Source organism: Mesorhizobium sp. C120A (assembly GCF_030323105.1).
GTDB lineage: Bacteria > Pseudomonadota > Alphaproteobacteria > Rhizobiales > Rhizobiaceae > Mesorhizobium.
On sequence record NZ_CP100476.1, the window covers coordinates 3008140 to 3122335 of the forward strand.

General features: G+C 63.2%; 106 protein-coding genes, 1 tRNA gene, 1 pseudogene and 1 riboswitch (2 of these 109 running past the window's edge). Of the genes and pseudogenes, 62 read left to right on the forward strand and 46 right to left on the reverse strand.

What is annotated here, in order from left to right; translation table 11 throughout:
• The 15 genes from nuoI to NL532_RS14625 form a co-directional block, all read left to right on the forward strand.
• Positions 1-190, forward strand: partial view of an NADH-quinone oxidoreductase subunit NuoI gene (gene nuoI / locus NL532_RS14555; RefSeq protein ID WP_023685203.1) — the 3' end only. 302 nt of this gene lie to the left of the window's left edge; 190 of the gene's 492 nt are visible here — the last part of the coding sequence; the start codon falls outside the window, past its left edge; the stop codon is at positions 188-190.
• A gap of 123 nt (positions 191-313) precedes the next feature.
• The gene (locus tag NL532_RS14560; protein WP_023690957.1) at positions 314-934 is read left to right on the forward strand and encodes an NADH-quinone oxidoreductase subunit J; all 621 of its coding nucleotides are present in this window, start codon (positions 314-316) and stop codon (positions 932-934) included.
• A gap of 2 nt (positions 935-936) precedes the next feature.
• The gene (locus NL532_RS14565) at positions 937-1197 is read left to right on the forward strand and encodes a hypothetical protein (RefSeq protein ID WP_023670811.1); all 261 of its coding nucleotides are present in this window, start codon (positions 937-939) and stop codon (positions 1195-1197) included.
• 7 nt (positions 1198-1204) lie between these two features.
• Entirely contained in the window at positions 1205-1513 is a 309-nt protein-coding gene (nuoK, locus tag NL532_RS14570) for an NADH-quinone oxidoreductase subunit NuoK (RefSeq protein ID WP_023670810.1), read from the forward strand.
• A 10-nt stretch (positions 1514-1523) separates the two neighbouring features.
• The gene (nuoL, locus tag NL532_RS14575) at positions 1524-3497 is read left to right on the forward strand and encodes an NADH-quinone oxidoreductase subunit L (RefSeq protein WP_286488135.1); all 1974 of its coding nucleotides are present in this window, start codon (positions 1524-1526) and stop codon (positions 3495-3497) included.
• Positions 3497-5002, forward strand: a complete 1506-nt coding sequence (locus tag NL532_RS14580; protein ID WP_023670808.1) for an NADH-quinone oxidoreductase subunit M — start codon at positions 3497-3499, stop codon at positions 5000-5002. Before nuoL ends, NL532_RS14580 begins: the two co-directional genes overlap by 1 nt.
• A gap of 18 nt (positions 5003-5020) precedes the next feature.
• A complete protein-coding gene (gene nuoN, locus NL532_RS14585; RefSeq protein WP_023829416.1) occupies positions 5021-6457 on the forward strand; it encodes an NADH-quinone oxidoreductase subunit NuoN in 1437 nt (478 codons plus the stop codon).
• 4 nt (positions 6458-6461) lie between these two features.
• Complete coding sequence (locus NL532_RS14590; RefSeq protein ID WP_023670806.1) at positions 6462-7283, forward strand: biotin--[acetyl-CoA-carboxylase] ligase; 822 nt, start codon at positions 6462-6464, stop codon at positions 7281-7283.
• A gap of 32 nt (positions 7284-7315) precedes the next feature.
• Positions 7316-8989, forward strand: a complete 1674-nt coding sequence (locus tag NL532_RS14595; protein ID WP_023670805.1) for a ribonuclease J — start codon at positions 7316-7318, stop codon at positions 8987-8989.
• Between the two features lie 97 nt (positions 8990-9086).
• Complete coding sequence (gene mce, locus NL532_RS14600; protein ID WP_023739140.1) at positions 9087-9491, forward strand: methylmalonyl-CoA epimerase; 405 nt, start codon at positions 9087-9089, stop codon at positions 9489-9491.
• On the forward strand, positions 9488-9772 hold the full coding sequence (locus tag NL532_RS14605; RefSeq protein ID WP_023829415.1) for a DUF1467 family protein: 285 nt from the start codon (positions 9488-9490) through the stop codon (positions 9770-9772). The genes mce and NL532_RS14605 overlap by 4 nt, the downstream gene beginning before the upstream one ends.
• A 728-nt stretch (positions 9773-10500) precedes the next feature.
• Positions 10501-11829 carry a proline--tRNA ligase gene (gene proS / locus NL532_RS14610; RefSeq protein ID WP_023829414.1) on the forward strand — a complete coding sequence of 443 codons (1329 nt, stop codon included), beginning with the start codon at positions 10501-10503 and terminating at the stop codon, positions 11827-11829.
• Positions 11830-11933: 104 nt separating this feature from the next.
• Positions 11934-13172 carry a lipoprotein-releasing ABC transporter permease subunit gene (locus NL532_RS14615; protein ID WP_031203284.1) on the forward strand — a complete coding sequence of 413 codons (1239 nt, stop codon included), beginning with the start codon at positions 11934-11936 and terminating at the stop codon, positions 13170-13172.
• A complete protein-coding gene (locus NL532_RS14620) occupies positions 13169-13852 on the forward strand; it encodes an ABC transporter ATP-binding protein (RefSeq protein WP_023685211.1) in 684 nt (227 codons plus the stop codon). The genes NL532_RS14615 and NL532_RS14620 overlap by 4 nt, the downstream gene beginning before the upstream one ends.
• 459 nt (positions 13853-14311) lie before the next feature.
• Positions 14312-15562, forward strand: coding sequence for a peptidase M50 (locus NL532_RS14625; RefSeq protein WP_023829413.1), 1251 nt, complete (start codon positions 14312-14314; stop codon positions 15560-15562).
• Between the two features lie 19 nt (positions 15563-15581).
• Here the strand turns inward: NL532_RS14625 and lipB are convergent, their stop codons facing one another.
• Entirely contained in the window at positions 15582-16325 is a 744-nt protein-coding gene (gene lipB / locus NL532_RS14630; RefSeq protein ID WP_023714318.1) for a lipoyl(octanoyl) transferase LipB, read from the reverse strand.
• A 338-nt stretch (positions 16326-16663) separates the two neighbouring features.
• On the opposite strand from lipB, the gene NL532_RS14635 reads away from it, so the two are divergent.
• Positions 16664-16748, forward strand: a tRNA-Leu gene (locus NL532_RS14635).
• A gap of 200 nt (positions 16749-16948) precedes the next feature.
• On the opposite strand, the gene NL532_RS32210 is transcribed toward NL532_RS14635, so the two are convergent.
• Both NL532_RS32210 and NL532_RS14640 read right to left on the reverse strand, forming a co-directional pair.
• The gene (locus tag NL532_RS32210; RefSeq protein WP_081727347.1) at positions 16949-17182 is read right to left on the reverse strand and encodes a GcrA family cell cycle regulator; all 234 of its coding nucleotides are present in this window, start codon (positions 17180-17182) and stop codon (positions 16949-16951) included.
• 234 nt (positions 17183-17416) lie between these two features.
• Positions 17417-18496 (reverse strand): sensor histidine kinase, encoded by a 1080-nt coding sequence (locus tag NL532_RS14640; RefSeq protein WP_023829412.1) that lies wholly within the window; start codon positions 18494-18496, stop codon positions 17417-17419.
• A gap of 399 nt (positions 18497-18895) precedes the next feature.
• Between NL532_RS14640 and NL532_RS14645 the strand changes: the two genes are divergently transcribed.
• Complete coding sequence (locus NL532_RS14645) at positions 18896-19828, forward strand: TauD/TfdA dioxygenase family protein (protein ID WP_023727685.1); 933 nt, start codon at positions 18896-18898, stop codon at positions 19826-19828.
• 27 nt (positions 19829-19855) lie between these two features.
• On the opposite strand, the gene sucD is transcribed toward NL532_RS14645, so the two are convergent.
• The 5 genes from sucD to NL532_RS14670 all read right to left on the reverse strand — a co-directional run bounded on the left by sucD (position 19856) and on the right by NL532_RS14670 (position 25028).
• Complete coding sequence (gene sucD / locus NL532_RS14650; RefSeq protein ID WP_286488136.1) at positions 19856-20755, reverse strand: succinate--CoA ligase subunit alpha; 900 nt, start codon at positions 20753-20755, stop codon at positions 19856-19858.
• Between the two features lie 128 nt (positions 20756-20883).
• A complete protein-coding gene (locus tag NL532_RS14655) occupies positions 20884-22068 on the reverse strand; it encodes a malate--CoA ligase subunit beta (protein ID WP_023818015.1) in 1185 nt (394 codons plus the stop codon).
• Between the two features lie 18 nt (positions 22069-22086).
• Positions 22087-23061, reverse strand: coding sequence for an HpcH/HpaI aldolase/citrate lyase family protein (locus NL532_RS14660; protein ID WP_023753464.1), 975 nt, complete (start codon positions 23059-23061; stop codon positions 22087-22089).
• A gap of 10 nt (positions 23062-23071) precedes the next feature.
• On the reverse strand, positions 23072-24262 hold the full coding sequence (locus tag NL532_RS14665) for an aminotransferase class V-fold PLP-dependent enzyme (protein WP_023829410.1): 1191 nt from the start codon (positions 24260-24262) through the stop codon (positions 23072-23074).
• Positions 24263-24407: 145 nt separating this feature from the next.
• On the reverse strand, positions 24408-25028 hold the full coding sequence (locus tag NL532_RS14670) for a response regulator transcription factor (protein WP_031203282.1): 621 nt from the start codon (positions 25026-25028) through the stop codon (positions 24408-24410).
• Positions 25029-25341: 313 nt separating this feature from the next.
• Between NL532_RS14670 and mgtE the strand changes: the two genes are divergently transcribed.
• A complete protein-coding gene (gene mgtE / locus NL532_RS14675) occupies positions 25342-26760 on the forward strand; it encodes a magnesium transporter (protein WP_023753461.1) in 1419 nt (472 codons plus the stop codon).
• A gap of 158 nt (positions 26761-26918) precedes the next feature.
• Positions 26919-27305, forward strand: coding sequence for a MerR family transcriptional regulator (locus tag NL532_RS14680; protein WP_006203215.1), 387 nt, complete (start codon positions 26919-26921; stop codon positions 27303-27305).
• A gap of 301 nt (positions 27306-27606) precedes the next feature.
• On the opposite strand, the gene NL532_RS14685 is transcribed toward NL532_RS14680, so the two are convergent.
• Together NL532_RS14685 and NL532_RS14690 are read right to left on the reverse strand one after the other, a co-directional pair.
• On the reverse strand, positions 27607-28113 hold the full coding sequence (locus NL532_RS14685) for a methyltransferase family protein (protein WP_050589304.1): 507 nt from the start codon (positions 28111-28113) through the stop codon (positions 27607-27609).
• A complete protein-coding gene (locus tag NL532_RS14690) occupies positions 28110-29120 on the reverse strand; it encodes a heparan-alpha-glucosaminide N-acetyltransferase (protein WP_023690977.1) in 1011 nt (336 codons plus the stop codon). The genes NL532_RS14685 and NL532_RS14690 overlap by 4 nt, the downstream gene beginning before the upstream one ends.
• A 232-nt stretch (positions 29121-29352) precedes the next feature.
• On the opposite strand from NL532_RS14690, the gene NL532_RS14695 reads away from it, so the two are divergent.
• Complete coding sequence (locus tag NL532_RS14695; RefSeq protein WP_023690978.1) at positions 29353-30552, forward strand: MFS transporter; 1200 nt, start codon at positions 29353-29355, stop codon at positions 30550-30552.
• Positions 30553-30559: 7 nt separating this feature from the next.
• Here NL532_RS14695 and NL532_RS14700 read toward each other — a convergent pair whose 3' ends face one another.
• On the reverse strand, positions 30560-31735 hold the full coding sequence (locus tag NL532_RS14700; protein ID WP_023829409.1) for an aromatic ring-hydroxylating oxygenase subunit alpha: 1176 nt from the start codon (positions 31733-31735) through the stop codon (positions 30560-30562).
• 136 nt (positions 31736-31871) lie between these two features.
• Here NL532_RS14700 and NL532_RS14705 point away from each other — a divergent pair, with 136 nt between their 5' ends.
• The 6 genes from NL532_RS14705 (at position 31872) to NL532_RS14730 (ending at position 35322) form a co-directional block, all read left to right on the forward strand.
• A complete protein-coding gene (locus NL532_RS14705; protein ID WP_031203234.1) occupies positions 31872-32564 on the forward strand; it encodes a gamma-glutamylcyclotransferase in 693 nt (230 codons plus the stop codon).
• A gap of 67 nt (positions 32565-32631) precedes the next feature.
• Positions 32632-32827: riboswitch (cobalamin riboswitch) on the forward strand.
• A 36-nt stretch (positions 32828-32863) separates the two neighbouring features.
• Entirely contained in the window at positions 32864-33043 is a 180-nt protein-coding gene (locus NL532_RS14710; RefSeq protein WP_023670784.1) for a CbtB domain-containing protein, read from the forward strand.
• A gap of 15 nt (positions 33044-33058) precedes the next feature.
• Positions 33059-33862, forward strand: coding sequence for a CbtA family protein (locus NL532_RS14715; protein ID WP_023727675.1), 804 nt, complete (start codon positions 33059-33061; stop codon positions 33860-33862).
• Positions 33855-34367, forward strand: a complete 513-nt coding sequence (gene cobU, locus NL532_RS14720; RefSeq protein WP_023731213.1) for a bifunctional adenosylcobinamide kinase/adenosylcobinamide-phosphate guanylyltransferase — start codon at positions 33855-33857, stop codon at positions 34365-34367. Before NL532_RS14715 ends, cobU begins: the two co-directional genes overlap by 8 nt.
• A gap of 1 nt (position 34368) precedes the next feature.
• Positions 34369-34983 (forward strand): cob(I)yrinic acid a,c-diamide adenosyltransferase, encoded by a 615-nt coding sequence (cobO, locus tag NL532_RS14725; RefSeq protein ID WP_023829408.1) that lies wholly within the window; start codon positions 34369-34371, stop codon positions 34981-34983.
• A 24-nt stretch (positions 34984-35007) separates the two neighbouring features.
• Positions 35008-35322, forward strand: coding sequence for a hypothetical protein (locus NL532_RS14730; protein WP_023670780.1), 315 nt, complete (start codon positions 35008-35010; stop codon positions 35320-35322).
• Between the two features lie 14 nt (positions 35323-35336).
• Here the strand turns inward: NL532_RS14730 and cbiB are convergent, their stop codons facing one another.
• A complete protein-coding gene (gene cbiB, locus NL532_RS14735; protein WP_023829407.1) occupies positions 35337-36326 on the reverse strand; it encodes an adenosylcobinamide-phosphate synthase CbiB in 990 nt (329 codons plus the stop codon).
• Here cbiB and cobD point away from each other — a divergent pair.
• Positions 36325-37380: a threonine-phosphate decarboxylase CobD gene (gene cobD, locus NL532_RS14740; RefSeq protein WP_023753455.1), complete on the forward strand. Its 1056-nt coding sequence runs from the start codon at positions 36325-36327 to the stop codon at positions 37378-37380. The two genes, cbiB and cobD, sit on opposite strands and share 2 nt — an antisense overlap.
• On the forward strand, positions 37377-37886 hold the full coding sequence (locus NL532_RS14745) for a tyrosine phosphatase family protein (RefSeq protein WP_023753454.1): 510 nt from the start codon (positions 37377-37379) through the stop codon (positions 37884-37886). The genes cobD and NL532_RS14745 overlap by 4 nt, the downstream gene beginning before the upstream one ends.
• Before the next feature lie 9 nt (positions 37887-37895).
• Here the strand turns inward: NL532_RS14745 and NL532_RS14750 are convergent, their stop codons facing one another.
• A complete protein-coding gene (locus tag NL532_RS14750; protein ID WP_023670776.1) occupies positions 37896-38699 on the reverse strand; it encodes a creatininase family protein in 804 nt (267 codons plus the stop codon).
• A 53-nt stretch (positions 38700-38752) separates the two neighbouring features.
• Entirely contained in the window at positions 38753-39136 is a 384-nt protein-coding gene (locus tag NL532_RS14755; RefSeq protein WP_023670775.1) for a RidA family protein, read from the reverse strand.
• Positions 39137-39391: 255 nt separating this feature from the next.
• Here NL532_RS14755 and NL532_RS14760 point away from each other — a divergent pair, with 255 nt between their 5' ends.
• The 7 genes from NL532_RS14760 (at position 39392) to NL532_RS14790 (ending at position 46413) form a co-directional block, all read left to right on the forward strand.
• Entirely contained in the window at positions 39392-40396 is a 1005-nt protein-coding gene (locus NL532_RS14760; protein WP_023670774.1) for an ABC transporter substrate-binding protein, read from the forward strand.
• Between the two features lie 2 nt (positions 40397-40398).
• Positions 40399-41223, forward strand: a complete 825-nt coding sequence (locus tag NL532_RS14765) for an ABC transporter ATP-binding protein (protein WP_023690277.1) — start codon at positions 40399-40401, stop codon at positions 41221-41223.
• Entirely contained in the window at positions 41210-42061 is an 852-nt protein-coding gene (locus NL532_RS14770) for an ABC transporter permease (protein WP_023690276.1), read from the forward strand. The genes NL532_RS14765 and NL532_RS14770 overlap by 14 nt, the downstream gene beginning before the upstream one ends.
• 198 nt (positions 42062-42259) lie before the next feature.
• Positions 42260-43561 carry a cytosine deaminase gene (locus NL532_RS14775; protein WP_023823090.1) on the forward strand — a complete coding sequence of 434 codons (1302 nt, stop codon included), beginning with the start codon at positions 42260-42262 and terminating at the stop codon, positions 43559-43561.
• The gene (locus NL532_RS14780) at positions 43561-44964 is read left to right on the forward strand and encodes an FAD-binding oxidoreductase (RefSeq protein WP_031196657.1); all 1404 of its coding nucleotides are present in this window, start codon (positions 43561-43563) and stop codon (positions 44962-44964) included. Before NL532_RS14775 ends, NL532_RS14780 begins: the two co-directional genes overlap by 1 nt.
• A 286-nt stretch (positions 44965-45250) precedes the next feature.
• Positions 45251-45832 (forward strand): NAD(P)H-dependent oxidoreductase, encoded by a 582-nt coding sequence (locus tag NL532_RS14785; protein ID WP_023700354.1) that lies wholly within the window; start codon positions 45251-45253, stop codon positions 45830-45832.
• Positions 45832-46413 carry an NAD(P)H-dependent oxidoreductase gene (locus NL532_RS14790; RefSeq protein ID WP_023690990.1) on the forward strand — a complete coding sequence of 194 codons (582 nt, stop codon included), beginning with the start codon at positions 45832-45834 and terminating at the stop codon, positions 46411-46413. The genes NL532_RS14785 and NL532_RS14790 overlap by 1 nt, the downstream gene beginning before the upstream one ends.
• Positions 46414-46583: 170 nt before the next feature.
• On the opposite strand, the gene NL532_RS14795 is transcribed toward NL532_RS14790, so the two are convergent.
• The 5 genes from NL532_RS14795 to NL532_RS14815 all read right to left on the reverse strand — a co-directional run bounded on the left by NL532_RS14795 (position 46584) and on the right by NL532_RS14815 (position 54197).
• Positions 46584-49031: a GcvT family protein gene (locus NL532_RS14795; RefSeq protein WP_023829406.1), complete on the reverse strand. Its 2448-nt coding sequence runs from the start codon at positions 49029-49031 to the stop codon at positions 46584-46586.
• Complete coding sequence (locus NL532_RS14800) at positions 49028-50209, reverse strand: pyridoxal phosphate-dependent aminotransferase (protein WP_023670766.1); 1182 nt, start codon at positions 50207-50209, stop codon at positions 49028-49030. Before NL532_RS14800 ends, NL532_RS14795 begins: the two co-directional genes overlap by 4 nt.
• The gene (locus NL532_RS14805; protein ID WP_023815508.1) at positions 50209-51108 is read right to left on the reverse strand and encodes a homocysteine S-methyltransferase family protein; all 900 of its coding nucleotides are present in this window, start codon (positions 51106-51108) and stop codon (positions 50209-50211) included. The genes NL532_RS14800 and NL532_RS14805 overlap by 1 nt, the downstream gene beginning before the upstream one ends.
• Positions 51105-53558 (reverse strand): GcvT family protein, encoded by a 2454-nt coding sequence (locus NL532_RS14810; protein WP_023815507.1) that lies wholly within the window; start codon positions 53556-53558, stop codon positions 51105-51107. Before NL532_RS14810 ends, NL532_RS14805 begins: the two co-directional genes overlap by 4 nt.
• Before the next feature lie 96 nt (positions 53559-53654).
• Positions 53655-54197, reverse strand: coding sequence for a helix-turn-helix domain-containing protein (locus NL532_RS14815; RefSeq protein ID WP_023815506.1), 543 nt, complete (start codon positions 54195-54197; stop codon positions 53655-53657).
• Positions 54198-54479: 282 nt separating this feature from the next.
• On the opposite strand from NL532_RS14815, the gene NL532_RS14820 reads away from it, so the two are divergent.
• Positions 54480-55184 (forward strand): nitroreductase, encoded by a 705-nt coding sequence (locus NL532_RS14820; RefSeq protein ID WP_023725586.1) that lies wholly within the window; start codon positions 54480-54482, stop codon positions 55182-55184.
• A gap of 18 nt (positions 55185-55202) precedes the next feature.
• On the opposite strand, the gene NL532_RS14825 is transcribed toward NL532_RS14820, so the two are convergent.
• From NL532_RS14825 to NL532_RS14845, 5 genes are all read right to left on the reverse strand, one after another.
• Positions 55203-56645 (reverse strand): MFS transporter, encoded by a 1443-nt coding sequence (locus NL532_RS14825; protein WP_023829405.1) that lies wholly within the window; start codon positions 56643-56645, stop codon positions 55203-55205.
• A gap of 153 nt (positions 56646-56798) precedes the next feature.
• Positions 56799-57416: a sarcosine oxidase subunit gamma gene (locus tag NL532_RS14830; RefSeq protein ID WP_050587437.1), complete on the reverse strand. Its 618-nt coding sequence runs from the start codon at positions 57414-57416 to the stop codon at positions 56799-56801.
• Entirely contained in the window at positions 57409-60420 is a 3012-nt protein-coding gene (locus NL532_RS14835) for a sarcosine oxidase subunit alpha (protein WP_023829404.1), read from the reverse strand. Before NL532_RS14835 ends, NL532_RS14830 begins: the two co-directional genes overlap by 8 nt.
• A complete protein-coding gene (locus NL532_RS14840; RefSeq protein WP_023829403.1) occupies positions 60417-60713 on the reverse strand; it encodes a sarcosine oxidase subunit delta in 297 nt (98 codons plus the stop codon). The genes NL532_RS14835 and NL532_RS14840 overlap by 4 nt, the downstream gene beginning before the upstream one ends.
• 11 nt (positions 60714-60724) lie before the next feature.
• Positions 60725-61984, reverse strand: coding sequence for a sarcosine oxidase subunit beta family protein (locus tag NL532_RS14845; RefSeq protein ID WP_023670368.1), 1260 nt, complete (start codon positions 61982-61984; stop codon positions 60725-60727).
• A gap of 319 nt (positions 61985-62303) precedes the next feature.
• On the opposite strand from NL532_RS14845, the gene NL532_RS14850 reads away from it, so the two are divergent.
• The 14 genes from NL532_RS14850 (at position 62304) to NL532_RS14915 (ending at position 79657) form a co-directional block, all read left to right on the forward strand.
• The gene (locus NL532_RS14850; RefSeq protein ID WP_023829402.1) at positions 62304-64793 is read left to right on the forward strand and encodes a mechanosensitive ion channel family protein; all 2490 of its coding nucleotides are present in this window, start codon (positions 62304-62306) and stop codon (positions 64791-64793) included.
• A gap of 144 nt (positions 64794-64937) precedes the next feature.
• The gene (locus NL532_RS14855) at positions 64938-65201 is read left to right on the forward strand and encodes a hypothetical protein (RefSeq protein WP_023829401.1); all 264 of its coding nucleotides are present in this window, start codon (positions 64938-64940) and stop codon (positions 65199-65201) included.
• A 205-nt stretch (positions 65202-65406) separates the two neighbouring features.
• Entirely contained in the window at positions 65407-66840 is a 1434-nt protein-coding gene (locus tag NL532_RS14860; RefSeq protein ID WP_023829400.1) for a UbiA family prenyltransferase, read from the forward strand.
• A 3-nt stretch (positions 66841-66843) separates the two neighbouring features.
• Complete coding sequence (locus NL532_RS14865; protein ID WP_023829399.1) at positions 66844-68196, forward strand: FAD-binding oxidoreductase; 1353 nt, start codon at positions 66844-66846, stop codon at positions 68194-68196.
• Between the two features lie 124 nt (positions 68197-68320).
• Positions 68321-68770, forward strand: a complete 450-nt coding sequence (locus NL532_RS14870) for an EamA family transporter (RefSeq protein ID WP_023670373.1) — start codon at positions 68321-68323, stop codon at positions 68768-68770.
• A complete protein-coding gene (locus NL532_RS14875; RefSeq protein ID WP_023670374.1) occupies positions 68767-69774 on the forward strand; it encodes an NAD-dependent epimerase/dehydratase family protein in 1008 nt (335 codons plus the stop codon). The genes NL532_RS14870 and NL532_RS14875 overlap by 4 nt, the downstream gene beginning before the upstream one ends.
• A gap of 67 nt (positions 69775-69841) precedes the next feature.
• Entirely contained in the window at positions 69842-71272 is a 1431-nt protein-coding gene (locus NL532_RS14880; RefSeq protein ID WP_245261312.1) for an aspartate aminotransferase family protein, read from the forward strand.
• A gap of 34 nt (positions 71273-71306) precedes the next feature.
• Complete coding sequence (locus NL532_RS14885) at positions 71307-72542, forward strand: glycosyltransferase 87 family protein (protein WP_023735884.1); 1236 nt, start codon at positions 71307-71309, stop codon at positions 72540-72542.
• On the forward strand, positions 72539-73294 hold the full coding sequence (locus NL532_RS14890; RefSeq protein ID WP_023670377.1) for an FkbM family methyltransferase: 756 nt from the start codon (positions 72539-72541) through the stop codon (positions 73292-73294). Before NL532_RS14885 ends, NL532_RS14890 begins: the two co-directional genes overlap by 4 nt.
• Before the next feature lie 155 nt (positions 73295-73449).
• Positions 73450-76011, forward strand: coding sequence for a GcvT family protein (locus NL532_RS14895; RefSeq protein WP_023829396.1), 2562 nt, complete (start codon positions 73450-73452; stop codon positions 76009-76011).
• Positions 76012-76102: 91 nt separating this feature from the next.
• Positions 76103-76948 carry a DUF1194 domain-containing protein gene (locus tag NL532_RS14900; protein ID WP_023691008.1) on the forward strand — a complete coding sequence of 282 codons (846 nt, stop codon included), beginning with the start codon at positions 76103-76105 and terminating at the stop codon, positions 76946-76948.
• A 99-nt stretch (positions 76949-77047) separates the two neighbouring features.
• A complete protein-coding gene (locus NL532_RS14905) occupies positions 77048-77998 on the forward strand; it encodes an ABC transporter substrate-binding protein (RefSeq protein WP_023829395.1) in 951 nt (316 codons plus the stop codon).
• Positions 77999-78089: 91 nt separating this feature from the next.
• Positions 78090-78863 (forward strand): ABC transporter permease, encoded by a 774-nt coding sequence (locus tag NL532_RS14910; protein WP_023688107.1) that lies wholly within the window; start codon positions 78090-78092, stop codon positions 78861-78863.
• Positions 78860-79657 carry an ABC transporter ATP-binding protein gene (locus tag NL532_RS14915; RefSeq protein WP_023696446.1) on the forward strand — a complete coding sequence of 266 codons (798 nt, stop codon included), beginning with the start codon at positions 78860-78862 and terminating at the stop codon, positions 79655-79657. The genes NL532_RS14910 and NL532_RS14915 overlap by 4 nt, the downstream gene beginning before the upstream one ends.
• 13 nt (positions 79658-79670) lie before the next feature.
• Here NL532_RS14915 and NL532_RS14920 read toward each other — a convergent pair whose 3' ends face one another.
• The 3 genes from NL532_RS14920 to NL532_RS14930 all read right to left on the reverse strand — a co-directional run bounded on the left by NL532_RS14920 (position 79671) and on the right by NL532_RS14930 (position 81641).
• A complete protein-coding gene (locus NL532_RS14920; RefSeq protein ID WP_348524244.1) occupies positions 79671-80609 on the reverse strand; it encodes a GlxA family transcriptional regulator in 939 nt (312 codons plus the stop codon).
• 348 nt (positions 80610-80957) lie between these two features.
• Entirely contained in the window at positions 80958-81092 is a 135-nt protein-coding gene (locus NL532_RS14925; protein ID WP_023681787.1) for a hypothetical protein, read from the reverse strand.
• A 363-nt stretch (positions 81093-81455) separates the two neighbouring features.
• Complete coding sequence (locus NL532_RS14930) at positions 81456-81641, reverse strand: hypothetical protein (RefSeq protein WP_023681786.1); 186 nt, start codon at positions 81639-81641, stop codon at positions 81456-81458.
• A gap of 202 nt (positions 81642-81843) precedes the next feature.
• On the opposite strand from NL532_RS14930, the gene NL532_RS14935 reads away from it, so the two are divergent.
• A complete protein-coding gene (locus NL532_RS14935) occupies positions 81844-82743 on the forward strand; it encodes a LysR substrate-binding domain-containing protein (protein WP_023670389.1) in 900 nt (299 codons plus the stop codon).
• A 124-nt stretch (positions 82744-82867) separates the two neighbouring features.
• Here the strand turns inward: NL532_RS14935 and NL532_RS14940 are convergent, their stop codons facing one another.
• The 12 genes and pseudogenes from NL532_RS14940 to NL532_RS14995 all read right to left on the reverse strand — a co-directional run bounded on the left by NL532_RS14940 (position 82868) and on the right by NL532_RS14995 (position 92891).
• On the reverse strand, positions 82868-83833 hold the full coding sequence (locus NL532_RS14940) for an alpha/beta hydrolase (protein WP_023688109.1): 966 nt from the start codon (positions 83831-83833) through the stop codon (positions 82868-82870).
• Between the two features lie 251 nt (positions 83834-84084).
• A complete protein-coding gene (locus NL532_RS14945) occupies positions 84085-84252 on the reverse strand; it encodes a hypothetical protein (RefSeq protein WP_196813564.1) in 168 nt (55 codons plus the stop codon).
• 186 nt (positions 84253-84438) lie between these two features.
• On the reverse strand, positions 84439-86568 hold the full coding sequence (locus NL532_RS14950) for an ASKHA domain-containing protein (protein ID WP_032895446.1): 2130 nt from the start codon (positions 86566-86568) through the stop codon (positions 84439-84441).
• Complete coding sequence (locus NL532_RS14955; protein WP_023681781.1) at positions 86519-87493, reverse strand: methyltetrahydrofolate cobalamin methyltransferase; 975 nt, start codon at positions 87491-87493, stop codon at positions 86519-86521. The genes NL532_RS14950 and NL532_RS14955 overlap by 50 nt, the downstream gene beginning before the upstream one ends.
• A gap of 80 nt (positions 87494-87573) precedes the next feature.
• Positions 87574-88665, reverse strand: a complete 1092-nt coding sequence (locus NL532_RS14960; protein ID WP_023681780.1) for a methylenetetrahydrofolate reductase — start codon at positions 88663-88665, stop codon at positions 87574-87576.
• The gene (locus tag NL532_RS14965; RefSeq protein WP_023829394.1) at positions 88662-89285 is read right to left on the reverse strand and encodes a methylenetetrahydrofolate reductase C-terminal domain-containing protein; all 624 of its coding nucleotides are present in this window, start codon (positions 89283-89285) and stop codon (positions 88662-88664) included. Before NL532_RS14965 ends, NL532_RS14960 begins: the two co-directional genes overlap by 4 nt.
• Complete coding sequence (locus NL532_RS14970) at positions 89278-89580, reverse strand: virulence factor (protein ID WP_023670397.1); 303 nt, start codon at positions 89578-89580, stop codon at positions 89278-89280. Before NL532_RS14970 ends, NL532_RS14965 begins: the two co-directional genes overlap by 8 nt.
• 273 nt (positions 89581-89853) lie before the next feature.
• Positions 89854-90369 carry a GNAT family N-acetyltransferase gene (locus NL532_RS14975; RefSeq protein WP_081731010.1) on the reverse strand — a complete coding sequence of 172 codons (516 nt, stop codon included), beginning with the start codon at positions 90367-90369 and terminating at the stop codon, positions 89854-89856.
• Complete coding sequence (locus NL532_RS14980) at positions 90357-90623, reverse strand: type II toxin-antitoxin system TacA family antitoxin (RefSeq protein ID WP_023735234.1); 267 nt, start codon at positions 90621-90623, stop codon at positions 90357-90359. The genes NL532_RS14975 and NL532_RS14980 overlap by 13 nt, the downstream gene beginning before the upstream one ends.
• A gap of 56 nt (positions 90624-90679) precedes the next feature.
• Positions 90680-91461 (reverse strand): annotated as a pseudogene (locus tag NL532_RS14985) (formyl transferase).
• A gap of 110 nt (positions 91462-91571) precedes the next feature.
• Positions 91572-92147: a DUF4893 domain-containing protein gene (locus tag NL532_RS14990; protein WP_023670399.1), complete on the reverse strand. Its 576-nt coding sequence runs from the start codon at positions 92145-92147 to the stop codon at positions 91572-91574.
• Between the two features lie 114 nt (positions 92148-92261).
• Positions 92262-92891, reverse strand: coding sequence for a DUF1638 domain-containing protein (locus NL532_RS14995; protein WP_023753434.1), 630 nt, complete (start codon positions 92889-92891; stop codon positions 92262-92264).
• Between the two features lie 65 nt (positions 92892-92956).
• Between NL532_RS14995 and NL532_RS15000 the strand changes: the two genes are divergently transcribed.
• Positions 92957-93097, forward strand: a complete 141-nt coding sequence (locus tag NL532_RS15000) for an entericidin A/B family lipoprotein (RefSeq protein WP_023670401.1) — start codon at positions 92957-92959, stop codon at positions 93095-93097.
• An 89-nt stretch (positions 93098-93186) separates the two neighbouring features.
• Here the strand turns inward: NL532_RS15000 and NL532_RS15005 are convergent, their stop codons facing one another.
• A complete protein-coding gene (locus NL532_RS15005; protein ID WP_023670402.1) occupies positions 93187-93885 on the reverse strand; it encodes a cobalamin B12-binding domain-containing protein in 699 nt (232 codons plus the stop codon).
• Between the two features lie 261 nt (positions 93886-94146).
• On the opposite strand from NL532_RS15005, the gene NL532_RS15010 reads away from it, so the two are divergent.
• From NL532_RS15010 to NL532_RS15040, 7 genes are all read left to right on the forward strand, one after another.
• Positions 94147-95721: a trimethylamine methyltransferase family protein gene (locus NL532_RS15010; protein ID WP_023829393.1), complete on the forward strand. Its 1575-nt coding sequence runs from the start codon at positions 94147-94149 to the stop codon at positions 95719-95721.
• Positions 95722-95810: 89 nt separating this feature from the next.
• Positions 95811-96497: a hypothetical protein gene (locus NL532_RS15015; RefSeq protein ID WP_023691016.1), complete on the forward strand. Its 687-nt coding sequence runs from the start codon at positions 95811-95813 to the stop codon at positions 96495-96497.
• Positions 96498-96601: 104 nt separating this feature from the next.
• Positions 96602-97339, forward strand: a complete 738-nt coding sequence (locus NL532_RS15020) for a dienelactone hydrolase family protein (protein ID WP_023829392.1) — start codon at positions 96602-96604, stop codon at positions 97337-97339.
• A gap of 95 nt (positions 97340-97434) precedes the next feature.
• Positions 97435-98613: a BaiN/RdsA family NAD(P)/FAD-dependent oxidoreductase gene (locus NL532_RS15025; RefSeq protein ID WP_023823073.1), complete on the forward strand. Its 1179-nt coding sequence runs from the start codon at positions 97435-97437 to the stop codon at positions 98611-98613.
• Positions 98614-98828: 215 nt separating this feature from the next.
• Positions 98829-99413 carry an RNA polymerase sigma factor gene (locus NL532_RS15030; RefSeq protein WP_023829391.1) on the forward strand — a complete coding sequence of 195 codons (585 nt, stop codon included), beginning with the start codon at positions 98829-98831 and terminating at the stop codon, positions 99411-99413.
• Positions 99391-101490: a vWA domain-containing protein gene (locus NL532_RS15035; RefSeq protein WP_023829390.1), complete on the forward strand. Its 2100-nt coding sequence runs from the start codon at positions 99391-99393 to the stop codon at positions 101488-101490. The genes NL532_RS15030 and NL532_RS15035 overlap by 23 nt, the downstream gene beginning before the upstream one ends.
• A gap of 241 nt (positions 101491-101731) precedes the next feature.
• A complete protein-coding gene (locus NL532_RS15040; protein ID WP_023753429.1) occupies positions 101732-101998 on the forward strand; it encodes a hypothetical protein in 267 nt (88 codons plus the stop codon).
• A gap of 8 nt (positions 101999-102006) precedes the next feature.
• On the opposite strand, the gene bmt is transcribed toward NL532_RS15040, so the two are convergent.
• Together bmt and NL532_RS15050 are read right to left on the reverse strand one after the other, a co-directional pair.
• A complete protein-coding gene (bmt, locus tag NL532_RS15045; RefSeq protein ID WP_023725605.1) occupies positions 102007-103029 on the reverse strand; it encodes a betaine--homocysteine S-methyltransferase in 1023 nt (340 codons plus the stop codon).
• Positions 103030-103143: 114 nt separating this feature from the next.
• Positions 103144-104001: a helix-turn-helix domain-containing protein gene (locus NL532_RS15050; RefSeq protein WP_023681768.1), complete on the reverse strand. Its 858-nt coding sequence runs from the start codon at positions 103999-104001 to the stop codon at positions 103144-103146.
• A 224-nt stretch (positions 104002-104225) separates the two neighbouring features.
• Here NL532_RS15050 and NL532_RS15055 point away from each other — a divergent pair, with 224 nt between their 5' ends.
• Together NL532_RS15055 and NL532_RS15060 are read left to right on the forward strand one after the other, a co-directional pair.
• Positions 104226-105236 carry a fatty acid desaturase gene (locus NL532_RS15055; RefSeq protein WP_031203278.1) on the forward strand — a complete coding sequence of 337 codons (1011 nt, stop codon included), beginning with the start codon at positions 104226-104228 and terminating at the stop codon, positions 105234-105236.
• A gap of 91 nt (positions 105237-105327) precedes the next feature.
• The gene (locus tag NL532_RS15060) at positions 105328-106155 is read left to right on the forward strand and encodes a phosphate/phosphite/phosphonate ABC transporter substrate-binding protein (protein ID WP_023829388.1); all 828 of its coding nucleotides are present in this window, start codon (positions 105328-105330) and stop codon (positions 106153-106155) included.
• Here the strand turns inward: NL532_RS15060 and NL532_RS15065 are convergent.
• From NL532_RS15065 to NL532_RS15080, 4 genes are all read right to left on the reverse strand, one after another.
• A complete protein-coding gene (locus NL532_RS15065) occupies positions 106120-107427 on the reverse strand; it encodes a M24 family metallopeptidase (RefSeq protein ID WP_050590981.1) in 1308 nt (435 codons plus the stop codon). The genes NL532_RS15060 and NL532_RS15065 overlap by 36 nt on opposite strands.
• 55 nt (positions 107428-107482) lie before the next feature.
• Positions 107483-109012 carry an ArnT family glycosyltransferase gene (locus NL532_RS15070; RefSeq protein WP_023829386.1) on the reverse strand — a complete coding sequence of 510 codons (1530 nt, stop codon included), beginning with the start codon at positions 109010-109012 and terminating at the stop codon, positions 107483-107485.
• Between the two features lie 84 nt (positions 109013-109096).
• Entirely contained in the window at positions 109097-111667 is a 2571-nt protein-coding gene (locus tag NL532_RS15075) for a GcvT family protein (protein ID WP_023829385.1), read from the reverse strand.
• Between the two features lie 73 nt (positions 111668-111740).
• Complete coding sequence (locus NL532_RS15080) at positions 111741-113318, reverse strand: trimethylamine methyltransferase family protein (RefSeq protein ID WP_023753424.1); 1578 nt, start codon at positions 113316-113318, stop codon at positions 111741-111743.
• 271 nt (positions 113319-113589) lie between these two features.
• Between NL532_RS15080 and NL532_RS15085 the strand changes: the two genes are divergently transcribed.
• Positions 113590-114196 carry the 5' portion of an MFS transporter gene (locus tag NL532_RS15085; RefSeq protein ID WP_023706073.1) on the forward strand. The gene runs 569 nt beyond the window's last position, so only the first 607 of its 1176 coding nucleotides appear in the window; it begins with the start codon at positions 113590-113592; its stop codon lies beyond the right edge, outside the window.

The following is a 114196-nucleotide window of genomic DNA, read 5'->3' on the forward strand; positions in this document are numbered from 1 at the left end:
GAAGTGCATCTATTGCGGCTTCTGCCAGGAAGCCTGCCCGGTCGACGCTATCGTCGAGGGGCCGAATTTCGAGTTCGCGACGGAGACGCGCGAAGAGCTTTACTACGACAAGGACAGGCTGCTGGCGAATGGCGACCGCTGGGAGCGCGAACTGGCGCGCAACATCTCGCTGGACTCGCCCTACCGCTGACATTTGACGCATGGACGGGGCGAGGGGCCTCGTCTAAGGACAACGCAACTTGCCGGCCGGAGGCGGTCGCAGAAATCAAACAGGACGGATGTCCTGTTTGGACAGGAACCCGGGGGATCCCCAATGCTGAGTGGACTAGAGGCGGCCTTTTTCTACCTCTTCGCCTTTGTCGCGGTGGCGTCGGCCTTCATGGTCATTTCGTCGCGCAACCCCGTTCATTCCGTGCTGTTCCTGATCCTGACCTTCTTCAACGCCGCCGGCCTGTTCATGCTGACCGGCGCCGAGTTCCTGGCGATGATCCTGCTCGTCGTCTATGTCGGCGCGGTCATGGTGCTGTTCCTGTTCGTCGTCATGATGCTCGATGTCGACTTCGCCGAGATGAAGGAAGGCGCCCTGCAATATGCGCCGATCGGCGCGCTGGTCGGGCTGATCCTGGCGGCCGAGCTGATCGTGGTGCTCGGCGGCTACACCTTCGCGCCGCAACTGGCCTCGACGGTCTCCAAACCCATCCCGGATCTTGCCGCGCGGACAAACACCGCAGCACTCGGCGACATCCTCTATACGGACTACCTCTACTACTTCCAGATTTCGGGCCTCATCCTGCTGGTCGCCATGATCGGCGCCATCGTCCTGACGCTGCGCCACAAGGAAGGGGTCAAGCGGCAGTCGATCGCCGCCCAGGTCGGCCGCACGCCGGCGACAGGCATGGAAATCCGCAAGGTCAAGTCGGGCGAGGGGCTCTGACGATGTTCGGTCGTTTGAAGAAAAAATATTGGGGAGAGCAGGTTGCCTCTTGGCGGGTTGATTCGACTGAAAAGGCCTGGGTATTCGTCTGGAATCGCGACGGGAATCTTACGCTGAACATCAAGAGCGAAGATTTCACGTACGTTCAGGGGGCAGGCCGGAATGATGCAACAGTTATCTTCGAGCCTTCTGCCATAGACAGCCTTTTGGACGCCATCGTATCCGCGCGTTCAATGATTCAACAAATGCCGGGAAAGGTTTGATCTGGCCATGGTCGTCGGCATCGCACATTACCTGACCGTATCGGCGATCCTGTTCACGCTCGGCGTGTTCGGCATCTTCCTGAACCGCAGGAACATCATCGTCATCCTGATGTCGATCGAGCTGATCCTTTTGGCGGTCAACATCAATTTCGTTGCCTTCTCGGCGGCATTGGGCGATCTCGTCGGCCAGGTGTTTGCCCTGTTCGTGCTGACGGTCGCGGCCGCCGAAGCGGCCATCGGTCTTGCCATTCTCGTCGTCTTCTTCCGCAACCGCGGCTCGATCGCGGTCGAAGACGTGAACCAGATGAAGGGTTGACGGGGCTAACATGTATCAAGCGATCGTCTTCCTTCCGCTGCTCGGCTTCCTGATCGTCGGTCTGTTCGGCAATTCGCTGGGCGCCAAGGCATCGGAATACATCACCTCGGGCTTCCTGGTGATCTCGGCCGTGCTGTCCTGGGTCGCCTTCTTCTCCGTCGGCTTCGGCGAAGGCGAGGTGTTCACCGTGCCGGTACTGCGCTGGATCCAATCCGGCGGCTTGGACGCGTCCTGGGCGCTCAGGATCGATACGCTGACGGTGGTCATGCTGGTGGTGGTCAACACGGTGTCGGCGCTGGTCCACATCTATTCGATCGGCTACATGCACCACGATCCGAACCGGCCGCGCTTCTTCGCCTATCTGTCGCTGTTCACCTTCGCCATGCTGATGCTGGTGACGGCGGACAATCTGGTGCAGATGTTCTTCGGCTGGGAAGGGGTGGGTCTCGCGTCCTATTTGCTGATCGGCTTCTGGTACAAGAAGCCGTCGGCCAATGCCGCTGCCATCAAGGCCTTCGTCGTCAACCGCGTCGGCGATTTCGGCTTCGCGCTCGGCATTTTCGGCGTCTTCGTTTTGTTCGGCTCGGTCAATCTCGGCACCATCTTCGCCAATGCCGCGACGTTCATTCCGGCTGAAGGCGCGCCGCAAGGGGCCGCCGTGCTGACCTTCCTCGGCTATGCGCTGGACAAGCAGGCGGCCATGACCATCGTCTGCCTGCTGCTGTTCATGGGCGCCATGGGCAAGTCGGCGCAGGTGCCGCTGCACACCTGGCTGCCGGACGCGATGGAAGGCCCGACGCCGGTTTCCGCGCTGATCCATGCCGCCACCATGGTGACGGCCGGCGTGTTCATGCTGGCGCGGCTGTCGCCGCTCTTCGAACTGTCGCATTCGGCGCTCACGGTGGTGACCTTCATCGGCGCCTTCACCGCCTTCTTCGCGGCGACCGTCGGCCTGGTTCAGAACGACATCAAGCGCGTCATCGCCTATTCGACCTGCTCGCAGCTCGGCTACATGTTCGTCGCGCTCGGCGTCGGCGCCTATGGCGCGGCGATCTTCCATTTGTTCACGCATGCCTTCTTCAAGGCGCTGCTGTTCCTGGGCTCCGGCTCGGTCATCCATGCCGTCTCCGACGAGCAGGACATGCGCAAGATGGGTGGCCTGCGGAAGCTCATTCCGAAGACCTACTGGATGATGGTGATCGGCACGCTGGCGCTGACCGGCGTCGGCATTCCGGTGACCGTCATCGGCACAGCCGGCTTCTTCTCCAAGGATGCCATCATCGAGGCTGCCTTTGCCGGCCACAATTCGGTCGCCGGCCTCGCTTTTGTCCTGCTGGTCATCGCCGCCTGCTTCACCTCCTTCTACTCCTGGCGGCTGATCTTCATGACCTTCCACGGCGAGCCGCGGGCGAGCCACGACGTCATGCACCATGTCCATGAATCGCCGCCGGTGATGCTGGTGCCGCTGTTCATCCTGGCCGCGGGCGCGCTGTTTGCCGGCGTTATCTTTCATGGCGCCTTCATCGGCGAAGGATATGCCGAATTCTGGAAGGCGTCGCTGTTCACGCTGCCGGACAACCACATCCTGCACGAGATCCATGAATTGCCGCTGTGGGTCGAGCTGGCACCGTTCGTCGCCATGGTCATCGGCTTTGCCGTCGCCTGGAAGTTCTACATCCGCTCGCCGGAACTGCCCCGGAGCGTCGCCGCCAACCATCGGCTGCTCTATGCCTTCCTGCTCAACAAATGGTACTTCGACGAGCTCTACGACGTCCTGTTCGTGCGGCCGGCAAAGGCGCTGGGCCGGTTCCTGTGGAAGACCGGCGACGGCACCATCATCGACGGGCTCGGTCCTGACGGCATTTCGGCGCGCGTCGTCGATGTCACCGACCGCGTCGTCAAGCTGCAGACCGGCTACCTCTATCACTATGCCTTCGCCATGCTGATCGGCGTGGCCGCACTCGTCACCTGGATGATGCTCTGATGACCGCCTGGCCAATCCTCTCGCTGGTCACCTTCCTGCCGCTCGTAGGTGTGCTGCTGATCCTGTTCATCAGGGATGACAGCCCGAATGCGCGTCGCAACATCCGCGCCATCGCGTTCACTACGACAGCGGCCACCTTCATCATCTCGCTGTTCATCTGGACCGGCTTCGACAATTCGCAAGCCGGCTTCCAGTTCGTCGAGAAGTTTGCCTGGTTGGATTCCGGCATCTCCTACCATATGGGCGTCGACGGCATTTCGATGCTGTTCGTCATCCTGACGACGTTCCTCATGCCGCTCTGCATCCTGGCGTCGTGGGAAGCGATCGACAAGCGCGTCAAGGCCTACATGATTGCCTTCCTGCTCTTGGAAACGCTGATGATCGGCGTGTTCTGCGCGCTCGACATCGTGCTGTTCTACGTCTTCTTCGAGGCCGGCCTGATCCCGATGTTCATCATCATCGGCGTCTGGGGCGGCAAGCGCCGCGTCTATGCCTCGTTCAAGTTCTTCCTCTACACGTTGGCCGGCTCGGTGCTGATGCTGCTCGCCATCATGGCGATGTTCTTCCAGGCGGGCACCACCGACATCCCGACGCTGCTGACCCACAACTTCCCGGCCCACATGCAGACATGGCTATTTCTGGCCTTCTTCGCCTCCTTCGCGGTGAAGATGCCGATGTGGCCGGTGCACACCTGGCTGCCCGATGCGCACGTCGAAGCGCCGACGGCGGGCTCGGTGATCCTGGCGGGCATACTGTTGAAAATGGGCGGGTACGGCTTCCTGCGCTTCTCCCTGCCGATGTTCCCGCTGGCGTCGGAAATGTTCGCACCGCTGGTGTTCACGCTGTCGGTCGTCGCCATCATCTACACCTCGCTGGTGGCGCTGATGCAGGAGGACATGAAGAAGCTGATCGCCTATTCCTCCGTCGCCCATATGGGCTTCGTCACCATGGGCATCTTCGCCATGAACCAGGAAGGCGTGCAGGGCGCGATCTTCCAGATGCTGAGCCACGGCCTCGTCTCGGGCGCACTGTTCCTGTGCGTCGGCGTCATTTACGACCGCATGCACACACGCGAGATCGACGCCTATGGCGGCTTGGTCAACAACATGCCGAAATACGCAACCGTGTTCCTGATCTTCACCATGGCCAATGTCGGCTTGCCCGGCACGTCAGGCTTCGTTGGCGAGTTCCTGACCATGCTCGGCGTGTTCCGGGTCAACACCTGGGTGGCTTTCTTCGCCGCCACCGGCGTCATCCTGTCGGCGGCCTACGCGCTCTGGCTCTACCGCCGGGTGATCTTCGGCGCGCTGACCAAGGAAAGCCTGAAGGGCCTGCTCGATCTGTCGACGCGCGAGAAGGCAATCATCTACCCGCTGGTCGTGCTGGTCATCTTCTTCGGCGTTTATCCCGCTCCCGTCTTCGATGCCACGGCCCAGTCGGTCAAGGCGCTCGTCACCAATGTCACCGCATCCATCGGCGCCGCGCAGACCGCGGCGGCGAACTGACCAGAGGTTTTGCGAACCATGACGCCAGACCTTTACTCCAGCCTTTCGCTCTCGACGCCGGAGCTGATCCTCGCCATCGGCGCGCTGGCGCTGTTGATGGTGGGCGCCTATTCGCGCGCCAACACTGCCAACCTGGTGACCGGCCTTGCCGTCGCCGTGCTGGTGATCGCAGGTCTATGGCTGATCTTTCCCACGGGGCAGGGGAGCGCCTACGGCAACGCCTTCATCCAGGATCCGTTCTCCCGCTTCATGAAGGTGCTGTCGCTGATCGGTTCGGCGGTGACGCTGGTGATGTCGATGCGCTTCGCCAGGCAGGAGCATTTCGACAAGTTCGAATACCCGGTGCTGATCCTGCTCTGCACGCTCGGCATGATGCTGATGATCTCGGCCAACGGCATGATCGGGCTCTATCTCGGCCTCGAGCTGCAGTCGCTGGCGATCTACGTGCTGGCGGCAATCAATCGCGACAATCTGCGTTCGACCGAGGCCGGTTTGAAGTATTTTGTGCTGGGCGCGCTGTCGTCGGGCATGCTGCTTTACGGAATCAGCCTCATTTACGGCTACACCGGCAATGTCGGCTTCCAGGAAATCGCCTCGGCGCTTGGCAGCGGTGAGCGCCAGCTCGGCCTCGTCGTCGGCCTGGTTTTCGTTTTGGCCGGTCTTGCCTTCAAGATTTCCGCGGTGCCGTTCCACATGTGGACGCCCGATGTCTACGAGGGCGCACCGACGCCGGTCACCGCCTTCCTGGCGGCCGCTCCCAAAATGGCGGCAATGGCGCTGATCGTGCGCGTCACCATGGGCGCCTTCAAGCCGATCGCTTCCGACTGGCAGCAGATCATCGTCTTCATCTCGATCGCCTCGATGGCGCTCGGCTCCTTTGCCGCGATCGGCCAGACCAACATCAAGCGGCTGATGGCGTACTCCTCGATCGGCCATATGGGGTATGCGCTGGTCGGCCTTGCCGCCAACAGCCAGGCCGGCGTGCGCGGCGTCGCCATCTACATGCTGATCTATCTCGTCATGACGCTCGGCACCTTCGCCTTCATCCTCGCCATGCGGCGCAAGGAAGGCAATGTCGAGCAGATCAGCGATCTCGCCGGTCTGTCGTCGACCAATCCGATCATGGCGACGATCCTGACCATCCTGATGTTCTCGCTGGCCGGCATCCCGCCGCTCGCCGGCTTCTGGGGGAAATGGTACGTCTTCCTCGCCGCCATCAACGCCAACCTCTATGCGCTGGCGATCATCGGCGTGCTGGCCTCGGTCGTGGGCGCGTTCTACTATCTGCGTATCATCAAGATCATGTGGTTCGACGAACCGGCCGGTGGCTTCGTGCCGATGGCGGTTGAGCTGCGCCTCGTGCTTGGTGTCTCCGGCGCTTTCGTGCTGTTCTATGTGCTGATCGGCGGTCCGATCGCGACCTACGCCGAAGCCGCCGCCAAGACATTTTTCTGACCGGATGGCATTTCGGCTGGCTCCGACCTCTGAGACGGAAGGGTTCCGGCTCGAGGCGCATGACAGTGTGGGTTCCACCAACACGCTGGCGCTGGACCATGCAAGGGCAGGCGATCCCGGCAAATTGTGGGTCGTTTCCAAGAAGCAGGAAAGCGGCCGTGGCCGCCGCGGCAGGGCCTGGGTATCGCCCGAGGGCAATCTGGCGGCGACATTGCTGGTCATCACCGGCGGTGAGTTGCGTCTGGCGGCGACGCTGGGCTTCGTCGCCGGCCTGTCGCTGGCCGATGCGCTCGACGCCGTGGTGCCGAAGGGCAGGATCGCTATCGGCCTCGACGGCGCCAGCCAGGGGCAGAACCGCTTCGAGCTGAAATGGCCGAACGATGTGCTGGCCTCCGGCGCCAAGCTGGCCGGCATCCTGCTGGAATCGGCCATTCTCGATGGCGGCCGTTTCGCGGTGGCGGTGGGCATCGGCGTCAATGTGGTGGCGCATCCGCCGGATTTGCCGTATCCGGCGACATCGCTTCAGGCACTGGGCGCGACATGCGACGCCGAAACGCTGTTCTTGGCGCTGTCCGATGCCTGGACCGACAATGCCCGGCTGTGGGACGACGGACGCGGGCTCGACGCCATCCGGCGTCGCTGGCTGGCGCGCGCGGCGGGGCTTGGCGGCGAGGTTGCTGTCAGGATTGACGGGAATGTGGTGCGCGGTACCTTCGAGACCATTGACGCGGACTGCCGTTTCGTGATCCGCGATGATGAGGGGTCGGTCGTGACGGTAGCCGCCGGCGACGTGCATTTCGGCGCCGTCGCGTCGGCAAAGATTTAGGGCTGGCCGCAAGGGCCGGGAAGGGAAATTTGATGGCGAAAGCGCAAAACGCCGAACTCGTCTTCGTGCCGCTCGGCGGCGTCGGCGAGATCGGCATGAACTTCGCCCTTTACGGCTATGGGCCGCCTAGCGCGCGCGAGTGGATCGTCGTCGATGTCGGGGTGACCTTTCCCGATGCGGCGCATCCTGGCGTCGACCTGATCCTGCCCGATACGCGCTTCATCGAGGAGAACCTCGCCGGCCTGCGCGGCATCATCATCACCCATGCGCATGAAGACCATTACGGGGCGCTGCTCGACATCTGGCCAAAGCTGAAGGCGCCGGTGTGGATGACACCGTTCAGCGCCGGCCTGCTGGACGCAAAGCGGCAGGGCGAGCAGGGCGCGCCGAAGAAAATTCCGGTGACGATCTACCGGGCAGGCGAGACATTCACCGTCGGCCCGTTCTCGATCGAGGCCATTCCGGTGGCGCACTCCATCCCCGAGCCGATGTCGCTGGCGATCACCTCGCCGGCCGGCACCGTCATCCATACCGGCGACTGGAAGATCGATCCGGAACCGACGATCGGTCCGAAAACCGACGAGGCGCGGTTTCGCGCCTATGGCGACAAGGGTGTGCTGGCGCTGGTCTGCGATTCCACCAATGCGCTGCGCGAAGGCGAATCGCCGTCGGAAGTGGCGGTGGGCGAAGGCCTCAGGGGCGTCATCCAGAGTGCTGTCGGCCGTGTCGCCGTCACCACCTTCTCCTCCAATGTCGGACGCATCGTCTCGATCGCCAAGGCGGCGCGCGATGCCGGCCGCCAGTGCCTGGTGCTCGGCCGCTCGCTGAGGCGGGTCATCGATGTCGCCGGCGAGCTCGGCTACATGGACGGGCTGCCGGAGTTCATCGCCGAGGAGGATTTCGGCTTCATCCCGCGCGAGAACCTGGTCATCATCTGCACCGGCAGCCAGGGCGAGGCGCTGGCAGCGCTGGCAAAACTTTCGCGCGACGAGATGAAGTCGGTGTCGCTGACGGCCGGCGACACGGTGGTGTTTTCCTCACGCACCATTCCCGGCAACGAGAAGGCGATCCTCGAGATCAAGAACCGCCTCATCGACCTCGGCATCAAGATCATCGAGGATGGCGACGCGCTGGTGCATGTCTCCGGCCATCCCCGCCGCAGCGAATTGCGCAGGATGTATGAGTGGGTGCGGCCGCAGATCGGCGTTCCCGTGCATGGCGAAGCCGCGCATCTGGTGGCGCAGGGATCGCTGATGTCGACGTCGGGCATCGGCCAGGTGGCGCAGGTGCGCGACGGCGACATGCTGCGGCTGGCGCCGGGTCCGGCCACGATCATCGACCAGGTGCCGTTCGGCCGCATCTACAAGGACGGCAGGCTGATCGGCACCGACCAGGCGATGGGCATACGCGACCGGCGGAAGCTATCCTTTGCCGGCCATGTCGCGGTCAATGTCGTGCTCGACGACAAATATGAGCTCGCCGGCGATCCCGATCTGGTCGCCATCGGCGTCGCCGAGGCCGATGCCCGTGGCGAAAACATGGAAGATCTGATGCTCGACGCGGCCGTCGGCGCGGTTGACTCGATCCCTCGCCAGCGCCGCAAGGACCTCGATCTGGTGCAGGAAGCGGTGCGCCGCGCCGTGCGCGGCGCCGCCAACGAAGCCTGGGGCAAGAAGCCGCTGGTGACGGTGTTTGTGACGAGGTGAGGGAATAGGCAGTAGGCGGTAGGCAGTGGAGAAAAATGCGGATGTATCACTACTGCCTGCTGCCTATTCCCTACTCCCTTAACTTGTGGAGCACTTCATGCTGGGACGCCTGAACCATGTAGCACTTGCCGTACCGGACCTGGCCGCGGCGATTGCGGCCTATCGCGATACACTTGGCGCGCGGGTGACTGCGCCGCAGGCTTTGCCCGAGCATGGCGTGACGGTGGTGTTCGTCGATGTCGGCAACACCAAGATCGAACTCCTGGAGCCGCTGGGCGAACGGTCGCCGATCGCGGCCTTTCTGGCGAAGAACCCCTCGGGTGGCATGCATCATGTCTGCTACGAGGTCGACGACATCCTTGTCGCGCGCGATCACCTCAAAGCGAGCGGCGCCCGCGTGCTGGGCGACGGCAATCCCAAAACCGGCGCCCACGGCAAGCCGGTGCTGTTCCTGCATCCCAAGGATTTCTTCGGCACGCTGGTCGAACTGGAGCAGGCATGAGCTGGATTTCGTTTGCCGCGCTGTTCTTCATCACCTGGTGGCTGATGCTGTTCATCGTGCTGCCGTTCAGCGTCAAGACGCAGGATGACGACCATGACGTGACGCTGGGCACGGTTGCGAGCGCGCCGCGCGGACCGCATATGCTGCGCGCCGTGATCCGCACCACTATCGTCACGGCTGTCGTCATGGGGGTTTTCTACAGCCTGACGCACGGGCTGGGTTACAGCCTCGACGAAGTCCCCCACATCATCCCCGAAGCCAGCCAGACACCGGATAACTAACACTTTCCCGCCGACAGATCGGGTGGGGTGTTCGTGCCTGTTTTCGAAGCGCCAAACTCAGGGTTTGGCTCACCAGCCTGCGATGCGCAATCGGCGGCCAGGCATGGCCCACCCGCATTAGAATCACGCCTTGGTGTCAGGCTGACGCAAGCTCACGTGATTTGGGAACAGGTTGATCTAACCAGATGATCGGGCAAAAAAAATGCAAGGCACAAGGCCTTGCAATTTAAACGCGTTCCGATCTGTTTTCCGGTTTCCGGCGGCAGCGGGTAACCGCGCCTAGATCGCATCCTCCCAAGACTTTGACCGCGTAGGAGAGCAGATTTTTCTCCACCCTCTCGGTTATCGGGGCACACTAGCCTAACCCTGATGAAATTGTCACGCAGAATTTTGCCCGCAATCGGGCAATCTGTGCTGCAGTGCACAATAGTGCGGCAGGCTTTGCTTGCGAAACGAACAACACCGGGGCTGCCGCCTTAATCTGGTCAGGTGTGCCGCGTCGCCCGGACGCGCAAAGCGTGTGTGAGCACTTCGGAGTTAGGTCATCATTTTGTATCAAAAGCATTATCGTTTTCGTGCGAAGGTCTTTGGAAGAAGAATCGATTTTTGCGATTTCCGGCCGATGCGGCCGGTCGGGTTTCCATTCCGTCACGAAATAGCTATGAAGCCGGGGCAAGCAAGCCAGCCGCGCCGATTCCGGCGCAGCCTCCTCTCTCACGGACCTGTCCATGCGTTTGTCGCAGTTTTTCCTGCCCATCCTGAAAGAAAATCCGCGCGAGGCCGAGATCGTCTCGCACCGGCTGATGCTGCGTGCCGGCATGATCCGCCAGCAGGGGCAGGGCAGCTTTTCCTGGCTGCCGCTGGGCAAGCTGGTGCTGGACAAGGTCTGCCGCATCATCCGCGAGGAGCAGAACCGCGCCGGCGCTCTGGAAATCCTGATGCCGACCATCCAGTCGGCCGATCTGTGGCGCGAAAGCGGCCGCTATGACGATTACGGCAAGGAGATGCTGCGCATCAAGGACCGGCAGGACCGCGACATGCTTTACGGTCCGACCAATGAGGAAGTGGTCACCGAGATCGTGCGCGCCTACGTCAAGTCCTACAACGACTTGCCGCTAAACCTCTACCACATCCAGTGGAAGTTCCGCGACGAGGTGCGGCCGCGCTTCGGCGTCATGCGCTCGCGCGAATTCCTGATGAAGGATGCCTATTCCTTCGACCTCGATTTCGAGGGCGCGAAGGCCGCCTATAACCGCATGTTCGTATCCTATCTCAGGACGTTCACGCGCATGGGGCTGCAGGCCATTCCGATGCGGGCCGACACCGGGCCGATCGGCGGCGATCTCAGCCATGAATTCATCATCCTGGCCGACACCGGCGAGAGCCAGGTCTATTGCGACCGCGAATATCTGTCGCTGCAGGTGCCCGGCGAGAAAACCGACTTCGGCAATGACGGCGAGATCGCCGACATCGTCAAGACGTGGACGACGCCTTACGCCGCCACCGACGAGATGCATGACGAGGCGGCCTGGGACAAGCTTGGCGAAGCCGACCGGGTCTCGGCACGCGGCATCGAGGTCGGCCACATCTTCCATTTCGGCGACAAATATTCCAAGCCCATGGGCGCCAAGGTGACCGGGCCCGACGGCAAGGATCATTTCGTTTCCGGCGGCTCCTACGGTATCGGTCCGTCGCGGCTGGTGGCGGCGATCATCGAGGCCAGCCATGACGATAACGGCATCATCTGGCCGGAAGCGGTGACGCCGTTCGACATCGGCCTGATCAACATGAAGGCCGGCGACGCCGAGTGCGACCGCGTCTGCGGCGAGCTCTACGCCGCCTTCACCAGCGCCGGCAAGGATGTGCTTTACGACGACACCGACCAGCGGCCGGGCGGCAAGTTCGCCACCGCGGACCTGATCGGCCTGCCCTGGCAGGTGATCGTCGGGCCGCGCGGCGTGGCCGCCGGCGAGATCGAGATCAAGAACCGCCGGACCGGCGAGCGCGAGACGCTGCCGGTCGCGGAGGCCAGGAAACGCTTCGGTGCAACCGCATGAGCGAAGCCGCGGCAGCGAAGTCTTCGGTAGCCCAGTCTCCGGTTGGCAAGTCTCCGGTCGCCAAGTCTCCGGTCACCAAGTCTCCGGTCGCCGGCCCGTTCTCCATGTTCGAACGCATGGTCGCCTGGCGTTATTTGCGGTCGCGCCGCAAGGAGACGGTGATCTCGGTCATCGCCTCGATCTCCTTCCTCGGCATCATGCTGGGCGTCGCCACGCTGATCGTCGTCATGGCTGTCATGAACGGGTTTCGAGCCGAACTTCTGACCCGCATCCTCGGCGTCAACGGCCATCTGATCGTGCAGCCGCTGGATTCGCCGCTTGAGGACTATGCGCAGGTCGCAGCCCGCATCAACGGCGTGGCCGGCGTCAAATACGCGATCCCGCTGATCGACGGCCAGGTGCTGGCGCAAGGCAATGTCGGCGGCGGCATGGGCGCGCTGGTGCGCGGTATCAGGGCCGAAGACCTCGGCAAGATCGCCATCGTCGCCCAGAACGTCAAGCAAGGCACGCTTGACGGCTTCGACTCCGGCGATGGCGTCGCCATCGGCAAGCGCATGGCGGAGAATCTCGGCCTTGTGCTCGGCGACACCATCACGCTGATCTCGCCGGACGGCGATGTGACGCCGATGGGCACGACGCCGCGGCTGAAGGGCTACAAGGTGGCGGCGATCTTCGAGGTCGGCATGTCGGAGTATGACAGCTCCATCGTCTACATGCCGTTTTCCGAAGCGCAGCTCTATTTCAACATGGACGGCAGGGCGCAGACGATCGAGATCTATGTCGACAACCCCGATAATGTTGACGCGCTGAAACCGCTGGTCGATGCGGCGGCGCAACGCCCGATCGACATGGTCGACTGGCGCCAGCGCAACGAGACGTTCTTTTCGGCGCTGCAGGTCGAGCGCAACGTCATGTTCATGATCCTGACGCTGATCGTGCTGGTGGCGGCGCTCAACATCATCTCCGGCCTGATCATGCTGGTGAAGGACAAGGGCCACGATATCGCCATCCTGCGCACAATGGGCGCCTCGCGCGGCGCCATCCTGCGCATCTTCCTGATGACGGGTGCTGCGATCGGCGTCACCGGCACGCTGGCCGGCGTGCTGCTCGGGGTGCTCATCTGCACCAACATCGAATCGATCCGCCAGTTCTTCTCCTGGATGACCGGCAAGGTGCTGTTCAACCCGGAGCTCTATTTCCTCAGCCAGCTGCCGGCAAAGATGGACCCGCGCGAGACCACCTATGTCATCATGATGGCGCTCGGCCTGTCCTTCCTAGCAACGGTGTTTCCGGCATGGCGCGCCGCACGGCTCGATCCGGTCGAGGCCTTGAGATACGAATGAAGTCCGAGATCATTATCGAGCTGAAGAGCGTCGAGCGGCACTATGTCCAGGGGCCGCGCAAGCTCACCATTTTGAACGGCGCCGACTTTTCGCTGAAGCGCGGCGAGATGGTGGCGCTGGTGGCGCCGTCGGGCACCGGCAAGTCGACGCTGCTCCATACGGCGGGCCTGCTCGAGCGCCCCGACGCCGGTGACGTCATTCTGGCCGGCCGCGCCTGCGGACGGCTCTCCGACGACGAACGCACGGCGATCCGCCGCAACGATGTCGGCTTCGTCTATCAGTTCCATCATCTGCTGCCGGAGTTTTCGGCACTGGAAAACATCATGATGCCGCAGCTGATCAAAGGGCTTTCGCGCAAGGAGGCGTCGGAGCGCGCAGCACAGCTGCTCGACTATATGCAGATCGGCAAGCGCGCGTCGCACCGGCCGTCGGAACTGTCCGGCGGCGAGCAGCAGCGCGTCGCCATTGCCCGCGCGGTCGCCAATGCGCCCTTGCTGCTGCTCGCCGACGAGCCGACCGGCAATCTCGACCCGGTCACCGCCTCCTATGTCTTCGAGGCGCTTGGCGCGCTGGTCAAGCAGTCCGGCCTTGCCGCGCTGATCGCGACCCACAATCACGAACTCGCCTCGCGCATGGACCGCCGGGTGACGTTGGCGGATGGCAAGGTCGTTCCGTTGTAGGCCCCAACTTCCTCATCCTAGGGTCTGCGCCGCGTCGCTGCGCTCCTTGCTCCGCCCTAGGATCACGAAGTGATTGGTGCGTGTCCCGATCGCAAAGGCAGGCGATGCGCCCTGCGTCAGCACTGCCGTCACCCGTCAACCTTTCCTTAACCCTGCCCAAACCGGCTGTCAGGATTCGTCGGCATGCCGCTTTCCGCTCATTGACTTTCGAACAAAATTAGAACAAAATACGAACATATCAACAACAGGAGAGAGTTATGAGCGATCTTGTTCAGGACGTCGTTTCGTTGGTGTGCATGAGTGCGTTTCTGGTTTCCATGGCTGTCTGGATCGGCGCCATGTGATGCAACTGCGGTTCGCCGCACTGTTTTAGGCGGGCAGGAAGGCGCTGTGCCGTTAAGCCTTTCTTGCCGCCATGACGCTAGGCTGCCCCGCCAAGACAGGGAGCAAAAACCTCAGGTGTCGCCGATCGTGACGGCCCTTCTCGTGGCCGGTAATCTCGGACTGATTTTCCTTTTGATGACCGCGCCGCTCGGTTTGCGCACGGTGCGGCTGAGCCGCGTGGTTGCCGTGGACCGGCAGCGCCTCTGGCAGGCGCTGTGGCCGCTCGGCAGCGATGCCGGCTGGTCCGGCGAGATACTCTCGGCCCAGCCGCTGGACGGGCAGGACACGGCCCGCATCCTGCTGTCCTGGGAAGGCGGCGACGGCCAGCCGATCGAGCGCAGGTCGCGCTTCGAGGACGTCGTCGAAGGCAGTCGTTTTTCGATGCGGGTCATCGAGGATACCGCGCTCGACGCGTCGTTCTGGAAGGATTTTTACGAGACCACCGAACTCACCTCGGAAGGTGCCGGCACGCGCGTCACGCTCAGCCAGACCGATCGCTATCGCGGCGTCGCCTTCCTGGTGTTCCGCTACTTCGCCATGCGCCGCGAGCTCGGCAAGCTGGAGATCTGGGCGAGGACCGGACAGTATCGCAAGGGCGGCTGGTTCGAGCATCCGCTGAGCCAGGTCGGTTTCGCCGTTCTGTCGGCTTTCATCCTTTGGCCGTTCTTCGGGCTCAATCTCGGCGGCCTGGCGCTGGCCGCGATCCTGACCTCGGTGGTTGCCCTGCATGAGCTCGGCCACATGGCGGCCTTCCGGCTGACCGGTCATCGCAAGGCGCGGATGATCTTTATCCCGCTGCTCGGCGGCATCGCCATTGGCGGCCGGCCTTATGACAGCCGCTTCGAGGTCGCCTTCGTGGCGCTGATGGGCGCTGGTTTTTCCGCGTTCCTGGTACCGCTGCTGATCGTCGCCAGCGGGCTCGCATCCGGCGAGGGACATCGGCTCGCCGCGGCCCTTCTGGCGACGCTTGCCGGCTTTGCCGCGCTGTTCAACATCGCCAATCTGGTGCCGGTGTGGAAATTCGACGGCGGCCAGGTGCTGCGCCAGATTTGTCCTGGCCCGATCGCGCTTGCGCTGGCGTCTTTCTCTTTGCTGTCGGCCTTGCTGGCGGTGGGTTGGCTCGCTGGTTTTTCCCAAGGCTTTCTGCTTGTGGCAGGCGCCGTCTTTGCCATCCTCAGCCTGCTGACCATGGGCAGCGGGGTAAAACCGCGCCACGAATTGAAGCCGATCCGCACCTTCGACCGCTTCGCTATGGCCGGCGCGTTGCTGGCCGTCTTCGCCATTCACGGTTTCGGGCTGTTGTGGGCCTCGGCGCGGTTGCTTTGAGCGTTGGTCGAGGCGAGACTCAGCCGGCCTTGCGAGCCGGTTCTGCAGAAATTGACTCCGCTGCCCCGAAAACATCCTCGAAGGCGGATTTCAGCGCCAGGTCGAAATCGGCCATGGTCACGGGCAGGCCGAGGTCGACGAGGCTGGTGACGCCGTGATCCGACACGCCGCATGGCACGATGCCGCTGAAATGGCTGAGATCCGGCTCGACATTGACGGCGATGCCATGAAAGCTCACCCAGCGCCGCAGCCTGATGCCGATGGCGGCGATCTTGTCTTCGGCCGGCGAGCCGTCGGGCAGGGAAGGGCGATCGGGCCGCACCACCCAGACGCCGACGCGGTCCTCGCGGCGTTCGCCGCGCACATTGAAGGCGGCAAGCGTGCCGATGATCCACTGCTCGAGCGCGGCGACGAAGGCGCGCACATCCTCGCGCCGGCGCTTCAGGTCAAGCATGACATAGGCAACCCGCTGCCCCGGCCCGTGATAGGTGTATTCGCCGCCGCGTCCGGCGGCAAAGACCGGGAAACGGTCGGGGTCGATCAAGTCCTCGATGCGGGCGCTGGTGCCGGCGGTGTAAAGCGGCGGATGCTCGACCAGCCAGACCATCTCGGCGGCCGCACCCGCGCGGATCGCCTCGGCGCGCGCTTCCATCAGGGCCAGCGCATCGGTGTAGCCGGTCAGGCCGGGCTCGATGCGCCATTCGACCGGCGCCGAACCCGGCAAGGGCAGGAACGACGTGGCGATCTGGCTGCGTTCGGTCATGGCTTTTTCGTTTTTCGCGTGATGCACGCCGGCTTGGCGAATCCGCCTTGCGCTCTGGGGCCAAATGCATTTGCCCTTCATATGGCGGTATCCGGCTGAAACGTCCAGTTCGCCACGCATTTCGGCCTTCGCGCACGACCCCGAAGATAGGAACGATCTTCGGAAAGGATCATGCGCCAAATCAAAGTGCTGCAGCGTCCTTTGCGCGTCCCACAGGACGCGCGGCGCTGTAGAGGCCGATATGCCAATTCGCGGCGATTATTGCGCGCCGCGCCCTTGTTTCGCCGGAAACGATTTGCTACACGCCGCGAGCCGGTTCGTTCCGGCTCCTACCACGGGCGGTCGTGGCGGAATTGGTAGACGCGCAGCGTTGAGGTCGCTGTGGGGCAACCCGTGGAAGTTCGAGTCTTCTCGACCGCACCATAATTTTTCGGCCATTGAAATCATTGCGGCTTCTCAGGCCGTCGACGCCAAATCATCGCCTTTGGCGCTTGAACCGGCCGCAGCAGAGTTGCAACAAGAGGTCGCAGAGCCGCACGCGAACGCCGCTTGGCTCGCACCGGCCAGCCTCCTGCACCCGAGTCCCCGGCTTTGCCGGTGGCGGGGCAGGGGATGTGGGTGACCTAAGCGGCGCGTCGTTGCGGGAAATGGAGACCCGGACGGGCTCGACGAGGGTCAACGGCCGTCACGACGGTGTGGTGGTGATCGCAGTAGACGCGATCCGGCGACGTCGGCCCGGCACAAAAACGGTAACCACCGGGTACCAACCGGTCTTCGCTCACCGGGAAGCGGCACTGGTTGAGGCCTAGCTGAATGAGGGGGACGTCTCTCGACGCTGGTCTGATATTTTCACGCATGATGGTTTTCAATTTCCTGGTTCATAGCCATTGCCGGCTGACGACCGCGGTGCGACCCGTCGGAGCTAGCTTCTCTCGTTTGGAGGGCTGTGGACCACATATGGTGCTGATCGCACCGTCAAAGAAGCCCGGCGCCCCGCTTCTGCAGCCAAATCGTTTGCGACTTAAGGCCACACCCGCGAGCGCCCGAAGCACCTGTCCGGCCGGGATTTGTCGGCGCGCCGTTGCATAGCCTCAGTCCGTCGCCGCCGATCGCTTGAAGACGATGGTGACCCTGGTTCCCTCGCCGGCACTCGACTTGACGTCGAATTGCGCCTTGGCATTTTCGGTCAGCGACCGCGCGATCAGGGAGCCGAGCTTGCCTGGCCTGGGCCAGGTCTCACCCGTCGGCAGACCGATCCCATCATCGGCGACAGTCACCCGGCAACCATCGCCGCTGACGACGCTGTGCAGCGTGATCGTGCCGCCATCGCGCCCGACGAATGCATGTTTGAGAGCGTTGGTCAGCAACTCATTGACGACCAGGCCTGTCGGCATGGCAACGTTGATGGATACCGGATAGGTATCCACCTTAAGGTCGAGGCGGATACCTTCGACTGCGTGCGACGCCATGACGGCGGACGCGATCTGGCTAAGATACACACCAAGATCCACCTCATCCTTCTGCTGGTCAGCCGACAAGGTCTGGTAAAGGATTGCCAATGCGTCTACCCGGCCGGCAAGCCTTTCAAAACGCTTCTGGTCCGGTTCGGTGGCGTTGCGGGTTTCCATCCGGATCAAAGCGGTGATCATCTGCAGATTGTTTTTCACCCGGTGCTGCAGTTCGCGCAACAGGGTGTCCTTCTCCCGGATGAGCTCTTCCGCGGGTCGCGCGTCCTCGGTCTCACCGTGTGCCGTGACGTCGACAAGCGCCACCAGCCGGAAGCAGAGCTTGCCGTTGTCGTCCTCGATCACGTTGGAATAAACGTCGACGATTGCCGGCTTGTCCTCGCCGCGCTCAAGACGAAATGTGCCGACGAAATCGGTGTCTTCAACGACAGCCTCGGCGAGCGGCCTGTCCTTCTGCCGATGAAGCCCCCTGCCGGAAAGGGCCGCCCAGTTTTCCCGCGCAAGCTTCGGCGCCTTGAGGTCCGAGAGCTTCTCGAATTCGGGATTGGCGTAGACGACACGCTCCTTCGCGAACAATTCCGAGACGGCGATCGCGATCGGCATCTGGTCGAGAAATTTCTTGAACTGGTCGCTTTCCAGCGCGGTGGCGAGGTCAGGCGTATCGAGCAATTGCTCGACAGCGTCAGCCTTATCGGATTCTGTCATCTCGGCGCCTGCGTGATGCGTGGAAGCCATCAATATCAGGCATGCAATTCACCCGCCATCTCCAATATCGAAGGGATACGACAGCGTCACTACTGGTGCGGGCCGCGTCGCGCAGGGCTCCACCGCCTGCTGCTCACGAGCGAACTGAACAGAAGGCATTTTTCTCAGGGCCGCCGAACTTTGAAAAGAAATGTCTATGGAATTTGTAGAATTACGCTTTGAATGGGATCTCGGTACTGCTCGCCAGCCTTGGCGGCGCTTCGCCTCCTGAGTTGAGATCAGTGCTCTCGTTACCAAGCAAGTCGGCTCCCGATGAGGGAGTTGCTCCGCCGATCGCTGTGCGGCCGGCAGACGGCGGAGCATTGCCAGCAGCCCGCGGCTTTAGAGGAAGAGGTTCCCATGACCAGACTTACCCCCGTAGAGCAGATCATCCCGGATGCCGATATCGTCCCGCTTACCGGACGCGTCGGCGCAGAGATCAGGAACATTCGGCTCTCCGGCGACCTGCCGCAGCAGACGGTCGCGGCGATCAACCAGATCCTGTTGCGGCACAAGGTGGTGTTCTTCCGCGACCAGGCGCATCTCGACGATGCCGGGCAGGAGCGCTTTGCCCAGCGTCTCGGCGACCTCGTCCCGCATCCGACCCAAGGTCCCGTCAAGGGAACGGCGTCCATTCTCGAACTCGATTCCAGCCGTGGCGGCGGTCGCGCCGACCAATGGCATACCGATGTCACCTTCGTCGACGCCTATCCGAAATTCTCTGTTCTTCGCGGCGTCGTCATACCGCCGGCCGGCGGCGACACCATCTGGTCGAACACCGCGGCCGCCTATCAGGACCTGCCCGAGCCGTTGAAGCTGCTGGCCGACAATCTCTGGGCGGTGCACAGCAACGCCTACGATTACGCCGCGGTGCGGCCGCGTGCGAGTGCTGCGGAAAAGAAGCACTTCGAGGAAATCTTCACCTCGACGATCTACGAGACCGAGCATCCCGTTGTCCGCGTCCATCCCGAAACAGGCGAGCGCTCGCTGCTGCTCGGCAATTTCGTGCAACGGCTGATCGGTCTTTCCAAAAGCGATTCGGCGAAGCTCTACGAGGTGTTCCAGTCCTATGTCACGGCGCCGGAGAACACCGTGCGCTGGCGCTGGAAGGCCGGCGATGTGGCGATCTGGGATAACCGCGCGACGCAGCACTACGCCGTCAACGATTACGGCGACCAGCACCGGGTGGTCCGTCGCGCCACGGTCGACGGCGACATTCCGGTCAGCGTCGATGGCCGCCGCAGCGCCACCCGCACCAAGGTCGCGAAGCCGGCAGCCGACAAGGCGGCATGAGGCGCGGTCGAACGCGAAGGCCGCTGTTCAGGCGGCCTTCTTCATCCCCGCCAGCGTCTCTGCAACCACCTCACCAAACGACGACGGCGTCGGCACGATGATCACCCCGGCGTCCTTGAGGATCTCCACCTTTTCCTGCGCGGACTCGCCGAAGGCCGAGATGATGGCGCCGGCGTGGCCCATGCGGCGGCCTTTGGGGGCGGAGAGGCCGGCGATGTAGGCGATCAGCGGCTTCCTCATGTTGTCGCGCGCCCAGATGGCCGCTTCGGCTTCCTGCGGTCCGCCGATCTCGCCGATCATCACCACGGCGTCGGTGTCGTCATCCTGTTCGAACAGTTTCAGCACGTCCTTGAAGGAGGAGCCGTTGATCGGGTCGCCGCCGATGCCGACGCTGGTCGAGACGCCGATGCCGAGCGACTTCATCTGCGACGCCGCCTCGTAGCCCAGGGTTCCCGAGCGGCCGACAATGCCGACGCGGCCAGGCAGATAGATGCTGCCGGGCATGATGCCCATCAGCGCCTGTCCGGGCGTGATGACGCCGGCGCAGTTCGGGCCGATCAGCCGCATGCGGTCCTCGTAGCGGTAGCGCAGCATGTAGCGCTTGACCTGCATCATGTCCTGCGACGGGATGCCGTCGGTGATGCAGACGCAGAGTTTAATGCCGGCGTCGGCCGCTTCCATGATCGAATCGGCGGCAAAGGGCGGCGGCACGAAGACGATGCTGGCCTCGGCGCGGGTCTCGCGCACCGCGCCCTTGACCGTGTTGAAGACGGGCAGGCCGAGATGCTTCTGGCCGCCTTTGCCGGGGGTGACGCCGCCGACCAGCTTGGTGCCGTAGCGCTTCATATCCTCGGCGTGGAAACTGCCGATCTTGCCGGTGAACCCTTGGACGATGACGCGGGTGCTGCGGTTGAGCAGGATTGCCATTTTCTCGACCTCCCTAGAGCATGATGCCGAAAAGTGTGAAGCGGTTTTCGGACGACATCATGCTCCACCTGTTTGATTTTAGAGACGGATTCAGATTTCAGGTCGATTCGACCTGAAATCATCCGGCTCTAGGCTGCTTTTTTCTTGGTGGCCGCGCGCCATGCGGCGACGGCTTTTTCGGCGGCTTCTGCAAGCGTGCCGGCAACGATCACCGCCTCGCCGGAATCAGCCAGGATGCGGCGGCCTTCCTCGGCCCTGGTGCCGGAGAGACGGACCACCAGCGGCACGTTGACGCCGACCTCGCGTATCGCCTTGATGACGCCTTCGGCGACCCAGTCGCAGCGGTTGATGCCGGCGAAGATGTTGACCAGGATGGTCTCGACATTCTTGTCGCCGAGCACGGCGCGGAAGGATTTCGCCACCCGCTCGGGCGAGGCGCCGCCACCGATGTCGAGGAAGTTGGCCGGTTCGCCGCCGGCGATCTTGATCATGTCCATGGTCGCCATGGCGAGCCCTGCGCCATTGATGATGCAGCCGATATTGCCGTCGAGGCCGACATAGGAGAGGCCACGGTCGCTGGCAAAAGTTTCGCGCGGGTCTTCCTGGCTCTTGTCGCGCAGCTCGGAGATTTCCGGCCGCCGGAACAGCGCGTTCTCGTCGAACGACATTTTGGCGTCGAGCGCGATCAGATTGCCGTCGCGGGTCACCACCAGCGGATTGATCTCCAGCATCGAGGCGTCGTAGTCGCGGAACACCCGGTAGCAGCTGAAGATGGTCTCGGTCGCCTTGCCGATCAGATTGTGGTCGAGGCCGAGCCCGAAGGCGATTTCGCGCGCCTGGAAACGCTGCATGCCGACGCCGGGATCGACCGATGTGCGCAGGATGGAATTGGGCGCCTTCTCGACGATGTCCTCGATCTCCATGCCGCCCGCCGCGGACGCCACGATCATGACGCGCTCTTCCTTGCGGTCGAGCACGAAGCCGACATAGAGCTCCTGCGCGATATCAACGGCTTCCTCGAGATACAGGCGCGAAATCAGCTTGCCGCGCGGGCCGGTCTGCTGGGTCACCAGCTTGCGGCCGAGCATGGCTTCGGCAGCGTCGGAGATCTCCTCGTCATTGGCGCAGAGCTTGATGCCGCCGGCCTTGCCGCGGGCGCCGGAATGCACCTGCGCCTTCAAGACCCATTTGGCGCCGCCGATCTCGCGCGCCCTGTAGGTCGCCTGCTCGGGGCTGTAGGCCAGCCCGCCGCGCGGCACATGCACGCCGTGGCGTGCCAGCAGTTCCTTGGCCTGATATTCGTGGATGTCCATTTTGTCCTCCCTGAACGGTCAATGCGCGGCGACACGCGGTTCGCTAGAGAATTGGCTGGCCCGTTCGATTGCCTCGTTGACCACCAAAACATTGCGCGCCATGCGTTCCGACGCTGCGTCGATCATCTTGCCGTCGAGTGCGGCTGCTCCCTTGCCCTGCGCCTCCGCCTCCTTCAGCACTTCGAGGATGCGCCTGGCGCGGGTGACCTCTTTTTCCGGTGGCGAGAAGACGTCGTTGGCTAGCGCGATCTGCGAGGGATGGATTGCCCATTTGCCTTCGATGCCAAGGGCGGCGGCGCGCCTGGCGCCGGCGATGTAGCCCTCCGGATCGGAGAAGTCGCCGAACGGTCCGTCAATGGCGCGCAAGCCATAGGCGCGGCAGGCGACGGTCATCCGCGACAGAGCGAAATGCCACTGATCGCCGGGATAGTCGGGGTTGAGGCCGCCGATGTTGACCGTGCGCGCCTTGCAGCTTGCCGCATAATCGGCGACGCCGAAATGCATGGCTTCCAGCCGGCCGGGTGTCGCGGCAATCGCCTCGACATTGGCCATGCCGAGCGCGGTCTCGATCAGCGCTTCGAGGCCGACGCGGGTCCTGAAACCCTTTGCCATCTCGATCTGGTTGACCATGGCCTCGACCATGTAGAGGTCAGCCGGCACGCCGACCTTCGGCACCAAAATGGTGTCCAGCCGGTCACCGGCCTGCTCCATGACGTCGACCACGTCGCGATACATGTAATGGGTGTCGAGGCCGTTGATGCGCACCGAGACGGTCTTGCCCTTGGCGCGCCAGTCGATGTCGTTGAGCGCCTGGATGATGTTCTTGCGGGCGCGTTCCTTGTCGGGCGGGGCGACCGCATCCTCGATGTCGAGGAAGATGAAGTCGGCGGCGCTGTTGGCCGCCTTGTCGATCATTTCCGGGCTGGAGCCTGGAACCGCCAGCTCGCTGCGCTGCAGCCGTAATTTCTTGAGGTGGTTGATGGTGTGGCTCATTGTCGGCTCCTCAGGCGGCTTCGGCGACCGGCACGGCGGCCGAGGCGCGGAAGTGCTGGATGGCGGCGCCGACGCCGGAGCCGGGCGCCAGCCGTACGCCGCAGTCGAGCAGCGCCATTTCGGCGGCCGAGAGCGAGGCCAGTACCATCACCTCGTTCAACCAGCCGAGATGGCCGATGCGGAAGACCTTGCCGATCACCTTGTTGAGGCCGCCGCCGAGCGCGGTCTGGTATTTCTGGTAGGCGCGCTTGACCACATCGCCGCTGTCGACGCCGTCCGGCACCAGGATGGCGCTGACCGTATCGGAGTGCCATTTCGACGCCTTGGCGCAGAGCTTCAGGCCCCAGGCGTCGACCGCCTTGCGCACTCCTTCGGCGAGACGATGGTGGCGGGCGAAGATGTTTTCCAGCCCTTCCTCGGCGATCAGGTCGAGCGAGGCCCGCAGGCCGCGCAGCAGCTGTGTAGCCGGCGTATAAGGGAAGTAGCCGGCATCGTTGGCGCGGATCATGTCCTCGAAGGAGAAGAAGCAGCGGCGGTGCGTGGCGCTCCGCGAGGCCACCAGCGCCTTCTTGCTGACGGAGAGGAAACCGAGGCCGGCGGGCAGCATGAAACCCTTCTGCGAGCCGCTGACGGCGCAATCGACGCCCCATTCCTCCTGGCGGAAGTCGATCGAGCCGATCGACGAGACGCCGTCGACGAAGAGCAAAGCAGGGTGGTTGGCGTCGTCGAGCGCGGCGCGGCAGCCGGCGACGTCGCTGGTCACGCCGGTCGCCGTCTCGTTCTGCGTGCAGAAGATTGCCTTGATGCGATGCGCCTTGTCGTCGCTGAGCCGCTCGGCATAGAGCTCGAGCGGCACGCCGGTCCCCCAGTCGCAATCGATGACATCGACCTCGAAGCCGAGGCGCTCGGCCATGTCGACCCACAGATGCGAGAACTGTCCGAAGCGCGACATCAGCACGCGGTCACCGGGGCTGAGCACATTGGTCATCGCCGCTTCCCAGGCGCCGGTGCCGGAGGAGGGATAGATGAAGACGCGGCCGGTCTCGTTCTTGAACACGCGCTTGATGTCTTCGAACAGCGGTAGCGTGAGATCGGGGAAGGATGCTGCACGCATGTCTTCCATCGGCAGGTTCATCGCCTGCCGGACCTGTTCGGGGATGTTGGTCGGTCCGGGAATGAAAAGATGGGTGAAACCGGCCATGTCGCGAACTCCTCCTGATCCAGCAAAGCGGTGAGGGGAGTTTCGTCTCGACGGCTAATGGCAACAACACCTCAAGGGGTAACATCTTGCCGCGCGCGGGTGGGGGTTGCCTACCCGGGTGACCTACCCGCGGCCAGTCGGTCGCCTACCCCAACGGCTGCTTCTGGGTACGCCTCTCCCGCGCGTAGAGCGCGACTGCCATCGCCCGGTTGCGGACGTCGAGCTTGTCGTAGAGATTCTTGAGGTGGTATTTCACCGTGTTCTCCGAAATCCCGGTGCGCGTCGCGATCTGCAGATTGGTCCAGCCGTCGGACAGCACCGCCAGCAGCTCGCGCTCGCGCACGGTGAGCAGCGACAAGGGTGTGTCGTTGACCTTGTTGATGTCGATGTAGGGGATGCAGATGCGGCCATGCGCGACGGCCAGGATGGTCTCGAAGATGATCGCCGGATCGTCGAACTGGAAGCAGTAGCCCTGGGCGCCGAGCCGCACGCACTGCTTCAGGATGCCGATGTCGTGGTCGTTGGAAAACACCGCGATGCGCACGCCCAGCTTGCGGCTGTGAACCTCGGCCAGCACATCGGCGCCGTCCATGTCGGAGAGCTTCCAGCCGATGACGGCGACGTCGAATTCCGCTTCGGCTGCCAATTCCAGAAAATGCCTGCCGCTTTGCACGCAGGCCCTGAGATCGAAGCGCCCGTCGCAGTCCAGCATGTCGCGCAGCGCCGATATGACGAGCGGATTGCGTTCGGCGACGACCACGCGCACGCGCCGTTCCTCGATTGCCTTCTGCGTCTGTGACCTGATCTTCAAGGGCTTCCGGCTGTTCTGGTTCATGGCCTGGGCGGGTCCGGCAGATGGCAGGACCTGCATCATGACAATTCTGCCCCAACCGTGCTCGGGTGCTCTTTCCCCAGCGACATGTGCTGTCGCGCCGCCTGAATCCTGGGCGGCGTCATATCCTGATGAAATCGCTCTCTCCCCATATGCAGGGCGGGGCGCATTTCGTTTGATATTCCCGTGCGTTGCGCGCTAGACCTGACAGGCACCTTTTCCGAAATTCCCATGGCGGGAGCCGCTGGTGGAACGCCAGGACGACCAGAAGACCGGCGCCAAAGCCGCTGACGATGCCCACGCCGACATCTATGGCGAGGACGGCGCCGTCCTGTCATCATTCCTCGCCCAGATCGGGGCGGCGATCGCCGATCGCGATACGCTGACGCTGAAGCGCGAAGTCGACGATCTGCACCAGTCGGAACTTGGCGATCTGCTCGAGGCACTGCACCCCGAACAGCGTCGTGCCCTTGTCGAACTGCTCGGCGCCGACTTCGACTTCTCGTCGCTGACCGAGGTCGACGAGGCGATCCGCCGCGATATCGTCGACAATATGCCCAATGAGCAAATTGCCCAGGGCATGCAGGACCTCGATTCCGACGACGCGGTCTACATTCTCGAAGACCTTGAAAAGGAAGACCAGGACGAGATCCTGTCGCAGCTGCCGTTCACCGAGCGGATCAGGCTGCGCCGCTCGCTCGACTACCCGGAAGAGACCGCCGGTCGCCGCATGCAGACCGAGTTTGTCGCCGTGCCGCCGTTCTGGACCATAGGCCAGACCATCGACTACATGCGCGAAGACAAGAACCTGCCCGAGCGCTTCAGCCAGATCTTCGTCATCGATCCAAGCTTCAAGTTGCTCGGCGCCATCGACCTCGACCAGATCCTGCGCACCAAGCGCACGACCAAGGTCGGAGACGTGATGCACGAGACGAGGCACGCCATTCCGGCCACCATGGACCAGGAAGAGGCGGCGCGGGACTTCGAGCAATACGATCTTCTGTCCGCCGCCGTCGTCGACGAGAACGAGCGGCTGGTCGGCGTGCTGACCATCGACGACGTCGTCGATGTCATCCAGCAGGAGGCCGAGGAAGATCTGCTGCGCATGGGCGGCGTCGGCGACGAAGAGTTGTCCGACAGCATTCTTTCGACCTCGCGCTCGCGCGTGCCCTGGCTGCTGGTCAACCTGTTGACGGCGTTCCTCGCGGCTTCGGTGATCGGGCTGTTCGACCGCACCATCGAGCACATCGTGGCGCTGGCCGTGCTGATGCCGATCGTGGCCGGCATGGGCGGCAATGCCGGTTCGCAGACCATGACCGTCACCGTGCGCGCGCTGGCGACCAGGGACCTCGACATCTACAATGCCGGCCGCATCATCCGCCGCGAAATGGGCGTGGGTTCCATCAACGGCATCATCTTCGCCGTGCTGATCGGCATCGTCGCGGCCGTCTGGTTCCGCGATGCCAATCTGGGCGGCATCATAGCGGCGGCGATGATCATCAACATGTTCGTGGCAGCCCTTGCCGGTATCCTGATCCCGCTATTGCTCGACCGGTTCAAGATCGACCCGGCGGTGGCGTCGGCGGTTTTCGTCACCACCGTCACCGACGTCGTTGGCTTCTTTGCCTTCCTCGGGCTGGCCACCTGGTGGTTCGCTATCCCTTGAGAAAGAGGCGTTGCGGGTTCAATTGACTTTTACGTAATTGTGGTGCGAGGCTTGCGCGGGGGTTCCATGCCGAGTCCGGCTTGGAACGGGGTTGATCGGAATGCGTTGGAAATCCCGGGCGACCGGCGTTTTCCGATGTTCCGACATTTGGAGCAAAGATGCGGGAATATTATTCGATCACCGAACTGACCCGCGAATTCGACGTGTCGACGCGGACGCTGCGCTTCTACGAGGATGAGGGGCTGGTGCAACCGGTGCGGCGTGGCCGCACAAGGCTGTTTCGTCCGTCGGACCGGCATCTGATCCGTCAGATCATGCGCGGGAAACGGCTCGGCTTCTCGATCAACGAGATCCGCGAAATCATCCAGATGTATAAGGAACCGCCCGGCGAGGTCGGTCAACTCAAGCTGATGATCAAGCGCATCGAGGAGAAGCGCGAGGATTTGCGCCAGAAGCGGCGCGATCTCGAGGAGACGCTGGCGGAGCTCGACCAGGCTGAGGAGTCATGTGTTGAGCGGCTGGTGGAGCTGGGGGTTAATACCTGAGCGGACCCTCGAGCGTTTGCGCGCCCGTCGCAAACGTTCGCGATTAGCCGGAGCCCTTCCGCACTTCGTCATTCTAGGGCGAAGCAGGAGCGAAGCTCCATCGCGGAGACCCTAGAATCCATTCCGTGACATCGGTCGTGGAGTGCAGCGGTAGCGAATTCTGGACCATAGCAACGCTCTGGAGTCGCGGCATGGATCCTCGGGTCTGTGCTGCGTCGCTACGCTCCTTGCTCCGCCCGTGGATGACGAAGAGACGGATGCGCCAGCTAATCGCCAAGGTATACACCCCTGCCACGTCGCCTCAGATCCAGCGCCTGACCCGCTTCGCATAGTCGCGGTACTTCTTGCCGAATTTGGCGAACAGCACCTTCTCCTCGCTCTCGATGGCGACCTTCTGCGTTGCAAATGCCGCGATCAAAGCCAGCGGCAGGAACCATACGATCCCCGAGACGAAGGCAACGCCGATCAAAAGCAGCGTGTTGGCCAGATACATCGGGTTGCGCGTGACGCCGAACGGGCCAGACGTCACCAGATGCTCCGGCACGCCATTGGGGTTCATCGTCGTTTTGGCCCGGATCATGGTGCGGATAGCGGTGAACCAGAGGGCTGCGACGGCAAACAGCACCACAAAGCCGGCGGCAAACAAAAGGTCGCCCAAGAGGTCGCCGATCCAGGGCAGCGGATAGAACAGGCCGAGCACGATGCTGATGGCGATGGCGGCGATGTAGATCACCGGCGGCCACGGGATCAGCCGTGGTCTCGGTAGATCGGGTTTTGCCAGCCGGGGTTTTGCCAGCTTGTCAGTCATTGTTGCCCTCCCTGCGTCATCGGACTCTCCTCCGTCCTTGCGGTGCAGATGCCGGCGAGTTCACCGAGATGCGCTTTGAACTCCGGGGTCTGGTCGCCATTGTAGAGCCGGTCGAATGCCGCTTCGCTTTGCAGCGTGTCCAGCATGCACACACAATAGCTGGTGCAGAACTCCGTGTCGCGCTGCTGTTCGCAAGATACCTGGCATTCCTTGAGGAAGATCACTTCCCTTGTTTCGACGGGCGCCGGCGCAATCTGCGAGAACAGCCAGACGCAGCCGAACAGCAGCGGCTGGTGGATCAGGTAGAAAGCCAGGCTGTGGCGGCCGATGAAGGTGAGCGGCCTGGTCCAGCTTCCTGATCCCAGCGTGGCCAGCCGCGCCAGCAGGCCAGTGGTGGACGCAAACTTTGCCGCGGCGATGCCGAGAAGCACGGCGCCGAACCAGGGAAACAGCGGCACGTAATCATTGGAGCGCGGGTTGATCGCCGACAGGCCGACCCACCACAGCGCCGGATGATCGAAGGCTTCGGATCGGAGATAGAGGGGGACTGCGATCACCACCGCCGCCACGACCAGCGTCAGCCAGGAAGGCAGCCGCAGAAACAAAAGGCCGAGCAAGCTGGCCAGCGCGATCTGATGCAGGATGCCGAAGAAGATGAAGCTGTCCGGCGTGATGAAGTACGTGACCGCCGATATAGCGGCGGCCGCGACGGCGACCATGGCAAAACGTTTCCAGAAGCCGGTCCAGCGGATCTGCCTGCCATGAGCGAGAAACAGGCTGACGCCGACCAGGAACAGGAAGGTCGAGGCGATGCAGCGCGCATAGATCTTCCACCAGCCGACGGCGGTGAGGCCGGGGTCGGTGTAGTGGAAATTTTCGAGATCCCAGGTGAAGTGGTAGCTCGCCATGGCGATCAGCGCGATGCCGCGTACGACATCGATGGCGACGATGCGCTTCGGTTGATCTCGCTTCAGTTGATCTCCAGGGGGTGCGGTATGGATGCTCATGGTCTCGCGATCTGATTCAGCCCCAAAGACGACTATCACGGTTGCACCGGACAAAAGAAGGCCGCCCTCTACGCTCCGGGTCATGCCGTGCGGCTGCATCGGGCGGCGCTTTAGGCCAGAGCCGGAAAGCCTTTGGCCGAATTTGCTTTTTGCCGGGAAGGGGTCGGTTTCCTGTTACCGGCGGAGGAAGCGCCAGCGCAGATTTGGGCTGCGAGTCTGATTTGGGGATCAAATGTCCACCCATGTGCGCCATCCGATCTGGCTTCCGGCCCTGCGTCCGGCGGATGCGCGCACCTTCGCCTCGCTCTATGCGGTCGAATCCTTCGCCCGCGCCACGGTATCGAGCGTCATCCCGATCCAGGCCTATGAGATTCTGCACAACGAGCAGATCGTCTCGATCCTCTACACCATCGTGGCGCTGCTCGGCCTGTCGGTGACCTTGTTCATGCCGATGTTGATCCGCAGGTTTGCCCGGCGCTGGGTCTATACCGCCGGCGCCTGCCTGCTGGCGATAGGCTCGCTGTTCTTCGTCACCCACACGCTTGCCGGGCAACTGACAGGCATGCTGTGCCGCGTCATGGGGGCGAGCGCGCTGTCGATCACGCTCAACCTCTACATCATGGATCACATCCGCAAGACCGATTTCATGCATGCCGAATCGCTGCGCATGGCGTGGTCGATGCTGGCCTGGACCGGCGGGCCGACACTCGGCATCTTCCTCTACACACGCTACGGCATCTATGCCGCGCATGGCGCGGTCGCGGTGTTTGCGTTGGCCTTGCTGGCGCTGTTCTGGACCTACAGGCTGGGCGACAACCGGTCGATCCGGCCGGGCAAGACACGGCCGGCCAATCCGCTGGCCAATATCGGCCGCTTCGTAGCACAACCCAGGCTCAGGCTGGCCTGGCTGATCGCCTTCGGCCGCTCCTGCTTCTGGACGACGTTCTTCGTCTACGGGCCGCTGTTCATGGTGATTACCGGCGAGGGCAAGCTTGCCGGCGGCCTGCTGGTTTCGGCCGGCAATGCGCTGTTGTTCATGGCGATCTTCTGGGGCAAAGCGGGAAAACGCTTCGGCGGCCGGCGCACCATGACCTTCGCCTATTTCGCGATGTCGGCGACGCTGCTTGCGGCGGGCGCGGTCGGCACTACCGCGCCGCTGCTTACGGGCTTTTTCCTGCTCTGCGGCGCCTTCTTCACCATCGCGCTCGATGCACTGGGCTCGACCGCCTTCATGCGCTCGGTGCGGTCCTATGAGCGGGCGCAGATGGCCGCGGTCTACCGCACCTATCTCGACTTTTCCGAACTGACGCCGCCGCTGGTTTATTCGGTGGTGCTGGCGTTTTTCGGCCTCGGCTCGGTGTTCGTGACGCTGGGCATTCTGGCCGCGGTTTGCGGCTTTATCACCTGGCGCTATCTGCCGAAGTCGCTTTAGTCGCCGATCAGGCGGTTGCCTCAAGTGCAGCATGCCGCTCGCGCACCCAGTTGTGGAAGCGGTGCAGATCATACTCCTCCGGCATCAGCACGCCGGCCCGGTGCCGCATCGAGCGCAGGCCTTTCTGGTTGATCTCGCAGATCGCGGCATCCTCCTCCAGCACCTGGGTGCCGAAGGCGACGACATTGTCGACGTCGGTCTCAGCCAGCGCCTCGGGCGCGAACAGCCATTCGGCGGTCAGCTCGGTCTGCTCCGGGCCGAGCGGCACCAGCCGCACCGTTCTGATATAGTCGACATGGCCAACGATGAACATCGAGGGCAGGTTGGTGGCATAGGTCTGTCCGGCCGCGCGCTCGGCCGCCGTCAGACCCGGGAAGACCGGGCCATGGGCATGTCCGTCGCGCGACCAGGTCTCGGCGCCGGCGCGCAGGCCACCCGAAAACTCCGGCGCGTCATTGTCGGCATGGCGGACCCAGTCGGGGTCGTCGTGCCGGCTCATCAGGCCGCGGCCGTATATCGGCACCAGCCGAGACAGGTCCTTGTGGACGCCCGGGCAATGCAGGCACTCGTTGAAGTTCTCCCAGAAGATCTTCCAGTTGCAGTTCATCACCTTGCGCAGGACATGGCCTGATACCAGCGTTTCCAGCGGCCAGTTGGCGAGGTCGCCGGATGCGGGATCGAAGGAGGTCCCGGCGGAGCCGGCCGCAGCCTGCTGAAGGTTCACAAAGACAAAACCGCGCCACACCGACAGCGCCACCCGGTAGAGCGGATGATCTGCCTTGTCGAAACCATCTGGCAGCGATTTCGAGGGAACGCGCACGAGATCGCCGCGCAGCGAGTAGGACCAGGCGTGGTAGGGGCAAGTGATGAGCCGCGCTTTCAGCCGGCCCTCGCTTTCCTGGCAAAGCTGCGAGCCGCGATGCCGGCAGGTGTTGTGGAAGGCGCGCAACTCGCCGGTGTCGTCGCGGAGCACGACGATTTCCTGTGTGCCAACGCGGAATGTCCTGAATGCCAAAGGCTGGGCAAGATCGGCCTCGCGGCAGACGAGCAGCCAGCTTTTGTACCAGATGGCGTCGAGATCGCGCTGGTAAGCCTCGCTATCCCAATAGGCCGACGACGGTAGCGTCGGTTCGGCCCGGCTCAGGCCGTTATAGGGGTCGCGCTCGCTCGGGTTGGGATGCATGGCTGGCTTCCTATGAAGCGTCAGCCGACACCCCGGCAGATCGTTTGTCAATCAGAGTGCCGCATTGCCGGTTGCAGGCGCGGCGCATAATCATGTCGTGGACATGGGACATTCGGAAATTGGGGGGATTCGGAAATTGGCCGCACGACAGATGTCGCTTACGCCGGAGCTGGTCGCGCGCTGCTGGCGCGAGATCAGGGACCCCGGGCCGGATCCGGACGCGATGCATCTCGATGACGCCGACTATGACGCGCTGCTGGATGAATTGCAGGTCGAACTCCCGGATAGCGAACCGCTATGGCTGTTCGGCTATGGATCGCTGATCTGGAAACCGGAAATAGATTATGTCGAGGACCGCGTTGCGCTGGCGCGCGGCTGGCATCGGTCTTTTTGCATGAACATGACGCGCTGGCGCGGCACCAAGGACAGCCCCGGCCTGATGATGGCGCTGGACCGTGGCGGACAATGCAAGGGCGTCGCCTTCCGGCTGACCGAAAGTAACCGGCGCGGGCAGTTGGGCCGGCTTTTCCGGCGCGAAGTCACGCTGAAGCCGACAAGCTACCGGCCGCGCATGCTGAAGCTTGCAAGCGAGGCCGGACCGCTCAGGGCATTGGCCTTCGTCATCAACCGCAACGGCCTGACCTATTCAGGGCCGCTCGACGAGGGCAAGGTCGTCGAAAGGCTGGCAACGTCCTGCGGGCACTGGGGGTCGGGCGCCGACTATCTCTACAACACGGTGAAAAACCTTGAAGAGCGCGGCATTCACGATCGCCATCTGTGGCGGCTGCAGCGGCTGGTTGCCGAGCGGATCACCGCGTTGAACCCGTAACGCCGCATGGCGCATTCGCGCTGTTGGCCGGCGGAATTTGGTTTGCCGGATGCGGCCGTTTCAGCCTATAGTCATGCATGTCGTCGGTTCCGTTAGGGACCAAGAGGGAATGCGGTGAGGGCTGACTTGTTGCCCAATGCCGTGGCTGCCCCCGCAACTGTGTGCGGTAGTCCTCTCCAAGCCACTGAGGATTTTTTCTTCGGGAAGGTGGGGAAGGGCGCTGATCCGCGAGCCAGGAGACCTGCCGGCGACAGGGAACTGACTTCGATGCCCTCGGGTGGAGGGCGAAAGGACAAGATATGAATACCGCTTCCGTCTCCCTCGGCGCTTCCGTCTCCTCGCAGTCGCGCTTCATGCAGCTCGTGCTTAGCGCGTTTCTGGGCATTTTCGTCGTCGGCGTTGTCGGTTTCTCGCATATCGATGCGGTCCACAATGCGGCGCACGACTATCGCCATTCGATGGCGTTTCCCTGCCACTGACGAGGATCTGACATCATGAACCTGTTTCGCAACGTCGTGTTCATCGCGGCGATCGCAGGGCTCGTGGCGGGTGTCGCTCTCGCCTGCATGCAGGCCTACGCCACCGTGCCGCTGATCCTCAAGGCGGAGGTCTACGAAAAGGCTAATGGCGGCCATGAGCATGAGCATGCCGCGGCGCCCGCCGCCAACGCTGCGGACACCAATGCCATGAGCACCGCCGCGCCGGCGGAAAATGCCGTGAGCAGCGCAGCCCCGGCTGAAGCAGCCGCGCCGGCGGAGGACGAAGGCTGGGCGCCGGCCGACGGCTTCGAGCGTTTCGCCTTCAGTGTCGTCGCCAATATCGTCACCGGCATCGGTTTCGCGCTGGTCCTGGTGGCGGTTTCCGAATTCGCCGGCGGCATCGGCAGCTGGCGCCAGGGCGTGTTCTGGGGCCTGGCCGGCTTTGCCGTGTTCACGCTGGCGCCGGGCCTCGGCCTGCCGCCGGAACTGCCGGCAATGCCGGCGGCCGATCTCATACAGCGCCAGATCTGGTGGTGGGCAACGGTGATGGCAACCGCGATCGGTCTTGCCCTTATCACCTTCCGCACGTCGGCGCCCCTGACCGTGCTCGCCGTCGTCCTGATCGTCGCCCCGCATATTGTCGGCGCGCCGCAGCCTGACAGTTTCGTAACGCCGATCCCGGAGGGCCTGCATCATCAGTTCGTGGTGGCGGTGACGCTGACCAATCTGGTGTTCTGGCTGGTGCTCGGCGCAGTTGTCGGCATAGTGCGCGCGCGCTTCACCGGCACCGCGACCAGCCTGCGCGACAGCTTTGCCTGATCGCAGTTTGACCTTCATCATCGGCGGTGCGCGCTCCGGCAAGAGCGCGCATGCCGAAACTTTGGCAACGGCGTTGCCGCCCCCATGGGCCTATATCGCCACCGCGCAAGCCTATGACGGCGAAATGCGCGAGCGCATCGCGCAGCACCGCTCGCGCCGCGGCGAGGGATGGGCGACCATCGATGCCCCGCTTGATCTTGCAGGTGCGCTCGAGGCATTGCCGGACAACCAGCCGGTGCTTGTCGACTGCCTGACGCTTTGGCTAACCAATCATATGCTGGCCGATCATGATCTGGAGGGGGAGTGCCGGCGGCTGGCCGATGTGCTTTCGCGGCCGCGCGGACCGTGGTTCGTGGTCTCCAACGAAGTCGGACAAGGCATCGTGCCCGACAATGCGCTGGCACGCCGGTTCCGCGATGCCGCCGGCCGGCTCAACCAGCAGATCGCGGTCGTAGCTGATATGGTGCTTCTGATGGTGGCGGGGCTGCCGCTCAAGGTGAAATGAGATGACCGATATCGACACAAAAGACGAAGAGCGCCATCGCGCCAAGATGGCCAAGCGCAAGGCGGTGCAGGACGCCGAGGTCGCGGAAAAGACGGTCGAGAAGGGGCTGCTGATCGTCAACACCGGACCCGGCAAGGGCAAGACCACGGCTGCCTTCGGGCTGGCGCTGCGCATGCTCGGCTATGGCAAGCGCGTCGGAATGGTCCAGTTCATCAAGGGCAAATGGCACACCGGCGAGAAGGATGCCTTCGCGGCGTTTGGCGACCGCGTCGTCTGGCACACGATGGGCGAGGGTTTCACCTGGGAGACGCAGGATCTGAAGCGCGACATTAAGGCGGCCGAAGCCGCCTGGGCCAAGGCGCTGGAACTGATCGCCGATCCCTCGATCAGCCTCGTCGTCCTCGATGAGCTCAACATTGCGCTGCGCTACGACTATCTCGATCTCGACAAGGTGGTCGCGGCGCTGAAGGCGCGGCGCGAAGGCCTGCATGTCGTCGTCACCGGCCGCAATGCCAAGCCGGCGCTGGTCGAGGCGGCCGACCTCGTCACCGAGATGGGCGTGACCAAACACCATTTTTCCGCAGGCGTTAAGGCGCAGCAGGGAATCGAGTTTTGAGGGTCTAACTTCGGGAGATGACCGTTGGAACAAGCGGTAATTGTCTATCTTCTTCTGAGCGGCGGTCAGTTCGGGGCGCCGGAAGAGCGGCAATCGGTCCAAGTTCTGGAGGATCGGTTGGAACAAGCTGTTTCGAATGCGCATGTCGGCGAATTTGATGGCGACGAGTTTGGCGAGGGCAAATGCACCCTCTATCTGTACGGGCCAGACGCCGAGAAGCTTTTCCTTGTGATTGAGCCTGTGCTGAAATCCTCGGCAGTGGCCGCCGGCGGTTACGCGATCAAAAGATTTGGCGCGGCGGTGGATTCAAACGCCAAGGAAGTCCGTGTCTCTTGGTGAGTCAGGCGGCGCATCTACTGCGAGATCAAAACATCCAGGTAGATGACGACCGCGGAGAGCAATCCAAACAGCGCGATCAGCAGATAGTCTGCTATCTGGTAAAGTTTCAGCGCCCGCCGGATGTCGGTGCTGTCGGCCTCGCGGCGGCCGCCTTCGCCCATATAGGCGTCCTCGATGATGACGCCGCCATAGCTGCGCGGGCCGGCGAGCGACAGGCCGAGTGCGCCGGCCATTGCCGCTTCCGGCCAGCCGGCATTGGGCGAGCGGTGCTTTTTGGCGTCGCGCCGCACTGCTTGCCAGGCGTTGCGGGGATCGGCGCCGTCAACGAGAAAGGCGGCGGCAACGATCAGCAACGCGGTCAGCCGGGACGCCGGCAGGTTGATCCAGTCGTCGAAGAGTGCTGCCGCGCGGCCGAAGGCCTCGTGGTGCGGGGTGCGGTGGCCGATCATCGAATCGGCGGTGTTGGCGGCCTTGTAGGCCACGCCGCCGGCCAGACCGCAGACACCTGTCCAGAAGGCGGGCGCAACGATGCCGTCGGAGAAATTCTCGGCCAGGCTTTCGATGGCGGCGCGGCTGACGCCGGCATGGTCGAGCTTCTCTGGATCGCGACCGACGATGCGCGCAACCGCAATGCGGCCGAGCGCCAGCCCGCCGGTATCCAGCGAATCGGCCACCGCCTCGACATGTTCGGTAAGGCTCTTTTGCGACAGCAGCGACGAGGCCAGGATTGCCGTGATGATCATGCCGGCAGGAAAGACCTGCCAGAGCAGGATTTGCACGATGAAGGCGATTGCCGCCGGCACCAGCACGATCACCAGCAGCGCCTGCACGCCGCGGCGGCGACGCAGCGCGTCGGAATCAGTGTCGCGGTTGAGCCTGAGGTCGAGAAAGGCTATCAGCCTGCCGAACCAGGTGACGGGATGGCCGACGGCACGGAACAGCCAGTCCGGGTAACCCAGGATGCGTTCGATGGCCAGCGACAGGAAAGCGATCAGGATCGACATGAAGCTTTCTGATGGAGCGATTACTGTGGTGGATCACGGTGGATCCCTTGGCCGGGCGAAGGCGCTCTTCCCTCACGCGCCACAACCTTTCGTCGATCTCTCGACAGGTATCAATCCGCACTCCTACCCGCTTTTCGAGCTGCCCGCCACCGCCCTGTCACGATTGCCGGAGGCCGCGCGCCTGTGTGAGCTGGCCAGGGTCGCGGCCGGCGCCTATGGCGCGCCTTCGGCCGAGAATGTGGCGGTCGCCCCGGGCACGCAGATCCTGCTGCCGCGCGTCGCCTCGCTGGTCAGCCCCGGCAAGGCGCTGGTGCTCGGGCCGACCTATGCCGAGCATGCCAGGGCCGCCGCGATTGCCGGCCATGCGGTGGCGGAGGTCGACGATTTCGAGGCGCTTGCGGGAGCCGAAATTGCCATCGTCGTCAATCCCAACAATCCCGACGGGCGCGTCGTGTCGCGGGAGAGGCTGCTTCGGCTTGCCGAGACATTGCGCGCCATAGGCGGTCTGCTGGTCGTCGACGAAGCCTTCATGGATGTCGGCCCGCACGCGGAAAGCCTGGCCGGCGATGTCGGGCGGGGCGGCATCGTCGTGCTGCGCTCGTTTGGCAAGTTCTTCGGTCTCGCCGGCCTGCGGCTCGGCTTCGCACTTTCCGATGCGGTGACGGTCGAAAGGCTTGAAACGCAATTCGGCCCTTGGGCGGTCGCCGGCCCAGCGCTCGAATACGGCATCCGCGCGCTTGCCGACAGCGGCTGGCAGGCCGACATGCGGCGGCGGCTGGCGCAGGATGCGGCGCGGCTCGATGCGCTGCTTTCGCGCTTTGGCGTTGCTGTCGCCGGCGGCACGACGCTGTTTCGCTATCTCCGGCTTGCCGATGCACCGGGGCTGTTTTCGACGCTCGGTGAGCGCGGCATATTGCTCAGGCATTTTTCCGAGCGTCCCCAGGTGCTCCGCGCGGGGCTGCCTGGAAGTCAGGAGGAATGGCAGCGGCTCGAATCGGCGCTTGCCGACTGGCACGCACGGCGCGACGATGGGTCGAAGGAGATCGCGCCATGATCCATATCTGTTCGCTGGCAAAGCTTGAGGAGACGGTGGCCAAAAGCGGCGCCGAGCGCGTGCTGTCGCTGCTCGCTGCCGGCACCGAGGTGACGCGGCCGGCCTCAATCGTGAGGGAAAACCACCTGCATCTGGTCATGCACGACATCGCGGTGGCGCAGGACGGCATGACCATGCCCGGCGAAGGCCATGTGCGCAATCTGCTCGATTTCGCCCGGAAATGGGACCGCGCCAAACCCATGGTCGTCCATTGCTATGCCGGCATCAGCCGCTCGACCGCCTCGGCCTATATCATTGCGGCGGCGCTCGCCCCGAAGCGCGACGAAGTCGAACTTGCGCAGACATTGCGGAAGCTTTCGCCCTCGGCGACACCCAATCCACGGTTGATCGCCGTCGCGGATGCTCTTCTCTCACGACAAGGCCGCATGATCGAAGCGATCGAGGCGATCGGACGCGGCGCCGATGCTTTTGAGGGTACGCCTTTCGTGTTGAAGATCGACGGCTAAGGCGGCCCGCTATGCCAGCCAGTCGGCAAGCTTCGCCTTGCGCACATCCTTCAACAGGGTGATGAAGCCGTCGGCCTGATGCTCCGCCGTCAGTCGGCCTTTCTCGGCCGTGGCAATGCTGGCATCGCCGACCACGCCGTTGGGGTTGAGATCCCCAGCGATCCAGGCGAAAGCGTGCGTTCCGGTGTGGCGCAGCAGCGCAAATTCGGTTTCGGCGCGGGCGACCTTGGAGGCGAAATTGTCGGCCTTGGCCATGTCGACTAACTCCGGGCGAAAATGCAGCATCAACGAGGTCTCGACGTCGCCGCCATGGATGCCATGGCGGTCTTCCAGCTCGGTGTACATGCCGGCGGGGCGGCCGAAGCGCTGCCAGCTGGTCTTCACCGCCAGCATCCTCTCACGCACGCGCAGCTCGCGCGTGACGATGCCCATGATCTCTTCATTGCCGCCATGCGAGTTGACGACGATCAGTTTCCTTACGCCTGCGCGGGCAACGGACAGGCCAAGCTCGGTCCAGGCATCGACCAGGGTGGCCGCCGGCAGGGTGAGCGTGCCCGGCGCCTGCAGATGCTCGTTCGACTTGCCGACCGTTTGGACCGGCAGGATGCGGATGTCGAGATCGCCGGGCAGGCGGGCGATGACCGTCTCCAGCATGCCGTTCATGATCGAGGTATCGGTTGATACAGGCAGATGCGGGCCGTGCTGCTCGATCGCCGCCACCGGCAGCACGGCAATCGTCGCCTCCGGATCGATCGCGGCGTATTCGGTGGTCCGGTAGTCGCCCCACCAAACGCGTCTGTTTGCAACGGTCATGTCATGCCTCTTGACTGTGAGGGAGACCTAGCGCGCCAAACGTCGCCTGTCGATCACCCGGCAGCAATCGCCTCGACCTCGACCTTGAATTCCGGCCGCGCAAAGCCTGACACGATCATCAGCGTCGAGGCGGGCGCGGGGCTGGCAAACAAGCGGTCGCGGACGTCCATATAGGGCCGCAGAAAGGCGCGGTCGGTGACATAGGCGTTGATGCGCACGATGTCGCCTAGCCCCAGCCCGGCTTCAGCCAGAATCGCCGCTATGTTTTGAAAGCAGAGCTCGGCCTGCGCGCCGGCATCCTCGGGGATCTGGTCGTCCGCCGTGATGGCGACCTGACCGGAGCACAGAACCAGCCGCTTGCCTGGCGGCACCTCGACGCCGTGGCTGTAGCGGGCGAAAGGCGGCTTGATCGACTTCGGCGCGAGGTATCTGAACATGGCAATCTCCTGTCTGCGAGACCAGCCTAAGACGTGACCGATAGTACGTTCAAGATGTGGTGCATGGCACAAGGGCGATTGTGGACAGGCGTCCAAAAAATAGGCACGATGCCTCCCGCACAGCATGACCCGTCCGGTGTTGGCAGTGACTGCCGCGCAAGCAGGCGGCCTGGGCGGTGGCATGTGTCTTGCTTCTTGGATCAATGGTGTCGAGCCCGGCGCGTGACGCTCCGGAGCCAACAAAGGGTGGTGTCGATGTACGGAAAACAGAAGATTTCAGCGCTTGCGGTCGCGCTGCTTGGAGCCGGCACGTTCGGCGCGGCAGCAAACGAGAAGGTCACCTTCGGCACCAACTGGCTGGCCGAGCCCGAGCATGGCGGCTACTACCAGGCCGTCGCCGACGGCACCTACGCTGCATGTGGCCTCGACGTGACGATTTCGCAGGGAGGTCCGCAGGTCAGCGGGCGGCCGCTGCTGCTGGCCGGCAAGCTCGATTTCTACATGGGCGGCAATCTGCTGTCGGCCTTCGACGCCGTCCAGCAGGGCATCCCGATGCGCGTCGTCGCCGCCGATTTCCAGAAGGACCCTCAAGTCATCATGTCCCACCCGGGGCAGGGGCTGGACAAGTGGGAGGATTTGAAGAACGCCGACCAGTACATTCTCGGCGACGAGGGCGTCCAGACCTTCTTCCAGTGGATGGTCATCGAACTCGGTTTCGATGCCGCCAAGCGCGTGCCCTACACCTACAACACCGCTCCATTCCTAGCCAACAAGAAGTCGATCCAGCAGGGTTACGTCACCTCGGAGCCTTTTGCGGTCAAGAAGGAAGGCGGCTTCGTGCCCAACCAGTTCCTGCTGGCCGACTATGGCTGGGACACCTATTCGACGACGATCGAGGTGATGCAGGACACGATCGACAAGCGGCCGGAGGTGGTCCAGTGCTTCGTCGATGGCTCGGCCAAGGGCTGGTACAACTACCTCTACGGCGACAACAAGGCCGCCAACGAGATGATCAAGAAAGACAATCCCGACATGAGCGACGAGCAGATTGCCTTCTCGATCGAGCAGATGAAGAAGTTCGGCCTGGCCGATTCCGGCGACACCGAAAAGCTCGGCATCGGCGCCATGAACGAAGACCGGATCAAGAGCTTTTATGACAAGATGGTCAAGGCCAAGGTCACGCCCGAGGGCATCGATATCAAGAAGGCCTATACGCTGGCCTTCATCAACAAAGGTGTCGGAATCGAGCTGAAGAAGTAATCGTGAAGCTGGAAAAGATGGCGCAGGCGCCCATGACGGCATCGGGTGAAGGCCCGATGCTGCTGACGCTGCGCCATGTCGGCAAGGTGTTTTCCAATGGCGTGACTGCATTGAGCGACGTCGATCTCGCCATCCGCGAGGGCGATTTTGTCAGCCTGCTCGGGCCGTCCGGCTGCGGCAAGTCGACGGCGTTGAGGCTGATCGCGGGCCTGTCGACGCCGACATCCGGTCAACTCGACTGGGGCGGTTCGATCGACCGCGCCAATATCGGCTTCGTCTTCCAGGAACCGACGCTGCTGCCCTGGGCCGATGTCTTCGACAATGTCTGGTTGCCGCTCAGGCTGAAAGGCGTGTCGCGTGCCAAGGCGGCGCCGGTGGTGATGGAGATGCTGGAGCGGGTGCACCTGACCGGTTTCGAAAACGCCGTGCCGCGCGAACTTTCCGGCGGCATGAAGATGCGCGTCTCGATCGCACGCGCGATGGTGACGAAGCCGCGCATTCTGTTGATGGACGAGCCGTTCGCGGCACTCGACGAGATCACCCGCTTCAAGCTCAACAACGACCTTCTGGAGCTGTGGCAGGACGAGCGCTTCACCGTCGTCTTCGTCACCCACAGCGTCTTCGAAAGCGTGTTCCTGTCAAACCGCGTCGTCGTCATGGCGGCGCGGCCGGGCCGCGTCCATGCCGAGTTGGCAATCGATGCCGCCTATCCACGCGACGAGGTGTTTCGCACCTCGCCCGACTATGCCGCGCTCTGCCGCCAGGCCTCGGACATCCTGGTCAACGCCATCAACACATCAGCCGGACCGCACCATGACGGCCATTGATCAGAATGCCGCAACGCTCGACGCGGAAGAGGCCGGCCGCGTACGCCAGGAGCGGCTGGAGCGGATCGGCCGGTGGGTCCTGCCTTTGGCGATCATGATCCTGGCGATCTGGCTGTGGGACCGCATCTGCGTGTGGAACGCGATCCCGCAATATATTCTGCCGCGCCCCGGCGTGGTGCTGTGGACGCTCTATAGCGATGCCGGGCTCCTGTTCTCCGCGCTGCTGGTCACGTTGCGCATAACCTTCCTCAGTCTGTTGCTTGCAGTGGTCGGCGGCGTCGGACTGGCGGTGCTGTTTGCGCAATCGAAATGGGTGGAGATGTCGTTCTTTCCCTTCGCCATCGTGCTGCAGGTAACGCCGATCGTGGCGGTCTTCCCGCTCATCAACATCTATGTGGACAACCAGACGGTGAAGCTTTTGCTTTGCGCCTGGATCGTCGCGTTCTTCCCGATCCTGTCCAACACCACGCTCGGCCTCAATTCGGTCGACCGCAATCTGCGCGACATGTTCAAGCTCAACGGCGCGACGCGCTGGCAGCAATTGCGCTATCTCAGACTGCCGGCGGCCATGCCGTATTTTCTAGGAGGCCTGAAGATCGCCGGCGGCCTGTCGCTGATCGGCGCCGTGGTGGCCGAGTTCGTCGCCGGCGCGCAGGGACAATCCTCAGGGCTCGCCTCGCGGATCATCGAGGCCGGCTACCGGCTCAACGCGCCCAGGCTGTTCGCGGCGCTGATCCTGATCTCGCTCACCGGCATATTGATCTTCCTGGTGCTGTCGCTGGTGTCGCATCTCATCCTGCGCCGCTGGCACGAGAGCGCGCTGAAGCATGAGCGGTAGGGGGTTGGGTGACGTGATTGAGATGCTGGCGCGAAACACCCCCCTCTGGCCTGCCGGCCATCTCCCCCTCAAGGGGGGAGATTGGACGTCATCCGGGATTTCGCCAATTATCGACGTTGGAAGACGGGTGCTGTCGGAAAAGCTGCCAATCTCCCCCCTTGAGGGGGAGATGCCCGGCAGGGCAGAGGGGGGCGGTCCTTGATACCGACCTCTGGCTCGTACCATCTCACCAACGTCCGCCTTCACCGGTCGCTGACATCAGGTCTTGCCCCCACTTACGACACCGACGGTTTCGCGCTGGCCGACATCGCCGTCGCCGACGGTAAGCTCTCCAGCATCGCCGCGCACAAGAAATCAAAAGCGCCAGCCACCGCCATCGACCTTGCCGGCCGCATCATCCTGCCGTGCTTCGTCGACTGCCACACCCATATCGACAAGGGCCAGATCTGGCCGCGCAAACCCAATCCCGACGGCAGTTTCATGGGCGCGCTCAATGCCACCGGCGCCGACCGTGCAGCGCGCTGGAGCGCCGAGGACGTGGCGCGGCGCATGGATTTCTCTTTGCGCTCGGCCTTCGCGCACGGCACCAAGGCGCTGCGCACGCATCTCGACAGCGTGCCGCCGCAGGAGGAGATCTCCTGGCCGGTGTTCGAGGCGATGCGGGAGAAATGGCGCGGTCGCATCGAACTGCAGGCGGCCTGCCTGCTCGGCATCGAAGGCGTGCGCGACAGCAAGTGGTTCGAGAAATTGGCCAAGCGCGTGGCTGCGGCCAAGGGCGTCCTCGGCGTCGTCACCTATATGGTGCCGGATCTCGAAGAGCTTCTCGACAAGGTGTTCGCCGAGGCGAACAAACACGGGCTCGATCTCGATTTCCACGCCGACGAGACCGACGACATCGCGGCGATCTCGCTGAAGAAGATTGCCGAGGCTGCACTCTGGAACGGTTTTGGGGGCAACATCCTGGTGGGACATTGCTGCTCGCTGGCGCGCCAGCCGGACCTCGACGTGCTCGATACGCTGGACAAGGTCGCCAAGGCGCGGCTGGCGGTGGTGTCGCTGCCAATGTGCAATCTCTATCTGCAGGACCGGCGCGCCGACCAGACCACGCCACGCTGGCGCGGCGTGACCTTGCTGCACGAGATGAAGGCGAGGGGCATTGCGGTCGCGGTCGCCTCCGACAACACCCGCGATCCTTTCTATGCCTATGGCGATCTCGACATGCTGGAGGTCTACCGCATGGCGACGCGCATCCTGCATTTCGACCATCCGGTCGGCGACTGGCCGCAGACGGTGGCGGCGACGCCGGCCAAGGTGATGCGGCTCGATGGTGTCGGGACACTGGCAGCCGGTGGCAGCGCCGATTTCATCGTCTTCAAAGGGCGGAGCTGGACGGAATTGCTGTCGCGGCCCGAATCGGATCGCATCGTCGTGCGCAACGGCCGAGCGATCGACAGGCAATTGCCCGACTATGCCGAGCTCGACGAACTGATGGTGGAATGATGGATGTTTCGGCGCTCAAACGTGATCTCGACGGGATAAAGCTCGACGACAATCCGGCCATCGTCCAGCAGAAGAGCCGCGACTTCTACTGGTACAGCCCGGTGCTGAAGCAGCAGCTCGACCACGTCACCGGCGACCTGATCGTGACGCCCAGGAACGAGGCCGAACTGATCCGCGTGCTTACCGCTTGCCACCGTCATGGCGTTCCGGTGACGCCGCGCGGCAGCGGCACCGGCAATTACGGTCAGGCGATGCCGCTATCGGGCGGCGTGGTTTTGAACCTTGCCGAGATGAACGAGATCAAGGCCATAGCGCCGGGCCGCGTCGTCACCGGGCCGGGCGCGATCCTCGCCGACATCGACAGAGCGACGCGCGCGCATTCCGGGCAGGAACTGCGGCTGTCGCCGTCGACCTACAACACCGCCTCGATCGGCGGCTTCATCGCCGGCGGCTCGGGCGGCGTTGGCTCGATCAATTTCGGCGGTCTGCGTGATTTCGGCAATGTGCTGCGCCTGCGCGTCGTCACTATGGAGGCGGAGCCGAAGGCGCTCGAACTCGCCGGCGAGGACCTGCACAAGGTCACCCACGCCTATGGCACCAACGGCATCATCACCGAGGTCGAGATGCCGCTGACTGCAGCCTATGAATGGATCGACGTGATCGTCGGCTTCGACGCTTTCATGCCGGCAGCCCGCTACGGCAACGCGCTGGCACGCCAGGACGGCATCCTGACCAAGCTGATCACGCCGATCGCCGCGCCCGTGCCGCAGCTCTATTTCAAGCGCCACCAGAAGTTCTTCCGGGACGGGCAAAGCATCTGCGTCGTCATGGTTGCCCGGCATGGGCTAGACGCGTTCCTCGCCTTCACCCGCCGCGCCGGCGGCGAAGTCATCTTCAATGCGGCGACGGCAACGGACGAAGAGAAAAAGGGCCTGCCGCCGGGCTTCGAACTGGCGTGGAACCACACCACGCTCAGGGCACTGCGGGTCGATCCCGCGATCACCTATCTGCAATCGCTCTATCCGTTTCCCAACCAGCTGGCGCTGGTGGAGAAGATGGACGCGATGTTTCCGAACGAGGTCTTTTCGCATCTCGAATTCGTGCGCCTCGACGGCAACATCACCTGCTTCGGCCTGCCGCTGGTGAAATTCACCACCGAGGCGCGGCTCAACGAAATCATCCGGCTGCATGAGGAGAACGGCTGCCCGATCTTCAACCCGCACCGCTACACGCTGGAAGAGGGCGGCATGAAGCAGACGGATGAAATCCAGCTCGCCTTCAAGCGCGAGACCGATCCGCAAGGCCTGCTCAATCCCGGCAAGATGATCGCCTGGGAAAATCCGGATTACGACTATCGCTCGGGCCGGACTTTTTTGTTCAAGGGTTTGCAGAAAGCAGAATGAGCAGAGGTTTGAGCTTGAGCACCCCCCTCTGTCCTGCCGGCACAGGCCCTACGCTGCCGCTTCGGGCGTTCGTCGTTTGGAAAGCCAAGCAATTGGCTTCCCATCGGCTTCGCCGACCACTTCTCACCCCCCGCAAGGGGGGAGATTGGCAGCCTGAACGCCGCGGCCAATCTGACACGCTGACAATTAGTGAAAGCGATGCGGCAGTCCGATCTCCCCCCTTGCGGGGGAGATGCCCGGCAGGGCAGAGGGGGGTGCCTCGCGCCCACCTCGCAAGCATTTCCCCATGAAAGTCCTCGTCCTCTACGCACACCCGGTGGAGACCAGCTTCAATGCAGGCCTGCACCGCACGATCGTCGAGCGGCTGACGGCCGCCGGCCATGAGGTCGACGATTGCGATCTCTATGCAGAGGATTTCGACCCCAGGCTGACGCGCGGGGAGAGGCTGGATTATCATAACCAACGCAGCCCTGCGGACCCGGCCGCGCCCTATGTCGAGCGGCTGCTCAAGGCCGAGGCGCTGGTGCTGTCATATCCCGTCTGGAACTACGGCTTCCCGGCCATCCTGAAAGGCTTTTTCGACCGCGTGTTTCTGCCCGGCGTGTCGTTCAAATTGGTCGACGGCAAGGCGCAGCCTTCGCTCCACAACATCCGCAAGCTGACCGCCGTCACCACCTATGGCGGCAGCCGCTTCCGCGCCATGCTGATGGGCGATCCGCCACGCAGATTGGTCAAGCGGATGCTGCGCGCGACGATCAGGCCCGGCGCCTCGGTGTCCTACCTCGCTCATTATTCGATGAACCTGTCGACCGACGAGACGCGGGCAGCCTTCATGGCCAAGGTCGCGGCCGGGATGGATGAATTCTGATGCGCGTGCTGGTGGTCTATTGCCATCCGGTGCCCGAAAGCTTTTGCGCCGCCATCAGAGATGCCGCAGTCGATGTGCTGAAGGCACGCGGCTGGGAGGTGCGGCTGCTCGACCTCTATGCGGAGAAATTCGATCCGGTGATGGGCTGCGAAGAGCGACGCGCCTACAATGAGCGGGCGCCGGAGGATCCGGCCCTAAAACCGCATTTCGAGCATCTCGCCTGGGCTGAGGCGATCCTGTTCATCTATCCGACCTGGTGGTACGGGCTGCCGGCCATGCTGAAGGGCTGGCTCGACCGGGTCTGGGCGACCGATGTCGCCTTCAAGCTGGGCAAGGGGCGCATCACGTCGCTGATGACACATGTCACCAGGGTCGGCGTCATTACCACCTGCGGCGCGCCGACCTGGTGGAGCGTCGTCGTCGGCCAGCCCGGCCGCAAGACCTTGCTGCGCGGTATGCGCGCGCTGTGCGCCCGCCGCTGCCGGACGTTTTTCCTGGCGCACTACCTGATGGACGCCTCGACGCCAAGGACGAGGGCGGCGTTTCTGGTGAAAGTGCGGGCGAAGCTGGAGCGGTTTTGAGCTTCTTCACCCTCGCCCTTGTGGGGAGGGTCGCGCAGCAAATGCCGCAAGGCGGCATTTGCGAAGCGGGGTGGGGGGTCTCGTAGGGCGCACCCCCCCACCCGCTTCGGAAAAGCCGCTTCGCTCCGACTGCGAGCCGACCCTCCCCACAAGGTGAGGGTAAAAAGGTGCTACATCCTCGTCCGTTCCGCCTTGGGATCGTACATCGGTTTCAGCGATGCTTCCGCCGGAAAGCGCTCGCCGGCGATCTCGATCTCGTAGGACGAGGCCAGCAGATCCGCCTCGCTCTCGCCCTGGCAGGGCACATAGCCCAGCCCGATCGCGCCGCCGAGATGGTGGCCGTAGTTGCCTGATGTGATCGGGCCGACGATCTTGCCGTCGCGAAGGATCGCCTCGTTGTGGAAGAGCAGAGGCTGCGGGTCCTTCAGCCGGAACTGCACCAGCCGGCGCGACAGGCCGGCTTCTTTTTTCTTCAGCACCGCATCGCGGCCGATGAACTCGCCCTTGGCGGTTTTGACCGCAAAGCCGAGGCCGGCCTCCAGCACATTGTCCTCGTCGGTGATGTCGTGGCCGAAATGCCGAAACGCCTTTTCGATGCGGCAGGAATCCAGCGTATGCAGGCCGCAAAGTTGCAGGCCGACATCCGCCCCCGCCTCATCGATCGCCTCGAAGACATGGGCCGCCTGGTCGGTCGAGACATAAAGTTCCCAGCCGAGTTCGCCGACATAGGTGACGCGGTGCGCGCGGGCGAGGCCCATGCCGATCTCGATCTCCTGGAAGGTGCCGAACGGATTGTTCTCATTGGAAAAATCATTAGGGCTGACCTTCTGGATCAGTTTTCGCGCATCTGGACCCATCAGGCAGAGCACGGCCTCAGCTGCCGTGACATCGGTGATGACTACGAATTCATCGCCGACATGCCGGCGCAGCCAGGCGAGGTCGCGTTGCAGCGTCGCGCCCGGCACGACGAGGAAGTAGGCGGTCTCAGATAGCCGCGATACCGTCAGATCGCTCTCGATGCCGCCGCGCTGGTTGAGCATCTGGGTGTAGACGATCTTGCCGGGCGCCCCATCCATGTCGTTGGCGCAGAGCCTTTGCAGGAAGGCGCAGGCGTCGCGGCCTTCGACACGGATCTTGCCGAACGAGGTCATGTCGAACAGGGCGACCTTGTTGCGGACCGCCAGATGTTCCTCGCGCTGGTTGTCGAACCAGTTCTGCCGCTTCCAGGAATAGCGATATTCGCGCTCCTGTCCCTCGCGGGCGAACCAGTTGGCGCGCTCCCAGCCGGCGACTTCGCCGAACACGGCGCCGCGCGCCTTCAGCTGTTCGTGCAGGGGCGAGCGCCTGACATTCCTGGACGTTGCCATCTGCCGGTAGGGGAAATGGTCGGCATAGAGCAGGCCGAGTGTTTCGGAGACACGCTCCTTGAGATACCTACGGTTCTTCTGGAATGGCTGGGCGCGGCGGATGTCGACTTCCCAGAGGTCGAAGGGCGCTTCGCCGTCATTGATCCACTGCGCCAGCGCCATGCCGGCGCCGCCGGACGAGACGATGCCGATGGAATTGTAGCCGGTCGCCATCCAGTAGCCACGGAGTTCCGGGGCCTCGCCGAGATAGTAGCGGTCGTCGGGGGTAAAGCTTTCGGGGCCGTTGAAGAAGGTGTGAATGCCGGCGGTTGCCAGCATCGGCATGCGGTTGACGCCCATTTCGAGGATCGGCTCGAAATGCTCCATGTCCTCCGGCAACTGGTCGAAGCAGAAATCCTCGCTTATGCCGTCCATGCCCCAGGGCTTGGCCACCGGCTCGAAGGCGCCGAGCATCATCTTGCCGGCGTCTTCCTTGTAGTAGGCGCATTCATCGGGAACGCGCAGCACCGGTAGACGACCGAGCCCGGGGATCGGCTCGGTGACGAGATAAAAATGTTCGCAGGCATGCAGCGGGATGGTGACGCCGTTCTGGGCGCCGAGCTCGCGCGCCCACATGCCGGCGCAGTTGACGACGATGTCGGCCTCGATCGTTCCCTGATCCTCGCCTTGCGCCCACGACACACCGGTGACGCGACCGGCCTTGGTATGGACCTTGGTGACCTTCACATTCTCGACGATGGCGGCGCCACGCTGGCGGGCGCCCTTGGCCAGCGCCATGGCGATGTTGGCGGGATCGCACTGGCCGTCGAGCGGCAGATGCACGGCGCCGACCACGTCGGACACGTTGAGATGCGGGTACATTGCCTTGACTTCGTTCGGCGAAATCTCGCGCACATCGACATCGAAGGCGCGGGCGAGCGAGGCCTGCCGGTAAATCTCGTGCTTGCGCTCCTCGGTCAGCGCCACGGTGATCGAGCCGACCTGGCGCATGCCGGTGCCGACTTCCGTTTCGGCTTCCAGCTTGACGTAGAGGTCGGCCGAATATTTCGCCAGCCGCGTCATGTTCTGCGAGCCGCGCAGCTGGCCGATCAGGCCGGCGGCGTGCCAGGTCGTTCCCGAGGTCAGCTGCTTGCGTTCCAGCAGCACGATGTCGGTCCAGCCGAGCTTGGCCAGGTGGTAGGCGACCGAACAGCCGGAGACACCGCCGCCGATAATAACCGCGCGGGCGTTGGTGGGAATGCTTCTGGTCATGCGGCCTCGCGGCGATAGCCGGATGCGAAGCGGCGCAGGCGTTTTGCGGCTTCCTGAAGCACCGGCTCCGGTTGGCAGAGGCTGATGCGGATGTGGCCGGCAGCGGCCTTGCCGAAGCTGGAACCCGGCATGACGCCGACACTCTCCTGGTCGAGAAAGGCCCAGGCGAATTTCTCGTCGTCGGGCTCGACTGCGGAGATGTCGAGCATGACATACATGCCGCCCTCGGAGCCGTGCACGCTGATATTGTTCATGCCGCGCACGGCGTCGAGCAGGACGGTGCGGCGCGCCGCATAGCGTTCGGCGATCTCCCTGACGCCAAAGCGGTTCTCCAGCGCCTCGGCGCAGGCGATCGAGATGAAGGCCGGCAGGCCGTAGGTCGTCACCAGATTGAGATTGGTCAACAGCGTGATCATCTGCGCTGGGCCGGTCAGCCAGCCCATGCGCCAGCCGGTCATGCCATGGCTCTTGGACATCGAATTGATGACCAGCGTGCGCTCCGCCATGCCGGGCAGGCCGCGCGGCGAGATGTGCTCGCCGCCGCCGAGCGTCCAGTAGACCTCGTCCGACAGCAGCCAGAGATCGTGCTCGCGGCAGATCTCGGCCAGCTCTTCCAGACGCTCACGCGAATAGACGGCGCCGGTCGGGTTGTTCGGCGTGTTGATCAAAATGGCGCGCGTGTTGGGCTTGAGCGCCGCGCGGATCATCTCGGCGTGCGGCTGGAAACCGTCTCCGGCCGGCGTCTCGACGACGGTGAAGCTGGCGCCGGCGGCGCTGAAGGTGTTGGGATAAGTCGCGTAGTAGGGCGCCACCACGATAGCGTGGTCGCCCTGGTCGAGAACGGCCTGCACCGCCGCGTAAAGGGCGGCCTGACCGCCCGGCGTGGCGATCACCTGGTCGGGGCTCGTCTCGACCCCGGTGCAGGCGGTCGAGGCCGCCGCCATCGCCCTGCGCAGGCGCGGAACGCCGGGAAGCGGGGTGTAGTGGTGGTTGCTGCCGCGAACCGCCGTCACGCAGGCTTCGATGGTCTGGCTCGGCGTATCGAAATCATGGTCGCCGACCGACAGCATGATGATGTCCTGGCCCGCCTCCTTGCGGGCCCATGCCTCGGTGTGGACCTCCCAGCCATCCTTGCCCGAAGGCACGATGCCAGAAATGCGCGATGATGGTCTGGGCATCAGGATACTCCCGAGATTTCGTGGCCGGCCTGTTCGAGCCGGTCGCGCAAGGCGGCGGTGTGGGCAGGGCCGACTTCGCAGCAGCCGCCGACGATGGTGGCGCCAGCGGCGACCCAGCCGAGCGCCTGGTCGGCATAGGCATCCGGATCAAGGTCGTGGCGTGCGTGCAGCACTTCGACCGTTCCGCCATGCTTGAGCGCTTCGACAGAGGTGAAGCCATTGGCATAGGCGCCGACCGGGCCGCCGAGGGCAATCAATTCGGGCAGTGCCGCGGCGATAGTTTCTGGCCGGCAGCAATTCACCAGGCGCGCTGCAACCGTCAGGCCGTCGAGGGCGTCCGCCGCTGCCGCTATTGTTTCGCCGCTGCGCAGCCGCGCCGCGCCGTGATCGGCGAGCGTCCAAGATACCCAGACAGGTTTGCCGCTTTCCGACGCAGCGGTAACGGCCGCACGGCCTTCCTCGGCTGAGGCCATGGTCTCGCACAGGAACAGGTCGACGCCATCGGCCTGCTCTGCGACGATGCGGCGATAGATGTCCAGCGTCTCCTGGAACGATATGGTCAGCGCCGGCGCATAGCTGCCGAACAGCGGTGACAGGCAGCCGGCGATCGCTGCATCGCCTGCCTCGTCGCGTGCCTGTCTTGCCAATTCGATGCCGCGCTTCTGCAAGGGCTTGAAGAGGTCTTCTGCTCCTTCCCGCGCGAGCCGCTCCGGCGTTGCCGAATAGGTGTTGATGGTGATGACGCGAGCGCCGGCCCGGATGAATTCGGCATGCAGGTCACGCACCAGATCCGGCTCGTCGATCAGCACCCTGGCCGACCAGAGCGGCGTCAGCTCGGAGCTGCTGCGGCGGACCAGTTCCTGGCCCATGCCGCCATCGGTGAGAATGACTTTCTTCATGCTCTCAGTCTTTCGTTTTTCGGATCCCACAGCGGCTCGTCTTTCTGCACGACTGCCTTGAAACGATCGCCAAAAATTTCAATCTCGATCGCGGTATCGGGTTCAGCCAGGTCGGCGCGCAGCATGCCGAGCGCGATCGATTTGTCGATGCGATACCCCCAGCCGCCGGACGTCGTCTCGCCGACGATCTTGCCGTCATGCCAGAGCGTCGACACGGACGGCGCGTCGCAATCGCCTGGGTTTTCGACCACCAGCGTGACGAAGCGCTTCTTCACGCCTTGCTGCTTTTCGTTCTGCAGGGCTGCCTTGCCGCGGAAGTCGGGCTTGTCCCATTTGACGAAGCGCTCGAGCCCGCCCTGCAGGACCGTATAGTCGGTCGACAGGTCGCCCTTCCAGGTCCGGTAGCCCTTTTCGAGGCGCAGCGAATCCAGCGCATACATGCCGAACGGTTTCAGACCGTGTTTTTGTCCCGCCGCCCAGATGGCGTCGAAGATGGCGGCGGTGTCTCCCACCTTGGTGTGGATTTCCCAGCCGAGTTCGCCGGCGAAGGATACCCGCACCAGCTTCGCCCAGCGGCCGGCGATGGTGGTTTCCTGATGCGTCAGCCAGGGCAGCGAGAGATCCGCGCCACAGACATCGGCCAGGATCTTGCGCGAATTGGGGCCGGCGAGGATTTGCGTCGAATAGTCTTCGGTCCTGTCGGTGAGGGTGAAAGCCGCGTCCTTCGGCAGGCGCGACTTCAGCCATTCGAAATCGTGCCACTGCGCTACCGCCGCGGTGATCAGCGTCATCTGCTCTTCGCCATGGCGCACCACCGACATCTCGGTGACGATGCGGCCCTTGTCGTCGGCGAAATAGGCGAGGCCGATTCGGCCGGGCTTGGGCACCAGACCGGTGACCTGCAGTGCCAGCCATTCGGCTGCGCCAGGACCTTCGAGGTTGAAGCGCGAGAAGCCGGGCAGGTCGAGAATGCAGGCGGCGTCGCGCACCGCCAAGCATTCTTCGCGCACGCGGTGCTGCCACGGCCCGTCGCGGCGGAAGGTGAGTGTTGCTTCTTCCGACGTGTCGTCACCGGGTTGCGCATACCAGGTGGCACGCTCCCAGCCATTATAGGCGTCGAACTGGGCGCCGAGCGCCTTGATGCGATCGTGGATCGGCGACAGCTTGCGGTCGCGCCCGGCCGGCCAGGCATGGCGCGGGAACTGGATGGCGTATTCGTTGCCGTAGATCTCCATGCCCTTGGCGACGCTATAGTCGGGGGCGGCCGCAAAGCTGGTGAAACGGCGCGGATCGCAAGACCACATGTCCCATTCGGTCTGGCCCTGCGTAACCCATTCGGCCAGCACCTTGCCGGCGCCGCCGCCCTGGGCGATGCCGAAGGTGAAGACACAGGCCTCGAACGCGTTGGGAACGCCGGGCATCGGACCGATCAGCGGATTGCCGTCCGGCGCGTAAGGGATCGGCCCGTTGATCACCTTGGACAGGCCGGCAGTGCCGAGAATTGGCACGCGGGCTACGGCATCGGCAAGGTAGTGCTCGAGACGGTCGAGATCGTCGGGGAAGAGCTGGAAGGAAAAATCCTCCGGCATCGGGTCGTTGTGGGTCGCCCAATGCGCGCGGCAATTGCGCTCATAGGGGCCGAGATTCATGCCGTTCTTTTCCTGGCGCAGATAGTAGGAGGTGTCGACGTCGCGCAGCAGCGGCAGCTTCTTGCCCTGCTCCTTCGACCACGCCACCAGTTCGGGTATCTCCTCGAACAAGATGTACTGATGGCTCATCACCATCATCGGGACGTCGCGGCCGAACATTTTGCCGACTTCGGCGGCACGGTAGCCGGCGGCATTGACGACGATCTCGCAGCGGATTTCGCCTTGCGGGGTGACAACCACCCATTCGTCGTTCTCACGGCGCACGCCCGTGGTCGGGCAGAAGCGGATGATCTTTGCCCCCATGTCGCGCGCACCCTTGGCAAGTGCCTGCGTCAGCTGCGCGGGGTCGATGTCGCCGTCGTTTGGATCATAGAGCGCGCCTTTCAATTCATGCGTCTCGATGAAGGGATAGCGGCGCTTGATCTCATCAGGGCCGACAATGTCGATGTCCATGCCCTGGTAGCGGCCCATGCCCTTGGCGCGCTGGAACTCCTGCATGCGCTCCTTGGTGTGGGCGAGCCGCAGCGAGCCGGTAATGTGGTAGTTCATGGGATAGTCGACGGCATCAGCCAAGCCGCGATAGAGCTCGGTCGAATAGCGCTGCATGTTCATCAGCGACCAGGACGACGAGAAGGTCGGCACATTGCCGGCGGCATGCCAGGTCGAGCCCGATGTCAGCTCGTTCTTTTCAAGCAGCACGCAATCGGTCCAGCCCGCCTCGCAAAGGTGGTAGAGCGAGGAGGTGCCGACGACACCGCCTCCGATGATCACCACGCGTGCCGTGGTCGGCAAACCGGCCATATTCTTCTCCCAAACCTGAAGCGCGCTGCGCTTCTATTTTTTGCTTGATGCATGTCGTTGTCCCAAAACCGCTGCACACTTTTGGGCGACATGCATTCAATAAACAGGCGGCGAAACCACCCAGATGACCACGGCCGGCTCGCTGCCGGGATTGCGCCAGCGGTACGGCTTGCGCTCGAAGCGGAAGGAATCGCCTTCGACAAGACGGTGCCAGACGCCGGCGATCTCGATCTCGAAAATGCCAGAGGCGATGTAGCCGGCTTCCTCGGTCGGCCGCAGCTGCTCGCTCTTCATCTCGGCGCCCGGCGCGAAGATCGAACGCACCATCTCGAAACTACCGCCGAGATCGGGCGACAGAAGCTCCTCCACCAGGCCGGATTCGCTTGTGCCAAGCGTGCGCCGGCTGCCGGCGCGCACTACAACGCCGCGCTCCTTTTCGATCGGCACGTCGTGGCTGAAGAACAGGCTGAGTGGCACGCCGAACAGGTCTGCGAAGGCCCTGAGGTCGCCAAGCGAAGGGATAGACAGGCCGCGCTCGACCTGGCTGACCCAGCCGACGGAGCGACCAAGCTTCAGCGCGATCTCAGCCAGCGTCAGCCCGCGCGCCTTGCGCAGCGCACGGATGTCACTCGCCAGCAGGCGCTCGTCAGGTCCCTGCAATGTTTTGGGGATAGCTGGGGCCAAAACGCTCACTTGATGAAAAACTGGAAATGAATTTCATGAGAGCTCATGTCCGTGAAAAAATCAAGCGAATTTTCATGGACACACAAGATTTGCTTGCGCGATTTTGGCGGTTCATGCAAAGGCTCTGGCACGAGCGGCGGGTGTGGGAATGCGGGTCGGCGACCAAGGATTGAAATCTGCGCAAGGTCTTTTCCGATAGCCGGTTCGGCTTTCGAAGTGTGCGCAAAGGGACGGCCCATGCTGGAAAAAAACGGCCTGGCAGCGCATAACGCGGCTGTTGTCGACGAGGCGATCATCTCGCGCCGTTCAGTGCGCGCCTTCCTGCCCGACATGGTCGATGACGAGACGATCCGAGCCATTCTTGGCGTCGCCGCGCGCGCGCCTTCGGGCACCAATATGCAGCCCTGGCGGGTCTATGTCGTCAAGGGCGAGGTCAAGCAGCAGATCACCAATGCCATCCTGAATTCCGGTATCCGCGCCGAAAAGGCCGATTGGGACGAGTATCGCTATTACCCCACCCAGTTCTTCGAGCCGTATCTCACCCGCCGCCGCGCCAACGGTTTCGGGCTCTATGGGGCACTCGGCATCGGCCGCCGCGAGGTCGACAAGATGCGCGCCCAGCACGACCGCAACTTCGTCTTCTTCGACGCGCCGGTCGGCATGATCTTCACCATCGACCGGCGGCTGAACCAGGGCTCGTGGATCGACTACGGAATGTTCCTGCAGAACATCATGGTGGCGGCGCGAGGCAGGGGCCTGCACACCTGCCCGCAGGCCGCCTTCGCGCCCTATCACCGGCAGATCCGGCCGGTGCTCAACATCCCCGACGAGGAGATCGTCGTCTGCGGCATGGCGCTCGGCCTCGAGGATACGTCGAAACCCGAAAACGACTTCCGCACCGACCGCGTGCCGCTGGAAGAGTGGGTGACGTTCAGCGGCTAGGCCTCGGCTACCGGGGCCTTATTCCACGTTCATCTGCGCGCCATGGCCGCTGACATGGGCACCGTCCTGCGGTGTCAGTCTGAGATAGGCGATCAGCGCGCACAACGTGATGACGCCCTCGACCACGAACAGGATGCGGAAATCGCTGGTCACCGCCGGCCCGCCGCCAGCCAGGAACGACAACAGCGCCGCCGCCAGGCCGACGCTGATCGCCACCCCCAACTGCCACAGTATGTAGTAGAGCGCGCTAAAGCGGGCGAGCTGGTCGGGCGCGATGTCGGAATAGGCGAGATTGCCGGTCGAAGCCCACTGCGCCGAGCGCAGAACGCCGAAGGCAAAGATATAGGCTAGCACGATCCAAACCGGCGTTGTCGCCTCAATCAAGGCGAAGCCCGCTACCATGGCAGCAACGATCGGCGTGTTGACGACCAGCACGCGGCGAAAGCCGAAACGGTTGAGCAGGCGCGGCATGAACACACGCATGATCAGCGAGCCGATTGCGGCGACGAAAGTCAGCGATCCCGCCTGCACCGCGCTCATGCCGAAGCCGAGCTGGAACATCAGCGGCAAAAGGAAAACGACCGAGCTCAGGCCGATCGTGTCCAGCCCACCACCGGTGAGGAATGAGATGCGAAAGGTGCGGATGCGCAGGAGTTTCAGGTCAAGCAAGGGGTTGCGGGCGCGCAGGCAGTAGAAGGAGGCAAGCGTCAGGATGACGATCGCCAGCGCCAGCTCGGCCGCGATCATGCTGCCGGCAGCGTCTTTGGCCGCAAGCGAATCCATGCCGAAGACCAGCAGGACCATGCCGCCGCCGACCAGCAGGAAGCCCGGAAAATCGAACTGCGTGCGCACCGGTTTGGTAACCGTCGGAAACAGCGAGGCGGCAAGAACGGCCGCCGCCAGCGCGAACGGCACGTTGATGAAGAAGATCCAGCGCCATGAAATGTAAGTCGTCAGCGCGCCGCCGACGAGCGGGCCGACCAGCGGTCCGGACTGGCCGGCCAGTGAGATATACATGTTGATTTTCAGCATGCGGCTGCGCGGGAAGGTCGACAGGATGACGACCTGGCCGAGCGTCCCCATCAAGGCGCCGCCGAAGCCTTGCAGCGCGCGGGCGCCGACCAGCGTCCAGATGTCGTTGGACAATCCGCACAGCGCCGATGACGCGGCGAACACCAGCAAGGCGAAGCAGTAAACGTTGCGCAGGCCGAAGCGGTCGGCGGCCCAGCCGCCGAGCGGCATCGAGATGATCAGGCTGGCGACATAGACGGTGATCAACAGACCGAGCTGGCTCGGCGGCCGGCCGAGGCTGTCGCTGATGCCGGGCAGGGCGGTGACCACGACATTCTGGTCGAGGCTGGTCATGAACACGCCGCAGGCGACCGTCAGCGGCAGCAGGAGCAAGGCTCTAGCCGACACATCGGCGCGATCCGTGGCGCCGGCGGATAGTTCTGCGGTCATGGGGATGTTCGAACCAAACGACGATGCCGACTATGAGACGGGATCTTTTTAATCCCCTGGGCCGGTTGGGCCACGTTCCCCACCATGGGCTTCCATTGGAGCATTCTCTAGCGGCAGAACCGGCTGGCCTTGAGGCCAGAACGGCTGTCGGCCCTACTGAACCTCGTAGCCGACCTCCTCGCTGGCATGGCAGAGCGCCTTCCAGAACGAGCGGGCGAAGGAGCGGAAGACATAGATGTCGAACTGGTCGGCGCCGGTGCGCTGGATCTGCGCAAAGACGTCGTGATGGGTGGTCGAACGGCCGGAGCCTATGGGGAAGGCGGGCAGCGCAAAGTCGATGGCGAAGAATTTCGCCAGCACCCATTCGGCCTTAGGGCCGGCGATGCGGATAGCGGTGCGGCCATGCGACAGGTCGGTGATCGTGCCGATTGCCGGGGTTACGTCCCCGGCAAAACGCGCCGCCAGGCCCTCGGCATCGTCGACGACCGTGAATTTTCCAGGCGCGAAACCGAACACGGCCTTGCCGAACTTGGCGAGACCGCCGCCGGCACCGTCGGGCAAAGCGAGCCCGGTGACCTTGCCGATCGCCTCGATCAGCTGCTTTTCCGCGCCCGGCCATGCGGCCAGTTGCAGGATCGAGCCTGGCCTGATTTCGGTCAGGATGACATCGACGCCATGCTCGAAATTGCCGTGCGAACCCCGATGGAACACCGGCTCGAGCGGCGAGAGGCGCTCGGGTGATTGGCGTTCGGTTGATTGGCGCTCAGCCATGCATGCGGCTCCCGTCCGGGTCGTAGAAATGGTTGGAGACGATTTCGACCGGCCCGAACCGCTTGCGCAGCGGATCGGAGACGAATGCCCGGGTGCCATGGCGCGCCTTGCCGCCCTCGACCAAAGCCAGCGCGATGTGCTTGCCCAGCGCCGGCGAATAGCAGCAGGCGGTGATGTGGCCGATGGAATCGTGCGGATTGGCTTCGTCCAGTTCCTCGACGAGGTGGGCGCCGCCATTGAACGGCCGGTTGTCGAGCGAGACCAGGCCGACCAGCTGCAGCCGCTCGGGCGCGATCAGGCCTTCGCGGTCCATCATCGCCGAGCCGATGAACGGCTTCTTCTTCGACAGCATCCAGTCGAGATGCAGGTCGCGCGCCGTGGTGCGGCCGTCGATCTCCGCGCCGGTGACATGGCCCTTTTCGATGCGCATCGTGCCCAACGCCTCCAGCCCGTAGGTGACCAGGCCGAACGGCTTGCCGGCTTCGACAAGGGCTTGCCAGACATGGGTGCCGTAGCCGGCGCCGGAATAGATCTCGAAGGCCATTTCTCCGGAGAAGGACAGCCGGCAAATCATCACCGGCACGCCTGATATCTCGCCGCGCACGATGCCCATGAAGGGCAGGGCTGTGTTGTCGACGGCGGTGCCCGTGACACAGGCGGCGAGGATGGCCCGCGCCTTCGGCCCGCCGATGGCCGCGCCCGCCCATTCGTCGGTTGCCGAGGTGACATGCACTTTGAGTTCCGGCCAGATGACGTCGAGGAAATATTCCAGATGCTGCATCACCTTGCCGGCGTTGGCCGTGGTGGTCGTCATCAGGAAATCCTGTTCGCCAAGCCGCCATGTGGTGCCGTCGTCGAAGGCCAGCCCATCCTCGCGCAGCATCAGGCCGTAGCGGGCCTTGCCGACGGGGAGGGTGGAAAACATGTTGGTGTAGACGCGGTCGAGGAATTCACCGGCGTCCGGTCCCTGCACGGCGATCTTGCCCAGCGTCGAGACGTCGACGATGCCGGCGCTTTCGCGCGTCGCCCTGGCTTCGCGGACATAGGCCTGCTCGACCGTCTCGCCGGCAAGGCCGTAGATCATTGGTCGATACCAGAGGCCAGCGGAATACATCGTTGCGCCATTGGCGAGGTGCCAGTCATGCATGGGCGTCAGGCGCTCGGGTTTCAGATCGCCGAAGCGCTCGGCCGCGAGCGAGCCGATGGAGACCGCCGAATAGGGCGGGCGGAAGCGGGTCGCGCCGACTTCGGGGATCGGTTTGCCCAGCGCCTCGGCCATGATGGCGAGACCCGGCACGTTGGAATTCTTGCCCTGGTCCGTCGCCATGCCGAGCGTGGTGTAGCGCTTCAGGTGCTCGACCGAGACGAAGCCTTCGCGATGCGCCAGCCGCACGTCCTCGGCGGTGACATCATGCTGGAAGTCGACGAAGCTTTTGCCTTTCGCCTTGATCTCGAACACCGGGGCCGGATCTGGGTTTCCCGGGGCTGCTTCGACATCCGGCAAGGCTGCCGGCGCAGCCGCTCCGCCCGCTGCGGACAGGCCGGCTGCGCGGCCCTCAGTGATCGCTTCGATGGTCGAGAAGCTGCCGTTGAAAGCACCCGCACCAATCCATTGCTGATTTGGCCAGCGCTGTTGCGTTTGCTTTGGCGGCAGGAAGGCCTGGCGGGCAGGATTCCACTCGGCTCTCGCGCCAGCCTGGCTGGCGAGGTGGATGGTCGGCGACCAGCCGCCCGACATCAGCAGGCTATCGGCGTGGATGCTGCGGGCGTCACCGCTGAGCGCGCCCGAGGTCATGTCGAAGCGCTGCACCTTGAGGCCGGAGAGCGCCTTGCCGCCTTCGGTGGCGACCACGGCATGGCCGGAGAGGATTTCGGCTTCGGCCTCGGTGGCGAGGCTGCGCATTTCGGCCGAAAGCTCGGGGCGCACATCGACGATGGCGACAATAGCCGCCCCGGCCTTCCTCAGCGCCAGCGCCGAGCGATAGGCGCTGTCATTGTTGGTGAACAGCGCGATCCTGTCGCCGGGCAGCACGCCATAATCGTTAGCATAGCGCTCGGCGGCATGCGCCAGCATGACGCCCGGCCGGTCATTGCCGGGGAACACAAGCGGCCGCTCGAAAGAGCCGGTGGCCAGCACCACCGTCTTGGCGCGGATCGCCCAGTAGCGATGGCGCGGCTCGCCCTTGCCGGGCGTTTCCTTGTGGTCGGTGACGCGCTCGAGCGCGGCTAGCGTGTTGCCGTCGTAATAGCCCCACACCGTGGTGCGCGGCAGCAGGCGGACCGTATCATGGCCTTCGAGCTGGCTGACGGCGCGCGCCGCCCAGTCGGCGGCCGGCGCGCCGTCGATGGCCTCGCCGGACCAGTTGGCCGAGCCGCCGAAACGCGGCTCGAGTTCGGCCAGGATGACGCGCGCGCCCTGGTCGGCAGCGGCCTTGGCGGCTGACAGGCCGGCCGGGCCGGAGCCGACCACCAGCACGTCGCAAAACGCGTTCATGCGCTCGTAGCGCGAGGTGTCGGCGGCAATACCGGCGCGGCCCAGGCCGGCGGCGCGGCGGATGAAATGCTCGCAGAACATCCAGAAGCGGGTGCCTTTCAGGGGGCCGAAGACAGGGCCCATGAAGGTCTTGTAGTAGAAGCCGGCGGCCAGGATCTTGCCGCCGAGCTGGTTGACGGCGTTGATGTCCCAGGCGAGCGAGGGAAAGCGGTTCTGGCTGACGGCCACCAGCCCGTCATAGATCTCGACCATGGTTGCGGCGATGTTGGGCTCGCGCACTTCGCCGCGCAGCACCGTCACCAGCGCGTTCGGTTCCTCGACGCCGGCCGAGAGCAGGCCGCGTGGGCGGTGGTATTTGAATGAGCGGCCGAAAAGCGTGACGCCGTTAGCAAGCAGCGCCGAGGCCAGCGTGTCGCCGGCATGGCCGGTGTAGGGCGTGCCATCGAAGGTGAAGCGGATGGTGCGCAGCCGGTCGACGCGGCCGCCGGTCTCGGTGCGGCGCGGGCTCACGACTTGCCTCCGGCTTTGTCCCGGGCGGCGGCATTGTGGTCGCCGCGGGCGAAACCGGTGCTGGAAATCTCATGCGTGACCGTGTTGCGCACCATCCTCAGATGGGTGCGGCAGCCGCCCGAATGCTGCCAGATCTCATTGTGGTCGCCGGCCGGGTTCAGCCGATCGTAGACATAGGCGTTCCAGGCGTCGAGGTCCTGCGAGTTGGGCTGCGGGCGCTCGCGGTTGCCGTCGCCCTGATAGGTGAACTCGATGACGTCGCGCGGGCCGCAATAGGGACAAGTGATAAGCATTTGTTTGAACCCTAATGCAGCCGGGGCGTTGCGCCCTGGCCCTTGTCGTCAATCACTAGGCCGCGATAAAAACGGTCGAGCGTGAACGGCGCGTTGAACGCGTGCGGTTCGTCCTTGGCGATGGTGTATGCAAAGCACCAGCCCGAGGCCGGCGTCGCCTTGAAGCCCCCATAGCACCAGCCGCAGTTGAGATACATGCCGGGCAGCGGGCCGGTGGTGATGATCGGCGAACCGTCCATTGACATGTCGCAGACGCCGCCCCAGGAGCGCAGCATGCGTACACGCGCAAGGCCGGGAAACAGCGCCAGCATCTCGCTCATCACCTCATCGACGATGGGCAGGTTGCCGCGCTGAGCGTAGCTGTTGTAGCCGTCGATGTCACCGCCGTAGACGAGGCCGCCCTTGTCGGACTGCGACATGTAGAAATGACCCATGCCGAAGGTCAGCACCGTGTCGACGAAAGGTTTCAGCGATTCGGTGACGAAGGCCTGCAGCACATGGCTCTCGATCGGCATCCTGTCGATGCCGGCAAGCTGCATCACCCGTCCGGTGCTGCCGGCAACGGCCACGGCGACTTTCTTGCCGCGGATCTCTCCGCGCGTCGTCTGCACGCCGGTGATGCGGTCGCCGTCGCGCAGGAAGCCGGTGACCTCGCAATTCTCGACGATGTCGACGCCGCGTCGGTCGGCGCCGCGGGCATAGCCCCAGGCAACCGCATCGTGACGGGCGGTGCCGGCGCGCGGCTGCATCAGGCCGCCGACGATGGGAAAGCGCGCGGAGGCCGACATGTCCAGCGCCGGGACCAGGCGCGCGATCTCGGCGGTGCTCATCAGCTCGGCATCGACGCCGAGATGGCGCATGGCGTTGCCGCGCCTTGCCAGGTCGTCGAACTGGCCCGGCGTGTGAGCCAGATTCAGGCAGCCGCGCTGCGAGAACATGACGTTGTAGTTGAGGTCGTGCGAAAGGTTCTCCCACATCTTCATCGAATGTTCGTAGAAGCGGGTGTTGGACGGCAAAAGGTAGTTGGAGCGCACCGCCGTGGTGTTACGGCCGACATTGCCGGAACCCAGCCAGCCCTTTTCCAGCACCGCGACATTGGTGATGCCGTGCTCCTTGGCCAGATAGTACGCCGTCGACAGGCCGTGGCCGCCGCCACCGATGATGATGACGTCATAGGAAGCCTTGGGGTCGGGCTTGCGCCAAGCCGGCTTCCAGTCCTTGTTTCCCTTGAGCGCGTTCGTGAGAAGCGAAAGGGCTGAATATTCCGCCATTCTTCATGTCATCCCTAGAGCATGATGCCGAAAAGTGTGAAGCGGTTTTCGGACGACATCATGCTCTATATCTTTGATTTTTAGAGCCGGATGATTTCATGTCCAACAGACCTGAAGCCATCCGGCTCGGGTGCGATGCGGCAGACTATAGAGCAGGCGGCGTGCGCAAAGCCAAGATTGCGCCATGGCTTTTCGACTGGCCGACTCCCGCAAGGCGCCCAACTGTCATGACTTCGCCACGACTTGCCCCACGGGATGAGCGTCTCTATCAAGGACCGCTTTAGAAGCGGCCTTTGCCGCCCTTTGAGTCGCCACCATTATGTCTTTTCGCTTCTTTCGCCTGATCCTGGTCCTCGCGCTCGTTGCCTTGGCGCCGCATTCGTTCGGCGCGATGGCGCAGGGGCTGGGCCAGGCGCCTGCCGGGCTGGTCGCCGACCAGCAGAAAATCCTGCAGGGTTTGACGACGAAAACCGACGCTCTGGAGAAGAAAGTCCAGGAGGACGGCGTCGACGACACCACCCTCGTCGAGATCCGCCTGCAGCTGGAAGAGCTGTCGCGCGCTGCGCTGAACAGCGCGCTGGCGTTTCGTTCGCGGCTGGGAGAGATCAATTCGAGGCTCGAGCAGCTTGGCGCACCGCCGGCTGCCGGACAGCCCCCTGAACCGGACATCGTGACCGGCGAGCGCCAGGCGCTGGCGTCGGAAAAGGCGGAGATCAACGCCGTCATCGCCGGCGCGCAGAACCTGTCGATCCGCATCAATGCGCTGATCGAGAAGATCGGCAATATGCGCAGCGAGCTGTTTCGCAGCGGGCTGACCAAGCGCTATGTGCTGTCCGATGCACTGAGCCCGCAAGTGTTTTCCGACGCCAGGGACGAATACGCCAATTTTTACAGGGCGGTGTCGTCCTGGCTGAGCTTTGCCTTCAAGTTCAAGTTCCAGGCGATGCTCGCGGCGACCCTCATGGCGCTCGCGTTGGCCGTGGTGCTTCTGGTCGGTGGGCGCCGCCTGTTTGGGCGCATCTTCGAGGCCGACGCGTCGGTTGAAGATCCGACGTATCTCAGTCGCCTGTCGGTGGCGTTCTGGTCGACCTTGCTGCCGACGCTGGCGGTCAGCGCCTTCCTCGCCTCGACGGTGTTCCTGTACAATTATTACAATGTGCTGCGCGGCGACATAGGCGTGTTCCTCAACGCGCTGGCAGCCGTCATCGCCATAGTGTTCTGTGTCAACCGCCTGACCAATGCGGCGCTGTCGCCTAGCATGCCGAACTGGCGCCTGATCCAGGTCGAGACCGGCCCGGCGCGTTGGCTGGTGCGACTGACGACGGCCATGGCAGTCGTCATCGGCATCAACAATTTCCTGTCGATCGTCAACGACAAGATGGGCTCGCCTCTGTCGCTGACGGTGGCCAGGAGTTTTGTCGCCACCGTGATCGTCGGGGTCATCCTGATCCTGATGGCGCTGCTGAAGCCTTACAAGGACGTCGCTGGGCGCTGGCGCCGCTGGCCGGCCTGGCTGCGCTACACCTGTGTCGCGCTCGGCCTGTTCACGATTGCGGCGGCGCTGTTCGGCTATATCGGTCTTGCCATCTTCGTCTCGTTGCAGGTCGTGGTCACCGGCACCATCCTGCTTACCGCCTATATCGGCTTCCTGTCGGCGCGCGAGATCGGCGAGGAGGGTGGTTTCGCCGGCACCTCGATTGGGCGCTGGCTGAAGACCAACTCCAGCTATGAGGACACCGCGCTCGACCAGCTCGGCCTCGTCGTCAGCGTCGCCATCAACCTGATGATCGTGCTGGTGTTCCTGCCGCTGATCCTGTTGATGTGGGGCTTCCAGCCCGGCGATATCCAGGCCTGGGGCTATAAATTGGCGACAGGCGTCACCGTCGGTTCGGTGACGATTTCGGTCACCGGCATCCTCACCGGCATCGTCGTCTTCATCATCGGCTATTTCCTGACCCGCTGGTTCCAGGGCTGGCTCGACGGCTCGGTTATGGCGCGCGGCAAGGTCGATACCGGCGTGCGCAACTCGATCCGGCTGGCGGTCGGCTATGCCGGCGTCGCGCTCGCCGGCCTCGTCGGCATCTCGGCGGCGGGCATCGATCTTTCCAATTTGGCGCTCGTTGCCGGCGCACTCTCGCTGGGTATCGGCTTTGGCCTGCAGAATGTCGTGTCCAACTTCGTGTCCGGCCTGATCCTTCTCGCCGAGCGGCCGTTCAAGGTCGGCGACTGGATCGTCGCCGGCGACACATCAGGCACGGTCAAGAAGATCAGCGTGCGCGCCACCGAAATCGAGACCTTCCAGCGGCAGTCGGTGATCCTGCCCAATTCGAACCTCATCAACAACGCCGTCGGCAACTGGACGCACCGCAACAAGCTCGGACGCGTGGAGATCAAGGTCGGGGTCGCCTATGGCAGCGACGTCAAGCGGGTACACGCGGTCCTGCTTGAGATTGCGCGCGGCCATGCGCTGGTGCTGAAGAACCCGGAACCCTTCGTGCTGTTCACCAATTTCGGGCCGGCAGCACTCGAGTTCGAGATCCGCGTGTTCCTGGCCGATGTGCTGAACGGCGCCATCGTTCAGAACGATATCCGCTTTGCCGTGCTCGATGCTTTTGACGCCGAGCACATAGAAATCCCCTCGACGCCGCGCGCCGAGGTCAAGGTCAAGCAGACCGACGCATGGCCGATCGACGACGACAAGATCGAAGTCGAGTTCGCCGAGAAGGAGCAGGCGGAGGCCAGAGCCGCCGCCGAGGCGAAGCGGCTGGCCAAGACTGGTCGCAAGGCCCGCAAACCCGATCCCAGCTAGGGCCCCAAGCTCCTCCCAACCGATTGCGGCATGAATGCGGCATTCAGTTGCGGTTCAGCTTGCATCTCATATAAGCTCACATGCAAAGGCGAGAATGCCTTGCGAAATGCAACAGAGGCGGTGTGGAAACACCGATATTGCAAAATGTGGAAGTCGCTCGTCGTCGCCATCGCTCTTACCGCAGTGAGTGGCTCGGCCTTTGCCGCCAGCGCGGTCAACAAGGATGCTGAGACCCGTACGCTGATCGTGACGGAAGGCGGCGGCAAGACGGAGCTGGCGTTGGCCGCCGGCGAAACCGTGGAGTTCTGCCCGAACGGCTGTTTCGTCACCTTGCCCAATGGTGACCTCGAGGCCCTGACCGGCTCGGAAACGGTCGAAATCTCGGGTGGCGTTGCCCGCATCAAGTAAAGTCGGCAAGCAGATGTAGTAGAGGCCGGGCAATGCCCGGCCTTTTATTGTCCTCGGTAGCGATTGCTTAACAATGACGCGGGAAATATCGTGACGCCTACCGGCTGCAACCGTGCGTTTTAACGTTCACTACGCCGTTCCGCCGCTATACCGATGCGAAGACGCCGAAGCACGGCGCAACGGTTATGAATAGGGCAGAACGGATATGGATGCGCGGTCGGACAAGAACGCAATCCCGCTTGCGGTCGACCTCGACGGCACGCTGATTGCGACCGATCTTCTTTGGGAAGGCCTGTTCATCCTGCTCAAGAAGAATCCGCTCTATGTTTTCCTGGTTCCATTCTGGCTGGCCGCCGGCCCGGCGCGGCTGAAACAAGCGATTGCCGACCGCATCGACATCGATCCGGCCTCGCTGCCCTATCGCGAAGCGCTGCTGCAGCGGCTGCGCGCCGACCATCGCGACGGACGCAAGATCGTGCTGGCGACCGGTACGCCACGCAAGTTCGCCGAGACAATCGCCGCGCATCTGGGCGTCTTCGACTATGTGCTGGCGACCGACGGTCCCCACAACATGACCTCGGGCCGCAAGCGCGACGCGCTCATCGCCGCCTATGGCGACGGCGGTTTCGACTATGCCGGCAACAGCCGGCACGACCTCAAGGTTTTCGGAGCCGCACGCAACGCCATCGTCGTGGCGCCCGACCGCCATGCGAGGCGCTGGCAGGCCGCGCATAGCGCCGAAAGGATGCCGGCGCCGAAAAGGACATTGAAGACATTCGTCAAGATGCTGCGGGTGCATCAGTGGCTGAAGAATTCGCTGATAGCGGTGCCGATGGTGCTGTCGCATGAATACTTCAACATCAACATGATCTGGCAATGCCTGCTGGCGTTCGTCGCCTTCAGCGCCGTGGCTTCCGCCATCTACATCCTCAACGATTTCTTCGACCTTGCGCTTGACCGCAAGCACCCGACCAAACGCAACCGGCCTTTCGCCAGCGGCGCTTTGTCGATCCCGTTCGGTCTCGGCGCGATGGCGGTGCTGCTGGCGATCGGCATTGCCGCCGGGCTTCTGTTGCCGACCGAGTTCCTGGGCGTGCTCGCCGGCTATCTGGTGGTGACCACAGCCTATTCGCTGTCGTTCAAGCGCATGCTCCTGGCCGACGTACTGACGCTGGCCGGGCTCTACACAGTGCGTGTGCTGGCAGGTGCTGCGGCGACCGGGGTCGAAGTCTCGTTCTGGCTGCTTGCCTTCTCGATTTTCTTCTTCCTGTCGCTGGCGCTGGTGAAGCGCTATGTCGAACTGCGCACCACAGCCATTCCGGTGGGCGAGCGCATTGCCGGTCGCGGCTACCGCATCGAAGATCAGGAGATCGTCGCCCAGGCGGGCATGGCGTCGGCCTTCTCCTCGGCGCTGGTGCTGGCGCTCTACATGGACAGCGTCTCCGTGCGCGAACTCTATCCGCATCCCTGGCTGGTCTGGCCGCTGGCGCCGATCGTGCTGTATTTGACCATGCGGGTCTGGATCCTGGCGCGCCGCAACGAGATGAATGACGATCCGGTCATCTTCATCATTCGCGACTGGCGAAGCCAGATCGTCGTGGTGATCGGCGCCGCCCTTCTGGTCGCGGGAGGCTGGTAGGGCATGGCCGGCGAACGGTACCGGAGTTTTGGCCTCGCCACGCCGGCCGCAAAGCGAGCCATCGCGGCCGACGATGCCATCGCGCTGATGCGAAGCGGCAAGGCGACAAAGAACGCTCTGCTCGCCTATGGCAATGGCCGCTCCTACGGTGATTCCTGCCAGAACGAGCCAGGTGCGGTCGTGGACATGCGGCCGCTGAACCGCATCGGCGCCTTCAATGCCGAGACCGGCCTGCTCGAGGCGGAGGCCGGCGTGTTCCTCTCCGATATCATTGCGCACACTGCACCTTACGGCTTCTTTCCGACTGTGGTCCCAGGCACCCAGTTCGTCACCCTTGGCGGCGCGATCGCCAATGACGTCCATGGCAAGAACCATCACCGGCGCGGCACTTTCGGCTGCCATGTCGAGTCTCTCACCCTGTTGCGCTCGGACGGGCGGACCTACACCTGCTCGGCAACCGACAATGCAAGGCTGTTCGCGGCGACGATCGGCGGCATGGGGCTGACCGGCCTGATCCTGTCGGCCTCGATCCGGCTGATGCGGGTGCATTCGCTCGACATCGCCGAGAAGGTAACGCGGTTTGCCGATCTTGGCGAATTCTTCGAACTGGCCGAGGCCGCCGACCAGGCCAATGAATATGCCGTCGCCTGGATCGACCAGCTTGCCGGTGGCCATGGCCGCGGGCGCGGCCTGTTGTTGACCGGCAATCATGCCGAGTACGGCTCGCACGCGGCGTCTCGCGCCGGCTCCCGTTTTTCAGTGCCGTTCCAGCCGCCGTTCAATGTGCTCAACCGGCCGTTCCTCACCGCCTTCAACGCCGCCTATCGGTGGAAGAAGGGGCGCTCGCCGGGGCCGAGCCAAACCGGCTACCAGGGCTTTTTCTTTCCGCTTGATGGTGTCGGCGACTGGAATCGGCTGTATGGCCCGAAAGGTCTCTACCAGCACCAGAGCGTGGTGCCGGAAAATGTCGCGCGTCAGACCGTGCCGGCGCTGCTCGAGGCGGCGCGACGGGCCGGGCAGGGCTCTTTCCTCACCGTGTTGAAGCGCTTCGGCTCGATCCGCTCGCCGGGGCTGCTGTCCTTTCCGCGGCCAGGCTTCACGTTGACGCTGGATTTCCCCAATCGCGGCGACAGGACGCTGGCCCTGCTCAGCGAACTCGACCGCATCACGGTCGCGGCCGGCGGCGCGGTCAACCCGTACAAGGATGCGCGCATGGGCGCTGATACTTTCGCGGCCTCCTTCCCGAATTGGCAGCGGCTTGAAGCGCTGCGCGACCCGGCGTTCGCGTCCAGTTTCTGGCTGCGGACGGCGAAAAAGCTCAACGACCGGCCAGGGCGTGTCAAGGCAGCTGAATAGGTACAACCCGAATAAGTCATGGTTAATAGATCGTAAGTTCCGTGGTTTACTCAAAGCATTGCCGTGACTTCATGAAATGTTTGCAGGTTCGTAATAGGACCGTTGCGAGTGGCGGGTGCAAAATATGAAATACATCGTCTTCATTCTGTTCACGGTCATGACCAATGCCGCCGCGCAGCTGATGCTGAAGCAAGGCATGATGTCGCTCGGGCCGATTTCGTTCGAAGGCACCAATCCGCTGTTGAGGCTGTTGCAGGTCGTTTTCAGCCCATGGGTGTTTCTCGGCCTGTGCACCTTCGTCATCTCGATGGCTTCGCATCTCTATGTGCTGTCCAAGGTCGAGCTCAGCTTTGCGTATCCGTTCCTCAGCCTTGCCTATGTCGCGGTTGCGATCTTCGCCTATTTCATCTTCCGGGAGGACCTCAATGCCTGGCGCATTGCCGGCATCGCCTTCATCTGCGTCGGCACCGTGCTGATCGCGCAAAGCGGTCGAGACTTGGGCGGGCGCGGGCATGACGACCAAACCGCTTCCATCATCCCCGACAAGATCCAGACAAACGAGATCGTTCGATGAGACATGTTATTTTCGGCGGCGACGGCTTCGTCGGCCGTCATCTTGCCCCGAAGCTTGTGGCCGATGGTGAAGAGGTTGTCGTTGCCGACATCGTCAAGAGCGACCTGACGCACTATCGCAACGTTCGCTTCGTCACCTGCGATGTCACGGATACGGCCTCGGTGGCCAACATCGGATTGAAGGCCGACGACATGATCTACAACCTGTCGGCCAAAATGCTGTCGCCGATCCAGGTGCGGGCCAAGCGTCACGACTTCTTCTTTCCGGTGAATTTCCATGGCACCGAACACATCATGCAGGCGATGGACAAGGCCGGCGCGTCCAAGCTCGTCCACTACACCACCGACATGATCTACGGCCATACGGTCACCCAGCCGATGACCGAGGAACATCCGGTCGCGCCGCTCGGCGAATATGGATGGTCGAAGCAGAAGACCGAGGAACTCGCCGCGCAATGGCGCAAGCGCGGCATGTCGATCTCGCTGTTTCGCCCGCGTCTGATCATCGGTCCCGGCCGGCTCGGGATCCTGGAAAAGCTGTTCAAACTGATCGACTGGAATTTTCCTGTGCCGATGATCGGCTCGGGCAAGAACCCCTATCAGTTCATCTCGGTGTTCGATTGCGCGGAAGCTGCCCGCTCGGCCTGGAAGGCAGGCGTGCCCAACCAGGCTTATAATCTGGGCTCCCTCAATCCGCCGCCGGTGAAGAAATTGCTGGGCGACCTGATCAAGCATGCCGGCTCGAAATCGCTGCTGATCCCGACGCCGGGCTGGGCGGTCAAGCGCACCCTCGACCTGCTCGATCTCATGAACATGCCGATCATGGATCCCGAACAATATCTGATCGCCGATGAGGAGTGCGTGCTCGACGTATCCAAGGCCGAGCGCCAGCTCGGCTGGGTGCCGCAATATCGCGACGAGGACATGCTGATCGCCGCCTACAGCGAATACCGCGCCAAGAAAGACGGGCTTGCCGTCACCGCCAATCATGTCCCCGCCGAATAAGTGGGACGACCAGGAGAACTCCGAAATGACCGTCATGGCCAAGCCTGAGCAGACGAACGCGCGCACCATGGTCGGCGCGCCGGCGTTGTCGCCTACCGCCATCGCCAAGCCCGACCTGATCAGCGTCGAGCAGGCGAAGGCGATGGATGTCGCGCGCATGACCGACCTGTTCAAGGCGCATCTCAATCCGGGCCAGCTGCATTTCATGAAGCTGCTCGGCTTCCACAAGATCAAGATCGAGCGTGCCGAAGGCATGTTCTACATCGACCAGAACGGCCGCAAGATTCTCGACTTCTTCGGCGGCTTCGGTTCGCTGGCCTTCGGCCACAACCATCCGCGCATCCTGGAGGCCAGGCGCAAATTCCAGGAGGAGAAGCGCCAGGAAATCGCCATCGCCTTCATGTCGCAATATGCATCGGCGCTGGCGCACAACATCGCCAAATGCTCGCCCGGCGATCTCGACATGGTATTTCTGGGCTCGTCGGGTTCGGAAGCGATGGAAGCGGCGGTGAAGCTCGCCGAGCGCGCCGCCGGGCCGAAGCGGCCGAAGGTCGTCTATGCCGAGAATTCCTTCCACGGCAAGACCAAGGGCGTGCTCGGCATCACCGACGGCCAGCTCTACCGCGCGGACTTCAAGATGGCTGAGAACACCGTGCGCATTCCGTTCGCCGATATCGAAGCGGTCGAGCGGCTGTTCCGCTCCGACCCGGAGGTCGGCGTCATCGTACTCGAGACCATCCAGGGCGGCGGCGGCATCATCCAGGCAGAGGCGCAATACTGGCAGAAATTGCGCGCGCTCTGCGACCACTATGGGGTGCTGTGGGTGGCTGACGAAGTGCAGTGCGGCTATGGCCGGTCCGGCCGCTTCTACGCCTTCGAACATTATGGCGTCGTGCCCGATGTGACGGCGCTGGCCAAGTCGCTCGGCGCAGGCAAGGCGGCGGTCGGCGCGATGGTCGCCCGGCGCGAGGTCTATATGAAGGCCTATGGCACGCCGAAGACGGCGATGATCCATGCCATGGCCACCTTTGGCGGCATGGGCGAGGCCTGCGTCACCGCGATCGAGGGCATCAACGTGCTCTATGATGAGGGGCTGATCGACAACGCCGCCACTGCCGGCGACTATCTGCTGCAGCGCCTGCAGGCGCTGAAGGAGAAGTACCCTAAGATCATCAAGGACGTGCGCGGCAAAGGCTTTATGATCGGGCTCGAGTTCCACGACTTCTCGCAGACCTTGCCGATGGTGCTACGTCCGATCGTCAGCGTCCTCGACGACAAGCTGAAGGGCTCGCTGTCGGGCTTCGTCGGCGCGCTGTTGTTGCGCGACTATGACGTGCTCGTCGCCTTCACCGAATACAACCGCAACGTCATCCGTCTCGAGCCACCGCTGATCTGCCAGCGCGAGCATGTCGACCGTTTCGTCGATGCTTTCGACAGCCTGCTGTCGCGCGGCATCGTGGGAATCGTCAAGGATTTCGTCAAAAGCCAAGTCCGTTAAAAGAAGTCCGTTGAGCGAAGTCCTGAGTCCGACAATGCTGAGCAAGTCTCCCGCCCCGCAAAACACACTCGACCGGCTGACTGCGGCCGCTCTCGCGTGGGGCGAGGGGACTTATGCGCGATGGGCGGCTCCGGTCGGCGCGATCGCGTTTTCGCTCTATATCCTGCTGACGGCGTTCATGGCCTTGACGATGCCCGACGCCAATTGGGACATGCTGCCCTATCTCGCCATCGCCGAGGAGGGCGCTTATCCCGATGCGCAGGCATTGCATGACTATGCCTACAGCACGGTCCAGGCCGGCGTGTCGGCCGGCGACTACAAGACGCTGACCGACGATGGTGGCGGTTTCCGCAGCCATATGGCGCAAAATGCCGCCGACTTTCACTCGCTGCTTGGCATGTACCGGATCAAGTTCCTCTACGCCGAGATTCTTTCGACGATGAGTTCGGTGATGTCGCCTGTCGAGGCGATGCGGGTGCTGCAGGTGGTCTCGGTGCTGCTGTTCGGGATGATCACGCTGCTGTGGCTGCGAACCGAAGGCGCGTTGGCGCTGGCGCCGGTGGCCGGCGCGGTGCTGATCATGGCCGATTTCGGCGACGCGGCACGCGCCTCGACCCCGGATCTGTTGTGCTCGGCGCTGTTCCTCGGCGGGCTGCTTGCCTATGTGCGCGGCCGCGAGGCAGCGACCGCTGTCCTGCTTTTCCTGGCCTTCATGGCGCGGCCGGACAATATTGTTTTTCTGGCCATCTTCGCCGTGCTGCTGCTGGTCTTCCGGCAGCGGGCGTGGGGCGCGCTGGCCGGCTTTGCCGCGTCCTTCGTCGCTTATTTCGCGATTTCGCATTGGGCGCAGCATCCCGGCTGGTGGCCGCATCTGTGGTTCTCCAGCATCGAGCAGCACTACAATATGGATGGCTTCGAGCCACCGTTCTCGGTTGGCGCCTATGTCAAGGCGTTCGCCGCATCCTTCATTCGCGCCACCAGCCTCAACAGTTGGGTCGGGGTCTGGGTTCTGGCGCTGGCCGGGTGGCTTGCGCTCAGCCGCGCCGGCTTCCGGCTCGATCGCCGCGCCGGCATCCTGCTTGCAGCACTGGTGCTTGGCGTGCTGGCGAAATTCACCGTCTTTCCGATCCACGACACCCGCATCTACTTCCCGAACCTTCTGCCGCCCTACCTTTTGCTCGTCGGCCCGATCATGGCGCTGTGGGCGTCGGCAAGCCTGAATGGAAGGCGGCCCATCGCCTTGCAGGCCATACCTGGAGATAAGCCATGAGTTCCATTTCCGGCCTGGCGCGCATCGCCCTTTCGCTCGGCCTGCCCGCCGGCCTGCTCGATCGGGGGCCGGCGTTGCGTGGCACGAAATTCCTGGCCAAGGCGGCGCTGAAGGCGCGGTTTGGCGGTGGGCAAGCCTTCCAGATGGTCAATGTCGGCGCTTGCGACGGCGCGCTGTTCGACGACGTCACGCCGTGGCTGCACCGCATTCCGCGGGCGCGGGCCGTGCTGGTCGAGCCGATCCCGTACAATCAGAAGCGGTTGCGGGCCAACTATCCCGACACGGAACGCTTCGTCATCGAACCGGTCGCGGTGACGAAGACCAAGGGCACGATCACCGTCCACACTTTCGATGCCGCGGCACTCGAGGCCGGCACGCTGCCGATCGAGTTCATCGGCTGCTCGTCGGTCACCGACACCAATCTGATGTCGGGCAAGAATGCCTGGGGCGAGGACGACGCCAATTTCAACAAGTTCGCGCCGCACGTGAGGGATATCGAGGTGCCGTCGGAAACGCTGCAGACGCTGCTCGACCGCAACGGCATCACGCATATCGACGCCTTCCTGGTCGATTGCGAGGGCGCCGACTGGATCGTCTTCGAACAGCTCGATCTCAAGCGCTATCGTCCGGGCATGATCAAGGTCGAGGTCGGCGCGCTGCCGGCCGCCGAAATCGGCCAGGTCGTGGTCAAGCTGAAGACATCAGGCTATCAGGTCGGCTTCCAGGCCGAGGACATCTGGGCCTTCGCCTGAGATAGATCGCCACTGGCGGCACGCCGGCGCGCCGGGTCGCGTCGCATCCGCGACGTGTCGCAAACAGGCGGTAGCTGCATCCACGTCCTCTGCATATTGTGCGCCATTCGAACGGGCGCGGACGCGCCCGCTTTATCCCCTTGGAGTCGCGGGCAATGGCAGAGTTTCCGAAACAGGCGAAGGTCGTCATCGTCGGCCTGGGTGGCATTGTCGGCGCGTCGATCGCGCATCATCTGATCGAGCGCGGCTGGACCGACATTGTCGGCATCGACAAGTCGGGCATCCCGACCGATATCGGCTCGACCGCGCATGCCTCGGACTTCTGCTACACCACGAGCCATGATTTCCTGTCGTGCTGGACGACGCTCTACTCGATCGATTTCTACGAAAAGATGGGCCATTACGCCCGCATCGGCGGTCTCGAAGTGGCGCGCGTCGGCGACGACAGCCGCATGGACGAGATCAAGCGCAAGATCGCCTCGGCCAAATCCTTCGGCACCCGCGCCCGGCTGATCGAACCGGCCGAGATCAAGGAAAAATTCCCGCTGATCGAAGAGTCCATGGTGCAGGGCGGCCTGTGGGATCCGGACGCCGGCCTGGTCATCCCGCGCTCGCAGACCGTCGCCGGCAAGCTGGTCGACCAGGCGGAAGCTACGGGGAAACTCAAATCCTTCGCGAACACGCCCGCCAAATCTCTCATCGTCGAGGAAGGCCGCATCAAGGGCGTCGTCACCGACCGCGGCACGATCATGGCCGATTATGTCATCGTCTGCGCCGGCATCTGGGGCCGGCTGATCGCCGAGATGGTCGGCGAAGACCTGCCGGTCATGCCGATCGACCATCCGCTGACCTTCTTCGGGCCTTACAATCAATTCGCCGGCACCGGCAAGGAGATCGGCTGGCCGCTGTTGCGCGACCAGGGTAATTCGGCCTATATGCGCGACACCGGCGACCCCAGGACCGCCGAAGGCGGCCAGATCGAATGGGGTTACTACGAAGAGACCAATCCGCGTCTTTGCCATCCGCGCGATTTGCTGGAAAAGGATCAGGCGCGGCTGTCGCCGTCGCAGCGCGATCTCGACATGGAGCAGATCCTGGCGCCGCTGGAGCGCGCCATGGAACTGACGCCGATTCTGGGCGAACTCGGCTACAATGAAAGCCATTCCTTCAACGGCCTGTTGCAGGTGACCGCCGATGGCGGCCCGTCCATGGGCGAGAGCCAGAAGGTGAGGGGCCTCTGGTACGCCGTCGCCATCTGGGTCAAGGACGGCCCCGGCATGGGCAAGCTGATCGCCGACTGGATGACGGACGGCCGCACGGAAATCGACCATCACGCCATCGACTATGCGCGCTTCTATCCGCACCAGACGAAAGAGCAGTTCATCTGGGATCGCTGCACCGAGACGGCGATGAAGGTCTACAATCCGGCGGTGCATCCGCGCGAGCCGTTCTCCAAAGGCCGCAACATCCGCCGCTCGCCGTTCTGGGAGCGCGAGAAGGAGCTTGGCGGTTACTTCATGGAGCTGGGCGGTTGGGAGCGCGCGCATGGCTATGCCGCCAACGAGCATCTGCTGGAGAAGTATGGCAACCGGGTTCCCATACGTGAGAACGAGTGGGACAATCGCCATTTCTGGCGGGTGTCCAATGCCGAGCACCTGGCGATGAGCGAGGATTGCGGCATCGTCAACCTCTCGCATTTCTCGATGTACGACATCGAAGGGCCGGATCATGTCGCGCTGCTGGAGTGGCTGTGCGCGGCCAAGATCGGTGGCGACAACAACATCGGCAAGGGTATCTACACCCACTTCCTCGACGAGCAAGGCATGGTGCGCGCCGACTTCACCGTCATCCGCATGGCCGACCGCTGCCGCCTGATCGACGGCGCCGACGCCGGCCCGCGCGACTTCCGCTACATGCAGCGCACCGCGCAGGACAAAGGCTTTGACGTCACCATCACCGACGTGACGGAAAAATATGTCACCATCGGCATCTGGGGACCGAACGCGCGGGCGACGCTGCAGAAAGTGGTCGAAAATCCGGATGGTCTCTCGCTCGAGAACTTCCCGTTCGCGGCGATCAAGCCGGTCAGGATCGGCGGCAAGGACGTCACCGCCTTCCGCATCTCTTATGTCGGCGAGCAGGGCTGGGAACTGCATATGCGTTACGAAGACGGCCTGGCCGTTTGGGACGCGCTGCGCTCGACCGGGGTCATGCCGTTCGGCGTCGAGACCTATGCCAACACCCGGCGCATGGAAAAGAGCCTGCGCCTGCAGAACGCCGACCTGTTGACCGAGTACAATCTGCTCGAGGCCGACCTTGCTCGACCGAAGGTCAAGGAGAACGATTTCTGCGGCAAGGCAAAACATGTCGAATACCGCGCCCGCGAGCACCAGCCGGCGATCCTGTGCACGCTGGTGATGACGGAAAACGTCGATTCGAAGGGTGTTGCCCGCTATCCCGTCGGCACCATGCCTGTGATGGATCCGAAGACCGGCGAGACGCTGGTCGACGAACTCGGCCGCCGCTCCTTCACCACATCGATGGCCTATGGCCCGACCATCGGCAAGAACATCGGCCTCGCCTATCTGCCCTGGGCCCATGCCCAGGAGGGCCGCAAGTTCGCCATCGAATATTTCGGCGAGACCTACCCGGTCGAGGTGGCTGCCGTCGGCTACAAGCCGCTCTATGATCCGGAGAATTTGAAACCGCGGAGTTGAGCGTCATAGGTTCCAACCAACACATCGAAAAGCCCGGCACCTCTCCGGGCTTTTTGCTTTGTCAGCAGCCGGTTTTCGCTTACCTTCGGGTATGTCTGCTTTTTCTTGCGCACGACATTTCCTTTCAGGCAGCGCCGCGCTGGCGCTGGGGCTCTGGCTGGTGCCGCCGGTTCAAGCCGCCGAGCCGGTCGACGTCGAGCTGGTGCTGGCCGTCGACGTGTCGCTGTCGATGTCGCCGGGCGAACTTGAAATCCAGCGTCACGGCTATGCTGCTGCGCTGACGCACGACAATGTTCTGCAGGCCATCGCCGATGGCGCCTACGGCAAGGTCGCCGTCACCTATGTCGAATGGGCGGGAGCGACCACGCAGCAGGTCGTCGTGCCGTGGACGGTGATCGCCAGCCGGGCCGATGCCGAGCGGGTGGCCGCGCAGCTTTCCGCCCATCCGCCGGCCAGCGCCCGGCGCACCTCGATTTCCGGCGCGCTGGAATTCGGCAGCGATCTGTTCGCCGAAAGCGGTTTTCAGGGGACAAAGCGCGTCATCGATATTTCCGGCGACGGGCCCAACAACCAGGGCGCGCCCGTCGACATCACCCGCGACGCGGTGGTCAAGCAAGGCATCATCATCAACGGCCTGCCGCTGATGACGCGCGGCGGGTTCGGCGGCGCCTATGACGTCAACAATCTCGACCGCTACTACAGCGACTGCGTCATCGGCGGTCCCGGATCCTTCATGATCCCGGTCAATGACTGGACGCAGTTTCCCGAAGCCATCCGCCGCAAGCTGGTGCTGGAGCTGGCCGGCGCCGCTTCGCCGCAACGGGCGCGCGAGGAGGCCGGGCATCCGCCGGTGGTGCTGGCGCAGGACCGGCCGACCGACTGCCAGGTCGGCGAAAAGATGTGGCGCGACCGCAGCTGGATGTTCGATGCGCGTTAGCGTTCGCATCATCACGCTGCCGTGAAGGGCCGGTTTCATTGACAAGCCCATGGGCGTCTGTGACACAATTCGGCATCCGAAAAAATAAGGGGAACCGACATGAACAAGACCATTGTCGCTGCCGCGGTATTGGCGCTTGCGGCTGCAATATCCGTGCCGGCCGAGGCTGCCACATCGGTCACCATCGGCATCAGCGGATGGACCGGCTTTGCGCCGCTGACGCTCGCCAAGCAGGCCGGCATCTTCGAGAAGCATGGCCTCGACGTGACCCTGAAGAAGGTGCCGCAGGCCAGCCGGCCGCTCGCCATCGCCAGCGGCGATCTGCAATGCGCCGCCACCACGGTCGAGACCTGGCTGGTGTGGAACGCCTCAGGGGTGACCACCAAGCAGATCTTCCAGCTCGACAAATCCTATGGCGCCGACGGTATTGTCGTGCGCAACGACATCAAGACCGTCGCCGACCTCAAGGGCAAGAATGTCGCGTCCTCGGCGCCGGGCACGTCGCCCTATTTCATGCTGGCCTGGGTGCTGAACAAGAACGGCCTGTCGACCAAGGATGTGACCGTCGTCAACCTGGAACCGGATGCGGCGGCGCAAGCCTTCCTCGCCGGCCAGAACGATGCGGCGGTCACCTATGAGCCGTTCATCTCGGCGGTGCGCGACAAGTCCGATCAGGGCCACATATTGGGGACCACGCTCGACTACCCGATGGTGCTCGACACGGTCGGCTGCACGCCTGAATTCCTCACCGCCAATCCCGACGCCGCCAAGGCGCTGGCCGACAGCTATTTCGAAGCGCTCGACCTGATCAAGAGCGATCCGCAGAGATCCTACGAGATCATGGGCGCCGACGTGAAGCAGTCTGCGAAAGAATTCGAGGATTCGGCGAAATACCTGAAATGGGCCGACAAGGCGGAGAACAAGCAGTTCTTCACCAAGGAATTCCAGGACTTTTCCAAGACCGCCGGCGAGCTTCTGCTGCAGATGGGGTTGATCAAGGAAGCGCCAGACGTTGCCACGCTGGCCGACACCAGCGCGGTGGCGAACTGACAGGCCTCGCCTTTGACCATTGTGCGGCGGCGCCTAGGGCCGCCGCTCTCTCCTGGACAAGTGATGATTTGACGATGCGGACGATCTGAAGATGCGCCCCTTGCATCCGGTGTCGCCGGGCATTCGAACCGTGCTTGGCATTTCCTTCTTCGTGCTGTTCGTCGCCTTCTGGGCGTGGATCACGCTTGGCGGCCACGTCAACCGCATCTTCCTCGCCGACCCGCTGTCGATGCTGCGGGATGGTTGGCGGCTGCTGGTCGAGGACCGCTTCTGGCTCGACATATTGATCACCATCTGGCGGGTCTTCGGCGGGTTCCTGCTGGCGTCGATCGTCGCCGTGCCGATCGGCATCGCCATGGGCGCCTGGAAACCAATAGAGGCGTTTCTGGAGCCGTTCGTCTCCTTCGCCCGCTACCTCCCGGCTTCGGCCTTCATTCCGCTGCTCATCCTGTGGGCCGGCATTGGCGAGCTGGAAAAGCTGCTGGTCATCTTCGTCGGCTCGGTGTTCCAGATCATCCTGATCGTCGCGGTCAAGGTGGGCTCGACGCGGCGCGACCTGGTCGAGGCGGCCTATACGCTGGGCTCGACCAACAGCGGTATCGTCAAACGGGTCATCATGCCGGCCAATGCGCCCGAGATTGCCGAGACGCTGCGGCTGGTGCTCGGCTGGGCTTGGACCTATGTCATCGTCGCCGAGCTGATCGGTTCGTCCTCAGGCATCGGCTACATGATCATCAACAGCCAGTCGCGGCTGGCGACAGGGCAGATCATCTTCGGCATCATCGTCATCGGGCTGATCGGACTGTTGTCCGACTTCGCCTTCAAGGCGTTCAATCGCTGGCTCTTTCCCTGGAGCCTGGCATGAGCAAGTTGCTTATCGAAGGCGTCTCGCGAACCTTCGCCGGCGTGCGCGGCGGGCAGCCGGTCAAGGCGCTGATGCCGGTCGACCTTGCGGTCGCGGCCAACGACTTCATCACCATTCTGGGGCCGTCCGGCTGCGGGAAGTCGACGCTGCTCAGGATCGTTGCCGGCCTGGAAGCGCCGAGCGAAGGCCGTGTGCTGCTCGACGGCAAGGCGGTGACGCGGCCGGGACCGGATCGCGGCATGGTGTTCCAGTCCTACACGCTGTTTCCGTGGCTAACGGTGGCGCAGAATATCGCCTTCGGCCTGCGCGAACGTGGCATGGCCGAAAAGGAGCGAGACGGGATCGTCGCTTCCTATGTCGACCTCGTCGGGCTCAAGGGCTTCGAGAACCATTGGCCAAAGCAGCTGTCCGGCGGCATGCAGCAGCGCACGGCGATCGCCCGGGCGCTGGCCAACGACCCCGAAATCCTGTTGCTGGACGAGCCGTTCGGTGCGCTCGACAACCAGACGCGCGGACTGATGCAGGAACTGCTGCTCGGCATCTGGGAGCGGCGCAAGAAGACAGTGCTGTTCGTCACCCACGACATCGAGGAGGCGATCTTCATGGCTTCGCGGGTGATCGTGATGAGCGCGCGGCCAGGCCGCATCAAGTCGGATGTCGCCATCGACCTGCCGCATCCGCGTCACTATACGCTGAAGACCAGCCGGGAGTTCTCGGCGCTCAAGGCGCGGCTGACCGAGGATATCCGCGTCGAGGCGATGCGCACAGTACAGGCGCAGCCCGCCGAAGCCTGAGTGCGTTTTCGGATCAGGCCGCCAGCAATTGCTTGCGGTCGACGCGCTCCTGCTGCGGCGAGCGGGCATAGAGTTCGCGGTAGCATTTGGAGAAATGCGACGCCGAGACGAAGCCGCAGGCGACCGCTACCTCGACCACCGGCATCGAGGACTGGATCAGCAGGTGCCGGGCGCGGTCGAGGCGGATTTCCAAGTAGTAGCGGGCAGGGGATCTGCCCATCTCGGTGCGGAACAGGCGCTCGATCTGGCGGCGCGACAGGTCGACATGGTCGGCGATCTCGATCAGCGACAGCGGTTCGGAGAGATTGCCTTCCATCAGTTCGATGATGGTCAGCACCTTGGAATTCTGCACGCCGAGGCGGGCGCGCAGCGGCAGGCGCTGGCGGTCGGTGGGGCTGCGCACGCGGTCGGTCAGCACCTGCTCGCACACGCGGTTGACCAGATTGTCGTCGAAATCGTCGCCGATCAGCTTGAGCATCATGTCGAGGGCGGCGGTGCCGCCGGCGCAGGTGTAGATGTTCTGGTCGATCTCGAAGAGGTCGGCAAAGACGTTGGCCTTGGGAAAGGCCTCGGAAAAGCCCGGCAGGTTTTCCCAATGGATGGCGCAGCGCTTGTTGGAGAGCAGGCCGGCGGCGGCAAGGATATGCGCGCCGGTGCACAGGCCGCCGACGGCGACGCCTCTGTTGTATTCCTCGCGCAGCCAGGCGAAGGCCGACCTATTCTGGTAGCGCTCGACATTCATGCCGCTGCAGACGATGGCCATGTTCGGCCGATCCGGCCCGGCCATTTTCTTGCGCTCTTCCTCGAGCGAGGTGTTGACGGCGCATTCGACGCCGTTGGAGGCGCGCACCGGCTTGCCGTCGATGCTGGCGAGGCGCCAGCGATAGGCCTCATAGCCGAGCATGCGGTTGGCCGAGCGCAGCGGGTCGAGCGCCGTCGCAAAGGCGATCATGGTGAAGTCCGGGACAAGGAAGAATACAAACGATCGCTTGATCGGATGCTTTACGGCGTTCAAGGGAACCTCACGCGGCCATGGCGCGAACAGGATGTCGCGAACAGCACAGCGACATCAGGAAAACCATTCCTGTCAATCGGCTAGGGGGCTAAGCGGAAACTATATTTGCGACATGGGTCGCAAATGAGCAATCGTCCGGGATGACAGGCACGGGCTGCCGACGGATTGGGCATGGTGGCGGCGGCATAGGTGCCAAAAATGAGAAACGCCGCTTCGGTCAAGCCGAAGCGGCGCTGTTATCGACTATCGGCAGCGGCAGGGAAGCGCTGAGCGCTAGCCGTTATCTCAGGCAACGAAACCGAGGCGCACCGCATTCATGGCACCGGTCTGGCCGGGCATGGTATTGGCAAGGCGCTGGCGCTCGAGAGCGGTCGTCAGGTTCATTTCGCGGCGGGCAAAGAGGCGGGCAAAAAGCTTCATCATCATCTCCTATCGGTTGCTCAGACGGGTCGCCTTCGCTTGATGGAGTGGGGCAGCTCGTTTACTGACGGTGATATAGGCCTGCGTGAGCAGAAACTAAATCGCAAATGCGAAGCGCTTGAATGGAAATGCGACATCGTTTGCGACATTATTGGGCATGGTGCCCAAAATTTACGATTACTTACAGTGTGTTACCGGCGACATTGAGGCGCCATGCAAGTGACGCATATGCGCCATGCAGCGGCGACACGGCTCTGAAAATCATTTGAGTGCAAATAAGTTGGAGAAAGCCTGCAGGGCCAATAGAGAAGGCCTGCCGGGCTGGTCTGCGCGGCAGGCCTTCAGCACAAGGTACACAATGGTTTACTTTGCTCCAGCCCAGGATCCGACGCCGTGGCGTGCACCGGTCTTGGTGTCGGCAGCTTCAGGCCAGCCGATATCCTTCTGCAGTTCGATCGGCAGCGAGCGGATCGCACGTTCGGTCTGGAAGCGGGCGCGGGCCGCGCTCAATTCGGTCGCAAGCCGACCGATGGATGACAGGATAGACATTTCATTCTCCTTTGGTTGTGGCACGTCCCGCATGAACGCGTTCCGTCGCCTGGATATTCCGCATCGAGTGCAATTCCGTGTCAGGAGCGTTGGAGCCATGGCACGTCCTGCCTTCGATGGAGTTGACTATCCTCCCAATCTGATGTTCAATCAAACGAAATGGAATGATGCTTCACATCAGAAAAATTGAAGGTCGATCCCGATGAACGCCCCACTCAATCATCCGCTGCCGCTGCTCGATCTCGACGTTTTGCGCACCTTCGTGGCCATTGCAGAGACCGGCAGTTTCACCACGGCGGCCAATGCGGTGTTCCGCACGCCGTCGGCGGTCTCCATGCAGATCAAGAAGCTCGAGGACATTCTCGGGCGGTCTGTTTTCGCGCGGGATGCGCGCTCGGTGACGCTGACCACGGATGGCGAGATGCTGCTCGGTTATGCCCGCCGGCTGTTGTCGATCAACCGCGAGGTGGTGTCGAAGTTCATCATCCCCGAGATCGTCGGCGTGGTGCGGCTCGGCTCGCCGGACGACTATGGCGAGCGCGTGTTGCCGCATGTGCTGAAGCGTTTCGCGCAGTCGCATCCGTCGATTGCCGTCGACGTCACCATCGACCAGAGCAGCAATCTGCGCCGCCGCATGGACGACCGGGCGCTCGACATCACGCTGCTGACCAATTCCTACAAGACCAGCGCACTCGGCGCCGAGGTGCTGCTCACCGAGCCGATCGTCTGGGCCGGCGCCAAGGGCGGCAGCGCGCATCTGCGCGAGCCTTTGCCGGTGTCGCTGTGGGAAGAGGGCTGCGCCTGGCGGGCCGGCGCGCTCGATGCGCTGAGCCGTGAAGGCCGCAATTACCGCATCGCCTATATGAGCGCCCACACGGCAGGCCAGCGCGCCGCCATCATGTCGGATCTCGCGGTTGCACCGTTGCCGAAGTCGTTCCTGGGCAACGACATGGTCGAGCTTTGCCCGAAGGACGGCATGCCCGATATCGGCACCTACAATCTGGCGATGGTGGTGTCGCCGGACGCCAGCGCGCCGGTCAAGGCCGTCGCCGACCATATCCGTGCGACGTTCGAGCTTTTCCGCGAAACCGGCAAGTTCTAGAGCGGTTCACCGTTTCACGGAAACGGCGAGCCGCTCTAACTCCTTGTTTTGACTCAATTCCCAAGGGAAAGCGCTACACGCTTTCCCGGGAAAACCGTTTTACACTTTTCCTGGAATTGCTCTGCTATTCCGCTGCTTGGGCGGGGCGCGCCGCGAGAGCGGGTCGCGCCGTGCGCCGCGCAGTTGCGCGCCGCTTGGTGGGCTCACCTTCAAGGAAGGCGACGATGCTGTCCCTGGCGCGACGCGCCTCCGGCATCTCGATCAGCGGCCAGACGTGGAACATGCCTTCCTCATAGACGACGTCGATATCGACGCCGGCAGCGCGTGCCTTTTTGGCGAAGATCAGATTGTCGGGGCTGAGCAGGTCGTGCGAGCCGGTCAGAAGCAGGGTCTGCGGCAGCACCGAGAGGTCGCCATAGAGCGGACTGATATGCCAGTCCCTGCGATCGATGCCGGCACTGTACATGCGGATCGCTTCCAGCCCGCCGGAAATGCCGAGCCACGGATCGTTGCGTTCCGCCTCGAACACTTCGGGGTTGGACAGCGACATGTCGAGGCCGGGTGAAATCAGCACGTGGCGCGACGGCAAGGGCAGGCCTTCCTCAGCCGCCATCATGGTCAGCACGACGGCCATGTTGCCGCCCGCGGAATCGCCCATGAAGACGATGTCTTCAGCGTCGGTCTCATCCAGCATCTGCCGGTAGACGTCGCCGACCATGCCGAACATGGCGTGGAAATCATGCTCCGGCGCGATGGGATAGATCGGCACGGTGATGCCGAAACCCAAGCGCTCGGCCACCTCGGCGATCAACCCCCAATGATAGGATGTGATCTGGAAGACATAGGCGCCGCCATGCATGTAGAGGATGCGCCTGCGTTCGCCGGCCTTCGGCGCGATTTCATAGACAGGGAAGCCATCGACGCTGCGCTCGGTGATATCGAGCTGCTCCCGCAGCAATGCCGGGGGATGATGATCCTCGGTCTTGCGGGCATAGGCGATCCAGCGCTGCAGGTTTTCCGGGCTGGCAAATGCCTTCTTGCGGCTGTGCCGGAGGATGAAGGAAACGAGGTGGCTTTTGAAACTGGGCATTCGCGTACACAAGCTCGGCCGCAGCCGACTAAGAGAATTCCCCCACTGTCTCGAAGATCGTACCTCCAGCCGAAATGTCAAGATTCTGGCCCAAGCCAACACGGTTGTTTGATCAGCCAGGTCCGCTGTTTTGCGCAGCGCGGCTCAGCGCCGGGGCAGCAGCGCGGCGCGCAGCTTGACGTCGGTCGCAGCCGGGACCATGCGGCGGCCCCGGCGCTTGGTCAGCAATTTGCACTTGTCGGCGAAGGTCATCAGCGGCCCGAGCCCAGGATCAGACGCGACAGGTTGGTCTGGGCGTCGATGCGCGGCGACACGGGCCAGCCGATGTCCTTCTGGATTTCGGGTGGCAGGTTGTTCATGGCGCGCACGGCCTGTGCATTCTTCATGGCCGCACGAAAACGGCCCAGGGTCTCGAACATCTCTATTCTCCTTTGGAGCGTTGTGGCGGCGGAATAGTCCGGTCCGCCATTCGATGTCCGTTAAATGCTTCACGTCTGTATCGGACGGATTGCGCCAAAACAGCGTTTCGGTTTCCAGATCGGTGCGATCTGGAAACATTTGCATACAAATGAAATTGGGCGAATTGGCGGCCTTCGTAAGGCGGCTTATTCCCGGCTGCGCCTGGCGGCATGGCCTTCGCGCGAACGCCGGCGCGGGGCGGCGTCGCCGGCGACGCCATCCTCGCTGACGGTCTTGCGTGGCGGCAATTTCACCGCCGCCGACAGTTTCGGGAACGGATCGACCTTGTTGGGAAGCGCCATGGCGTAGACGAAATGCTCCTGGAATTTCGGCTCCAGTGCGGTCTCGATCTTCTCGATGTGGCTGACCGTGTCCTCGATCTCGCGGCGATAGCCGCGGTTGAGCAGCGCCATCCGCGCACCGGCGCCGGCGGCGTTGCCGACGGCCGAGACCTTGTCGAGGTCGCAGTCCGGGATCAGGCCGAGCACCATGGCGTATTTCGGATCGATGAACGAGCCGAAGGCGCCGGCGAAATGGATGCGGTCGACGTGTTCGGTGTTCTGCTTTTCCATCAGAAGCTTGGTGCCGGCATAGAGCGCCGCCTTGGCAAGCTGGATGGCGCGCACGTCGGTCTGCGTGATGGTGATCTTGGGTTCGCCTTCCTTCAAGACATAAGAGAAGGTGCGGCCGTTGACCGTGACGCGCGGCGACCGCTCGGCCAGCGACCCGTCGATGACGCCATCCTCGGAGATGATGCCGGCGAGGTACATTTCGGCCACGATCTCGATGATGCCGGAGCCGCAAATGCCGGTGACGCCGGTCGCCTGCACGCTATCCAGGAAGCCGGGGTCGTCGGACCAGAGTTCAGAGCCGATGACGCGGTATTTCGGCTCCAGCGTATCGGGGTCGATGCGCACGCGCTCGATTGCGCCGGGGGCAGCGCGCTGGCCGCCGGAGATTTCCGCGCCCTCGAAGGCGGGACCGGTGGGCGAGGAGGCTGCGACCACCCGCTTGCGGTTGCCAAGCACGATCTCGGCATTGGTGCCGACGTCGACGATCAGCATCATCTCGTCCTGGCGATGCGGGCCTTCCGACAGCGTCACGGCTGCGGCGTCGGCGCCGACATGGCCGGCAATGCAAGGCAGCATATAGAGGCGGGCGCCCTGGTTGAGCTTCAGGCCGATATCGGAGGCCTTGATGCGCACCGTGCCCGAGACGGCGAGTGCGAAGGGCGCGCCGCCGAGTTCGGTCGGATCGATGCCGAGGAACAGATGGTGCATGATCGGATTGCCGACAAAGACGGAATCCAGGATGTCGTTGCGCTGGACATTGCCTTCCGCGCAGACCTTGTCGACCAGGCCCGAGATCGCCTCGCGTACGGCGACCGTCATGCCTTCGCGGCCGTCCGGGTTCATCATCACATAGGAGACGCGGCTCATCAGATCCTCGCCGAAGCGGATCTGCGGGTTGGAGGTGCCCGACGAAGCGGCGACGCGGCCCGACAGCAACGACACCAGATGCATGGCGATGGTGGTCGAGCCGATGTCGCAGGCCAGTCCATAGGCCTCGTTCTTGAGGCCGGGCCAGAGTGCTATGACGCGGGCGATGTCGCTTTCGGCATCCTTGTGGATGGCCGCGGTCGCGGTCCAGTTACCCTTGCGCAGTATGCCTTGCACCTGCGGCATCAGGTAGAAGTCGAATTCGAGGTTTTTAAAGCCCCAATCCTTCATCAAGGCGATCTTGAGGCGGTCGAGATCGCCCAGCGGCTTGTGCATGTCGGGCTCTTCGATCTCGACATAGCACATGCGGATTGCCGCATCGCGGGCGATGACGCGCGTGTCGGCATCCTTGCGGATGGTCTGGGCGTTGATGACCGTGTCCTGCGGCACGTCGATGACGAGGTCGCCGAGGATCTGCGCCGAGCAGGACAGGCGCCGCCGCTCGGGCAGGCCGCGGACGCGCTCATATCGCTCTTCCTTGGCGCCCTTGGGCGAGATGTGGTCGTTGGACGAGACGATCTTGTGCTTGGCGAAATTGCCTTCCTGCACTTCGATCTGGCAGCGACCGCAGGTGGCGCGGCCACCGCAGACGCTCTCGACATAGACGCCGAGCTGACGCGCGGCATCGAGCACCGGTGTGCCGACGGGAAAGCGCCCGCGCTTGCCTGACGGCATGAACAGCACGAGCGGATCAGTAATGTTTGCAGGCGAGTTCACGATTGCGCGCTTATCCCCTGGCCATGCGGGCTTCACGGCCGCCGCGCCGGCGACCGCCATTGCCGCCGCCTTCGCCCGGAGCGTTAACGGCGGTGGGCGCTGCGACCGCCTGGCCGCCTTCGGCCGGTTTGTAATCCTTGTAGGTGCGGATCCAGTTGGTGCAGTTCTCGTCGGTGCCGTTGAGCACATTGGCGCCGCGCACGGCTTCCATTTCCTGCGGGCGAACCGGGTTCATGATAGCGCTAGTCATGCCGGCGCCGATCACCATCGGGATGAAGGCGGCGTTGATGCCGTGGCGGTGCGGCAGGCCGAACGAAATGTTGGACAGGCCGCAAGTGGTGTTGACCTTGAGCTCTTCGCGCAGACGGCGCAGCAACGCGAAGACCTGGCGGCCGGCATCGCCGAGCGCGCCGATCGGCATCACCAGCGGGTCAACGACGACGTCATGCGCAGGAATGCCGAAATCGGCGCAGCGCTGCACGATCTTCTTGGCGACGGCGAAGCGCACATCCGGATCCATCGAAATGCCGGTCTCGTCGTTGGAGATGGCGACGACCGGAACGTTGTACTTCTTGACCAGCGGCAGGATGGCTTCGAGCTTTTCCTCTTCGCCGGTCACGGAGTTGACCAGCGGCCGGCCCTTGGCGACCTTGAGCGCTGCCTCGATGGCGGCGGTCACCGACGAGTCGATCGACAACGGCAAGTCGACAAGGCCCTGGACGATCTCCAGCGTCTGCACGAGCAGGCCGGGTTCGGTTTCGTTCGGATTAACGGAGGTGACGCCGGCATTGACGTCGAGCATGGTGGCGCCGCAGGCGGCCTGTTCCAGCGCATCCTTGACGACGGTCTCGAAATTGCCGGCGATCATCTCGGCGGCCAGCTTCTTGCGGCCGGTCGGGTTGATGCGCTCGCCGATGACGCAGAAAGGCTGGTCGAAGCCGATGATGATCTCTCGTGTCGCCGAGGCGACGATGGTCCGGGTCATGAAGTCTCTCCGCCTGATATAAAGATTTCTTTATATCGTTGTCTGGTTTCATTCAAGCGAATGGCTGGCCGTCCGCGCTGTCAGTGCGCGGTCTTCACCATATCCACCTGCGTTTCGGTAATGTCGTCGTGCAGTATGCTCTCGAGCCGGTCGGCGACCATCTGATCGTCGTGGCGGATCTCGCGTTTCCATGGCTGGCGGCCTTTCAGCACACCCGATTCATCGACGATCTCGGCGACATATTCCTCCTGGCGGTAGGCCATCACATGGATGCCGGAGACACCAGGAATTTCCTTCACCTCGTTGATGATGTCGGTGCAGAGCTGCTTGCCTTCCTTCTTCTGGTCCTGCGCACCTTCCAGCCGCTTGATGATGGCGTCGGGAATATGAATGCCCGGCACGTTGGAGCGGATCCATTTGGCCGTCTTGGCCGAAGCCAGCGGGCCGACGCCGCACAGGATGAAAACTTTTTCCGTATGCCCCAAGTCCCGCGCCCTCTGCATGAAGGTTCTGAACATCGGCACGTCGAAGCAGTATTGCGTCTGCACGAATTGCGCGCCGGCGGCGATCTTTTTGCCGAGATGGATCGGGCGGAAATCGAAGGGTGGCGCGAAGGGGTTGACGGCGGCGCCAAGGAAAATTTGCGGCGGCGTCGTCAACTTGCGGCCGGACAGGAACTTGCCGTTGTCGCGCATAATGCGGCAGGTTTCCAGCAACGACATGGAATCGAGGTCGAAGACAGGCTTGGCGCCGGGCTGGTCGCCGGCCTGGACGCCGTCGCCGGTGAGGCACAGCATGTTGGCGACCCCCATGGCGGCACCGCCCAGCACGTCGCCCTGGATGGCGATGCGGTTCCTGTCGCGGCAGGCGATCTGCATGATCGGCGCGTAGCCCATGCGGGTGAGCAGCGCGCAAATGCCGACCGACGACATGTGGCAGTTGGCGCCGGAGGCATCGACGGCATTGATGGCGTCGACCCAGCCGTCGAAGATTTTCGCCCTGTTGTAGACGTCTTCGGGATCGGCGCTGTCGGGCGGGTTGAGCTCGGTGGTAACGGCGAATTCGCCGCGTCGCAGCACGCGCTCCAGTCGGCCACGCGAGGAGTGGCCGGGCAGGGGATCTAGCGGCAGATGGATGCCGGCCGGGTTTTCATCGCGCTGACGGCCGATCACGCGCCCGCTCCAGTGTTGGCTTTGGCCGCTGCTTCACGGGCCGCTGCCGACTGGGCCGTCACCCGCAGCCAGGCCGAGGTTTCGCGCAGCGACTGGTCGACCGGCTTCTGCACGGTCAGGATCCTGTCGCCATGCTCCATGTTCCGCGAGCCTTCCCAGGCCTTGACCCAGACGCAAGGCATATCGGGCTCGACCTCGCAATTGCCGTTGGCGCGCACACCGCCGCAAGGGCCGTTGCGCAGCTGCTTGGGGCAGTTCATCGGGCACGACATGCCGGTCGAGGACAGGATGCACTGGCCGCACATGCGGCAGTCGAACATGAAGCCCTTGACGCGTTTTTCAACGAACTTGATCGGCGCTTCGACGCGGCCGTAGCCAAGGCCTTTCCACAGCGGATGGAGCAGCAGGAACATGTCTGCGAACCTGGAGTAGAACCATTCGAGCAATCGCGAATGGCGGATCGACCACAGCCTGATCGCAAACGAGCGCTGCACGCGCCGCTGCGGCGATACGTCGGCCGGCTTGTAGTCGGATTTCGGCGCTGCTTTCTTGACCTGAGTGGCCTGGGTAACCGGCTGGGTAACCCTTGGCCCCTCTTTGGCAGGAGTGGTTTCAGACATTTTCTTTCCCGCCCGCCTTGACCAGAGCGACCAGCCGCTCGCGGTCGTATTTCGCGTCGATGTCGCTGAATGCCTTCTCGACCTCGGCTTCGAGGTCGTCGCCGACGGGGATCGGATCGGCCTTGCGCCATTCGGCGAGGTAATCGTCGGTGCCGCCGGCGCCGGTGCGCATGGCGCACATGTCGATCGCCTCGGTGAAGCGCAGCGGCAGTTCGCGCTTGGCGTTCTGCCGGCCCTTCTTGACGATGACCTGGGCGGGGATGTCGCGCCAATAGACGACAATCAGATCGGCCATGAATTCTCTCACTCCCTGTAGAGCGCCGTGCGTCCATGAGGGAAACGACGCTCCACCACTTTGTCCAGCAGGTGCGAGCATTGCCGGATGCGCAGTGGGGCTGCTTGTTATGGGACGACGCGCGCGCATTCAAAAGCGACGCTATTGGACGTCGCAAAAAGAAAGGCAAGAATCTTTGACTTTGTTACGGGCTGAGATGGCCTGAGGCGAGGGTAAGAGGGTGCGTACAAACCGCCTGGCAGGGTGAACATCGCCGCTTTTCCAACAGCGTCGTCATTCGTCCTCGAAGCCGTTTTGTTTCAAATCCGCGATCCGAACAATCATGCTGCGTTTTGGGTCGAATGGGAGATCTTCAAAGTCGAAGGCGAGATAGAAGCCTCTTACATCATCATCGAGCGGATGCGTCAGGACACCGAAGCAGCCTATTTCCCTTGAGAACCGCACCGCTGTTCTCAAGGCGAAAAGGAGAAGCGAACGTCCACAGCCATGACCTTGATACCGCCGGTCCACGGCAAGCTGGCCGAGCAAGATAACTGGAATGGGATCGGGGCGGTTGCGTTGCGCCGATTTTGGCAGATGGGCGCGCTCGATTTGACCCGTGCTTAAGGTGACATAGGCGGCGATAGCCCCGGTCGCGAGATCACAAATGATGCTGGTGCGCGAGGTCCCATCCTGTTGATTGCGCCAGGCATGGCGGCGAAGCCAGTTGTTGAGCGACTCGCGACCGCAATCGAAGGCCTCTCTGTCGTCATCCGCCGCAAGAGGCCGGGGAGGCGTTAGTCCTGCCATACAGGTCGTGAGGCAGCGAGCCTCCGCAGCCCAGGACGGGTTTTCGCGGGAGACTTCGCCCACGCCTCGAACTTTTCCCAATCGGCGGCCGGAATCGTCACGATACGTCCGTCCAGTACCTCCATTTCGGCGGCTTCGACCGCCTTGCGCCTGATAAAGTCGCTGAGATTGGTGTTTGCCTGACTGGCGGCGGCTTCAAGAATGTCACGTTCATCAGAGGTGACGCGGACACTGAGGGGGGCCATATTTGACATCGGCAAACTCGCTTTCTGTATGACAATAGCGTACAAGCCGTCAGATTGACAGTGCCTTACCACACACCCCGGCGCACACCGGTCCAGAGATGGAACCAGATCGTCGGGTGGTACCATTGTTTCGACGGCAGGCCGGGGTCGATCGTGACAAGCTTGCCGTCCAAGGCACCGCGGACCGCCTCGACGCAGATGTCGCGCGAGAACGCCGCCTGGCGCAACGCATAGCTCGAAATAGTGTCGCCGGGCTCCGGCTTGCCGCGCGCCTGTTTCAACACGCCGCCGGTGTCGACGCCGGCGTCGACCAGATGCACGGTGGTGCCGAAATTCTGGAGATCGCCGGAGGCCAGCGCCCAGTAGCCGCCATTCATGCCGCGGTATTTGGGCGCGATGCCGGCGTGGTAGTTGAGCACCGGGCAGGGCATTTGCGCCAGCGTCTGCCGGGACAAAATCCGGCAGCCGGCGAGCAGCACCACGCCCGGGCGGATGTCGGCGACCGCCTGCAGGCAATCGGGCCCGTCGGCGGAGGAGACGTGGATGATCTTTTGTCCCGGCCTCGGCTCTGTCTGCAGTTTTGCGCTGCGATCAGCCGCTCCGCGTGCCCGGCGAAGAGGCGTTTGCCGAGCCTGGTCAGCACCATCGTGCCAAGCTGGCCGATGGCCGAAAACAAGCCCTGGCGGCGCGCCCGGCCGAGCAGCAATTGTTTTTTGGATTCAGGGCTTTCGAGGATGACGCTGACAGGACCGAACTGGTCGGCGATGGCGTTGACGATGGCCCAGATGTGCGGCCCGCCTTCGGTGACGATGACGATCGCAGCACTTTTTTCAACCGCTGATGCCATGGCGCGCTTTCTTGCCGGCGCGCAGCCATTTGCCGTGCGCTGCCCGGCTCAATTCTGTGCCGGGCGAGGTTAAATCTTGATGACCGCCCGGCCAGCGAGAGACCAACGGATCAGCGCTTGAACTCGATGATGTCGAGTTTCGATTCGTAGTAGGGCGCCGGGAATTCGATGCGCCATTCATTGGCGCTGGTGCGGAAGGCATAGCCGACCTGGTCGCTTTCCGGGCCGCTGCCATAGGGTTTTGGCTTGTTGTCATTGACATAGCCGGAGCCGAGATAGATCGCGCGTTTTTCGCTATCGTCGAAGAAACGGCCCTTGGTGCGTTGCGAGCCGCTGACCTTTTCCAGCTGCCAACCGGAGCCATCGTCCGTGACCTTGCACTTGAACCAGCCATAGATGACCAGCGGGCCGGTCAGGCCCACCTTGATGGTTCGGCATTGCCAGTTGCCGCTCAGGTCCTTGTCGGAAAAGGCCACTATCGGCTTTGCCAGCAGCGCGTCGAGTTGGCTGACCTCAGCCGGGTCTCCCGCTTTTGCCTCGGCCAGCGCCGCCTTGCGGGTCTCGCCATATTTGTCGAGGCGAACCTTGTCGGCAGGCGTGATGATCTTCTGCACCTCGCCGTCGGCGCGAGCGGGCAAGACGAGGCAGAGGAGGCCAAGGGCGGCGAGCAGGACGCGAGGGGTCATCGGGACGTTCCGTGTTCGGATGGCTGAATCAGCCTGTTTGCTTATGGCTCACAACTTAACCATTCGCGGCGGCCTGTCATCTGTTCTCGACAGCGTCCCGGCTCAAGAACCGCTTCAGGCGTGGGCGGCGGCCTGCGCCAGCCCGGCCGTCAGGTCGCCATAGCCCGTCGAGCGGCGCTCATAGGCGAGGCCAAGCATCTTCGCGGCCTTCTCGGCGACCTTGTCGAGTTCCGGATCGTCGGTCTGGGCGATGTAGATCAGCTTCTGGTAGTTGCCGAAATAGTCCTTGATCAGCTCCGGGTGCTTGTCGAGGCCGAGCGGCTTCATGAAGAAGGCGTCGAACTGGCGGCACAGGAAATCGGTCATGTAGAACGACATCATGTCGGCGTCGGCGACCTTCGCATAGGCGTCCATGCCCTGGTAGAAGGCAAAGCAGTGCGGCCCGGCCATGCGTTCGACGCCGTGCTTCTCCAGAACCCGGTCGAGCATGCCGCCGGTACCGCAATCGGCATAGCCAACGAAGATGTTGCTATAGCCTTCCGCCTTGGCCTTTTCGATCGCCTTGTCCATCGCCGGTGCGATGCGGTCGGGGTAGAAATGGAACTCCGCCGGCAGGCAGGTCAGGTCGAGATGGTCGAGCTTGAGCTGCTCCTTGACGGCCAAAACTTCGCGCGCAATCATTCCACAGGCGATGACCAGCAGCCTGTCGTCCTGATTCGGTTTCGTTTTTTGCATTCTGGCCATGGAACCCGGTCGAAGCGGCCTTCGTTGCTGTGGGGCGAATCTATCGAGAGAGGGATAAACCGTCCATGAAACTGTTACGCGTTGCGCCGATTGCAATCCTTGCCTGCGTCCTGGCGCTTACGGCCTGTGCCAACACCGTCCGTGGTGTCGGCCGGGATATCAAATCGACTGCGAAAGCCGTCGACGACACCGTCACCAAACCCTGACGCAGCCATCCGTTCCAATAGCTGGGAACAAAAAAGCCGCGCTGCAAGGCGCGGCTTTCGATTGTGGGCCAGACGCCTTGCGGAAGAGATCAGGCTGAAGCGCGCATATTATGCTTGCGCTTCATGAAGTCCTTGGCGGTCTCGACCGCCACAGCCGCGTCGCGGCAATAGGCATCGGCGCCGACGGCCTTGCCGAATTCCTCGTTGAGCGGCGCGCCGCCGACCAGGACGACATAGTCGTCGCGGATGCCCTTTTCCTTCATCGTGTCGATGACGACCTTCATGTAGGGCATGGTCGTGGTCAAAAGCGCCGACATGCCGATAATGTCGGGCTGGTGCTGCTCGATGGCGTCGAGGTATTTTTCCACCGCATTGTTGATGCCGAGATCGATGACGTCGAAGCCGGCACCTTCCATCATCATGCCGACGAGGTTCTTGCCGATGTCGTGGATGTCGCCCTTGACGGTGCCGATCACCATCTTGCCCTGCTTCGGCGCGCCGGTGGCGGCCAGCAGCGGGCGCAGGATGAACATGCCGGCCTTCATGGCGTTGGCCGACAGCAGCACCTCGGGAACGAACAGGATGCCGTCGCGAAAGTCCTCGCCGACGATGCGCATGCCTTCGACCAGAGCTTCGGTCAGCACCTTGTAGGGCACCCAGCCGCGCTCGAGCAGGATGTTGGTGCCTTCCTCGATCTCTTCCTTCAGCCCGTCATAGAGATCGTCGTGCATCTGCTGCACCAACTCGTCGTCGGAAAGCTCGGAGAGGATGATCTCGTCGTCGGCCATTTTTCTCGGGCTCCTTGCCGCACGGGATGCGACCACGGCGGCTTAAAATAATCGCGTCAATACCTAACCCGGCGGGGGCAGGTATCCATAGCTGATTTGCGACTTCCCGCAAAAGGAAAGCGACCGCAAATCTATTGGAATTCTTGTCGATTTTGCGACAGGCGTTGGCGCTGGCGGGCCGTTTCGAATAGGGTGCATGGCTACGATCCGGGCGAGAAGCCGCCATACGCGGCCGCAAACGGTTTTTAGGGAAAAACGATCATGAGTGAAAACGCGTCAGTCGACCAGGAAGCGTCCAATGCGCGACGTGGACGTGCTGCCAGCGGCGGCGCGGCTGCAAGGCGGGCGGCGCGCTCGGGCGGCGGACCGGGCACCCAGCTCACCTATATCAAGCGCAAGATCAACATCTATGAGGTCCTCAACGAGGAAGGCCTGGCGATTATCGAAAACAACACCGATACGGTGCTGGAAGAGATCGGCATCATCTTTCGCGACGACGCCGAGGCGCTGCAGCTTTGGAAAGAGGCGGGCGCCGACGTCAAGGGCGAGCGCGTGCATTTTCCCAAGGGCCTCTGCCGCTCGCTGCTGAAGACCGCCCCGCCCATCTACACCCAGCATGCGCGCAACGCCGAACGTTCGGTGCAGATCGGCGGCAACGCCACGGTCTTCGCGCCGGTCTATGGTCCGCCCTTCGTGCGCGATCTCGACGGTGTCAGGCGCTACGCGACGATCGAGGATTTCCGGAATTTCGTGAAGCTCGCCTATATGGCGCCGTCGATTCACCATTCGGGCGGCACGGTTTGCGAGCCGGTCGACGTGCCGGTCAACAAACGCCATCTCGACATGATCTACAGCCACATCAAATATTCGGACAAACCGTTCATGGGTTCGGTGACGGCGCCAGAGCGGGCCGAAGACACTGTCGCCATGGCCAAGATCGTGTTCGGCGACGATTTCGTCGAAAACAACACCGTGCTGACCAGCCTGATCAACGCCAATTCGCCGATGGTGTTCGACGAAACCATGCTGGGCGCGCTGAAAGTCTATTCGCGCCACAACCAGGCTTGCATCGTCACGCCGTTCATCCTAGCCGGCGCGATGAGCCCGGTGACCGTTGCCGGCACGCTGACGCAGGTTCTGGCAGAGGTGCTGGCCGGCGCCTCTTTCACGCAGCTGATCCGTCCCGGCGCGCCGGTGCTGTTCGGCACCTTCGCCTCGTCGATCTCCATGCAGTCTGGTGCGCCGACCTTTGGCACGCCGGAGCCGTCGCTGGTTTCCTACGGCGCCGCACAGCTTGCACGCCGCCTCGGCCTGCCGTTCCGCACCGGCGGCTCGCTCTGCGCCTCCAAGGTTCCGGATGCGCAGGCCGCCTATGAGAGCGCCAACACGCTCAACTCGACCATTCTTGCCGGCACCAATTTCGTCCTGCATTCGGCCGGCTGGCTCGAAGGCGGACTGGCGTCCTGCTACGAAAAATTCATGATGGACATCGATCAGCTCGGCATGACGCAAAAGTTTTCCGAAGGCGTCGACCTCTCGGAAAACGGCCAGGCGATGGACGCCATTCGCCAGGTCGGCCCGGGCAGCCACTATCTCGGCTGCGACCACACCCAGGCCAATTTCCAGACCGCCTTCTACCGCTCCAGCATCGCCGACAACAATTCCTACGAGCAGTGGCTGGCCGAGGGCGAGAAGACAGCGCCGCAGCGCGCCAACGAACTCGCCCGCCGCTGGCTGGAGACCTATGAGGCGCCGTATCTCGATGCGGGCATCGACGACGGGCTGAAGGACTACATCGCGACGAAGAAGGCGTCGATGGCTGACGCCTTCACCTGAAAGGAGCCCGAGTCAGGCGGGGCTAAAGTCGCCAACATCATCCACAAGGAAGTCTGGCGGAGCGCTTTCTCCGACCCGGACAAGAAGGGATGATTGCGCGGCGCCGGGCTGACGAGATAGCGGCCGCGCTTTCCGCCGACGGCCTCATCCTGCGCGGCGGCTTCAATTTCGCAACAAGCGAAACGCCGCCGCATGGCCCTTCAGTTGCCCCTGCCAAATCCGTGCTGTTGGTGGGGCAGGCGGGAGCGGCACCCTGGCCGCATTTCCTGCGCTGGCGCGACCGGCAACCGCAAACCATTGCTAATCCGCTCGACACATGGTCGCGCGCAGTGATAGGTGCGGTGGCGGAGAAATTCGGCGCGCGCGCCGTTTCGCCTTCGGACAGACCTTATCTGCCGTTCCAGCAATGGGCGATGCGAGCGGAGGGGCTGAGACCGTCGCCGCTGGGCATCCTGATGCATCCGCAGTACGGGCTCTGGCATGCCTATCGCGGCGCGTTGCTGTTCGAGGATGAGATCGCGCTTCCTGAACGTCGCGAAGCGATTCACCTTTGCGACGCCTGTGTTGCAAAACCTTGCCTGAAATCCTGTCCGGTTGACGCCTATTCCGCGGATGGTTTCGCTCATCAGGCTTGCCTGGCGCATGTGCGGGGATCGAAGGGCGAACCATGCCGCGGCGGCGGCTGCCTCGACCGCAACGCCTGTCCGTATGGCACGGCCCATCGCTATCCGCCTGAGGTTCAGGCCTTTCACATGACGGCGTTTGCCGGCCTGTAGCCGGGTCGAAAGCCCGCACAAAGTGTTGAACGGGATTGTCAGGGGACGGCTTGCCCTGACAATGCCTGCTTATATGTATCGCACGACAATCAACGGGGCGCGCCATGGCGAAGCAGGACATTGAGATAAAAACCGAGGACGGCGTAGCGAAAGCCGGGCTGTTCCGTTCGGCGACCGCTTCCCCGTCCAGGGCCGGTGTCATTCTCTATATGGACGCCTTCGGTCCGCGACCGGCGCTCGACGCAATGGCGGAGCGGCTGGCTGGCGAGGGCTGTGCGGTGCTGGTGCCGGATCTTTTCTATCGCAACGCACCCTACGGGCCGTTCGAGCCCAAGACCGCTTTCGTCGTCGAGGAGACCAAGGTCGCGCTGACGGCGTTGGTCCACGGCACCACACAGGACATGACCATCCGCGACAGCAGGGCGTTCCTCGACACGCTTACCGCTGAAGGTGTCACCGGACCGGTCGGTGTCGTTGGTTACTGCATGGGCGGGGCGCGGGCTTTGAATGCGGCTGCAACCTATCCCGATCGCATCCTGGCGGCGGCAAGCTTCCATGGCGGCAATCTGGCCAGCGATGCCGCGGACAGTCCGCACCGCAAGGCTGCAATGATCAAGGCGCGGGTCTATGTCGGAACGTCTGGGGTGGACCGCAGCTTTCCGCCGGAGCAGTCGGCGCGACTGGCCGAGGCGCTGCGCGTGGCGGAGGTTGACCACGTCATCGAAAACTATGCCGGCATGGCGCATGGCTGGTGCGTGTCGGACCACAGCGTGTTCAACGCGACCGGCGCCGAACGTCATTGGAAGCGATTGACGACGCTGTTCGCCGAGACGCTGATCTAACGAGGCGTTGCCTGAAGTCGCAACGAACGGGTAGAGACTGCACGATTGGCGCGGCCTGTTAAAACAGCCCCAGTCGAGCGGGAACGAACAGCCTGATGCAATCCTATGATGTCGTGGTGATCGGCGCCGGTGCGGCCGGAATGATGTGCGCCATCGAGGCCGGCAAGCGCGGCCGCTCGGTCCTGGTGCTCGATCACGCGGCAAAGCCCGGCGAGAAGATCCGCATCTCCGGCGGTGGCCGCTGCAATTTCACCAACATCCACACCAGCCCGAAGAATTTCATCTCCGGCAATCCGCATTTCTGCATTTCGGCGCTCAGCCGCTACACGCAAGGCGACTTCATCGCGCTCGTCGAACGCCATGGCATTGCCTATCACGAGAAGACGCTGGGACAGCTGTTTTGCGACGGCTCGGCGCGCCAGGTCATCGACATGCTGGTTTCCGACATGCAGGATTGGGGTGTGGAACTGGCGTTGTCGACCGAGGTGAGGAACGTCAGCAAGACCGCGGACGGGTTTGTGCTGACGCTCTCCGCTGGCAGCGTCGCTTGCAGCTCGTTAGTCGTGGCTTGCGGGGGCAAGTCGATCCCCAAAATGGGCGCGTCCGGTTTCGGCTACGAGCTTGCGGCGCAATTCGGCCTTGCGGTGGTGGAAACACGGCCGGCGCTGGTGCCGCTTACCTTCGACGCAAGAACGCTGGAGCGGCTGGCGCCTTTGGCCGGCAATGCCGTCGATGCCGAAGTCGCCTGCGGCAAGACGCGGTTTTCAGAAGCGATGCTGTTTACGCATCGCGGCTTGAGCGGGCCTTCCATCCTGCAGATCTCGTCCTATTGGCGCGAGGGCGACGAGATCCGCATCGCCATGCTGCCGGGGAGGGATGTGGCGGAACTGCTGCGCGCCGCCCGGCGCGTCAACGGCAGGCAAGCGGTGCAGACGGTGCTTGCAAACCATTTGCCGAAGCGCCTTGCGCAAGCGGTCGCCGAGCGCAGTGGGATCGATGGCAATCTCGCTGATTTGACAGACCTGCAAATGAAAACCGTCGAAGCCGCCGTCAACGACTGGCGCATCAAGCCGGCCGGCTCCGAGGGTTACCGCACGGCGGAAGTGACGCTTGGCGGTGTGGATACCAACCGGCTCGATCAGAAGACGATGCAGGCGAAATCCGTGCCGGGGCTGTTTTTCATCGGCGAAGTCGTCGATGTCACGGGCTGGCTGGGCGGCTATAATTTTCAGTGGGCTTGGTCGTCCGGCTGGGCCTCGGGCCAGGTGTGCTGATATTCAGGTGAGGCCGGCCTGCAAACGACGGCTTTCTGTGCTTCCGGTGCTCGCGTACCAAAAGTACGCTCCGCTCCGGTTCTCGAAATCCATCGTTTTCGGCTCGGCCTGACCTGAATCTCAGCGCACCTGTTGCGCGTGCATCCGTCGCCTCGGAAAAAAATCTTTCCATAACCCCAAGGATTGGCCATTAGCCTTCGTCCAACAGGCAAATGATGGCGATGATGCTGGATGAAAGCGAAGCCTCCGACGCCGAATTGATCGGGCGGGCGAAGGGCGGAGACAGGGGTGCCTTCGGCAAATTGCTGGAGCGGCACTACGACTTCGTTTATCGCGCCGCCTATCGCTGGTGCGGAAAGAAGGCCGATGCCGAAGACATCGCCCAGGAGGTCTGTGTCCGTCTCGGCAAGGCGATCCGCGACTACCGCGGCGGCGGCGCGTTCACGACATGGCTCTATTCCGTGACGCTGAACGCGGCGCGCGACATGATGCGCAAGACCACGCGCGAAAACGTCAAGACCGAGGCTTTCGGCGCCTACAGCATGATTTCGGGAGAGGCCTCGGCCGAGCCCGAAGATCCCTCTGAGGCGCTCTGGGCAGCGGTGCGGCAATTGCCGGACAAGCAGCGCGATGCAGTACTTCTGGTCTATGGCGAAGGGTTGAGCCATGCGGCCGCCGCCGAGGCGATGGCAATCTCGGAGACGACGGTTTCCTGGCACATCCATGAAGCGAAGAAACGGCTGAAGACGTTGATGCGTTCAGCCGGGAAGTGTGACCATGGTCGACGACAACGAACTTAACAGGCTGCGCGACGCAGCAGTACCGGCGCCCGGGGAAAGCGCGAAGGCACGCGCCTTCGAAGCCGCCATGCGCGCCTATGAGCTGGAAGAAAAAACTTCTGCCGTCACCCAAGGATCGGCTGGCGGGCTTCGTCTCACAGAGCGAGCACAAAAGCTCTGGAGCGAGATCATGCAGAAGAAACTCATCGCCACGCCGGCCATTGCCGGGCTCGTCGCCCTGCCGATCGCCGGATACGCCACCTTCCATATGCTGAGGGAACAGCCGTTGCCGTTCGGCGGCGACGAGAAGATCACCGAGACGCTGGCCGACAAACCGGCAACCAACGCGCCGGTAAAAGAAAAGCAGGCGCCTGAAGGCGACAAGAAGGCCGACGCCGATGTGCGAAGCCGCGACACCACTACGACGCTTACGCCGCCCGCGCCGCCGAAGCCCGAATCGACCGTTGCTGTCGCCCCGGCGCAGCAGGATGCGCTGGGGCGCGGCGTGTTGGCCGAGCCTGCGCCAGTTGAGAGCCGCGAGTTTTCGCTTGACGGCACCGCTGCCCCGGCCGGCGGCGCGCGGGTCGACCGCATGGCCGGCGCGACCGAATCCAAGTACTTGGCACAGCCTTCGACGATGCCGGCCGACCAGATTGCGTCGCAGGAGCCAAACCGCGACCGCGTCGAGGATTTCAAGACCAATCCGGTGCATGCAGCCCTTCAGGATCCGGTCTCGACCTTCTCGATCGACGTCGACACCGCTTCCTATTCCTTCGTCCGCGGCTCGCTGAAGCAGGGCTACCTGCCGCAGGCCGATACGGTCCGCGTCGAGGAGATGGTCAATTACTTCCCCTATGACTGGAAGGGTCCGGACTCGGCTTCGACGCCGTTCAACTCGACCGTCAGCGTCATGCCGACGCCGTGGAACGGGCACACCAAGCTGATGCACGTCGCCATCAAGGGCTTCGACATCAAGCCGGTCGAGCAGCCCAAGGCCAATCTGGTGTTCCTGATCGACGTCTCGGGTTCGATGGATGAGCCGGACAAGCTGCCGCTGCTCAAGTCGGCTTTCCGGCTGCTGGTCAGCAAGCTCAAGGCGGACGACACCATCTCGATCGTCACCTATGCCGGTGACGCCGGCACCGTGCTGATGCCGACCAAGGTTACCGAGAAGGACAAGATCCTCAACGCCATCGACAATCTGTCGCCCGGCGGCTCGACGGCCGGCGAGGCGGGTATCAAGGAAGCCTACAAGCTTGCCCAGCAGTCCTTCGTCAAGGACGGCATCAACCGTGTGATGCTGGCCACGGACGGCGACTTCAATGTCGGCCAGACCGATGACGACGATCTGAAGCGACTGATCGAGCAGGAGCGCAAGACCGGCGTCTTCCTGTCGGTGTTCGGCTTTGGACGCGGCAATCTGAACGACCAGATGATGCAGACCATCGCCCAGAACGGCAACGGCACCGCCGCCTATATCGACACGCTGGCCGAGGCTGAGAAGGTTCTGGTCGAGGATGCCTCCTCGACGCTGTTCACCATCGCCAAGGACGTCAAGATCCAGGTCGAGTTCAATCCGGACAAGGTCTCGGAGTACCGGCTGATCGGCTATGAAACCCGCGCCTTGAACCGCGAGGACTTCAACAATGACCGCGTCGATGCCGGCGATATCGGCTCCGGTCATTCGGTGACCGCCATCTACGAGATCACGCCGAAGGGCAGTGGCGGCGAGCAGATGGATCCGCTGCGCTACGGCCAGGCCGCGGTCGACAATGGCGGCGTCGCCAACGCCGACGAATATGCCTTCGTGAAAATCCGCTACAAGCTGCCGAACGAAGACGTCTCGAAGCTGATCACCACGCCGGTGACGTCGGCCAACGAGGTCGCGTCCTTCGACCAGGCCAGCACCGACCAGCGTTTCTCCGTCGCTGTCGCCGCCTTCGGCCAGAAGCTGCGCGACGAGGATGCGACCGCGAAGTTCGGCTACGACAAGATCATGGAGATTGCCACCGCCGCCCGAGGAGCCGACCCGTTTGGGTACAGGTCCGAGTTCCTTTCGCTTGTGCGCCTTGCCTCGGCGCTCGGCGGTAACCGGTAGTGGCAATACAGCCGGTTCCTTTCAGACGGGGGTCGTTCTGATACGGGGAACCGGCTACGGGCGGGTGAGGCAGGCCGGCGGGGGAAACCCTGCCGGCCTTTTTTTCGGATCGATTGATCCGAAGCGCACAGATGATCCGCCTGATCGTTAAATTGCGCAGCTTTTCCGGAACGTCATCGCAATGCCCTGCTATTATTGCATGGGGTCGGGACTGGGCTTGGGGAGCCGGGAATTGCAGATCATGAACATTGGAAACACGACGCCGGCGGTGAGACACACGCAGGCGTCGGGAACGCTGTCGCCAGAATCCAGGCGCATCATGGATGACGTCGACGCAGCCCGGAATACCGCAAAGTCGGCGCTGACCAATGACCGCTTTCGCGTCATGCTGGAGCAGATCGGCAATCCGCAGTCGTCGGGTGACCTGGTGACGATGAATGAAAGCGCCGACAGCACCGCCCTGGATTTCAAGACGGCGCTATCGCGTTACGCTGAAAACAGCGAATAAGTTCGATATCAGGCCCGGGTGCGGCGGCGTTCGCGGCGGGCTTCGCTGGTCTCGGCGGTGTTTTCCGTCGCCACCTTGTTGCGCATCGGACCGATGCGCTCGACGATCGCCGCGACGGTCGGGCGTTCGGATTTGGTGTGCGCGTCGAGCGCCTTGCGCATGGCGGCAAGGTGCTGGAACGACGTGCCGCAGCAGCCACCGATGATCTTCGCGCCGCCATCCACCGCCAGCCGGACATAGTCGGCCATCAGCTCCGGCGTGCCGGAATAATGGATCTCGGTGCCACGAAATTCGGGAATGCCGCAATTGCCCTTGACGATCACCGTCGCTTCCGGCTTCGCCTCGGTCATGTCGAGCAGCGAGGCCAGGATGTCGGAGGCGCCGACACCGCAATTGGCGCCGACACCGAGCGGTGTCTCTGAAAGTCCGTCGACGACGCCGTGGATATCCCTGGGCAGCAGGCCCATCATGGTGCGGCCGGCAGTGTCGAACGAACCGGTATAGGTGTAGGGCAGGCCGACGCGGATGGCGGCCTCCGCCGCGGCGCGGATTTCGTCCGGCGCAGACATGGTCTCGATCCAGGCGACTTCGGCGCCGCCTTCCTTGAGACCCTCGATCTGCTCGGCAAAAGCCTCGACTGCTTCGTCATAGGTCATGGCGCCGAGCGGCACCAGCAACTCGCCGGTCGGACCGACCGAGCCGGCGACGATGACTTTCCTGTCGGCCTTGTCGGCGACCGCGCGGGCAATCTCGGCGGCGCGCTTGTTCAGCGCATGCACGCGGTCCTGCGCATGATGCAGCTTCAGCCGGTGGCGGGTGCCGCCGAACGAGTTGGTGAGGATGATATCGGCGCCGGCGTCGACGAAATTCTGGTGCAGGCTGGTGATGGTGTCGGGCGCTGTCTCGTTCAGCAACTCGGGCGCTTCGCCGGCCTCCAGACCCATGGCGAACAGATTGGTGCCGGTGGCGCCATCGGCGAGCAGCACGCCCTTTTCGGCCAGCAGAGCATCGATGGGATTGTTCGCGGTCATCGGATCGACTTTCAGATATTTGAATGGAATAAGGATATAAAGAAGTCTTTATGTCCAGTCAATGTGTTTGCGACCGGCAATGCCGCGCGGCGCACCTTTCCGGGGCGTTGGGGATCAGGCAGAACCCGATGGAAATGACGCGCCGGCCAGATTGCGCGCGTAGGCGGCGGCCTCATGCGGGTTGATGTCGGCGGCCCGGATCAGATTGTCGAAATGCTGGGTCAGCGCCTGGACCGGCTGGGTGGCGTTCAGCACGACATACATGTCGCCGACATAGATGGCGGCGCGATAAGGGCCGAAGATGGTCAGCGGGATGGAATAGCGCATGCGGCCGTCATAGAGGAACAGGCGGAAGGTGGGGTAGAGATCGTCAAGCAGCGTCGCCATATGGGCAAGCTGCTGCCGGCGGTCAGCCTCGGGAAAGCGGTCCCAGACGCCCAGGCCGCGGGCAAAGATCTCAAGCGTATGGCGCGGCATGCAGACCTCCATGTCGGTCTCAGGGCGCCGGTTGTACTCGATGCGGTACTGCGTCTCGCTGGCCTGCGCCAGACGGCTGCGGTTGGTGATGTTGGCTTCGTAGTCGACCAGCTGGCGTGTGCGCAGGAGATCGGGAATGCCGGCCGGCACATAGCGGATCTTGGTGCCTGCGGCCTCGGCGAACCATTTGGCGAGCAGCGTGCGGTCGAAGCCGTCGGGCGCCTCTTCGATCTCCAGGCTTTCGCGGATTTCGCCGGTGACGCCTTCATCTTGGGAGAGGCCGAGCAGCCAGTCCAGCGAGATCTTGAATTCGGCGGCGATGTTGAGCAGCGTTTCGGCACGTGGCAGGCGCGTCGAGGCGCCGGACATCAGTTGCGACAGCGCCGACCGGTCGATGCCGACTGCTGACGCGAAAGCTGACTGGTTGAGATCGGACCGTGTCAGGAGCAGCTTCAGGCGCTCCCGGAAGATTGCCGAAAGGTCCCGTTTGTCCACTGTTCGTTCTCCGCACTCTCTTAGGAAAAATTTGCGCCCGAGCCGTCGAATCAGCACTTCCAGCGTAAATGAATCCGTAGGGTTGTTTACAATGTATAACATCTGCGGTCAAAAATGCGCAATCGCAACATTTTGTACACTTTGTCTCGTTGAGCGGAATCGCTTCTCCTGACACTATGCTGTCAGGAACCAATTCCGGCGACTGAGGGACAGTGGTCGATAGCATGACAGGCAAGCGCATCAAGCGACGCGACGCAGCGGCCATCGAGTGGCCGACCGTGGTCCTCGCTTTCTTCTGTTACGGAATGTGGCTCGCTGCCGGGCTCCTGCTCTGGCCCTCTTATCCGGTCCTGGCACTTCTTCTCCTCGGCTTCATCCTGGCCTTGCAGTCGTCGATCATGCACGAAGTGCTGCATGGCCATCCGACGCGCAGCGCGCTCATCAACGAAGCCTTCGTCTTCCTGCCGATCGGCCTGGTCTGGCCGTTCCGTCGCTTCAAGACGCTCCATTTGCGCCACCACGCCGACGAGCGCCTGACCGATCCGCTCGACGATCCCGAGAGCTATTACCAGGCGTTGTGGATGCATAACGATCTGCCGCCGACGATGAAATTCCTGCTCAAGATCAACAACACCATGGCCGGCCGTTTCTTTCTCGGCCCCTGGCTGTCCTGCATCGGTTTCTTCGTCGACGACGCCAGGCATGTGATTGCCGGCGATAAGATGATCGGCAAGGCATGGCTGCTGCATGCGATCGGCCTCGCCATCGTGGTGCCGATCGTGCAGTTCGGCTTCGGCATTCCGGTATGGCTCTACATTCTGGTGCCGGTCTGGCTCGGCCAGTCGCTGATCGCGGTCCGGACTTTCGCCGAACATCAGTGGTCCGAGCACCCTGAAGGACGCACGGTGATCATCGAGCGCTCGCCGCTGTCGTTCCTGTTCCTCAACAACAATCTGCACTTCGTTCACCACAAGACCCCGACCGTTGCCTGGTACAGGCTGCCAAAACTGTTTGCCGACCGCCGCGACGAGTGGCTGCGGATGAACAATGGCTACGCCTATCCGAACTATTTCGCACTGATCAAGGCCTACGCCTTCAAGGCCAAGGAGCCGATCGTGCACCCGGTGCTGCGCCGCCAGGCCGAGCCGGGCAGGGCGTTCAAGCCGCGCATCAGGGCGCGCAGCATCAGCGGGCTTGGCAGCGCGCCGGTTCCGGCCGAGCCGCCGAAGGAATAATCCCCGGACTTCCCGAACCCGTGTCGGCCAATTCTGATTGGACGCCGCGTTTTTGCGATCCTTTCCCGAGCCATGATGATTGAGTGTCGGCATGAGTGATTTGGTTGCGGCATTGCCGATGTATGACTGGCCCGAAGTGCGCGGCGAGGTCGACGCGCAATGGGCAGCGTTGCGCGATGCTTTTCGGCACAAGGGCGTCGATGGGCCGCAGACAATCGTGCGCCGCAATGGCGACCTGCCGCCGGTGCCGGGCGGTATCCACGACGCCGAGGGCAGACTGATCGCGCCCGATCCGGCGATACTGCCGCCGGACGAACTCGACCATCACCAGCTTTGGCTGCATCCGGCGCTGCTGTTCGCGCAGACCTGCTGGGGGCCGATGGAACTCGGCCTGAGCAAGCATGTGCAGGTGGTCGGCCAGCCGAGCTACGACGCTTACGAAGGCGGCCAGGGCGAACTCTATTCCAGCGCGCTGGTGATGCGCACAGGCGAGGGATCGGAAGTTCGCTCGCCCGCGGATGGCAAAGCCTTGCTGCCGCTCGATCTGATGCGTGGCAAGCGTTTTACCTACAACAGCCTCGATTCGATGTCGGGCATCATCGCGCTGACGCGCGACCTGCAGGCCGCCGGCGAGAGCATGGATATGTTTCCCTCGCGCAGCGAGAGCGGTGGCCATCGCGGCTCGATCGTCGCGGTCGCCGAGGGCAAGGCGGATATAGCTGCCATCGACTGTGAGAGCTGGGCGCTGGCGCAGCGTTTCGAGCCTGCGGCAAACGCCGTGAAGGTCGTCGGCTGGACGGCAAGGCGCAAAGGCCTGCCCTACATCACCGCCAGGACGACGCCGGAAAAGACGCTCAAGGCTCTGCGCGAGGCGCTTGCCGGATCAGCCGAGCAGCCTCGCATCCAGCTTGTAGGTTGAAAGCTGCTCGTTACCGGTCGCGGTGATCAGGATCTGTTCCTCGATCTTGACGCCCTCATGGCCGCCGAGACGGCCGATATAGCTTTCCACGCACAGCACCATTCCCGGCTCCAGCGCGCCGTCGGGCGTGTCCGGCGTCCAGTCGCTTGCATGCGGCAGGGTCGGGTACTCGTCGGCCAGGCCGACGCCGTGATAGAGCACGCCGTAGCGTGTCGGGAAGCAATCTCCCGGCGGCACCACGGAGCGTTCGACCAGGTCGCGAAAGGATATGCCGGGCTGCATCAATTGCGTGTTGTGGGCGATCTGGTCGGCGGCGATGCGGAACAGGTCGCGCTGCTCGTTCGACGGCCTGGCGTCACCGCAAAGCCAGGTGCGGGAGAGATCGGCGCAGAAGCCGTAGGGACCGATCAGGTCGGTGTCGAAGGCGACGAGGTCGCCTTCCTCGATCACCCGCGATGAGCATTCCTGGAACCACGGATTGGTGCGCGGTCCCGAGGCAAGCAGCCGGGTTTCGATCCATTCGCCGCCGCGCGCAATGTTGCCGCGGTGGAGTTCGGCCCATAATTCGTTTTCGGAAATGCCCGGCGTCAGCGCCTTCTCCATTTCACCCATCGCCTCTTCGCAAGCGACGATGGCGCGGCGCATGGCGAGGATCTCGTCCGGCGATTTGATCAGCCGCGCATTTTCCATCACCGCTTCGCCATTGCCGATCGAAATGCCGAGGCGGGCGAGTTCCTCGACGCCTTCCGGGTTGATGTGGTCGACCGCAATGCGGCTGTTGCCGCCGCCATGCTCCTTGACCAGATCGGCGATGCCGGCCGCCCAGCGGCGGACTTTGTGCTCGGTCAGCTCGCCGCCATAGAGATACATCCACGACACTGCCGGCCGCACCTCGTCGACGACGCCGGAATGATCGGACAGATGCTCGCAGGAGAAATAGTCGAACAGCACCACGGGTCCCTCAGTGGCGACGAAGCAGTGGCGGGTCGGATTGTGCGCGACCCACAGCTGCATGTTGGTCGAATCGGTGGCGTAGCGGATGTTGACGGGGTCGTAGAGCAGCGCGCCGGCGTAGTTTCGGCGCCTCAGTTCGGCGCGGAGGCGCTCGAGCCGGTATTTGCGCATCGCGGCAAGATCGGGCGCGGCGATGCCTGCCGCTTGCCATTCGGCTTCAGCCAGCGCGCCATAGCCCAGCACATGCTGGTTCAGCGACGCCGCCTTCTGGCGCGATGTTTCGCGCAAGGCTTCGACGGAGCCGGGCTCGAACGGCATGATCTTGCGGTGACGGCCGAACCCTTGTTTCTCCACCCGACGCCTCCCTGCCGACTTACTGTGGCGCTGCGCCCGCGGCCGCTTTCTTCAGCCGCGTGACCGTCAGCGTGCGGGTGGGCGGCTCGCTGTCGAACAGCATCGGAACGACCAACTGCTGCGGCGAGCCGTCAGCGACATAGCCGGCCTCGCTCAAGGCCCGCAGGATGCCCTCGGGAGGTTCCTTGTCATTGGCCATCACGAGCACCGCCGGCTCGATCAGCAAATGGCTGAAGTCCGGCATCTCGTCGTCGAGCACGACCAGATCGGGATCGACAAGACGCAGATTTCCCACCCAGTGCCAGCTCGATATCGCCGTGCGAACCGGACCGTTTGCCGTCAGCTGGCCATAGAGCGACTGGTAGTCGACACGCACGATGCTGCCGCGGCTGTCGCCGCCATTGAGGTGCGTGTACCAGGTCACCGGCAGCACGAGGATGGCAAGCGTTGCGCCGACAAAGACGACGACGTCCTGCACCTTCCTTCCCTTGTCGCCTCTGGCATCCATCCGCAAGGCCAGCGCGACCGGCAGCAACACAAGGATGGGAAGCATCCAGCGATCGCGAAATTGCGTCGTCCCGCTCGCCAGGACGAGCACGATGGTCATCGCCAGGGCAAAAGCGATGGTGCGCCACACCAGTTTCTCGGTCCATGGCGCCGGTTGCAGAGCCGGCGCCGGCTTTTTCCATGCGATGAGCAAAGCCGCGACGAATATGCCGGCCGGCAACACGGCGAAATACAGGATAGCCTTGCCCAGTCCGCGCATTCCGTAGAATGCGGTTTGTATGGCGCTTTCTCCTCTGCCCATGCCGAAGCCGCCGCTGTGCGACAGCAACTGGTCGGTGTAGGTCAGGTTCCAGTAGAGCGTCGGCAGGCAAAGCAGCACCGCCACGACAAGGCTGATCGAAAACCGGCGGTTGAGGATGACGCCGCGCGTTTCGCGCAGCGACAGGGTGGACAGCATCAGCGCGCCGAGAAAGATCGCGTTGTTGTATTTCGACAGGATGGCGGCGGCCATCGCCACGCCAAACAGCACATAGGTGGCCAGGGAACGCCGCTGCACCAGTTCGACGAGCGCAAGAAACAGCACCACTGAAAAACAGAAAGCGGCGATCGAGTGGGTGAGGGCGTGCTGCATCTCCCACACCATCTGCGGAAACAACAGCAGGCCGAACAATGCGGCGGCGCCAGCGCGGCTGGAATAGCCCAGGCGGCGGACAGCGATGAAAACCGACGCCAGCGCCGCTCCGATCAGTAGGTACTTCACGATCTTGAGCGCGAGGATGTTCGTTCCGACCACGGCGGCGACGAGGCGGGCGAGCCAGGTGTAGAGCGGCGGCTGCGAGCCGCCATAGCCAGCCCAGAGGTAGTGCATGTACATCATCTGCTCGGAATCGTCGACGCCGACACCGGTTCCTACGACATGGGACAGCAGCGCCATCACCACGATCTGAACGACGCAATAGACCGCGACGCAGACCAGTGCGGCGTTGAAGGGACCGACCTTGCCTTCGCAGAGCCAGTCCGTCCATTTCTCTAGATACTGCAAGGGGATCGTCTTCTCATTGAGGGAAAATGCCTGCGGCCAATTGCCGAAGGCCCCTTACACGATCTCACGCTCCCTGTCGCCTTTTCAGGTCCGCATCTTCTCGCCGCTGGGGTCGAAGGGCGCCTCGACATTGATACGCGCCGGACGCCGGTGGCCGAGGATCTCGATCTCGAACAGTCCGGCACTTTCGTCCTCGGCGAGTGCCGCCGGCACATAGCCCTGCGCCATCGACTTCTGCACATAGTGCGCATAACCGCCCGAGGTGACCCAGCCGACCACGCGCCAGTCGCGGTCGACGATGCCGCGCACGGCGGAAGCGCCTTCGGCAGCCTTCGAGCCACGCACTTCCTTGCCCGCCATGTCGAAGCGCGGCGCGCCATAGCCATGCGGCTTTTCCACCGTGCCATAGTCTTTGCCGACCTTGGCCCAGATCGGCTCGTCGCCCATGACATCGGCGTCGGCCGCATCGACGATGAAGGAAACACGGCGCAGTTTCGGCCCTTTCGCCTGTTCCTTGGCGGCGGCCTCGCGGCCGATGAAGTCGTTCTTCTCCAGCTTGATTAAGCGGTCCATCGCGCCTTCGAACGGGCCGTAGATCGGGCGCAGCTCGCGGTACCAGGTCGGGAAGTTCTTCTCCAGGCGCATGGAGAGCAAAGCGCGCATGCCGAAATCGACGAGGCCGAACTCCTCGCCGGCGTCCTTGATCGCCTTGTAGACCAGACGCTCATAGGCCGGCGCCATCCAGATTTCATAGCCGAGATCGCCGGTATAGGTGATGCGGTTGACCATGCAGGGCGCGCCGCCGACCGCCATTTCGCGGAAATCCATGAAGCGAAACGCCTTGGTCGAGATGTCGACATCGACCAGCTTCTGCAAGAGGTCACGCGACTTCGGCCCGGCGATGGAGAGACCCACCAGCGTCTGGTCGAAGCGGTGGATGCGCACCGAACCATCCTTCGGCAGGTGCTTTTCGAACCAGCGCATGTGGTATTTCTGCGCTGCGGACGAACCCCAGATCATAAATCTGTCTTCGCCTGCCTTGGCGATGGTGAAGTCGCCGATCAGCTTGCCGAACTCGTTGATCATCGGCGTCAGCACGATGCGGCCGATCTTCGGCATGCGGTTGGTCATCAGCCGGTTGAGGAAATCCTCAGCCGCAGGTCCCGACACTTCGTATTTGGCGAAGTTGGCGATTTCGGTGACGCCGACGCGTTCGCGCGTGGCGCGCACTTCCTCGCCGATAGGACCGAAATCGTTTGAGCGGTGGAAGGAGACGACGTCCTTCGGCTCCTTGCCCTTCGGCGCGAACCACAGCGGGGTCTCCAGGCCCCAGCTATCGCCCATTACGGCGTTGTTGGCGAGCATCGTGTCATAGAGCGGGGTGGTTTGTGCAGGGCGCGCAGCCGGCAGCTCTTCATTGGGGAAGCGGATGGAGAAGCGGCGCGAATAGTTTTCGCGCACCTTTGCGTTGGTGTAGCGCAGGCCGGCCCACTCGCCGAAGCGGGCGACATCCATGCCCCAGACGTCGAAGCCGGGATCGCCATGCACCATCCAGTTGGACAGCGCGAGGCCGACGCCGCCGCCCTGGCTGAAGCCGGCCATGACGGCGCAGGCGCACCAGAAATTGGTCAGGCCCTGCACCGGCCCGACCAGCGGATTTCCGTCGAGCGCGAAGGTGAAGGGGCCGTTGATGATCTGCTTGATGCCGGCTTTCTCGATGCCGGGGAAATGCTTGAAGCCGATCTCCAGCGACGGCGCGATGCGGTCGAGGTCGGGCGGCAGCAGTTCATGGCCGAAATCCCACGGCGTATTGACCGGCGACCAGGGTTTGCAGGCTTTTTCATAGGTGCCGAGCAGGATGCCGTTGCGCTCTTGGCGGGTGTAGATCTCGCCCTTGAAGTCGAGCACGCCGATCATCTCGCGGCCGGTCGATTTGTTGAATTCCTCGACCTCGGGCATCGGCTCGGTGAGCAGGTACATGTGCTCCATGGCCAGCACCGGCAGTTCGACGCCGACCATGCGGCCGATCTCGCGCGCCCACAGGCCGCCGCAGTTGACGACATGCTCGGCGTGGACGGTGCCCTGTTCGGTGACGACGTTCCAGGTGCCGTCAACTTCCTGCGTCAAGTCGACGACGCGGTTGCGCAGCACGATCTCGGCGCCCAGCTTCTTGGCCGCCTTGGAGTAGGCGATCGTCGTGCCGGAGGGATCGAGATGGCCTTCGACCGGATCCCACATGGCGCCGACGAAATTGGTCTCGTCCATCAGCGGGAACATCGCCTTGGCTTCGGAGGGCGTGATCAGCTCGGTGTCCATGCCGAGATAGCGGCCCTTGGCGTGGGCCAGGCGCAGAAAATCCATGCGCTCGGGCGTATCGGCCATCATCACGCCGCCGGTCAGATGCAGCGAGCAGGACTGGCCGGAGATTTCCTCGATCTCCTTGTAGAGCTGCACCGTATAGGCCTGCAGTTTGGCGACGTTGGGATCGCCGTTCAGCGTGTGGAAGCCGCCGGCTGCGTGCCAGGACGAGCCGGAGGTGAGCTCGGACCGCTCGATCAGCATGATGTCGGTCCAGCCGGCCTTGGCCAGATGGTAGAGCACCGAGCAGCCAACGACGCCGCCGCCAATGACAACCGCTTTTACATGAGATTTCATGAGAGATAGGTCCGTTTTTGCGTAAATTGAATCAGGTGTGTCGGTTGGCAGGATGCCGCCAGTTGCTTGCCGATCAAAAATCGGTCGGCGCGCCGCCTTCGGCCGTGCGCTTTTCGACGAAGTCGTTGAGCTCTTCGCGGATCGCCGGGTCCATATAGGGTTCCTCGTAGGATGCCAGCCGCTCCTTCCAGACCTTGTTGGCCTTTTCCAGCGCGGTCGGCGATCCGGCTTCGGCCCAGGTCTCGAAATTGCGCCAGTCGGAGAGGATGGGCGAGTAGAAGGCTGTCTTGTAGCGGTCCTGCGTGTGCTGGGTGCCGAAGAAATGGCCGCCGGGGCCGACCGACTGGATGGCGTCGAAGCCGAGCGCTTCGTCGGACAGGTCGAGCGGGGTGAGGAACTCGGCCACCATCTGCAACAGGTCGATGTCCAGCATGGTCTTCTCGTAGGAACAGCGCAGGCCGCCTTCGAGCCAGCCGGCGCCGTGCATCATCAGATTGCCGCCGCCCTGGATGGCGCCCCACAGCGAGAACACACTTTCATAGGCTGCCTGCGCGTCGACGGTGTTGGCGGCGCAGGTATTGGAGGTGCGGTAGGGGATCTTGTAACGGCGGGCAAGCTGGCCGCCGACAAGCTGCGCCTTCATATATTCAGGCGTGCCGAAGGCCGGCGAGCCCGACTTCATGTCGACATTCGAGGTGAAGCCGCCATAGCCAACCGGCGCGCCCTTTCTCACCATCTGGGCAAAGGCGATGCCGGACAGCGCCTCGGCATTTTGCTGCACCAGCGCACCGGCGATGGTCACCGGCGCCATCGCGCCGGACAGGGTGAAGGGCGTGATGACGACGACCTGACCCTTGCTCGACATCTGGATGATGCCTTCCATCATCGGCACATCCAGTTTCAGCGGCGAATTGGTGTTGATGATGGTGAAGACGGACGGCTCTTCGAGCATCTGCTCATGGCTGATGCCGCGGGCGATCCTGGCGATCTCGATGCCGTCGACATTGCGCTCCTTGCCGAGCGAATAGATGTGGAACACCTTGTCGGTCAGCGTGGCGAGGTCGCGGATGCATTCGAGGTGGCGCACGGAAGGATGGATGTCGGTCGGCTCGACCGGATAACCGCCGGTGCAGTTCAGGATGTTGTGCATCTGCGCCAGACGCAGGAAGTTGCGGTAGTCCTGCTGGTTGCCCGGACGGCGGCCGCGATCGAGGTCGGAGCAGTTCGGTGCCGACGCCATCATCGACAGGATCACATTGTTGCCGCCGAAGCGCACATTGTGCGCCGGGTTGCGGGCATGGAGCGTGAATTCCGACGGGCAGTTGGAGATGAGATCGAGGATCATGTCGCTGTCGAAGCGCACGCGCTCGCTGCCCTCGCGGACATCGGCGCCGTTTTCCTTCATCATGCGGCGCGCTTCGTCATGCAGCACGTCGACGCCTATTTCCCTCAAGACGCGCAGCGAGGCGAGGTGGATCGATTCCAGCTCGTCGTCAGAGACCAGCTTGGTCGGCGTTAGCGGATTTCTCAGTTGCCGAAAAGCCGGCTGTTCGAAGGCGGCCGAGCCGCCGGCGCGCTTGCCCGCACGGCCACCGCGACGGGCACGGTCGGTTGCCAAAGGCGGTTCGGCTGGATGCAGGGCGGCGGTCATGATGGTCCTCGTACGATGCTGGTAGCGGGCGGCATAATGGACCGGCGGCTGTCCGACCATTGCGGAGGCGGCGACCACTAGGACGATGGAAGCGACATGCCCGAACGGCAGTCCGATAGCTGACAACCTTGCCGGGGATTGGCGGACAGGACGCGCCCACTGCGGCTCTTGGCGCAAGGGGATTTCAGGCGCGGCCCTTCCTTTCCCTAAATCGAACCGCTAGCTCAGTGGTTTGCCGCTGGATGGGCCGGCAATTCATGTGGAAGGCATCATGGCTGCGACCGGTTCGAGCGATGGCGAAGCGGGGACGCAATGGGCGGCGCTTGCCGGCGTAACTGCCGCCCTCGCGATGTTCGGTGCGGCGCAAGGGCTGAGCTCGCCGCTGTTTACGCTGCTGATGCAGAAGCAAGGCATGTCGCCGGCGCTGATCGGCTTGTCGGCAGCGATGATGCCGCTTGGTCTGATCCTTTCGGCCTCGTTCGTGCCGGCAGCCGTTCGGCTGGTCGGCGCGCGCAACCTGGCTGTGGGTTGCTCATTGATTGGGGCGCTGTGCTTCCTCGGCATCGGCTACCTGCAGGACTGGGTGGGCTGGTTCGTCATCCGCTTCATCATCGGTATCGTCATCAACCCGCTCTATATACTGGGCGAAGTATGGGCGCTGTCGCTGGCGCCGCCGTCGCGCCGCGGCAGGGTGATGGGGGCATTCAACACCGTGCTGGGCGCTGGCTATGCTGCGGGGCCTTTGGTCCTGACCGCGGTAGGGATATCGGGCTGGGTTCCTTTCCTGGTCGGCATGGCCGGCTTCATCCTGTGCGCCGCGATCCTTCGTGCTGTTTCGTCAAGCCTCGCCGGCTTCGAGGATGACGGCCAATTGCCGG

Excerpts from the sequence above, each read along its gene's own strand:
- NL532_RS15015 (WP_023691016.1), top strand. The coding sequence starts at position 95,811 with ATGATTGCGCGGCGCCGGGCTGACGAGATAGCGGCCGCGCTTTCCGCC.
- NL532_RS14700 (WP_023829409.1), bottom strand. The coding sequence starts at position 31,735 with ATGCATCCCAACCCGAGCGAGCGCGACCCCTATAACGGCCTGAGCCGG.
- NL532_RS14660 (WP_023753464.1), bottom strand. The coding sequence starts at position 23,061 with ATGAGCCACACCATCAACCACCTCAAGAAATTACGGCTGCAGCGCAGC.
- NL532_RS14905 (WP_023829395.1), top strand. The coding sequence starts at position 77,048 with ATGAACAAGACCATTGTCGCTGCCGCGGTATTGGCGCTTGCGGCTGCA.
- NL532_RS14920 (WP_348524244.1), bottom strand. The coding sequence starts at position 80,609 with ATGATCGCCTTTGCGACGGCGCTCGACCCGCTGCGCTCGGCCAACCGC.
- NL532_RS14930 (WP_023681786.1), bottom strand. The coding sequence starts at position 81,641 with ATGTCTATCCTGTCATCCATCGGTCGGCTTGCGACCGAATTGAGCGCG.
- NL532_RS14750 (WP_023670776.1), bottom strand. The coding sequence starts at position 38,699 with ATGACCGTTGCAAACAGACGCGTTTGGTGGGGCGACTACCGGACCACC.
- NL532_RS14565 (WP_023670811.1), top strand. The coding sequence starts at position 937 with ATGTTCGGTCGTTTGAAGAAAAAATATTGGGGAGAGCAGGTTGCCTCT.
- NL532_RS15060 (WP_023829388.1), top strand. The coding sequence starts at position 105,328 with ATGAGTGATTTGGTTGCGGCATTGCCGATGTATGACTGGCCCGAAGTG.
- NL532_RS14640 (WP_023829412.1), bottom strand. The coding sequence starts at position 18,496 with ATGACAGAATCCGATAAGGCTGACGCTGTCGAGCAATTGCTCGATACG.
- NL532_RS15080 (WP_023753424.1), bottom strand. The coding sequence starts at position 113,318 with ATGACCGCCGCCCTGCATCCAGCCGAACCGCCTTTGGCAACCGACCGT.
- NL532_RS14900 (WP_023691008.1), top strand. The coding sequence starts at position 76,103 with ATGTCTGCTTTTTCTTGCGCACGACATTTCCTTTCAGGCAGCGCCGCG.
- NL532_RS15075 (WP_023829385.1), bottom strand. The coding sequence starts at position 111,667 with ATGAAATCTCATGTAAAAGCGGTTGTCATTGGCGGCGGCGTCGTTGGC.
- NL532_RS14875 (WP_023670374.1), top strand. The coding sequence starts at position 68,767 with ATGAGACATGTTATTTTCGGCGGCGACGGCTTCGTCGGCCGTCATCTT.
- NL532_RS14830 (WP_050587437.1), bottom strand. The coding sequence starts at position 57,416 with ATGGCTGAGCGCCAATCAACCGAACGCCAATCACCCGAGCGCCTCTCG.
- lipB (WP_023714318.1), bottom strand. The coding sequence starts at position 16,325 with ATGACCGAACGCAGCCAGATCGCCACGTCGTTCCTGCCCTTGCCGGGT.
- NL532_RS14620 (WP_023685211.1), top strand. The coding sequence starts at position 13,169 with ATGAAGTCCGAGATCATTATCGAGCTGAAGAGCGTCGAGCGGCACTAT.
- NL532_RS14790 (WP_023690990.1), top strand. The coding sequence starts at position 45,832 with ATGCGCGTGCTGGTGGTCTATTGCCATCCGGTGCCCGAAAGCTTTTGC.
- NL532_RS15030 (WP_023829391.1), top strand. The coding sequence starts at position 98,829 with ATGGCGATGATGCTGGATGAAAGCGAAGCCTCCGACGCCGAATTGATC.
- NL532_RS14780 (WP_031196657.1), top strand. The coding sequence starts at position 43,561 with ATGGATGTTTCGGCGCTCAAACGTGATCTCGACGGGATAAAGCTCGAC.
- NL532_RS14910 (WP_023688107.1), top strand. The coding sequence starts at position 78,090 with ATGCGCCCCTTGCATCCGGTGTCGCCGGGCATTCGAACCGTGCTTGGC.
- NL532_RS14745 (WP_023753454.1), top strand. The coding sequence starts at position 37,377 with ATGATCCATATCTGTTCGCTGGCAAAGCTTGAGGAGACGGTGGCCAAA.
- NL532_RS14890 (WP_023670377.1), top strand. The coding sequence starts at position 72,539 with ATGAGTTCCATTTCCGGCCTGGCGCGCATCGCCCTTTCGCTCGGCCTG.
- nuoN (WP_023829416.1), top strand. The coding sequence starts at position 5,021 with ATGACGCCAGACCTTTACTCCAGCCTTTCGCTCTCGACGCCGGAGCTG.
- NL532_RS14695 (WP_023690978.1), top strand. The coding sequence starts at position 29,353 with ATGTCCACCCATGTGCGCCATCCGATCTGGCTTCCGGCCCTGCGTCCG.
- NL532_RS15055 (WP_031203278.1), top strand. The coding sequence starts at position 104,226 with ATGACAGGCAAGCGCATCAAGCGACGCGACGCAGCGGCCATCGAGTGG.
- NL532_RS14885 (WP_023735884.1), top strand. The coding sequence starts at position 71,307 with ATGCTGAGCAAGTCTCCCGCCCCGCAAAACACACTCGACCGGCTGACT.
- NL532_RS14840 (WP_023829403.1), bottom strand. The coding sequence starts at position 60,713 with ATGCTTATCACTTGTCCCTATTGCGGCCCGCGCGACGTCATCGAGTTC.
- NL532_RS14965 (WP_023829394.1), bottom strand. The coding sequence starts at position 89,285 with ATGTCTGAAACCACTCCTGCCAAAGAGGGGCCAAGGGTTACCCAGCCG.
- NL532_RS14870 (WP_023670373.1), top strand. The coding sequence starts at position 68,321 with ATGAAATACATCGTCTTCATTCTGTTCACGGTCATGACCAATGCCGCC.
- NL532_RS14710 (WP_023670784.1), top strand. The coding sequence starts at position 32,864 with ATGAATACCGCTTCCGTCTCCCTCGGCGCTTCCGTCTCCTCGCAGTCG.
- cbiB (WP_023829407.1), bottom strand. The coding sequence starts at position 36,326 with ATGTCGATCCTGATCGCTTTCCTGTCGCTGGCCATCGAACGCATCCTG.
- NL532_RS14860 (WP_023829400.1), top strand. The coding sequence starts at position 65,407 with ATGGATGCGCGGTCGGACAAGAACGCAATCCCGCTTGCGGTCGACCTC.
- NL532_RS14935 (WP_023670389.1), top strand. The coding sequence starts at position 81,844 with ATGAACGCCCCACTCAATCATCCGCTGCCGCTGCTCGATCTCGACGTT.
- NL532_RS14895 (WP_023829396.1), top strand. The coding sequence starts at position 73,450 with ATGGCAGAGTTTCCGAAACAGGCGAAGGTCGTCATCGTCGGCCTGGGT.
- NL532_RS14595 (WP_023670805.1), top strand. The coding sequence starts at position 7,316 with ATGGCGAAAGCGCAAAACGCCGAACTCGTCTTCGTGCCGCTCGGCGGC.
- NL532_RS14850 (WP_023829402.1), top strand. The coding sequence starts at position 62,304 with ATGTCTTTTCGCTTCTTTCGCCTGATCCTGGTCCTCGCGCTCGTTGCC.
- NL532_RS14665 (WP_023829410.1), bottom strand. The coding sequence starts at position 24,262 with ATGGCCGGTTTCACCCATCTTTTCATTCCCGGACCGACCAACATCCCC.
- NL532_RS32210 (WP_081727347.1), bottom strand. The coding sequence starts at position 17,182 with ATGCGTGAAAATATCAGACCAGCGTCGAGAGACGTCCCCCTCATTCAG.
- NL532_RS14810 (WP_023815507.1), bottom strand. The coding sequence starts at position 53,558 with ATGGCCGGTTTGCCGACCACGGCACGCGTGGTGATCATCGGAGGCGGT.
- NL532_RS14560 (WP_023690957.1), top strand. The coding sequence starts at position 314 with ATGCTGAGTGGACTAGAGGCGGCCTTTTTCTACCTCTTCGCCTTTGTC.
- NL532_RS14690 (WP_023690977.1), bottom strand. The coding sequence starts at position 29,120 with ATGAGCATCCATACCGCACCCCCTGGAGATCAACTGAAGCGAGATCAA.
- NL532_RS14820 (WP_023725586.1), top strand. The coding sequence starts at position 54,480 with ATGCTGGAAAAAAACGGCCTGGCAGCGCATAACGCGGCTGTTGTCGAC.
- proS (WP_023829414.1), top strand. The coding sequence starts at position 10,501 with ATGCGTTTGTCGCAGTTTTTCCTGCCCATCCTGAAAGAAAATCCGCGC.
- mce (WP_023739140.1), top strand. The coding sequence starts at position 9,087 with ATGCTGGGACGCCTGAACCATGTAGCACTTGCCGTACCGGACCTGGCC.
- NL532_RS15005 (WP_023670402.1), bottom strand. The coding sequence starts at position 93,885 with ATGGCCGACGACGAGATCATCCTCTCCGAGCTTTCCGACGACGAGTTG.
- NL532_RS14715 (WP_023727675.1), top strand. The coding sequence starts at position 33,059 with ATGAACCTGTTTCGCAACGTCGTGTTCATCGCGGCGATCGCAGGGCTC.
- NL532_RS14925 (WP_023681787.1), bottom strand. The coding sequence starts at position 81,092 with ATGAAGCTTTTTGCCCGCCTCTTTGCCCGCCGCGAAATGAACCTGACG.
- NL532_RS14855 (WP_023829401.1), top strand. The coding sequence starts at position 64,938 with ATGTGGAAGTCGCTCGTCGTCGCCATCGCTCTTACCGCAGTGAGTGGC.
- NL532_RS15040 (WP_023753429.1), top strand. The coding sequence starts at position 101,732 with ATGAACATTGGAAACACGACGCCGGCGGTGAGACACACGCAGGCGTCG.
- NL532_RS14845 (WP_023670368.1), bottom strand. The coding sequence starts at position 61,984 with ATGGCGGAATATTCAGCCCTTTCGCTTCTCACGAACGCGCTCAAGGGA.
- NL532_RS14805 (WP_023815508.1), bottom strand. The coding sequence starts at position 51,108 with ATGAAGAAAGTCATTCTCACCGATGGCGGCATGGGCCAGGAACTGGTC.
- NL532_RS15065 (WP_050590981.1), bottom strand. The coding sequence starts at position 107,427 with ATGCCGTTCGAGCCCGGCTCCGTCGAAGCCTTGCGCGAAACATCGCGC.
- NL532_RS14955 (WP_023681781.1), bottom strand. The coding sequence starts at position 87,493 with ATGACCCGGACCATCGTCGCCTCGGCGACACGAGAGATCATCATCGGC.
- NL532_RS14950 (WP_032895446.1), bottom strand. The coding sequence starts at position 86,568 with ATGGCGGTCGCCGGCGCGGCGGCCGTGAAGCCCGCATGGCCAGGGGAT.
- cobO (WP_023829408.1), top strand. The coding sequence starts at position 34,369 with ATGACCGATATCGACACAAAAGACGAAGAGCGCCATCGCGCCAAGATG.
- NL532_RS14995 (WP_023753434.1), bottom strand. The coding sequence starts at position 92,891 with ATGGCCAGAATGCAAAAAACGAAACCGAATCAGGACGACAGGCTGCTG.
- bmt (WP_023725605.1), bottom strand. The coding sequence starts at position 103,029 with ATGACCGCGAACAATCCCATCGATGCTCTGCTGGCCGAAAAGGGCGTG.
- NL532_RS14685 (WP_050589304.1), bottom strand. The coding sequence starts at position 28,113 with ATGACTGACAAGCTGGCAAAACCCCGGCTGGCAAAACCCGATCTACCG.
- NL532_RS14795 (WP_023829406.1), bottom strand. The coding sequence starts at position 49,031 with ATGACCAGAAGCATTCCCACCAACGCCCGCGCGGTTATTATCGGCGGC.
- NL532_RS14975 (WP_081731010.1), bottom strand. The coding sequence starts at position 90,369 with ATGGCAGGACTAACGCCTCCCCGGCCTCTTGCGGCGGATGACGACAGA.
- NL532_RS14590 (WP_023670806.1), top strand. The coding sequence starts at position 6,462 with ATGGCATTTCGGCTGGCTCCGACCTCTGAGACGGAAGGGTTCCGGCTC.
- sucD (WP_286488136.1), bottom strand. The coding sequence starts at position 20,755 with ATGGCAATCCTGCTCAACCGCAGCACCCGCGTCATCGTCCAAGGGTTC.
- NL532_RS14980 (WP_023735234.1), bottom strand. The coding sequence starts at position 90,623 with ATGTCAAATATGGCCCCCCTCAGTGTCCGCGTCACCTCTGATGAACGT.
- NL532_RS14970 (WP_023670397.1), bottom strand. The coding sequence starts at position 89,580 with ATGGCCGATCTGATTGTCGTCTATTGGCGCGACATCCCCGCCCAGGTC.
- NL532_RS15035 (WP_023829390.1), top strand. The coding sequence starts at position 99,391 with ATGGTCGACGACAACGAACTTAACAGGCTGCGCGACGCAGCAGTACCG.
- NL532_RS14880 (WP_245261312.1), top strand. The coding sequence starts at position 69,842 with ATGGTCGGCGCGCCGGCGTTGTCGCCTACCGCCATCGCCAAGCCCGAC.
- nuoK (WP_023670810.1), top strand. The coding sequence starts at position 1,205 with ATGGTCGTCGGCATCGCACATTACCTGACCGTATCGGCGATCCTGTTC.
- NL532_RS15020 (WP_023829392.1), top strand. The coding sequence starts at position 96,602 with ATGGCGAAGCAGGACATTGAGATAAAAACCGAGGACGGCGTAGCGAAA.
- NL532_RS14680 (WP_006203215.1), top strand. The coding sequence starts at position 26,919 with ATGCGGGAATATTATTCGATCACCGAACTGACCCGCGAATTCGACGTG.
- NL532_RS14755 (WP_023670775.1), bottom strand. The coding sequence starts at position 39,136 with ATGTTCAGATACCTCGCGCCGAAGTCGATCAAGCCGCCTTTCGCCCGC.
- NL532_RS14580 (WP_023670808.1), top strand. The coding sequence starts at position 3,497 with ATGACCGCCTGGCCAATCCTCTCGCTGGTCACCTTCCTGCCGCTCGTA.
- NL532_RS14785 (WP_023700354.1), top strand. The coding sequence starts at position 45,251 with ATGAAAGTCCTCGTCCTCTACGCACACCCGGTGGAGACCAGCTTCAAT.
- NL532_RS14800 (WP_023670766.1), bottom strand. The coding sequence starts at position 50,209 with ATGCCCAGACCATCATCGCGCATTTCTGGCATCGTGCCTTCGGGCAAG.
- NL532_RS15010 (WP_023829393.1), top strand. The coding sequence starts at position 94,147 with ATGAGTGAAAACGCGTCAGTCGACCAGGAAGCGTCCAATGCGCGACGT.
- NL532_RS14760 (WP_023670774.1), top strand. The coding sequence starts at position 39,392 with ATGTACGGAAAACAGAAGATTTCAGCGCTTGCGGTCGCGCTGCTTGGA.
- NL532_RS15025 (WP_023823073.1), top strand. The coding sequence starts at position 97,435 with ATGCAATCCTATGATGTCGTGGTGATCGGCGCCGGTGCGGCCGGAATG.
- NL532_RS14770 (WP_023690276.1), top strand. The coding sequence starts at position 41,210 with ATGACGGCCATTGATCAGAATGCCGCAACGCTCGACGCGGAAGAGGCC.
- NL532_RS14825 (WP_023829405.1), bottom strand. The coding sequence starts at position 56,645 with ATGACCGCAGAACTATCCGCCGGCGCCACGGATCGCGCCGATGTGTCG.
- NL532_RS14940 (WP_023688109.1), bottom strand. The coding sequence starts at position 83,833 with ATGCCCAGTTTCAAAAGCCACCTCGTTTCCTTCATCCTCCGGCACAGC.
- NL532_RS14645 (WP_023727685.1), top strand. The coding sequence starts at position 18,896 with ATGACCAGACTTACCCCCGTAGAGCAGATCATCCCGGATGCCGATATC.
- NL532_RS14915 (WP_023696446.1), top strand. The coding sequence starts at position 78,860 with ATGAGCAAGTTGCTTATCGAAGGCGTCTCGCGAACCTTCGCCGGCGTG.
- NL532_RS14655 (WP_023818015.1), bottom strand. The coding sequence starts at position 22,068 with ATGGACATCCACGAATATCAGGCCAAGGAACTGCTGGCACGCCACGGC.
- cobD (WP_023753455.1), top strand. The coding sequence starts at position 36,325 with ATGAAGCTTTCTGATGGAGCGATTACTGTGGTGGATCACGGTGGATCC.
- nuoL (WP_286488135.1), top strand. The coding sequence starts at position 1,524 with ATGTATCAAGCGATCGTCTTCCTTCCGCTGCTCGGCTTCCTGATCGTC.
- NL532_RS15000 (WP_023670401.1), top strand. The coding sequence starts at position 92,957 with ATGAAACTGTTACGCGTTGCGCCGATTGCAATCCTTGCCTGCGTCCTG.
- NL532_RS14990 (WP_023670399.1), bottom strand. The coding sequence starts at position 92,147 with ATGACCCCTCGCGTCCTGCTCGCCGCCCTTGGCCTCCTCTGCCTCGTC.
- NL532_RS14945 (WP_196813564.1), bottom strand. The coding sequence starts at position 84,252 with ATGTTCGAGACCCTGGGCCGTTTTCGTGCGGCCATGAAGAATGCACAG.
- NL532_RS14615 (WP_031203284.1), top strand. The coding sequence starts at position 11,934 with ATGTTCGAACGCATGGTCGCCTGGCGTTATTTGCGGTCGCGCCGCAAG.
- NL532_RS14605 (WP_023829415.1), top strand. The coding sequence starts at position 9,488 with ATGAGCTGGATTTCGTTTGCCGCGCTGTTCTTCATCACCTGGTGGCTG.
- NL532_RS14865 (WP_023829399.1), top strand. The coding sequence starts at position 66,844 with ATGGCCGGCGAACGGTACCGGAGTTTTGGCCTCGCCACGCCGGCCGCA.